Below are 115,343 nucleotides of genomic sequence, written 5' to 3'. Positions count from 1 at the left end.
CACACGAACGCTTCTTCGACACCCTGGAGCTGGTGGTTCCCGGGCGCGCGGAGGACCTGCGCGCCGCCGCGCTGGAGGCCGACGTCACGGTCTGGCTCGAGTCCCTCGACCGAGTGCGTCTCTCCGTCGATGAGACGACGACGCCTGGGGCAGTGGAGGCACTCGTGCGGGCCGTGTCTGCGGCCCTGGGCGCCAGCGCGCCCTTCGAGTCCGCCGACACGGGCCGGGTCCCGCAATGGCGGGACATGACCCGGACCACGGAGTACCTCACCCACCCGGTCTTCTCCACCTACCGTTCCGAGACGGCGATGATGCGCTACCTGCGCCGCCTCGCGGACAAGGACTACGCCCTCGACCGCGGCATGATCCCGCTCGGGTCGTGCACCATGAAGCTCAACGCCGCCGTCGAGATGGCGGCGGTGACCTGGCCGGAGTTCTCCCGGATCCACCCCTTCGCTCCGGCAGGCGATGTGGCCGGGTACCTCGAGCTGATCGGTGAGCTCGAGTCCTGGCTGGGCATCCTCACCGGCTATGAGGCCGTCTCCGTGCAGCCAAACGCCGGGAGCCAGGGCGAGCTCGCCGGCCTGCTGGCCATCAAGGGCTACCACGAGTCGCGCGGCGAGTCCGGTCGTGACGTCTGCCTGATCCCGGCCTCCGCGCACGGCACCAACGCGGCCTCAGCGGTCCTAGCAGGTATGCGGGTCGTGGTGGTCGGCACCGATGGCGTCGGCAACATCGATCTGGAGGATCTGCGCGCCCAGGCCGAGAAGCACGCGGAGAGCCTCGCCGCGATCATGATCACCTACCCGTCCACCCACGGTGTCTACGAAGAGCACGTCGGGGAGGTCTGCGCCGTGGTCCACGATGCTGGTGGGCAGGTCTACATCGACGGCGCCAACCTCAACGCGCTGCTCGGCCACGCCCGGCCAGGCCGCTTCGGGGGAGACGTCTCGCACCTGAACCTGCACAAGACCTTCTGCATCCCGCATGGCGGGGGAGGTCCGGGCGTGGGGCCTGTTGCCGCACGCGCACACCTGGAACCGTTCCTGCCGGGCCACCCGCTCGTGCAGGGCGATCTGGGTGCACGAGCGGGCGCCGTCTCCTCGGCGCCCTACGGTTCGCCGTCGATCCTGCCGATCTCGTGGGCCTACATCGCTTTGATGGGCGCTCACGGGCTCCGCGAGGCCACGGAGTCCGCCGTGCTCGCCGCGAACTATGTGGCTGCCCGCCTCGATGAGCATTTCCCGGTGCTCTACCGGGGCGAGACCGGCTATGTGGCGCACGAGTGCATTCTTGATCTTCGCCCGCTCCGGGCCGAGACCGGCATCACTGTCGACGACGTCGCCAAGCGGCTGATCGACTATGGATTCCACGCGCCCACCATGAGCTTTCCCGTCGCGGGCACCCTGATGGTCGAGCCCACCGAATCGGAGGATCTCGGTGAGCTGGACCGGTTCTGCGCGGCGATGATCGCCATCCGCGGCGAAGCCATGAAGGTGGCTGAGGGTACGTGGCCGGCGGAGGACAACCCGCTGGTCGGCGCGCCGCACACGGCGTCCGCGATGGTCGGTGACTGGGAGCACCCCTACACGCGCGCTGAAGCCGTCTACCCCGTCGCGAACCAGCACCAGGACAAGTACTGGCCGACGGTGCGCCGGGTGGACGGAGCCTACGGCGATCGCAACCTGGTCTGTGCCTGCCCGCCGCTGGAGTCCTTCGCCTGATTGCTGCGCTCCTGGCGCGCCCGGCTTGAGCGGCATCACGCGGTGCCGTCGGTCACGTGCGGACTCCGCCGTCGTGGTGCTCTGCGCGGCACGATGGCGGGGTCCAGGGCCCGGTGGCCTCGCGGAATAGTGCCCGGGTGCACGGTGTTGGACTCTGAGATCGACAGCGGATCTCTGCGGAAACGCCCCGTGCGCCGTTATAATTATGGTGCGCGACGATCCAATGACTGCGATCTGCTGATCGGTCGTCCACCTGAACCCCCTTCGAAAGGTCATCGTGACGCCTTCCTCTGCCGCCAGCACCAGCGAGGCTCGTGCCGACGCGCCGGACGCCACCGAGGCGGCCGGGCAGAAGAAGACCACCGGGCGTACCCGCTCCACCGCGACCAAGACCGCGGCGAAGTCGCCGGCCACCAAGAAGCCGGCGGGGACGACGTCCGCTGAGTCTTCGGCCACCAAGAAGCCCGCTGCGAAGAAGACCACTGCTGCGAAGTCGAGCACCGGAACCGCGCAGTCGACGGCCAAGAAGTCTGCGGCGAAGAAGACCGCCGGCTCGGCCGCTGCCAAGACCGCCTCCCGCAAGACCACCGACCGGAAGTCCGCAGCCTCGGCCGAGGCCGCGACTGAGGAAGAACCCACGGAGGAGAAGGCCTCGGCGGGTGCCGAGGCCCCCGCGAGCTCCAACCCGTTCTCCGGCTTCGTCGTCTCCGATGCTGATGACGACGACGCGCCGGTCCAGCAGGTCGTCACCGCCGGCGCCACCGCCGACCCGGTCAAGGACTATCTCAAGCAGATCGGTAAGGTCGCGCTGCTGAACGCCGAGCAGGAGGTCGAGCTTGCCAAGCGCATCGAAGCCGGCCTGTTCGCCGAGGACAAGCTCAGCCGGGAGCCAGAACTCTCCGGCAAGCCGAAGCGCGAGCTGCAGTGGATCGCCAATGACGGCCGTCTGGCCAAGAACCACCTTCTGGAGGCCAACCTTCGCCTGGTGGTCTCTCTCGCCAAGCGCTACACCGGGCGCGGCATGTTGTTCCTGGACCTCATCCAGGAGGGCAACCTGGGCCTGATCCGCGCCGTCGAGAAGTTCGACTACACCAAGGGTTACAAGTTCTCCACGTACGCCACCTGGTGGATCCGTCAGGCGATCACTCGCGCCATGGCGGACCAGGCCCGCACCATCCGCATCCCGGTGCACATGGTCGAGGTCATCAACAAGCTGGCCCGAGTGCAGCGTCAGATGCTCCAGGATCTGGGCCGTGAGCCCACTCCGGAAGAGCTCGCCAAGGAACTGGACATGACGCCGGAGAAGGTGGTCGAGGTCCAGAAGTACGGCCGCGAGCCCATCTCCTTGCACACCCCTCTGGGTGAGGACGGCGACAGCGAGTTCGGTGACCTCATCGAGGACTCCGAGGCCGTGGTCCCGGCAGACGCCGTGAGCTTCACGCTCTTGCAGGAGCAGCTCCACGCGGTGCTCGACACGCTCTCCGAGCGCGAGGCCGGCGTGGTGTCGATGCGATTCGGTCTGACCGATGGTCAGCCCAAGACCCTCGACGAGATCGGCAAGGTCTACGGCGTCACCCGTGAGCGGATCCGCCAGATCGAGTCCAAGACCATGTCCAAGTTGCGTCACCCCTCGCGTAGCCAGGTGCTGCGCGACTACCTGGATTGAGATCCACCACCTGGACTGAGTCTCGCGGCCTGATCCGGGCCGCTACAGCTGAGTAGAACTGCCGGGGCGCTGATGCGCCCCGGCAGTTCTGTCTCTGGAGCCTGCCCTGGGCCCCGGGTGCCACTGGCGATACCGCGGCTCCGCGTGGTGCCTCACAGGGGCGCGGAGCGAACGCCGAGCAGGATGCCGGTGATCAAGGCGGCCACGGTGGCCGTGGGAATGGCTAGCACCGTGCCCACCAGTGCCAGCAGGGTCACGCGCAGGTCGTCCCGGAGGTAGGGCGCATGGTCGCCGCCACCGGCCAAGGCGCGGGCTGCACGCTGGGCGGCCTCGAAGCGCGGCAGGAAGCGGGCCTGGCGGACGCGAAGCTCCGCCCGAGCGGCCTCAAGGTGCTCGCGTTCGCGCTGCGGGTCGATCCCGGACAGGGAACCGTCCTCGCGTGCGCTCTTGCCCTCACCGGGGCGCTTGACCAGCACGGTCACGCCGGATCGCACGGTGAGCTGCAGGCCGCGGGTGCGCCGGTTCAGTCGGGCGCGCCGCATCCCGAAGACCACGACTGGGATGGCGAGGATGACTGCCAGCGCGAGGGGAACCCACGCAGTCCACTGCGTGCCCCCGCTGCCGTACAGCCAGCCGAGGACGCCCAGGAGCAGCACGGTCACCGAGGCGGCCAGCAGCAGGATCAGGCCGGGAGGACGAGCCAGGCGCACCAGCATCGGGACGAGCTGGTTCAGCGCCTGGCCGGCCACGCTGGGCCCGCTGGCTGCTCCCTCGAGGATCTCCGGCTCGCCGCTCACGATCTCAGGCTCCGGCCGCTGCGGGTCGGTGCGGTCTGGGTCCCCGCGCTGGTTCTCTGGCTCTGGCGACGAAGTGCTCATGGCTTCAGACTTCCACGTGCGCACCGATCGCGCGCTCGACCCGCCGCTCTCCATGCGTGAGACGATGGGAGGGTGAGTTCTGCCCTATCCCGTATGCCCGCGACCAACGCCATGAGTGGCCCGATCACTCCTGCTGCCACGGCGCCGGAGCTCCTGCGCAACTTCTGCATCATCGCCCACATCGATCACGGCAAGTCGACCCTTGCCGATCGCATGCTGCAGTACACCGGTGTGGTCACACCACGGCAGGCGAAGGAGCAGTACCTGGACCGGATGGACATCGAGCGTGAGCGCGGCATCACCATCAAGTCCCAGGCGGTACGCATGCCCTGGGAGGTCGAGGGCAAGCCATACGCGCTGAACATGATCGACACCCCCGGGCACGTGGACTTCTCCTACGAGGTGAGCCGCTCCCTGGCAGCGTGTGAGGGTGCCGTGTTGCTCGTGGACGCCGCGCAGGGCATTGAGGCCCAGACGCTGGCGAACCTCTACCTGGCCATGGAGAACGACCTCACGATCATCCCGGTGCTGAACAAGATCGACCTGCCCGCGGCAGACCCGGACCGGTACGCCGCCGAGCTGGCCACTCTCATCGGCGGGGAACCGGAGGATTGTCTGCGCGTCTCCGGCAAGACCGGCGACGGCGTCGAAGAACTGCTCGACCGCATCGTCGAGGAGATCCCACCGCCACAGGGCCAGGCCGATGCCCCGGCCCGCGCGATGATCTTCGACTCCGTGTATGACACCTACCGCGGCGTCGTCACCTACGTGCGGGTCATCGATGGCCAGATCACCCCGCGCGAGCGCATCCAGATGATGTCGACCGGCGCTACCCACGAGCTGCTCGAGATCGGCGTGATCTCACCCGAGCCGGTGTCGACCCAGGGCCTCGGCGTCGGGGAGGTGGGCTACCTGATCACCGGCGTGAAGGATGTGCGCCAGTCCAAGGTCGGCGACACCGTCACCGCCGACAAGGTTCCGGCCACCGAGGCGCTCGGCGGCTACCAGGAACCCAAGCCCATGGTCTTCTCCGGGCTGTATCCGGTGGACGGCTCGGACTACCCCGTGCTGCGTGATGCGCTGGACAAGCTCAAGCTGAACGACGCCGCGCTGAACTATGAGCCGGAGACCTCGGTGGCCCTGGGCTTCGGCTTCCGCTGCGGATTCCTGGGCCTGCTGCACCTGGAGATCGTGCGCGAACGGCTCGAGCGGGAGTTCGACCTCGTGCTGATCTCCACCGCGCCGAACGTCTCCTACGACGTCACCGTCGAAGACGGCACGGTGCATCGGGTGACGAATCCGAGCGAGTTCCCCGAGGGCAAGATCGCGTCGATCCGCGAGCCGGTGGTGCGCTCGACCATCTTGGCGCCGAGTGAGTTCGTGGGCGTGATCATGGAGCTGTGCCAGTCGCGCCGCGGCTCGCTGAATGGCATGGACTACCTCTCCGAGACCCGGGTGGAGCTGCGCTACACCTTGCCGCTGGCCGAGATCGTCGGTGACTTCTTCGACCAGCTCAAGTCCCGCACCCGGGGCTATGCCTCGCTCGACTACGAGCCCTCCGGCGATCAGGTCGCCGACCTGGTCAAGGTTGACATCCTGCTCAACCACGAGCAGGTGGATGCCTTCTCCGCGATCGTGCACAAGGACAACGCCTACTCCTACGGCGTGGACATGGCCGGCAAGCTGCGCAAGCTCATCCCGCGCCAGCAGTTCGAGGTGCCGATCCAGGCGGCGGTCGGTGCGCGCGTCATCGCCCGCGAGACCATCCGTGCTCTGCGCAAGGACATGCTCGCCAAGTGCTATGGCGGCGACATCTCCCGCAAGCGCAAGCTGTTGGAGAAGCAGAAGGAAGGCAAGAAGAAGATGAAGTCGGTAGGCCGCGTAGAGGTGCCGCCGGAGGCCTTCGTGGCTGCCCTGACCTCGGACGCCCCCACCGGCAAGAAGTAACTTGCCCGCACTGCCGCAGGGTGAGCCCGCTCCCGAGGACGGTGCTCTGCCGGTCTCGGCCGCCGAGGGAGCGCACACCCGGGACTTCGGGATCTACCTGCACGTGCCCTTCTGCCGCGTGCGCTGCGGATACTGCGACTTCAACACCTATGTCGCGGCCGAGCTCGGTGGCGGAGCCAGCATCAGCGAGTACGCCGAGACCGCGCTGGGGGAGATCGAGCTCGCCGGGCGGGTGTTGCGCTCGGAGGAGCTGACTTCCGCGGGCATGGTCGAGCGGGAGGTCTCCACGGTGTTCGTGGGCGGGGGGACGCCGACGATGCTCCCGCCTGGTGATCTCAGCCGGATGCTCGACGCCGTCCGCGAGACCTGGGGCCTGTCCGCCGGCGCCGAGGTGACCACCGAGGCCAATCCGGACTCGGTGGATCCCGCCGGGCTCGCGCAGCTGGCCGAGGCGGGCTTCACCAGGGTCTCCTTCGGCATGCAGTCTGCGGTGCCGGGCGTGCTGGCCACGCTGGAGCGCACGCACGATCCGGCGCGGCTGCCCCAGGTGGTGCGCTGGGCCCAGGACGTCGGATTGGAGGTCTCGGTCGACCTGATCTACGGCACGCCGGGGGAGTCCCTCGATGATTGGCGCATCAGTGTGGAGGCCGCGCTGGAGCTGAAACCGGATCATCTCTCGGCCTACGCGCTGGTGGTCGAGCCCGGCACCAAGATGGCCGCGCAGGTGCGGCGCGGTGAGCTCGAGCTGCCCAGTGATGACGACGCTGCAGAGAAGTACGAGCTGGCCGACGGCCTTCTCACTGAGGCGGGTTACCGCTGGTACGAGGTTTCGAACTTCGCACGCACGGCCCCCGGTGATCCGCAGCCAGGACAGCCGGGTGCTCCGCGGCACGCCTCGCGGCACAACCTCTCCTACTGGCGCGGCGCCGACTGGTGGGGAGTCGGCCCGGGCGCGCACAGCCACATGGGCGGGGTGCGCTGGTGGAACGTCAAGCACCCCCGTGCCTACGCGACCAGGCTCGATCAGGGCCTGAGTCCGGCAGCCGGCCGGGAGATCCTCGACGGCGCGACCCGTGAGATGGAGCGCGTCATGCTCGGTGCGCGGTTGGCTGAAGGGCTCGTCCTGCACGGCGCCCAGGCGCAGCAGCTTTCTGATCTGGTTTCCCGCGGACTGGCTGAGGCTGCGCCCGCAACCCTCGATGACGAGGGCGCCGGCAGGCTGGTGCTGACCTTGCGTGGACGCCTGCTGGCCGACGCCGTGGTGCGCGACCTGCTGGCATGATGCCCCGCCAAAGCGGTTGAGGTCAGTTGGTGCCGCTCTGAGGGACGCTCGCGCTCCCATACCGGCTCAAGGTGACCACAATCGCCTCCGGAGCGTTGTCGCTGCCGGGCTCGAGCTGGCCCTGCGTGCTGTCAGCCCTCGGGCGCGGTGACGAAGTCGATGAGCTCTTCCATACGGCCGAGCAATGCGGGGGAGAGGTCGCGGTAGTCACGCACTGTGCGCAAGATGCGCTTCCACCCCTGGGCGATGTCGGCCCGGCTCTCGTGCGGCCAGCCCAGCGCCGCCAACGTGCCGGTCTTGATGTCGATACTGCGAGGGATGTCGGGCCAGGCCGGAAGGCCGACACGTTCCGGCTTCACGGCCTGCCACACATCGACGTACGGGTGGCCCAGGATCAACACGTGGCCACCGTGGCGGCGTCGTACCTGCTCAGCGATGCGGGTCTCCTTCGAGCCGCGCACCAGGTGGTCCAGCAGAACGCCGACGCGCCGCCCGGGCCCGGGGCCGAAGTCACGGAGCATCACTTCGAGATTGTCCGCGCCCTCGAGGAGCTCGACCACCACACCTTCGACGCGCAGGTCATCACCCCAGACCTGTTCGACCAGCTCAGCGTCATGGCGGCCCTCAACCCAGATCCGCGAGGGTTGGGCCACCCGCGCACGCTGCCGTTGCACCGCCACGGAACCCGAGGCGGTCAATCGCCGGCCACCCTCGGTCCGCCGTCCGGCGCCGTGGGCCACGTTGGCGCGCGACCTCGCGACTGGAGCGGTGAGGATCACCGGCCGGCCTTCGGCGTGGAACCCGGGCCCGAGGGGGAAGGACCGCGTGCGTCCGTGCCGGTCTTCCAGGACGACCACATGGACGCCCCCGGACTTCTCCACCCGGACCACAGCGCCCACCCAGCCCGTGGTGACCTCCTCGGCGACCAGGCCGATCTCGGCGGGCTGATCCGTGGCGCGCAGCCGCGGGGCGCGGTGCTGGGCACGGGGGTCAGTCCCCAGGACGTCGGAGCCGTATCGATCGTGGCCGCTGTGCTGTGTCACGAGGGCACTCTAGGAAGCACTGCGGGCTGTTCCGGCGCGCACCCGCCGGGGCGCGTAGGATTAGCACTCGGATCATCCGAGTGCTGAAAGGGCACGCACGGGATGGCGAGCACGAAACGTGGGAGAGGAGACCGTCATGAGTGAAGAGCGCAGGATCAACGTGCTCCAGGCGATCGTCCGCGACTACGTGCACACCCGGGAGCCGGTGGGCTCCAGGGCGCTGGTGGAGCGCCACCACCTCGAGGTCTCCCCGGCCACCATTCGCAACGACATGGCCGCCTTGGAGGACTCCGGACTGATCGCTCAGCCGCATACCTCTGCCGGTCGCATTCCGACCGACAAGGGTTACCGGGTGTTCGTCGATCAGATCGACACGGTCAAGCCGCTGTCTCCGGCAGAGCGGCGAGCGATTCAGCTGCTGCTCGATGACGCTGCGAGCGTGGATGACGTGGTCGATCGCACGGTGCGCCTGCTTGCCCAGCTCACGCAGCAGGTGGCGGTGGTGCAGTACCCCTCGATGCGCCGTACCTCCCTGCGCCACCTCGAGCTGGTGCCGGTCGCAGAGCGGCGGCTGCTCGTGGTGGTCATCACTGACACCGGGCGTGTGGAGCAACACACCGTTGAGGTCCCCGAGGATCTGCAGGCCCAGGTCATCGCCGAGCTCCGGGCCCACCTCAATGTGATTGCTGCCGGGCGCCGACTGGAGGACATCACGGCCGAGCTCGACGATTTACCCCAGCAGTTCTCCGTGGCCCAGCGGCCGTTGGTGGAGCGCGTCGCCGCCCAGCTCAAGCAATCCCTCGAGTCGGAGCCGGAGGAGCGCATCGTCATGGCGGGCACCGCCAACCTGGCCCGCGCCGACGTCGACTTCACTCGCACGATCTCCCCGGTGCTGCAAGCCCTGGAGGAGCAGGTGGTGCTGCTGAAGCTCTTCTCCGAGATGGCCGAGGATGCACTGACCGTGCGCATCGGTTCGGAGAACCGCGACGAGGCACTCATGGAGACGTCGATCATCACCAGCCTCTACGGTGGAGGCAGTGCCACGGAGGGAGTGGGTCGGCTCGGTGTGCTGGGCCCGACCCGCATGGACTATCCCGGCACCATGGCGTCGGTGCGCGCTGTGGCTCGCTACCTCTCCCGCATCCTTGCCGGCTGACGGCCACGCATAGCTGGCGGTTCGCTGCGGCATGACCACCTGACCCTGTACCCCATCCCAGTCGAGAGAAGACCAGGTGACCGACTACTACGAGATCCTGGGCGTATCGCGCGATGCGAGCGCCGAGGACATCAAGAAGGCCTATCGCAAGATGGCCCGCCGTTATCACCCGGACGTCGCCGGTGAGGAAGGCGCCGAGAAGTTCAAGGATCTCGGCCGCGCCTACGAGGTACTCGCCGACCCCGAGAAGCGGCGCATGTACGACATGGGTGGCGAAGAGGCGCTCGGCGGAGCGGGCTCCGGGTTCCCGGGCGCTCAGGGCTTCGGCAGCTTCAGCGACATCTTCGAGACCTTCTTCGGCGGGGCCGGCGGCGGTCAGCGTGGCCCGGCCTCGCGCGCGCGGCGCGGCCAGGACTCGCTCATGCGCGTGGACCTCGAACTGCGCGACGTCGTCTTCGGCACCACGAAGGATCTGCAGCTCGAGACGGCCGTGGTCTGCTCCACCTGCAACGGCAGTTGCTGCCGTCCGGGCACGTCCCCGCGCACCTGCGAGGTGTGCCAGGGGCGTGGCTCGGTACAGCGGATGACCCGGTCCTTCCTCGGCCAGGTCATGGCCACCACCGCGTGCACTGCCTGCGGCGGGGTGGGCACCGTCATCCCCGATCCCTGCCCGGACTGTGCCGGAGAGGGCCGCGTGCGCACCCGCCAGTCGCTCACGGTCGACATCCCCGCTGGGGTGGAGACCGGAACGCGGATCCGCATGTCCGGCCGCGGGGAGGTCGGTATCGGCGGCGGCCCCGCCGGAGACCTGTACATCGAGATCCGCGAGCGGTCGCACTCGGTGTTCGTGCGCCGCGGCGACGACCTGCACTGCACCCTCCCGGTCCCGATGACGGCGGCCGCGCTGGGCACCGTGGCCACGCTGGAAACGCTGGACGGCCCGCAGGAGGTGGACATCGCGCCCGGTACTCAGCCCGACCACGTGATCCGGCTCCCCGGTCTGGGCGTGGGGCGCCTGCAGCGCCACGGCCGTGGTGACCTGCACGTGCACATCAACGTGCAGGTGCCCATCAAGCTCGATGAGCGCCAGCGTCAGCTCCTGATGGACCTTGCCGAGGAACGTGGCGAAGCACGGCCGGAGCCGCGCCTCGCAGCCTCGGGCTCGGGCATGTTCTCCAAGCTCTACGAGAAGCTCACTGGCCGATGACCACCCGCGCCGCCTTCCACGCCGATCCTGACCTCCTGGCCGGGGCCACGGTGGGGGCGGCTCTGCGGCTCACCGGGGAGGAGGCCCGCCACGCGGCCACCGTGCGCCGGCTGCGCGCCGGTGAGGAGATCGATCTCGTCGACGGTGGCGGTGTGCGAGTCACCGCGAGCGTCACCGCCGCCAGCAAGGACGAGCTCGTGGTCTCCGTACTCGCGGTGGATCACGAGGCCGCGCCCTCACCCCAGCTCGTGTTGGTGCAGGCGCTCGCTAAGGGCGGTCGCGATGAGCAGGCCATCGAGTCGGCGACCGAGCTCGGCGTCGACGCCGTGTTGCCGTGGCAGGCCGCGCGCTCTGTCTCGGTGTGGTCCGGTGGCAAGGGTGGAAGTGCTCAGGGAGATGGTGGCAAGGCTGGTAAGGGAATGCGGCGTTGGGAGGCTCTGGTGCGTGCGGCCGCCAAGCAGTCTCGCCGTGCCTTCGTGCCCGAGGTGCTGCCCTTCGTGCAGACCCGCGGCCTGGCCGGATTCACGCGCGACCTTGTTGGCGCCGGAGGGGCGGTGCTGGTCCTGCACGAGTCCGCCGAGGTCTCCCTGCTGGATGAGGTGCTGACCCCGGACGGTGGGAACGCCCCCGGGGTGCGCCTCGCCGTAGTGGTGGGGCCTGAGGGTGGCATTGCCGTGGACGAGCTGACTGAGCTCGCTGCGGCGGGTGCGCGAGTGGTGCGCGCCGGCCCGCATGTCATGCGTTCCTCCACGGCTGGTCCGGCAGCCTTGGCGGTGCTCGCCGCGCGGTTGGGGCGCTGGGACCACACCGGGAGTGTGGAACACGACATGTCCTCCGGCCCCAGCAGTCCCGCGCAGTAATGTGAGACCCCTATGACACAGCCTTTCGACGCCGCCGGTTCCGCCGCGCACAGCAATCCGGGGGACCCCCAGCCCGCCTCGGGCCGCGATCTGCCCGCCGGTCACGTCCATGAGCTGGTCACGGTGCCCGAGTCCGTGCCGATGGTGGTGTTGTTGGGGCAGCGGGACGAGGCGCTTCGCGCCGTCGAACGTGGCTTCCCCGGCGTTGATGTGCACGTGCGCGGCAACACTGTGGCGCTGACGGGCCCGCCGGGAGATGTGGGGCTGGCCCAGCGGCTCGTGGAGGAGCTCGTGACCGTCGCGAGCGCCGGCCAGCCGCTCAGCGGCGATGCCGTGGATCGCGCGGTCTCGATGCTGCGCGACGCGCGCAAACACGGCGCCACACGACCGGCGGAGGTGTTCACCACCGACATCGTGTCCTCTCGGGGAAAGACGATCCGGCCCAAGACCGTGGGCCAGAAGAGCTACGTCGATGCGATCGACGAGTCGACCATCACCTTCGGCATCGGCCCGGCGGGCACCGGAAAGACCTATCTGGCGATGGCCAAGGCGGTCTCGGCGTTGCAGGCCGGGCAGGTCACCCGGTTGATCCTCACCCGACCGGCCGTCGAGGCTGGCGAGCGATTGGGCTATCTTCCGGGCACCCTCACCGACAAGATCGATCCATACCTGCGGCCGCTGTACGACGCACTGCACGACATGCTCGAACCGGAGACGATTCCCAAGCTCATGGCCGCGGGCACCATCGAGGTGGCGCCGCTGGCCTACATGCGCGGCCGCACGCTCAACAGTTCCTTCATCATTCTTGACGAGGCACAGAACACCTCGCCGGAGCAGATGAAGATGTTCCTCACCCGCTTGGGATTCGACTCCAAGGTCGTGGTCACAGGTGATGTCACCCAGGTCGACCTGCCCAGCGGACAGCGCTCGGGCCTAAGGGTGGTCCAGGAGATCCTCGACGGCGTGGAAGACGTGACCTTCTGCCGTCTGAGCAGCGCGGACGTGGTGCGCCACAAGCTGGTCGGAGACATCATCGACGCCTACGAGCGGTGGGACGCCATCGGCGCCGGGCCGGGCGGAACGGCCTCCGGGAATCGAGGCGGTGGTGGCGCTGGTCCGGGCGGGCGCGGCCGCCCTGAGCGTTCGCGCGGGCGCGATGGAAGGGGCGCACGATGATCGAGGTGGCGAACGAGTCCGGTTACGAGGTCGTCGAGGAGGAGTTCGCGGCCTTAGCGCGCTATGTGCTCGAGGAGATGCGAATCCATCCGCAGGCCGAACTCTCGGTCCTGTTCGTCACCACCGAGGTGATGACCGAGCTGCACGTGCGATGGATGGATGAGCCCGGTCCCACCGATGTCCTGTCCTTCCCGATGGACGAGATGCGCCCCGGACGCTCAGGTGAGCCGCTCCCGGAGGGCACCTTGGGTGACATCGTGTTGTGCCCCGAGGTCGCAGCCACTCAGGCCAAGGAGGCGGGTCACTCCGCCGAGGAAGAGATGCTGTTGTTGACCGTGCACGGGATCCTCCACCTCCTCGGGTACGACCACGCCGAACCCGAGGAGGAGAAGGAAATGTTCGCGCTGCAGCGCAAGCTCCTGCTCACCTTCTTGGCGCAGCGATGAGGTTTCCTGGCGAGGGCGGCTCCGGCGAAGATCTCCCCGAGGACGCCAACGCACTGGCGGGCGGGCTGTTGCCATCTGGAGGCTGGGCGGAAGGCTTCCGTTCTGGTTTCGCGTGTGTGGTCGGGCGGCCGAACGCGGGGAAGTCCACGCTCACCAACGCCCTGGTGGGGGAGAAGGTGGCCATCACCTCTGGGCGGCCTCAGACCACCAGGCGCGCCATTCGCGGCATCGTGCACCGCGAGGACGGCCAGATCGTGCTGGTCGACACTCCCGGTCTGCACCGGCCACGCACGCTCCTGGGCCAGCGCCTCAATGACCTGGTGCGCGAGACGCTCTCCGACGTCGACGTCGTGGTCTTCTGCTTGCCGGCCGACCAGAAGGTGGGCCCGGGGGATCGGCACATCGCCCGCGAGATCTCGCATCTGCGTGCGCCGATCGTGGTGGCGGCGACCAAGGCCGACGCGGTGAGCAAAGAGCGGCTCATGGAGCACCTGATGGACATCGACCGCATGGAAGGGCTCACGATCGCCGATATCGTTCCCGTCTCGGCGGTGCGCGGCGAGCAGATCGATGTGCTGACCGAGGTGGTGCTCGGGCATCTGCCCGAAGGGCCGCCCCTCTATCCCGAAGGGGAGCTCACCGACGAGCCCGAGCAGGTGATGATCGCCGAACTGATCCGTGAAGCGGCCCTGGAGGGCGTGCGGGACGAGTTGCCGCACTCTCTGGCCGTGGTGGTCGAAGAGATGATCGAACGCGAGCCGACTGCGGCGGACAAGCACGCGCAGCGGCAGCCGCTGCTCAACGTGCATGTGAACGTGTACGTGGAGCGGGATTCGCAGAAGGCGATCATCATCGGAAAGGGCGGCTCACGGCTCCGCGAGGTGGGCACTCAGTCCCGGAAGGGCATCGAGGCTCTGCTGGGACGCCGGGTGTACCTGGATCTCCACGTGCGTGTGGCCAAGGACTGGCAGCGCGACCCCAAGCAGTTGGGCAGGCTCGGGTTCTGAACCGAGGCCGGAGAACTTCTGTGTGCATTCCGGGGACGCAAGAGAACAGGACACCCACTCGCGCCTCCTCTCAGTCGGCTTTTCCCCAGACCCAGGTAGGGCCCTTGGCGTGAGCGTCATGACCCCGCTATCTTCTCGGTCAGAGATGATCGCGTCCGGGGGAGGGGCAGATGCGACGACATGTATACGTTCGCGGGCAGGCAGCGGAGGATGGGCGCCGCGCCCGCAGGCGGCGTGTCTGGTGGCGTGCAGGGGTGTCACTAGGCGCGCTGGCCGTGCTGGCCGCTGGGTGCTCCGGCACGGAGCCCGCCGAGCCGGCATCTCCGGCTGAAGCCACGGATGCGGACTCCCAGAACGAGGCCGAACCCAGCGCTGACGAGACCGCCTCCGGACCGCCAGACATGGATCCGCCGGAGGTGCCGGACATTCATCGCGACGACGATGAAGGCGCACAGAACGCGGCGGAGTACTTCGTTGAGCTTCATGCGTACATCCATGCGGGGGGCGACATTGGGGCTTACGAAGAACTCTCTGCTCCAGATTGCGAGTCATGTGCTTCTGTATCCGAGGAGGTGCAGCGCATGCGCGATGTCGGAGAGTTCCACGATGGGGGCGACGTGGAAGTGACACGCTCTGAAGTCTTTCCGCCGGATTCTGAGAATCCTTCCCATTTAGTCCGCGTATACCTTACGGAGCTTCCGGGAGTCCATCGGGACTCGGATGGTGAAGTAATCGAAAATTTTGATGGAGGCGACGTGGTCGTCGATGTTCTCATGCGACACCCAGGCGGAGGTGGCCACTGGATTATCGAGGGGGTGAGCGCGAATGTTGCGTCGAGCGAACCCGAGGAGTGAGTCCCCTCGCCGCTACTTTATGGGCCCCAGTATTGCAGTTATCGCGAGTACTGTTAATGTCGTGCTGGCTGCTTCAGCGGGTGCTGACCCGGAGAGTTCCGATCGATTCACGTCGTCTTATGGGGATGGCCATGTTGCCGTAGAAGCGGAGAGACGAATCGCTAACGTCGGTGACTCGGCCGCCCTAGAGCCTCCGATTGCTTCTGTGTCCACTCCGCCCGGCGACACCTTCCTCGTCCAGGGCCCCGCTGTCGAGAACGTCGTGCATTGGTGGGAGAGCGATCCGCTGTACATGGCAGACAATCCCCTGGGTGCCGTACTTGCGGATTGCGGTGAACTGGATGGCTCGGGCGAGGCGATCTGGATCGAATGCGTCCCCCCTGTTGCCCCTGAGCTCGAGGAGCCCGTCGACGAGGATGACGAATCGAGTGAGCCGGCGCCCGTGGTGGTCACGGCCGAGGATCTCGCGCGGTTGCCGATTTCTGCGGGCGAGCTGGTGATCCAGCCGCCGATGGACGATGCCTCGGAACGGTGGGTGGCGGTGAACGTCGAGACGATCGCCTATTCCAGGGCGGAGGCGCAACGCTTTACGCCCACTCTGCTCGGGCAGCAGGTCGAAGTTGAGGTTTGGCCCGTCGAGTATGTGTGGAACTTTCACGACCCGGTTGCCGAGGCACTGGGGGAGGCTGCCGTGTACGCCACCGCAGACCCGGGGATGCCGTACCCGGATCACACGTTTTCCCATACGTACACCCAGGCCGTCGACGAGACCGGAATATCGCTTCTGACGCGATGGGTCGGCCAGTTCCGTGGCCCGGGTACGGGGGGTTGGCAACCGATTGCAGGCAGCGCCGTCACGGTGAGCGCCTCCCCGGCCTTCGAGGTCCGTGAGTTCACTCCGAGGCTCGTTGACCCGTCGACCCTCGGTCCGTAGGCAGAGCGGAGACTCCGGTCGGCCACCAAGGGGTGCGGCGATGTCAGTGGTCGAATGTACGTTCGATACATGGCATCCGAGAAGACCCTTCGCCTCCAAGCGGGGCGCAGTGACGAGTTGCTCGAGCGCGCCTCGCACCTGAGCGGCTCAGCTCTTGCGTTGCTCATGGCTGGCGTGGATGTCGAAGATCTCGACGGGTTCGACTCCGTGGAAGCCGTCGCCGCCTGGGGGCGCGTCGCCTCATGGGCTCAGGCTCGCCAGGCGGAGGCGGCGGCGCGGGTCGAGCGCCATCTGCAGGACCATTATGGCCCGGGCGAACTCGAAGGAGAGGACCGTCAGCGATCGATCTCTCCTGACTCGCGGGCGCGCAAGACGTTGGAACCGCGCGCATCGCGAGACCTGGCCATGAGGCTCGGGTGGACACGCCGCGCCGCCGCACACCTGATCGCCACGGGCCTCTCGATGCAGGGCCCATTGCAGGCAACCGCAGAGGCTCTCGAAGAGGGCCGGATCTGCTGGCGGAAAGCCACCGTCATGGCCGACGGGCTCCGTGGAATGGCCCTCCCGGTCGCGATCCACGTCGAGGACGCGGTCCTTCCCAGCGCGCCTGGCCGTACGCCGAACCAGCTTGCACGCGACGTCGCTCGGGAGGTGATCGATGCCGATCCCGAAGGCGCCGTGTCCCGGCATGAGCAAGCTCGAGCTGGTCGTCGCGTCACCCGTCCGCAAGCGCTCCCCGACGGTATGGCCAGGATCAGCGCCATCCTCCCGGCCGACGCCGCTGTACGCATCGACCAGGCACTCACGTCCGCGGTTCGACGTGCGCGAGGAAGCGGCGAGCCGCGGACCTCCGACCAGCTGCGAGCCGACAGCCTGGTTGCGGCGCTCGGATCCGGTCAGCATCTCTCCGGAACGGCCGGAGCGAGCATCAATGTGACGGTGCCCTGGCACATCCTCGTGGGCGAGGGCGCCGACCGTGCGGGAGTTGCTCACCTGGAGGGCTATGGGGCGATCGACCCGCTAACCGCCCGGGCGATCGCCGCTGGAGGAGTGTGGCGCCGACTGGTGACCGACCCGCTCTCCGGTGCCGTCCTCGACGTCGGAAGGTCGACCTATCGGCCCCCGGCCGGTGTCGCTCGGAGCGTTCGAGCCCGAGATGGCACCTGCACCAGGCCCGGATGCACCGTAAGCGCCGAGAACTGCGAACTCGACCACATCACCCCCTTCAGTCATGGCGGAGCCACCAGCGCCGAGAACCTGGCTGCGTTGTGCCCCGCGGACCACCGAGCCAAGAGCCGGGGAGAGTTCTCGGTCAGCCGGAACTCCAGCACTGGTGTCATCACCTGGACCTCGCCCACCGGTCACCGCTACCGGCGCGACCCGGCGGGAGTCACCACCATCAACGGGCCTCCGGGTCCTGCCTCCAATGAGTCGCCGTCGCGCCACATCCGGCCGACGAGGCGCGAGCACGATGTCGCCGAGGCACCGGGCTCGCCCCGAAGTCGCACTCCGCACCGGGCCGGAGCTTCGCGTCATCGCGATCACCCCGCTGTCACCGATGCAGACCCGCCGTACTAGTACCGGGTACCAGTGCCGGGCCGTCACAAGCACCCGAGGGCGAGCTGACGACTCCCGCGCGCACGGAGCGGCGGCAAGTGGCGGGGCGGCTAGTCTCGCCCCAGACTCGGAAGATGAACACATCGACCTTGACGCGAACCGCCACAGCGCTGGCCGCTGCTGCGCTCCTGGTGACCGCCGGGTGCGCGGATGACAGCGACTCGTCCCCAGTGGACATCGACGGCCCGGAGAACACTGAGGACGCGGACACCGATGACGGCACCGAGGGGGGCGCGCAGGACGACGAAGACTAGATCACCAGTCGCCACTGCCCTCCTGCCCACGTGGTAGGACGCGCCGCTCAGCCCGCAATACCGCGCGCGAGCAGGACCGCGTCGGCTGCCACAACCTCCTAGGCTGGGATCAGGAACCCTACCGAAGGAGAGCAGTCATGCCTCACACGCCCAGCCCCTCGGAAGCTGTCGCTGCCGCCCTGCAAGAGACTATGACCGACCTGATCGATCTGGCCCTGCAAGGCAAACAGGCCCACTGGAACGTCTACGGACCCCACTTCCGCTCCGTGCACCTCCAGCTCGACGAGGTCATCGACGACTTGCGCCTCTGGTCCGACGACGTCGCAGAACGCCTCGTCGCCCTCGGTGGAACCCCCGACGGTCGAACCGAGACCGTCAGTTCCACTACCCGCGTGGAGAAGCTCGACGGCGGTCAGCTCTCCACCGACAAGGTCATTCGGCAGTTCGACGAACGCCTCACCGCAGCCGCCGAGCGCATTCGCACGCACCTACCTGCACTGGAAAGCGATCTCCCCACCCAGGACCTCCTCAGCGGGGTCGTCTTCGGCCTCGAGAAGCACGCCTGGATGTTCCGCGCCTCAGCAAGCTGACGGCTCGAGCACCCGGCCCGCGTCCGCACTGTGGGGTCACTCACGAAGCAGCTTCCGAGCGGGATTCAGCGCCGGGATCGCTCGGCCTGCGTGCTATCTTTGTGGCCGTTGCCTGGCCCTGAGGAGCGATCCGCAGAGGCCAGTGATCACCCCGTCCGGGTGGCGGAAATGGCAGACGCGCTAGCTTGAGGTGCTAGTGCCCGTATAAGGGCGTGGGGGTTCAAGTCCCCCCTCGGACACCGTAGGAAGACAGCCTCAGGTCTGGATTATCCCGGGCCTGAGGCTTTTTCTCTGCCACGCTCCGATCGTGGCTCTAGCCGCGATACGCTCGCGGGCATGTCCTCTGTCTCGACGCCCTCGCCACGCGACCCCGAAGCTCTCGTCCGCCAGTTCCATGAGACGTACCGCCTGCCGGTGGTCGACGACGCGCCGGAGGTGAGTCGCGAGCGCACTCACATGCGCATGGCGCTCGTGGCTGAGGAGTTCGCCGAACTGGTCGAGGCGGTCTACGGCAAGGAAGCCGGATCCGAGGTCGCCGCCGCCTACACGCGCGCCGTAGCCGCGGACGACGGCTCACGGGACACCGTGGAGACCGCGGACGCGCTGGCGGACCTCGTCTACGTCATCTACGGCATGGCACTCGAACTCGGGATCCCGCTGGCGGACGTCCTCGAGGAGATCCAGGCCTCCAACCTCTCCAAGCTAGGAGAGGATGGCCAGCCGATCTACCGCGAGGACGGCAAGGTTCTCAAGGGCCCAGGCTTCTTCCGGCCCGACGTCGCCGGCGTCCTGGCGCGCCACGGGCACCGGCCGCGCAGCTAGGCGCCAGGGGCGCCGGCCGCGCAGCCGGAGATCCCGCACTGCGGGACCGGTGGCGCCTGGCCCTGCTCAGCTCGTGCGCAGCAGGCGCTCCAGCACTCGCACCCCGAAGTGCAGCGCCTCCACCGGCACGCGCTCGTCCACGCCATGGAACATTCCGGCGAAGTCGAGCTCCGGAGGAAGGCGCAGGGGCGCGAAGCCGTAACCGGTGACCCCCAGGCGGGAGAGCGACTTGTTGTCGGTGCCTCCGGACAGCATGTAGGGCAGCACCACCGAGCCCGGGTCCTCGGCATCGATCGCTGCCACCATGGAGTCGACCAGGTTGCCGGAGAAAGGCACCTCCAGCGCGATGTCCCGGTGGATGTCCTCGATGCTCACGCCCTCGCCCGCCAGTTCCGCCAGGGTGGCCATCGTGGCGTCCTCCTGGCCGGGCGGGTACCGCACGTCCACCGTCGCGGTCGCCCGGCCCGGGATGACATTTGCCTTATACCCGGCGTCCAGCTGACTGGGGTTCGCGCCGGTCCGCAAGGTAGCACCGACGAACTTCTTTGCCGGGCCCAGCGCGTCCACCAGGCGCCCGATGCTCTCGGGGTCCTCGGCCGAGTAGCTCGTTCCGGTCAGCTCTGCCACGCCGTCGAGCAGTTGCTGCACGGTCTTGGTCAGGTGCATCGGCCAGGAGTGCTCACCGATGCGGTGCACGGCCCCGGCCAAGCGCGTCACGGCGTTGTCGGGGTTCACCTGCGAACCGTGACCTGCTGTGCCATCGGCGACGAGTTTGAGCCAGGCCATGCCCTTCTCAGCGGTCTGCAGCAGGTAGGCGCGGCGGCCATCGATCTCCACCGAGAAACCGCCCACCTCGCTGATCGCTTCGCTCGCTCCCTCGAACAGATCGGGGCGGTTGTCCACCAGGTACCGTGCACCGAGCTTCCCCCCGGCCTCTTCATCGGCGAAGAAGGCCACGATGAGGTCGCGCGGCGGGCGCCAGCCGGTGCGACCCATATCGCGCACCACGGCCAGGATCATGGCGTCCATGTCCTTCATGTCCACGGCACCTCGGCCCCAGATCATGCCGTCCTTGACCTCGGCGGCGAAGGGGTCGACCGACCAGTCATCGGCCGCAGCCGGCACGACGTCGGTGTGGCCGTGCAGGACCAGGGCCGGCCGCGAAGGGTCCTCACCAGCGATGCGCAGTACTACGTTGGCGCGGCCTGGCGCGGACTCGATGTACTCCGGGTCGAAACCCACCTCGGTGAGCTTCTCCATCACGTACTCGGCGGCGGCCCGTTCCCCAGGGCCGGAGCCGTCACCGAAGTTGGAGGTATCGATCCGGATGAGGTCGCGGCACAGCTCAGCGACCTCATCCTCGGGGCGCAACGCAGGAGAGTCAGTCATAGCGTGAGGCTACAAGGGCCGAAGCCGCCCAGGCCGCACCGTTCCATGGCGCTAGCCGGTCAGCCCGCGGCGCACCAGGAGCGGCTCAGTGTCCGGCTCCCGCCCACGTAGCTCGCGGAAGGACGCCAAAGGATCCTGGGTGTTGCCGCGGGAGAGCAGTAGCTCGCGGAACCGCTGGCCGGCCATCCGGTTGAGTCCACCGTCGCCGGCGATCTGCCCTTCAGTGGTGAACCAGCCCACCGTGTCGGCGTCGAGCACCTCGGACCAGATGTAGGAGTAATAGCCGGCGTCGTATCCGCCACCGAAGGAGTGGTTGAGGTAGGTGGACCGATAGCGCGGGGGTACCAGGTCCAGGTCGAGGCCGGCTCGCGCGAGCGCGGCGAGCTCGAAGGAGGTGACCTCCTCGGGGTCGCTCGGCACGTCCTCCGGTGCGAGCTGGTGCCAGGCCTGGTCGATGATCGCGGCCCCCAGGTACTCACACGTCGCGAAACCCTCGCCGTAGCCGGCAGCCTCGATGACCTGACGCAGCAGCTCCTCCGGCAGGGGTTCGCCCGTGGAGTGATGGCGCGCGAAGCGACCCACCACCGCGGGGTTTTCCATCCACATCTCGTTGACCTGGGAGGGGTACTCCACAAAGTCACGCGGAACCGAGGTGCCGGAGAGAGTGGGGTAGCGAGCATCGGAGAACAGCCCGTGCAACGCGTGGCCGAACTCGTGGAAGCAGGTGCGGACCTCATCCCAGGTGAGCAGAGCGGGCTCGCCCTCTGGCGGGGGAGTGAGGTTGAGGTTGTTGACCACCACCGGCTGGTTCCCAAGCAGGCCGGACTGGTCCACGAGGTGATTCATCCATGCGCCGCCGCGCTTACCCGGGCGCGAGAAGTAGTCGCCCACGAAGAGACCGAGCGCCTCCCCGTTCTCCTCCCGCGCCTCCCACACGCGCACGCCCTCGGCGTAGCCGCGCAGGTCCGGGCGCTCCTTCATGGTGAGTCCGTAGAGCTGCTGGGCGGCCCAGAACACCCCATCGGTGAGCACGCGGTTGAGCTCGAGGTAGGGGCGCAGTGCGGCGTCGTCGATCTCGAAGCGCTCCTTGCGCAGCCGTTCGGCGTAGTAGGACCAGTCCGCCGGGCTGAGCTCCGCTCCTTCGGGCAGCATCGCGGCAAGCTCTGCGGCCTCGGCATGCGCGTTGCGGGCTGCCGGCGCCGCGAGCATCGCCATCCGCTCATTGATCGCAGAGGTCTGCTGGGCCGTGGAGTTCTCGGCCACATAACCGGCATGGTGCTCGTAGCCCAGGAGCCGGGCGCGTTCGGCACGCACGCGCGCGATCTCCAGCAGGATGCCGCGAGTATCGGTCTCCGGGTCGATACCGGAGCCGCGGTTCAGGGAAGAGCTGAGGAGCTCACTGCGCAGTTCGGCGTCTTCGAGCTGCGCCAGGAGCGGTTGCTGGGTGGGCAGACGCAGCGAGATCAGCCACCCCGCCTCGGCGCCCTCGGGGCCGCCACTGCGGCCGGCGTCCGCGGCTGCCTTGGCCAGGGCGGCCAGGGTGCCTTCGTCCAGGCCGGCGAGCCGCTCCTTCTCCGTGACGTGCACGGCTGCGGCCGACATGCCTTTGACCACGCGCTGGCGGAACTCGGTCTGCAGGTCGCCGAGGCGACCGTTGAGAGCGCGAAGTTCCTCGGTCTCAGCCGGGCTGAGCTTGACGCCCGCCCGCACGAAGTTTCTGCGGTACTCCTGGAGCAGCCGTTCGGTCTCGCCATCGAGATCGAGCAACGGCCCGGCGTTGACCAGCGACTCGATGCGATCAAAGATCCGGGTGTCCAGCCACAGCGCGTCACGGTGCGCCGTCAGAGCCGGGGTGATCTCCGCCTCCAGGGCGTCGATCTCCTCGCCACCCACTGCGGAGGAGAGCGTACGAAACAGCACGGAGGCGCGCGTGAGCAGCTGACCGGACCGCTCCAAGGCCTCCAGCGTGTTGGCCACATCCGGGAGAGCGTCATCGGTGGCGATGGCTTCCCACTCGGCGCGCTGCTCAGCCATCCCGGCCTCGAGCGCCGGCCGGAGGTGCGCGATGTCGATGGCTGCGAAGTCTGGCAAGCCGAAGGGCAGCGCGGAGGGCGCGACGAGCGGGTTGGCCGGATCGAGGTCGGCAGGAGAGTGGGACATGCTCGCCATCATGCCAGGCACGGCCTGGAGATCCTCAGAATGACGTGTCATGGCCCGGGCCTCCGACCGGCAACCTCGGCGAAGGCCCGAAAGTGTTGCGAGAATGAGGGCGCATATTGCGGTTGTTTGGGCCGCAAGGTATCGCTATCGTGATGGACGTCGCAGTCCCCAAGCACCGACCACTCGAGGTGGTGCTCGAACGCAATGGAGCGTCATGAGACCGACTTGGCAACGTGCCCTGCCCGCCACGATCGCCGGCGCCGCGCTGGCCCTCCCACTCAGCCTGACCGCCCTCCCGGGTGCCGTTGCTGATCCAGACCCGGAAGCCCCGGATCCCCCGGGTGCCGTCACACTTCTCGACGCTGACTTCGGTGAGGAGTCCCTCGGTGACTGGGTGGACAGCGGCGGCCCCGAGCGTCTGAGTTTCGACGTCGTCGATGGCCAGGCAGCGCTGGCGGTCGCTCGTGAGGCCGACTACCACGGCATCCAGTCCCCGCCCGGACTGCTTGCCGATCTCGCTGAGCCCGGTGACATCGTCCGCTTCTCGGCCACATTCCAGCTCAGCGGTGACGTCGCTGGAGCGGCCGAGGCACGATGGGTCGCCGATGATGAGGACAGTGCCTTCAACTATGCGTGGGGCCCGGGCGTCACCGCGGAACCCGGTGAGTGGGTCACGCTGACCGCCGACTTCGAGATCACTGCGCAGACCGACCTCGAGGCCTTCCGTGGCTATATTGGCACCGGCGCTGCCGCAGACGTGAATGCGTACACCTACCACCTGGGCGAAGCCTCATTGATGCTGATCCCGGGCGAGGACGACGGAGACGATCCCGCGCCGCCCCCGGCCGACAATCCAGCCGCCCTCAGCCACGATTTCGAGGACGGGGAACTCGGCGCGTGGCGCCCGCGGTATGCCGAGGACCACGAGCACAGCGTGACCGTCAGCGACGACGCGAGCTACGCGGGCACCTACTCCGCATTGGTGAGCGACCGGACGCATCAAGGGCAGGGCATTGGTGCCGACGCCACCGAGGCGCTGGCCAGTGGCGTGCAGTACGACCTCAGCGCCTGGATACGCTTCGCCGACGGCGAGGAGCCAGGCGACATCACGCTCTCTGCTGCGGTCACCACCGAAGGTTCCACGTCCTACTCGAGCCTGGGCCAGTTCTCCGGGTTCTCGAACACCGAATGGATCTACGTGGAGCAGCGCTTCACCACCCCGGACAATGAGTCGCTCGAGATCTACTTCGAGACCGCCTGGGACGGCGGCGCGCCGGGGAACACCTCCTCCTTCCACATCGACAACATCGAGGTGGCTGCGGTGGAGGCGACTTTCGATCCGGGGATCACGCCCCTGCAGGACACCGTGGACTTCCCGCTGGGGGTCGCCATCGACGTGCGCGAGACCACCGGAACCGCATCGCAGGTGGTCAACCACCACTTCGACCGGGTGACGGCCGAGAACCACATGAAGCCCGAAGCCTGGTACACCGGGGTCGGCATCGACACCTTCGCCATGCACGCCCAGGCGCGCGCCATCCTCGACTACGCGGTGGCCAACGACCTCGGTGTCTACGGCCACGTGCTGGTCTGGCACTCCCAGACACCGGACTGGTTCTTCCAGGACGACTCCGGGGAGACCTTGACCCGCGAAGCACTCGACAGCCGCATGGAGGAGCACATCCGGAACGTCGCCGAGGTGATCGCCGAGGAGTACGGGCCCTACGGCTCGCCCGGCAACCCGATGGTGGCCTGGGATGTGGTCAATGAGGTCATCGCTGACGGCTCGGACCACGCCGATGGCATGCGTCGATCGCAGTGGTATCAGATCTGGGGCGACGAGACCTACGTGGATCGGGCCTTCGAGTACGCCGAGCGGTACTTCAACGACGAGTACGCCGAGGCCGGCAGCGACCGGCCCGTGGCTCTTTACATCAACGACTACAACACGGAGATCTCCGCCAAGCGTGCCCGCATGATCGGACTGACCGATCGGCTGCTTCGCCGCGGCGCCCCCGTGGATGGCTTCGCTCACCAGTTCCATCTGAACCTCTCCATGCCGATCTCGGCTCTGCAGCAGGCCCTCAACGATGTGGAGGCGGCCTTCCCCGACATGCCTCAGCTGGTGACCGAGCTCGACATCACCGTGGGGACCAGCGTCACCGAGGGCGCCCTGATCGACCAGGGCTACCACTACCGGGATGCCTTCCGGCTCTTCCGGGAGTGGTCCTCGAACCATCAGCTGGACTCGGTGGCCATCTGGGGCCTGAACGACGGCCGCTCCTGGCGCGCCGCCCAAGCGCCGCTGGTCTTCAATGACGATTTCAGTCCCAAGTACGCCTACTACGGAGTCATCGATGCCGAGCTGCCCCCGCAGGAGAACTCGGCACTGATCTTCTACGACGGTCAGGCGCCGACGGATCCTGCGGTGGAGGGCTACTGGGACCGGCTCCCGCTGCACGCCACCTCGAATGAGGTGGCAGAGTTCCAGGCCCACTGGCACGAGGACGGCCTGACCGTCTATGTCGACTCCGAAGCGTCCTCGGCCACGCTCGACATCGCTGGCGAGTCCTTCCCGCTGGCACCGGACGGGGTCACCGAGGTGCCCTTGCCGGGGCTGAGTGCAGGGCAGAACCTTCCTGCTGTGGTCACTGCCGATGGCGACTCCTGGACGAACGGCACCTTCACCTTCGTGGAGGAACTCAGCTACCACGAAGCACCGGAGGCCGAAGCCGAGCCGGTCCTCGACCCGGCGGACGTCGACCTCTTTAGTGAGGCGGCCGGATTGGTGACGCAGACTGAGATCGAGACCGGTGGCCGCGATGGTGCCACCGCGGAGGTCCGGCTGCTGTGGCATGAGGACGAGCTGCACATCCTCGCCGACGTCACCGACCCCGAGATCGACGTCTCCCACTCCGACCCGTGGGTTCAGGACTCGGTGGAGTTCTTCCTCGACCTCGGGAATGCTCGGAACGGCACCTACCGCATTGCCTCACGCGAGGGGCACCATCTGCTGAGCGAGCAGTACGACTTCCAGTTCCGCATCTCCGCGACCAACGAAGTCTCGGTGGGTACGGGTGATGAGGAGTACCAGCTCGAGCAGATCAGCTCGGAAACGATGCCCACGGAGGACGGCTACCGGGTGCGTGCCGTGATCGACCTGCGTGACATGGGCGGGCTGGGCACGCTGCATGGCTTCGACGTCCAGGTCAATGACTCCCACGAAGGCGCGCGCCTGGTGACCAGTTGGGCAGACCCGACCGGGAACGGCTACCAGAACACCCAGCGCTGGGGCGTGATCCGGCTCGTGGACGCCGTGCAGGACGAGGATGGCGAGGACGATGACGACGACGGCCCCGGGGTCGTCTGGCCGCCTGATCGCGAGGGCCTGGACGAGGAGAATCGCGGTGGCCTCGCGGTCCTGACCGACCCGGTGGTGGCTGGCGAGGACTTCGAGGTGATGGCCGAGGACGAGGATCTCGGCGGGGAGCAGCTCCGCTTCTGGCTCTTCTCCGAGCCGGTGGATCTCGGCGAGGTGACCCTCTCGGCTGAGCGGATCGCCGTGCTGACCGCTCCGCTCGACTCGGTCGGTTCGCACCAGCTCGCCGCCTACAGCCTCGAGGGAGAGCTCATCGGATGGACCGACCTCACCATCGTGGCGCCGGCCGGCGTGGACGACGGAGATGACGACGAAGCCCCCGGTGACGGTGCGCCGGGTGACGGCACCCCGGGTGACGGAGCACCGGGCGCGGGGACCGGGGGAGGGGCGTTGCCCGTGACCGGAGCGCAGACTGGGCCGCTGCTGGCTCTGGCTGGTCTGCTCGCCTTGATGGGGCTCGTGATCTCCAGTGTTGCCCGGGGATCTCTCCATGGACGCTTCGGTGGGGGCTCGTAACCGGGTGAGCGTCGTTCGCTGACGGTCGTGGCGGCGGCACCCTCTCGGGTGTCGCCGCCACGGCGTCGGCGGAGTTCAGTACAGGGTCTGTTCGACTCGCATGGCCTTGCGCCGGAGCCAGACCTTGCGCGTTCCGCCCATGTAGATGCGCGTTCGGGCCAACTCCCAGCGCCCGTACTCGGCCTCGTCGGTGAGCAGGCGGCGCACGTCACCGCGCGAGATCGTTCCGGGCAGAGTCACCGTGCGGTACTCGTAGAACGCGGCCCCGTCCTTGCGACGAGGCCGGCGCGAACGAACCGTGACTGGACTGTCGTTCTGATCGGGCATCCCACATCCTTCCGCACGGCGTTACGCTTCAGGCATGACCAACGACCCGCGGGCCGCACTCGAGCGACTGATCGCTGCGTTCGAAGCACACTACGCCGCAGCAGTGGGAGCTCGCGACAACGACTCTCCACGTGTGGTGTCTGCGGCGAACACGCTGATGGACGCCTTCGACACCTATGACGACGCTCTCTTCACCTCGTTCGGGGTCGACACGCCCTTCGACATCTACGCCGATGACGACGAGGACGACGACCTCGAAGACCTTTTTGACGACGAAGACGACGAAGACGACAGCGACGAGGACGACAGCGAGCGTCGCTGAGCCGGGTGGACGGTCCCTGGCCGTTCAGAAGCGTTCGGGGTATCCGACTTCAAGATCCGTGACCTCATCGAGGACCGCCCGGATGGGGGCGGGCAGCTCGAGGTCGACCGCGCCGAGCGTGCCACGGAGCTGAGCGGCGCTGCGTGCACCCACGATGGCCGAGGAGATCCCCGGAGCATCTCGTGCCCAGGCCAGCGCGACCTCGGCTGCGCTGCGCTCCAGTCCGGAGGCCGCTGTCGCCACCGCCTCCACCACCGCCCGGGAGGCATCACCCAGATAGGGCTCCACGAACCCGCGTAGATGCGCCGAGGCGGCCCGCGAACTCGCCGGAACCGTGGAGCGGTACTTTCCCGTGAGGATGCCGCGGCCCAGCGGCGACCAGGCGAGAACCCCGAAGCCGAGCTCGTGTGCCGCAGGCAGCAGGTCGCGCTCGATGCCGCGCTGCAGGAGCGAGTACTCCATCTCCACCGCAGCCAGACCTGGCGGAAGCGCGGAGAGGAGCGTGGACAGGTGTGCGGCGCCCCAGGCGGGATAATTGGAGAGGCCGACGTAGCGGGTCCGGCCGCTGCTCAGCGCGAACTCCAGAGCGCCAGCGGTCTCCTCCATGGGCGTGTGGCGATCAGGCCGGGCGACCAGCCACAGATCCAGATGATCGGTGCCGAGCCGTTCCAGCGAGGCGTCGAGATCGTCGAGCAGCTCCCCACGGGTGGCTCCATGCGCGCCGCCCTTGGAGACGATCACGACGTCGCGCCGATGGGCTGCTGCGCCCAGCAGACGTCCGAGCAGAGCTTCGGAGGCGCCATCGCCGTAGCTGGCGGCAGTGTCGATAAGGGTGCCGCCGGCATCCAGGAAGACCTCGAGCTGCTCAGCGGCGTCGTGGTCCTCGGTGTCCCGCCCCCAGGTCATTGTGCCCAGCCCGAGGCTGGAGACCTTCAGGCCCGTGCGGCCCACCTGTCGCTGCTCCATAGGGCATAACCGTACGGCGTCCTCGACGCGGGCGTCTCAGGGCGTAATGTCAGCCTTCGTGACCTGGTGGGAAGTAGTGGTTCTGGGGCTGCTGCAAGGCCTGACGGAGTTTTTGCCGATCTCGTCCTCGGCGCACCTGCGCATTGCGGGAGAGATGCTGCCCTCGGGCAATGACCCGGGTGCGGCGTTCACGGCGATCACTCAGCTGGGCACCGAGGCTGCCGTGATCCTCTACTTCCGCAAGGACATCGCGCGGATCATCTCCCATTGGTTCCGCTCGCTGCCGATCGCGAGGTGGCACCATCCCGTGAGCGCCCAGGATCCTGATGCGCGGATGGGCTGGTTCGTCATCGCCGGTTCAGTCCCCATCGCCGTACTGGGCCTGGCGCTGGAGAGCTACATCGACCACGCCCTGCGCAATCTCTACATCACTGCGGCCATGCTGGCCCTGTTCGGCCTGGTGCTCGGCTATGCAGACATGACTTCCCGGCGTGTGCGCACCTTGGACACCCTGACCTGGAAGCACGCTCTGACCTTCGGCTTCGCCCAGGCGCTCGCTCTCATTCCGGGTGTCTCCCGATCGGGCGCGACCATCTCCGCCGGCCTGATGCTCGGCTACACCCGCGAGGCCGCCACCCGCTACGCCTTCCTCTTGGCGATTCCCGCCGTGACGGCGTCGGGCCTGTACAAGCTCTTCGGGGATGTGATCTTCGGCGAGCCGGTGGAGACGGCGGCCACGGTTTCCGCCGGAGGCATCGTGGTGGCCACCGTGATCTCCTTCGTGGTGGGTTACGCAGTGACTGCCTGGTTGCTGAGCTACATCTCCACTCACTCGTATGCGCCGTTCGTGCTGTACCGCCTGGGCCTGGCAGTGATCGTGGTGATCCTGCTGCTCACCGGAGTGGTCGACCCGCTGGCCTCGGGCCCGGGTACTGCGCCGGAGATCACGCCGTAGCACCGTTTCCCGTCAGGTCTGCTGACGGCTTGGGCAAGCACGGACGGTCGCGGGCCGATATCGTCGTCCCGTGCAGTCTTGGCCGGAACCCGTTCTCCCTTGCCCACCCGGAACCGGTGAGGTGGTCCGGCTCTTCGACACCCCCACCGATGAGCTTCAGCCGGTGGGTGGGAGTGCAGCAGCCGATGAGCCAGTGCGGATCTATGTCTGCGGCATCACGCCCTATGACGCCACCCACCTCGGTCATGCCAATACCTACGTGGCCTACGACCTGCTCGTCCGTGCCCTGCGGGACGCGGGACGCGACGTGGTCTACGCGCAGAACGTCACCGACGTCGACGACCCCCTGCTGGAGCGCGCACAGGAAACCGGCGTCGATTGGCGCGATCTCGCTGAGAGCCAGGTGGAGCTCTTCCGGGGCGACATGACGGCGTTGCGCGTGGTGCCCCCCACGGTCTTCGCCTCGGTCGTGGACTCCGTGGATCTCATCGCCGGTGGTGTCCGCCGCATGCTCGCTGCGGGCGCCGCCTATCGGATGGAGAACGGCGACATCTACGCCGATCTCTCGGCTGACCCGCTGGTGGGCAGCAGCTGCGGCTTCGACCGGGAGCGGATGGTGCGGCTCTCAGCGGAGAACGGCGGCGACCCGGATCGCGCTGGAAAGAAGGATCCACTCGACCCGTTGCTCTGGCGTGCCGAGCGGCCCGGCGAACCGGCGTGGAACGCGGCCGAACTCGGGCGCGGGCGCCCGGGTTGGCACGTGGAGTGTGCCTGCCTCCAAGAGGTCCATCTGGGCGGGAAAGTGGATGTGGCCGGTGGCGGCAGCGACCTGGTCTTCCCCCATCACGAACTCAGCGAGTCGCACTTGCGCGTCCTCACCGGAAACGACCACCCGGTCGGCGTGCACTCTCATGCCGGCATGGTGGGATTCGACGGCGGAAAGATGAGCAAGTCCCGCGGCAACCTGGTACTTGTCTCCGGTCTCCTCGCCGACGGCGCAGACCCCATGGCGGTGCGCCTGATTCTGCTGAGCCGGCATTACCGCGCGGACTGGGAGTATGGGGCGGCGGACTTGGACGCGGCCCAGCAGCGGCTTGAGCGCTGGCGGCGCGCCGTCGCGCTCGCCACCGGGCCAGAGGCTGGGGGAGTGCTGACGGCGGTCCGCGCCGCTCTGGCCGCCGACCTCGACGCACCGGCCGCTGTGGCAGCGGTCGACCGTTGGGTGGATTCAGCTCTCGCGGGCGAGAGCGCTGCGGGCGGGACGATGAGCCGCTCCGCGCCGGCAGAGGTCAGCGCCGCCGTGGACGCCCTGCTGGGCGTCGCGCTCTAGCTGTGATGTTCAGGGAGGTTGTTCGGGCTGGGGCGGCGTGGCCTGCTGAGAGGTGAAGGCCTCCGGTTGTGAAGTGGAGATGTCGAGTAACCGCTTCACAACCAGGAGGCCTTCGTGTCCCACGCTAACGCTGCTCTGACCCCTCGTGCCCGGGCGCGCCTGGCGCGTCTGATCGTTGACGATGGCTGGAGCCCCACGACGGCAGCGCGGATGTTCATGGTCTCGCCCAACACTGCGAGGAAGTGGGCTGAGCGCTACCGCGCCGAAGGGGTGGCCGGGATGGCTGACCGGTCCTCGCGCCCGCGTCAGTGCCCTTCAAAGACCCCGCAGAAGGTGGTGCGCCGGATCGTCTCGCTGCGGCTGCGTCACCGCCTGGGACCGGTCCAGATCGCTGGGCGTCTGGGCGTGCCGGCCAGCACCGTTCACGCTGTGCTGGTGCGCTGCCGGCTGAACCGGCTCTCCCGAATCGACCGGGTCACCGGGGAAGCGATCCGCCGCTACGAACACGACCACCCCGGCTCGTTGATCCACGTCGATGTCACCAAGTTCGGCAACATCCCCGACGGCGGCGGACACCGCTACCTCGGGCGTGAACAGGGAGGGAAGAACCGCCGATCCACCGCTCAGCGCACCGGGCAGCGAACCCTCCACCGCTCACCACGCCTGGGCCGGGGCTACGTGCACACGGTCATCGATGACCACTCCCGGATCGCCTACGCCGAGATCCACGCCGATGAGAAGGCCACCACCGCCACAGCCGTGCTGCGCCGGGCAGTGGCCTGGTTCGCCGAGCGCGGGATCGCCGTCGAGCGGGTCCTTTCCGACAACGGCTCTGCCTACCGCTCGCGGCTGTGGGCTCACGCCTGCGCCGAGCTTGGCATCAAGGCCAAGAGAATCCGGCCATATCGGCCCCAGACCAACGGAAAAATCGAACGCTTCCACCGCACTCTGGCCGAGGAATGGGCCTACGCCCGCTTCTACACCTCAGAGACCCAGCGCCGCGACGCCCTGCCGCAGTGGTTGCACTTCTACAATCACCACCGTCCCCACTCCTCAACCGGAGGACGACCACCAGTCACCCGACTGACCAACCTCCCTGAACATCACATCTAGCTCAGCGCCGCGGTCGTGGCGGCCCGCCACCGTCCTTGCCGCCGTCGGACCCTGGGAGGTCTCGGCGGCGGAGGTAGCGCTCGAACTCCTGCGCGATGGCCTCTCCCGAGGCTTCGGGGAGATCGGCCGTATCCTTGACCTCCTCGAGCTGCTGGATGTACTCCGCGACGTCCGGATCCTGCCCGGCGAGTTCGTCGACGCCGGATTGCCAAGCCCGGGCATCCTCGGCCAGATCGCCGAACGGGATGGGCTCACCGATGACTTCCTCCAGGCGCTCGAGCAACGCCAGCGTGGCCTTGGGCGACGGCGGCTGGGCCACGTAATGCGGTACGGCGGCCCAGACGTTCAGCGTGGGGGTCTGGCGCTCTGCCGCAAGGTGAGTCAGGACGGCGACGATCCCCGCTGGCCCCTCGTACTGCGACGACTCGACGTCCAAGCGATCCTGGAGCTCGGGATCATCCGAGGTCGCGTGCACCGGAATCGGCCGTGAATGCGGCACGTCCGCCAGCAGGGCGCCCACGGCCACCACGCTGCGCACGTCCAACCCATGAGCGATGGTGAGGATCTCCTCGCAGAAGTCGGTCCAGCGGAAAGACGGCTCGATGCCCTGGACCAGCACGATGCGCTGCCCAGAGAGCGGAAGCTGGGCCACGGAGATCGTGGTGGTCGGCCACGCCAGCACCCGCTGCCCGCCGGGCTCGGTGGTCATCTGCGGCCGGTTGACCTGGAAGTCGTGGAAATCCTGTGGGTCGATTTCGTGCACGACCTCGGCGTCCCAGCCTTCCGCCAGAACCTCAAGGGCCTGGGAGGCGGCCGAGCCGGCGTCGTTCCAGCCCTCGAATGCCGCCAAGAGCACGGCACCGGGCAGGGGGCCGTCTGGCACCTCCGGCAGGGACTCTCCAGCACTCATGGACACAACCTTAGAACCTTGGCCGAGGAGGACGACGGTAACGAGCGCCGCCTGAGCGCGGCGCGGACTGTGCAGGCGTGCCGTGGGCACCGCCCGGTAGGGTCGGCGAGTGACCGAATCCGGCCCCGCGGCTCCCGCCCCTGTCCATTCCGGCACCACCGAGGCCATGGACCGTCCACTCCCTGCAGCCGTGCTGTGGGACATGGATGGCACCCTGCTGGACTCCGAGCCCTACTGGATGGCAGCCCAGGAGGCGCTCGCCGCTCGCCATGGCGCGAGCTGGACGCACGAACAGGCTCTGGATCTGGTGGGCACACCGCTGCTGACCGGGGCGGAGATCTTCCAGCGGGGGACGGGTGTGCCCGGTACTCGTGAAGAGATCGTTGACTGGCTGCTGGAGAACGTGATCGACCAGCTCCGACGTCTCGGTGCGCCGTGGCGGCCTGGTGCGCTGGCCTTGCTGGAGTCGCTGCGCGAGGCCGGGGTGCCCTGTGCGTTGGTGACGATGTCGTACGAGAACTTCGCCCAGGCCGTCGTCGAGCAGGTGCCCGGCCTCTTCGACGTCGTCATCGCCGGCGACATGGTCGCTCAGGGCAAGCCGCATCCGGAGGCCTACCTCACCGCAGCGGAACGCCTGGGTGTCGAGGTCGCCTCCTGCATCGCCATTGAGGACTCGGTTCCCGGCGTGGCCTCGGCGATGGCTTCCGGAGCTCGGTCGATCGCTGTGCCGCTGCATGTGCCGATCGAAGCCCGCCCCGGGCTGAGCCGCGTGCGCACCCTGGAGGATGTTGATCTCTCGGTGATGCGCCACATTCTGACCGGAGAGGACCTCGACCTCCTGGACGACGCCGGCTCAACGGCTCGCGATGCCCACAGCGCCCGCTAGACCGCCTGCACCGTGAGCAGCCGCCGCATCCCCTCTTCGGGGGCCTCTGGCGGAGTGCCGCCGAACTCGGGGCAGAAGCTCTGGAAGGAGCACCATCCGCACAGTTTGCTCTTCTTCGGCTCGAAGGTGCGGTGCTCCACGGCTCGGGCGACCCGGCGCCAGAGTTCCTCCAGTTCGGCTTCGAAGGCCACGAGCTCATCCTCGACCGGATCGTGGGAGAGGATGCGGCCGTCACCGAGGTAGACGAGCTGCAGGCGAGCCGGAACGGTGCCGTGCAGGCGCCAGAGCATGAGCGCGTAGAAGCGCATCTGGAACATCGCCTCGGATTGGAAGCGCGGCGACGGGGACTTCCCGGTCTTGTAGTCCACCAGGCGCACCGCTCCATTGGGGGCGACGTCCATCCGGTCCACGAAGCCGCGCAGCAGGATCCCGGAGGTCAGCTCGGTTTCGACCAGCATCTCGCGCTCAGCGGGCTCGAGCCGGTCTGGCTTCTCCATGCGGAAGTACTGACCGACCAGTGAACGCGCTTCGGCGAGCCAGCCGGCGAGATCCTCGGGCCCGGCGAACATCGCGGTGACCTCCGGCTTGGCTGCCTGAAGCTCCTCCCACTGCGGGTCGAGCATGCTTGCAGCGGCGTCCTCGGTGCGTTTCTCGGCTGGGAGATCGAAGAGACGCTCGAGCACGGAGTGCACCAGCGTGCCCTTGACCGCTGCCTGGCTGGGCGGCTCCGGAAGGCGATCGATGGTGCGCAGACGGAAGAGCAACGGGCACTGCAGGAAGTCCTTGAGCCGCGAGGGCGAGAGCGCGGCACGGCCGCGGTAACGGGCCGGCCGGGGCTTGGTGCCGGGGCCGCTCGGGCCGGCGGGAGGATTGGCTGTCGTGCTCATGCCTCCACGGTAGGTGCTGACACCGACATCGCTGCGGCCCCCGGCCCGGGATTGTGGAGGAAACCGCGATGCGGCACTCAGCCGTGGATCATCGAACAGCTGCGGCCAGGGCGGCGCGAGCCCGCTCCAGGTTCTGCGCGCTGGTAGCTGTGCCGAAGGTGAAGCGCACTGCCGTCTGCGCCAACTCGGCCGCATATCCCATCGCGGTGAGCACGTGGCTCGGCTCGGTCGATCCCGCCGCGCAGGCCGAGCCGGAGGAACAGTAGATGCCCTGACGCTCCAGATCGAGCAGGATCGACTCCCCGGAGCGGCCGGGAAAGACGAAGGACGCATGCCCGGGAAGTCGTTCAGCCGTGCTGCCGGTCAACTCCGCGCTCGGCACGGCGCCCAGGACGTCGGCGATGAAGTGGTCACGCCGCTCGCGCAGCGCCGCAATCTCGCTGGCGGCCCGCGCTCCCGCGGCCAGATCCAGCGCCGTGGCCATCCCCACCGCCCCGGCCACGTTCTCCGTGCCGGAACGCCGGCCGCCTTGCTGTCCGCCACCATGGATGAGCGGCTCGAAGCCGGCCCTCCGGTGCACCCACAGCACCCCGATTCCCTTGGGGGTGCCGATCTTGTGCCCGGCGAGGCTCATCGCCCGCACGCCCAGCGAGGTGACGTCGAGCTCGAAGGCGCCTGCAGCCTGCACCGCGTCGGTATGCAGCGGCACGCCGCCGGCGGGTGCGCCGGGCACAGCAAGCGCCGCGCTCAAGGCGGGCAGATCCTGCACGGTGCCGACCTCATTGTTCGCGTACTGGATGGAGACCAGCGTGGTGTCCGCACGCACGCGCTCGGCCAGCACCTCCGGATGCACCACGCCGTTGCCATCTACGGGCAGGTGCTCGACCTCGAAGCCCTGGCGGGCCAGCCAGGCCGCCGGTTCCAGTACCGCGGGATGCTCGATCGCGCTGACCAGCACGTGCCGTCCCCGGGGATCACCGAGCGCCAGGCCCTTGACGGCCGCGTTGTCCGACTCGGTGCCCCCGGAGGTGAAGATCACCTCACTGGGCCGCACGCCCAGGAGCCCGGCCACCCGCTCGCGCGCTTCCTCGAGTCCCCGCGCAGCCACCTTGCCCAGCTCGTGCTGGCTTGCCGGGTTCGCGAAGGACCCGGTCAGGTACGGCCACATGGCCTCGATGACCTCCCGCCGTGGCGCGGCAGTGGCGGCTTCGTCCAGGTAAAGGGCGCTCATGCGATCACTCCTGCGCGAGGCGCAGATCCAGGCCGAGGTCCAGGGAGCGGACACTGTGGGTCAGCGCACCGACTGAGATGACGTCCACGCCGGTGGCCGCCACCTCACTGATGGTCTCCAGGGTGATTCCCCCCGAGGCCTCCACGATGGCCCGCCCGTCGATGAGTGCCACGCCGCGGCGCAAGTCCTCGGGTGAGAAGTTGTCCAGCATGATCGTGTCCGCGCCGCCGGCCAGCACCGTCTCGATCTGATCGAGCCGGTCGACTTCGACCTCGATGTGCGTGGTGTGCGGGAGTTGGGCGCGGGCGCTCTGGATCGCGGCCGTCAGGTTGTGGACCAGTGCCAGGTGATTGTCCTTGGCCATCACCGCCTCGGAGAGGGAGAAGCGGTGGTTGTGCCCGCCCCCGCACCGCACCGCGTGCCGCTCCAGGATCCGCAGCCCTGGCGTCGTCTTGCGGGTGTCCACCACGCGCACCCGGGGTGCGGTCTGCTGCGCTGCGGCCACGTAGCGGGCGGTGAGCGTGGCGATCCCGCACATGCGCTGCAGCAGGTTCAGGGCCACCCGCTCTCCGCGCAGGACCGCACGGGCCGGGCCTCGCACCACCGCGAGGCGCGCGCCGGCTGCGAAAGCCTCGCCGTCCTCTACCTCGCAGCCGACGCCGATGTGCTCATCGATCTCCGCGAACACGGAGCGCAGGACCTCGGCGCCCGAGAACACCCCGGCCTCACGCGCGACCACCTCGGCCTCGGCATGGGCGCTTGCCGGAACGAAGGCCTGGGAGGTGAGGTCGCCGTGCGGGGCGTCTTCCTCCAGGGCCATCCGCACGATCCGCACGACCTGCTCGCGGGGAAGGGGCAACTCACCAATGTTCATGTCCGTCACTGTTCCTCCCGGCGCGCGATCGAGTGCCGTGCGATGTCCTCGGTGTGCTGGGCGTCCTCGCGCCAGTGCGCCCCGCGCGACTCACGCCGCGCTGCTGCGGCGGCGACGACGGTGCGCGCCACCGTCAGCAGGTTGGCGTCCTCCAGGTTGGCTGCGGACTCCACCCGCGGCGGCGCCCAGCGGGCCAGCGTCTCAGCGGCTTCCTCCAGGCGGCTGGCCTCACGTTCCACACCCGCGGCCTGCCACATCAGCGCCTGCAGACGCCGACGGTCCCAGGTGCGCTCACGCTCCGTCACGGGCTCGGCGCCGGCCGGGAGGGTGACCTCGGCCCCCAGCGACACCCACTCGGGCAGCGCCGGCCAGGACTGCCACGGCGACCAGGCACTGAGCTCCTCGGCAGCGCGCCTGGCGAGCACCGCGCCCTCGAGGAGCGAGTTCGAGGCCAGTCGGTTCGCGCCGTGCAGCCCGGTACAGCCGGCCTCGCCGACCACGAACAGCCCTGGAAGGCTGCTGCGGCCCTCCGTGTCGGTGGCCACCCCGCCCATGAGGTAGTGCGCCGCCGGGGCGATGGGGACGGGGGCGCGTGACCAGTCCAGCCCCGAGGCGCGGACCGTGGCATCAATGCCGGGGAAGCGCCGGGCGAGGAACTGAGCGCCCAGGGCGGTGGCGTCCAGGAAGACCGGTTCACCCGTGGTGCGCATTCGCCGCGCGATCGCCCGGGCCACCACATCGCGCGGTGCAAGCTCGGCGTCCGGATGGGCCTCGGTCATGAAGCGCGCGCCGCTCGCATCCCGCAGCACGGCGCCCTCACCTCTGACCGCCTCGGAGATCAGTGGTGCGGCGTCGGAGGTGGCGACGCCGGGCAGCGCAAGCGCCGTGGGGTGGAACTGCATGAACTCCATATCGGCGAGCACCGCCCCGGCCCGGGCTGCCAGCGCCACGCCGTCTCCGGTGGCGACCGCGGGGTTGGTGGTGCGGGGATAGAGCTGCCCGGCGCCGCCGGTGGCGAGCACCACGGCACCGGCGTGCAGTTCCTCGCCGTGGAGCAGCCGGAGGCCGACGGTGGCCTGGCCCGCGCCATTGCCACTGGAGCGCTCGCCGAGCAGCAGATCGCGGACGACGGTGTGCTCGCGGATCTCAATCCCGGCGTGTGCGCGCGCCCGGGCAGCAAGGGCCACGGCGATGGCCCGGCCGGTGGCGTCTCCGGCTGCGTGGTAGATCCGGGGCGCCGAATGGGCCGCTTCCAGTCCGGGGAACAGCTGTCCCTCATCGTCGAGATCAAAATCCGTGCCCGACGAGACCAGCGCATCCATCACGGCTGCGCCGCCCGAGCAGACGGTCTGTGCCACTCGCTCCTCGCTGAGCCCGGCGCCCGCGCTCCGGGTGTCGGCCACGTGCGCGGCGACGTTGTCCTGGGGGTGGCTGCCGGATCGTGATGGACGCGGGAGGACGGCGGCGAGGCCGCCCTGGGCCCACCGCGTGGCCGAGTCGGTGAGCTCGGCCTTGGTCACCAGGACCACCCGCGCGCCGCGCTCGGCCGCAGCGAGCGCGGCGGTCATCCCGGCAATGCCGGAGCCGACCACGGCCACGTCCCACGCGCGAATGGACCGCCCGGTGTCCGCGGGTGTGAAGGCGTCGTTCTGTGTGTTGCTCACCGGGGCTTGGCCGCCAGCATGCGCTCCAGTGCGGTGCGCGCATCCCGTGCCTGGGTCTGCGGCACGGTGATCTGGTTGTGCACCTCACCCTCCAGCAGGCCATCGAGCACCCATGCGAGGTAGCCGGGATGGATGCGATACATCGTCGAGCAGGGGCAGATGACCGGGTCCAGGCAGAAGATCGTGCGGTCCGGGTACTCCGCGGCCAGGCGGTTGACCATGTTGATCTCGGTGCCGATGGCGATGGTGTCGCCCGGCTCGCTCGCAGCGACGAACTTCTTGATCGCATCGGTGGACCCGGCGGCGTCGGCGGCGTCGACCACGGGCATGGGGCACTCGGGGTGGACGATGATCTTCACGCCCGGGTGCTCGGCGCGCGCCTGGTCGATCTGCGCGGTGGTGAAGCGGCGGTGCACCGAGCAGAAGCCGTGCCAGAGCAGCACCTTGGCCTCGAGGAGATCCGCCTCGTTGTTGCCGCCCAGCGGCTGACGGGGGTTCCACATCGGCATCTGCTCCAGCGGCACACCCATGGCCTTGGCGGTGTTGCGGCCGAGGTGCTGGTCGGGGAAGAACAGCACCCGATGCGCGCGCTCAAAGGCCCACTCCAGCACTGCGGCGGCATTGGAGGAGGTGCACACGATGCCGTTGTTGCGCCCGCAGAAGGCCTTCAGGGCGGCAGAGGAGTTCATGTAGGTGACCGGGATGACCGGGAGCTTGCCCTCGGCGTCCGGCTCGATGGCGCCCGGGTCGACGCCGTAGACCGCGCACAGGTCCTCCCAGGCGGCCTCCACAGAGTCCTCATCGGCCATGTCTGCCATGGAGCAGCCCGCCGCCAGGTTCGGCAGGATCACTTGCTGGCCCTCGCGGGCCAGGATGTCCGCGGTCTCGGCCATGAAGTGCACGCCGCAGAACACGATCCACTCCGCCTGGTCACGGGTGAGCGCCGCGTTGGCGAGCTGGAAGGAGTCGCCCACGAAGTCGGCGTACTGCACCACCTCGTCGCGCTGATAGAAGTGCCCCAGGATCACCAGCCGCTCACCCAGCGCTTCCTTCGCGGCCACGATTCGGCCGTGCAATTCTTCCTCACTCATCTCCCGGTAGGCCTGAGGCAGCTGGCCGGGGCGGGAGACTGGCTCGGGGATGACGTCAGCGCGCGAGGCACCGGGCCCGTAGCCGGGCATGGCGTCCAGGTCCCAGGGTGCCCGGGCCAGGTCGGTGTCGCAGCTCTGCGCGGGACGGACCTCGATGCGGTCGGTCACGGACAGCTTCATGAGGGGATCTCCTGATCGGCGGGGATGGTCAGCGTCGCGCGCGAGCGCGCGGGGTTGGAGCGGTACAGGGCAGGCGGACGGTGCCGGGTGCCCTCGCGGTGCCCGCCCGTGGGTTCGACGGTGCCCTGGGCGAGGATCTGCCGGCGGAAGTTGGCGGGATCCAGCGGCCGGCGCAGCACCCCCTCGTACACGGCGCGCAGCTCGGCCAGGGTGAATTCGGCGGGCAGGAAGGCGTGGGCGATGGGGGAGTAGGTGATCTTGGCCCGGAGGCGGTCGAGGGCGTAGGCCAGGATCGTGGTGTGGTCGAAGGCCAGGCGGCCGGGGTGGGTGGCGACGTCGTCGGCGGCAAACCACTCCACATTCTCTGCGCCCGGCCGTTCCAGGGCGCTCGCGTCCTCGTCGGCGCGCACCAGCGTCCAGTAGACGACCGAGACCACGCGCTGGCTCGGCGAGCGATCGACGTCGCCGAAGCAGTAGAGCTGCTCGAGGTAATGCGGCTGCAGACCGGTGGTCACGTCCAGGGTGCGGCGTGCCGAGGCGGCGAGATCCTCGTCCTCGCCCAGCGGCCCGCCGGGTAGGGCCCACATGCCCTCGTAAGGTTCGCGGATCCGGCGGACCAGGGGCAGCCAGAGAGTCAGGGCGCCGGTGGCCGGATCGGGGCGGAGTGCGAAGACCACGGTGGAAACCGCCAGGGTGACGGCGGAGCGATCGCTCGGCACAGCGGCCTCCTGGTGGTGTGGTTGACGGGCTGAGGGTGCAGCGCTCGCGGGCGCCTTAAGGTGCTTTTGACTTTATGGCGAGGATAGGCCTCGCCTTATGGTCACGTCAACCTGAAGTGCTGGCACTCGAGGCGCCTGCGGCCACCTCTGGCGATTGGGGTCAGTTGGGTTCGGTATGGCGGAGGGCGGGACGCTCAGAGCGGCGCGAACTGACCACAATCGTGCGTGGGTGCGTGACGGTTGGCAATGCTACCCGAACAGATGTTCGATATCCTGGGGGGATGGCTGCATCCGTTCCCTACGCCGAGTTGCACGCGCACTCGGCCTTCAGCTTTCTCGACGGCGCCAACCTGCCCGAGGAGTTAGCGGCCGAGGCTGCGCGGCTGGAGTTGGAGGCCTTGGCACTGACCGACCACGGCGGGCTCTACGGCGTGGTGGCCCTGGCCCGGGCGGCACGCGAGGTCGGGCTGCCCACCATCTTCGGCGCGGAGCTGACACTGCCCCGCGTGGGCGCCGGCCCGGGCCAGGCCGGGGTGGTGACCGAGCGCACCGGGGAGCACGGTGGCCGCGACCCGCAGGGCACCCACCTGGTGGCCCTGGCTCGCGACCCCCAGGGGTACGCCAGGCTCTCGCGCACCATCGGCCGCGGATACCTCGCCCGCGGGGAGCGCGGCCCGGCGCTCTTCGATCTTGAGGGCATGGCTGCGGAGGCCGCCGGGCACTGGCTGGTGCTCACCGGCTGCCGCAAGGGGGCCGTGCGCCAGGCCCTGGGAAGCGATCCGCGCGACAGTGAGGGGCAGCGCCGCGCACTCCGGGCGCTCGACCGGCTGAGCGCACTCTTCGGCCGGGACAACGTGGCCGTGGAAGTCACTGACACCGGTGATCCGCGTGACCGGGACCGCAACGCCGTGCTCGCAGAACTGGCCGACGCCGCCCGCCTGCCCCTGGTGGCCACCGGGGCCGTGCACTGCGCGCGCCCTGCCGATCAACCCTTGGCCGATGCGCTCTCCGCCCTGCGCGCCCGCGCGACCCTGGAGGAGATGGACGGTTGGCTCCCGGCCGCCCCGGCCCACCTGCGTTCCGGTACCGAGATGGCGCGCCGTCACCCGCTGCGCGCGGTGGAGACCGCGGCGGAACTCGGCCGCGAATGCTCCTTCGACCTGACCCTGGTCACCCCGAAGCTCCCGCCCTTTCCGGTTCCCGCCGGGCACACCGAGACGAGCTGGCTGCGCGCACTCACCGAGGCCGGCGCCGCGCAGCGTTACGGACCGCGGGGTGCGGCGGGCACGGCCGAGGCCTACCGGGTCATCGACCATGAGCTGGAGGTGATCACCGCGCTGGATTTCCCCGGCTACTTCCTGATCGTGCACGAGATCGTCGAGTTCTGCCGTCAGCAGGGCATCCTGTGCCAGGGCCGCGGTTCGGCCGCGAACTCCGCCGTGTGCTTCGCCCTGGGCATCACCGCCGTGGACGCGGTACGCCACACGATGCTCTTCGAACGTTTCCTGTCCCCCGATCGCTCCGGCCCCCCGGACATCGACCTCGACATCGAATCCGCACGCCGGGAGGAGGTCATCCAGCACGTCTATGCGCGCTACGGGCGCACCCACGCCGCGCAAGTGGCCAACGTGATCTCCTATCGCCCCCGATCTGCGGTGCGGGACGCTGCCCGGGTGCTTGGCTACGACGTCGGTCAGCAGGATGCCTGGGCGAAGTCCTTGGAGCGCTGGGGGCGGCTGCGCGATGAGGAGGGCAAGCCTGCGGGTGCGGATGTGGCGGAGTTGCCGGAGGGCGTGCTCGACATCGCCGATCGGCTCATGCGCTTACCCCGCCACCTTGGCATCCACTCCGGCGGCATGGTGCTCTGCGACCGGCCGGTGATCGACGTCTGCCCGGTGCAGTGGGCCGCCATGGAGGGGCGCACCGTGCTGCAGTGGGACAAGGACGACTGCGCCGATGCCGACCTGGTCAAGTTCGACCTGCTCGGCCTGGGCATGCTCACGGCACTGCGACTGGCCTTCGAGGACGTCAACACTCGTTGCGCCACCGATGCCGGCTCCGGCGAGGACCCGCCCGAGGAGCTCGCTCTGCACTCCCTGCCCCAGGAGGACCCGGCGGTCTACCGGCTGTTGCAGGCCGCCGACACCGTGGGGGTCTTCCAGGTCGAGTCCCGCGCCCAGATGGCGACCCTGCCGCGGCTGCGGCCCGAGAAGTTCTACGACCTCGTGGTCGAGGTGGCCCTCATCCGCCCGGGGCCGATCCAGGGGAAATCGGTGCACCCCTACCTCAATCGCCGGCGCGGCCGCGAGCCGGTCACCTACCTGCACCCGCTGCTCAAGCCGGCCCTGGAGCGCACCTATGGGGTGCCGCTCTTCCAGGAGCAACTCATGCAGATCGCCGTCGAGGTTGCCGGATTCAGCCCCGCTGAGGCCGACCGGCTGCGTAAGGCCATCGGGGCCAAGCGCTCCACCGAGCGGCTCGCTGCGCTCAAGGAACGCCTGCTGGCCGGTATGGCTCAGCGCGGGGTGGGCCGGGAGATCGGGGAGCAGATCTACCTCAAACTCCTCGGGTTCGCGGACTTCGGCTTCCCGGAGTCACACTCCTTCTCCTTCGCTTACCTCGTCTATGCCTCCAGCTGGTTGAAGGTGCACGAGCCGGAGGCTTTCTACGCCGCCCTGCTCGCCGCCCAGCCGATGGGCTTCTACTCCCCGCAGACACTCGTGGCCGATGCCCGGCGTCATGGGGTGCGGGTGGAGCGCGCTGAGGTCAACGCCTCAGTCGTGCAGGCGAAGGTCGAGCGCGCCGGAGAGCTTCGCAGCGAGGGCCCGGACGCCGGGGGCGCCCATGCCATGGCCCTCGAGGCCGGGGGCGCCGACGGCAGGGCGCTCGCTGCTGGGGGGTGGGGGAAACGACCGCAGGCGCATTCCAGCGTGGCGGACCTGGTCCATCCCGACGGCGCTCTGGCAGTACGCCTCGGTCTCGCCCCGGTGCGCGGGGTGGGGGAGAAGACTGCGGAGCGGATCGTCGCCGAGCGTGAGCGGGGTGGGCACTACCGCGACCTGGCAGACCTGGCCCGGCGGGTGGATCTGCGCGCCACCCAGCTCGAGGCCCTGGCCACGGCGGGGGCCCTACGCGGCTTCGGGGTGAGCCGCCGCGCCGGAATCTGGTCGGCCGGTGCGCTCGCGGCAGAATCCGGTGTGCGGCGCACGAGCACGCGGCATGCCGGTGCCGAGCTCGCCTGGGTGCAAGAGCCGCTGCCGTGGACGGCCGTGGGGGCCACGGCCCCGGCCCTGCCGCAGATGGGGGAGCAGGAGACGATGGTGGCCGACGTCTGGTCCACGGGCGTGGCCATCGATTCCTTCCCTACCTCTTTCCGCCGCGAGGAGCTTGCCGCTGCCGGGGTGGTGACCGTGGCCGGCCTGGCCGACTGCGAGACCGGGAGACAGGTGCAGGTGGCCGGGGTGGTCACCCACCGCCAGCGCCCTGGCACGGCGCGCGGAGTGACCTTCTTGTCCTTGGAGGACGAGACCGGGCTGCTCAACGTGGTGTGTTCCCCCGGGGTGTGGGCCCGGTACCGCAAGGCCGCCCGCACCGCCTCTGCCCTGGTGATCCGCGGCAAGCTGGAACGCGCCGATGACGTCACCAACCTGGTGGCCGAGCGCATTCACGCCCTGGGATTGGCGGTGAGCAGCCGATCCCGTGATTTCTCGTGAGGGCGCATCCGCGTACGCCGCAGTCACTAGTCTTGCCGCATGCGGGCCATCTTCATCCACGGCGCCGGCCGCGCGGGGCCGCAGGCCTGGCCGGCTCAGGCCGGTCCGCCATGGCTCCCGCAGGGCGCTCTGCCCATGGCGCGAGAAGACCTGGCCTTCGTTGAGCGCATCGTGCCCGGAGACGACCCGGAGGTCACGGTCCCGGCGTATGCCGCACTCCTCGGCAACGATCCGGGCCACGTCGTCGCCCACTCCTACGGCGCCATCGCCGCGCTCCTGCTTGCGGAGCGCCACGGCGCCGCGACGCTCACCCTGATCGAGCCGGCAGCACTCTCCCTGTCCGCTACCGCGCCGGCCACCTGCGCGCACATCGAGGTGATGGCCGCCGTCTACGAGCTGGCCTCGGACGTCCAGGTCTCGGACGCCGAGTTCTTCCGGCGATTCAGCGAAGCGTTAGGGAGTCCGGCGCCGCCCCTGCCGGACGAGGAGCTGTCGGGGCTGGGAGCACATCTGCGCGCCCTGCGCCCTCCGTGGAGCGTGGAGGTCGACCCCGCGGTCAGCACACGCGTGCCCACGCTGGTGGTGACCGGCGCGGGGGAGGAGATGTACGGCGACGTCGCGAGAGTGCTCACCGCCCACGGGGCGCAGCATGTGGAGATTCGCGGCACCGGTCACCGGCCGCAGGATGATGAACGCCTCAGCGCTCTGCTCCTGCAGCATTGGAGCGGGCACTCGGGCTCATGAACGCCCTGGTGAGCGAGCGAACTCGGGGGGCCTGAGCCCGCTGGTGCCGAGCCGGGACCGGCCGCGCAGCTCTGGCACAGTGACCCTATGCCTGCTGACCAGCCCACTATCCTCGCCACCTCTGGCGGCTACCGCGCTCCCGACCGGGGGGACGTCGCCTTCGGGCCGCTGGTCCACCACGCCGTCGATCTCTCCGGCGCTGCAGGCCGCCCGCGGATCTGCCAGCTCGGTACCGCCTCGGGAGACCAGCGCTTCCGGGCCGGCATGTTCGCCGAGGCTGCGCACCGGGCGGGCTTCGATCTGCTGAACCTGAATCTCTTTCCCATGCCCACGGTGGAGGACGTCGAGGAGACGGTGCTCGCACACGACGTCGTCTGGGTCCACGGCGGCTCGGTGGTGAACCTGCTCGCCGTCTGGCGCGCCCACAACCTGGACCGGATCATGCGCCGCGCCTGGGGGCAGGGCGTGGTGCTGGCCGGGATCAGCGCCGGGTCGATCTGCTGGTACCGCGGCGGCACCACCGACTCTTACGGCCCGCCGCTGCGGCCGATCACCGACGCCCTCGGATTCCTGCCCTACGGCAATGGCGTGCACTACGACGCCGAGGCCGGACGGCGTCCACTGATGCACGACCTGGTCCGTGACGGCGTCTTCGGCGAGGCGCACTGCACCGACGACGGCGTGGGCCTGGTCTACTCCGGCACGGAGCTGGTGGAGGCGGTCACCGAGCGGGACGGTGCGGCCGGCTACCTCGTACGCCCCGACGGCGCGGGCGGTATCGACGAAGAACGCCTGGAGACGCGTCTGCTCAGCTAGCCCGAGCGGCAGCAGCACCGCGCTGACCTGCCCTCTCACCTGAGCTGTTGACTCCGTGTCAGTGGGGACTGAGACTATCTAGATCGAACACATGTTCTAGATTTTTCAGGAGGGAGGTGCTCATGAGCGTGGCGTCTCTGGACCGCTTGGCTGCGGCCCGTTCGGCCTTGAGTAGTGCTGAGATGCGCACGGGCGTGCGCCGTGAGGAGATCGAGGTCGAAGGCTTCGATGACGGGGCCCACCTCACCCTCCCGGCAGCTCTGGCTCCCTTGACCCCCACCGGCACCTTGCCCCGCGGTGCGGTGGTCCAGGTCACCGGTTCCACCTCACTGCTCCTGGCTCTGGCGGGGGCAGCCACGGGCGAGGAGGGCTGGTGCGCGGTGGTGGCCTGCCCGCACCTGGGCTGGCGGGCTGCTGCTGCCGCCGGGCTCTCAGTGGAGCGCACCGTGGTCATTCCCGCTCCGGGCCCCGATGCCCCGACGGCGATCGGCGCCCTGGCCGAGGGCATGGACGTGCTCGTGCTCGGGGCCTGCCCGGCCCTGCGGGATCGGGACCGCCGCAGCCTGGCCGGTCGTTTGCGCGCCCGGGACGCCCTGCTGTTCTCCCATGCACCCTGGCCCGGAGCGCGGGTCACGCTGCGGGCCGAGCACGAGGAGCCACAGCAACTCGGGGAAGGCCTGCGACTGACCGTGCATGCCACCGGGCGCGCAATACCGGGTACCTGGAGTAGCCAGCTGATCCTCGGTGATGGCCCACCCCGGGCCGAGCCGCACTCGCAGGCTGCCGCTCCGGCCCGCCACCTGCGGGCGGTGTGAGATGACCACGCAGGCCACGGGAGCCAGCTCCCCAGCGGCCCTGCCTGCCCAGGAGTGCGCCCAGGCCACCACCACGACGGCGGTGCGGCGCGCGGTGGTCTGGGTGCCGGACTGGCCGGTGGTGGCAGCGGTGGCTGAAGGGCTTCTCGACCCAGCCGTTCCGGCAGCGGTGCACGATGCCCGTGGCCGGATTGCTGTGGCCTCCGCGCCGGCCCGCCGGGTGGGGGTGCGCCGCGGCATGCGACGGCGCACCGCTCAGGAACTCTGCCCTGAGCTCGAGTTGCTCGCGGGAGACGAGACCCGGGAGGCGCGGGCTTTTGAACCGCTGGTGGCCGTAATCGAGGAGGTGGTGGCCGAGGTCTCGGTGCTGCGCCCCGGTCTGCTGCTGTTGCCCGCTCGGGGCCCGGCCCGCCACGTCGGGGGAGAGGAGACGCTCGCGGAGGCGCTGGTGGGGGCCGTAGCCGAGCACGCCGAATGCCAGGTGGGAATTGCCGATGGTCTCCTCGCCGCCCTGCTCGCGGCACGCGCGGGCGTGATTCTTCCCGGCGGCGGGTCAGCTGGTTTTCTCGCCGACCACGACGTCGCCGCCCTGACCTGGTTGGAAACCACCAGTCGTGGCCGAAGCGAGACCGAAGAACTCATCGGCTTGCTGCGGCGTCTGGGCCTGCACAGCCTGGGAGCTTTCGCGGCACTGGATCCCGGCGATGTGGCCGCCCGCTTCGGCGCTCATGGTGCGATCGCCCACCGGTTGGCGCGGGGGTTGGAGGCGCGGCCGGTCGCCTCGCGGCGCCTGGAACAGGATCTGGTGGCCTCCGCGGTGCTCGACCCCCCGGCGGAACGCGCCGACCGGGCAGCCTTTGCGGCCCGGTCGCTGGCGGAGGAACTCGCTGACTCCCTGGCCCGGCGCGGCGCTACGTGCGGGAGGTTGTGTGTCACGGCGCGCACCGAGGACGGCGGGGAGCTCGCCCGCACCTGGACCCTCGATGGCGCACCCACTGCCGCTGAGCTCACCGACCGGGTCCGGTGGCAGCTCGAGGGCTGGCTCTCCGGCCGCAGTGGCAAGCCGCCCTCGGCCCCGCTGATCCGATTGGAACTTCTCGCCCAGGAGGTTGCCGCGGCTGGCGGTGCGCAGGATGGCCTCTGGGGCCGGCGCAGTGATGGTGAGGTGCGGGCCGCACGTGCTGCCGTCCGGCTCCAGGGCCTGCTCGGCCCCGATGCGGTGCAGGTGCCCGTCCTCCAGGGTGGGCGCGACCCACGCAGCATGGCGCGCCTGGTGGCCTGGGGCGATGAGGCCTCTCCCGAGCGCCCTGTGGAGGCTCCCTGGCCAGGCAGTGTGCCGCCGCCCTGGCCGGCCACCGTGCCCGCGGAACCGATCGTGGTTGAGCTCCTCGACCGCGCAGGCCAACCCGTGCGGGTGGATGCACGCGGGCACATCAGCGCCGCCCCTGCCGTGGTGGTGGCGCCCCGTCCGGCGCCGAAAGCCGGTCCGGCAGAGGCGGCGTTGGCGGAACTCCTGCCGCCGGGAAGTCACCCGGTGCAGTCCTGGGCCGGCCCATGGCATGGCAGCGAACGGTGGTGGACGGCCCAAGCGCGCCGCCGCGCCTACCTCCAGGCCGCGACACGAGCGCCGCAGGCCAGTGCCCGCCGATCCATCCTCCCGCTCCTGCTTGTCCTGGAGGCCGGTGTCTGGCGGGTCGAGGGGATCTATGACTAGTGAGCGTGCCTCAGCGCGCCCTGCGGAGACGGCGGCCGATGAGGTACATCTCGCACCCGAGGCAGAAGCCGAAGGCGGCGTTCAGGAAGGCTGCCACCAACGCGATCGCCGCGGACGCCGTGACCGCCCATGGCACGCCGGCCAGCGCCAGGATCAGCCCGGCGCCGGTGATGACCAAGCCCACCGTCTGCGCGAAACGCGGCGGGGCGGGGTCCTCGAGTTCGGTGGGAGGACTCAGGCGCGGGCGCACCAGGGAGCGGAAGACCAGCCCTTGCCAGGTGCCCTGCGCGCCGCGCGCCGCACCGAGGGCGAAGGACGTCACCACGACGGCGAGCACCACCTGACCGGCAAGAGTCTCGCCGAGGAGCACCGCGGCCATGAGCAGGATGGCTGTCAGCGCAGCGCCGAAGCGTGGGCCGCGCGGGTCGATGCCGGCCCGCGCACTGCGCTCAGTGCTGGTCACCTGTTCCGCATTCATTCCTGCTCCCTCAGATCCTGGATCTGTTCCCGCGACGGCACGCCGCGGATCACTCCACGCAGTGTCCCCGTGGCATCGAAGACCGCGGAGGAGGGGGTGCTCATGATCCCGAGGCGTGAGACGACCCCAAGATGGTCATCGGCCATGACCACCGAGAAGGCCGCGCCGTCCACACTGCCGGTGAAGTCTCGCCATCGCCGCTCGCTGGCGCGGCAGTTCGAGCAGATCGGCGCAGAGATCTGCACGATGGACAGCCGATCTCCGCGGGCCACGGCCTCGCCGAAGTCCGCAAGCGTGAGTGCTCCGCCGCGGCGCGTGGTCCGTAAGGTGCCGCGCCGCCGGGACAGGAGCAGCCACGCCGCGCTGGCCACGAGCAGCAGCGCGAGGACTCCGAGCAGTCGCGGGAGAAGATCCGCCATCCTCCGACCGTACTCAGCCCTTCGCCCTCCTGTGGGTGACGCGCACCGCAACGGCAATCCTGAGACACGTGCGTGGTGCGGCGATGCCGGCGGGAGCACAGGGGAGAGCCCGCGCACGAGAAAGGGCCGGAGGGCACTACGCCCTCCGGCCCTTCCTCAGCGATGCTTAGCGAGCGCGCTGCGGGCGACGCTCGAAGCGACCGGCGTCGCGGGAGTCCGCGCTGCGCTGCGTGCGGAAGCCGCCGGTCTTGGCGCCGTGCTTGGGGCCGGTGTCGCGACGGATGCGGAGCTTGCGTCCCGCCACCATGGCGCCGCCGACGCGGGCTGCGGTCTCGTCGTCAAGCTCGGTGGTGATGTCCACCAGGGAGAACGACGGCATGATGTCGATCTTGCCGATGTCGGAGCCGCGCAAGCCGCCTTCGCCGGTGATCGCACCGACGATGGCGCCGGGCTGGACGCCGTCCTTGTGACCGACCTCCACGCGGTAACGCACGCCCGAACCTTGCGGGCGACGGCCGCCGCGCTCAGCGGAGCTCTTACGGGGTTCGCGCTCCTGGCGCGAATCGAAACGGACCTGACCGGACTCTTCCGTGGCGACGCCGTCGCGCTCGTTGCGCGGGCGAGGGCCTTCGTCGCCGACGGCCAAGGCCATCAGTGCTGCCGCGGCGTCCTCGATGGAGGTCTCGTTGGCCGCGGCGTGCTCGCGGAGCACCTCGCGGTACATGTCCAGCCGCCCGGCCTCGACACGCTCGCCGAGCCGCGTGACCAGCGACTTGGCCTTGTGGGCGGAGACATCGGCCGGGGTGGGCAGTTCGACCTCTTCGAGCTTGGAGCCGGTGGCCCGCTCGATCCGCTTCAGCAGCATCCGCTCACGCGGGGTGAGGAAGGTCAGGGCGATCCCGGTACGCCCGGCGCGGCCGGTGCGGCCGATGCGGTGGACGTAGGAGTCGGTTTCCTTGGGCACGTCGAAGTTGACGACCAGGCCGATGCGCTCGACATCGAGACCACGCGCGGCCACATCGGTGGCCACGAGCACGTCGAGCGTGCCCGAGCGCAGCCGCTCCACGAGGCGTTCGCGGTCCCGCTGGGGAACATCGCCCGAGAGGCCGGCTGCGGCGATGCCGCGGGCGGTGAGCTCCAGGGTGACCTCCTCGACGGCGGCCTTGGTCCGCACGAAGACGATCGCGGCATCCGCCTCGGAGACCGACAGCACGCGGGCCACGGCTCCAGCCTTGTGCTTGTACGGCACCACGGCATAGGTCTGGTGGATGGTGGAGGTGGTCGATGCCGGGCGGGTCACCGAGATCCGCACGGGGTTGTTCAGGTGGGTGTCCGCCACGCGGCGGATCGCCGGCGGCATGGTGGCTGAGAACAGCGCCGTCCGGCGGTCGCCCGGCACGTGTGCGGCAATGGTCTCCACGTCCTCGGCGAAGCCCATGCGCAGCATCTCGTCGGCCTCGTCGAGCACGAAGAAGCGCACGCCCGACAGCTTCAGTGCGCCGCGCTCGATGAGATCCATGACGCGGCCGGGGGTGCCGACCACGACCTGGGCGCCGTTCTTGAGCGAGCGCAGCTGCGGAATGTAGGAGGAGCCGCCATAGACAGCGAGCACCTCGAGGCGGCTGGCGCCGGTGAAGGAGTCGATGGCGTCAGCCACCTGCATCGCCAGTTCGCGGGTGGGGGTCAGCACCAGGGCCTGGACGGAACGCTCCTGCGTGTCCAGCGCCGCCAGCAGCGGGAGTCCGAACGCGGCGGTCTTGCCGGTTCCGGTCTGGGCCACGCCCACGACGTCGCGGCCCGAGAGCAGCATCGGGATGGCCTCGGCCTGAATGTCGGTGGGGGTGGCGAAGCCGAGGGCTTCGACGGCGGCCAGCAGGTCGGCGGGCAGTCCGAGGTCGGCGAAGGCCGGCAGCTCGGGAGCATTGTCAATGGGCAGGGACAGGTCAGTGGACACAGCGGTCACAGGTCACTCATCTCAGATCGAGCGGAGCGCGGGGTTCATCTCAGCCAGGTCGGCTGCAGCACCATCCGCTCGTCCCTGTCCACGCCGGGCGCCTTCGCGCCGCGGTCTCACAATCAGGGCCTGGCGGCAAGGAAGTCCTCACAGTGCACTCCAGGTTCAGCTAGGAGTCTAGAGCCCCGACTCTCAGATCTCACGGTGCCGGCGCGGTGAGCTTGCCCACCACCGACGTTCCGGTGAGGTCTACTCGCTTGCCTCCGCCTCGGCAATGGCCGCGTCGATGCGCGCGGTGCTGGCCCGGTGCCAGAGGTAGGGCACCAGGGCCGCGCAGACCAGGGCGGCAACGAGGAAGGGCAGGCGAAGAGCCATGTCGCGAGTGACCGCGGTCTCGGCGATGCTCACGATCACCCCACCGGCCAGGGCGCCGATGGACATCATTCCCCAGCCGAAGAAGCGGTAGACGGAGTTCACGCGGCCGAGCAGGTGGTCCGGGATGATCGTCTGTCGCAGCGAGAGCGTGATGATGTTCCACAGCACGGCGAGCAGCCCGCCGAAGGCGAACAGCGTCCAGACCAGCACCGGGTGGGGGAAGAGGCCGATGAGTAGACCCTGGGCGACGGTGGCAATCAGCACCACGCGCAGGGACATCCCCGAACTCATCCGCTTCGCGATCGGTTCGGCGACCACCGTGCCCAGGATGGCGCCGGCGGCAGCACCGGTGGCCAGCACGCCGAAGCCGGTGGCCCCCAGGCCCAGGACTTCCTGGGCGAAGAGCACGGCCATGGCGCCGGTGGCCGCCATGGCCCCGTTCATCACTCCCAGGCTGATGGCCAGGGCGCGCAGGAGTTGGTGATCCCACAGCCACCGAAATCCCTCGCACAGGTCGGTGGTCCAGCCGCGCGTCGGTACCGGCGCCGTGCTCGCCGCCGCGGCGTCGACCAGCGGCGTGGGCGTGGTGTGGGGTGCGGGAGCTCCCGGGCGCGGCTTCGCGCGGAAGCTCCCGGTGATGCGCAGCATGAGCAGGCCGGCGACGGCGAAGAGCACCGTGGTGGCTCCCAGGGGCACCACGAGCGCGAAGCCGAGCAGCACTCCGGCCAGCGGTGGGCCGATAAAGCTGTCCGCGGTCACCTCCGCACCCCAGAGCCGGGAGTTCGCTCGCCGTAGCTGAGGCTTGAGCACCACCGCCGGCAGCATGGTCTGGGCGGCGTTGTCCCGGAGTACCTCCGCCGAGCCGACGAGCAGCGCGGTCAGGTAGAGGGCGGCAAGGATCCAGCCCGCTGATCCGGGAGGCTCGGCCAGCCCGGCCTCGACCTCGCCCGGATCTGGGATGACCGACTGCTGGACGAGCACCACCACCGCGAAGGCGCCGATCATCAGGGCGCGGACGGCGTCCATCGCCACGATGAGGCGGCGGCGGTCCACCCGGTCGGTGATCACCCCGGCGGGCAGCGAGAAGACGAGCCAGGGCAGTCGTGAGCACAGCACCACCAGAGTGATGAGCATCGGATCGCGAGTCAGTGCCGTGGCGATCCACGGGATGGCGATCTTCGACAAGCCGTCGGCGAGGTTCGCGCTGAAGGCGGCCGGTAGTAACATCCGGAAGTTGCGGCCGAGCGGCTCGCGAGCGTCTGTCACTGTTCGGCGTCGATCTCAGAGGCGAGCCGGGCGCGGTCAGTGGGATAGATGCCGACAGTGAAGCCGAAGGTCACCTCACCACCGCGCTCCTGGTGAGTGAACTCGTTGGCGAGGTCGTGCAGCCGGTCCCGCCACTCCTCGGCGCGTTCGGCCGGAATGCGTACGTGCCGGTGCACGATCGAGGCGGGCAGGCCGGTGTTCGGCGCCACCCGCGCAGCCTCATCAGCCACTCGCTGGGCTGTCGCGCCGGGCTCCACCGCTGCTTCGGCGGTGCGCTCGTAGTAGAAGACGCGCGCCGTGCGGCCGTAGTACTTCGCCGTGAGTGCCCGCACCTGCTGGGTGCGCACCACATGAATCAGCCCGGCCGACTCGAGGGCTTTGAGGTGATGTCCCACCGTCCCCTTGGGCTTGTCGAGCGTCTCGGCCAGTTCGGCGGTCGTGGCGGCGCGCTCCAGGAGGAAGGAGACGATCTCTCTGCGGGTGGGCTCGAAGAGCGCCTTGTACTGCTCGGGCTCGGTGAGCATGAGGGAGTCGGCGAGTTCATAGTCCGGCGTGGTGAGCGCGGAGGTGCCCTCGTGAGGATCGGTCTTGTCGGCCATTCCAGTATGGTCGGGGAAAGCCGACCATACTGTCAATGCCGACCGTAACGGTCAGTCAGGGGAGTCTCGGTTCGTTTGACGAGCCGGGGCGTGCCTAGACTCGACGGCGCGCCCGCCCGTCTCGCGGATGCGCCCGGATCGGGACGGATCACCCGCCACGCCTGAAGGAGGCCCACAGTGCTTCGCACGCACACCGCAGGATCCCTGCGCGCCAGCGACATCGGTTCCACCGTCACCCTCGCCGGATGGGTGGACCGCCGACGCGACCACGGAGGAGTGGCCTTCATTGATCTGCGTGACGCCTCCGGTATTGCCCAGGTGGTCATTCGCGATGAGGACGTCGCCCACGAGTTGCGCGCCGAGTACGTCCTGCAGGTCACCGGGGAGGTGTCCCAGCGCCCGGAGGGCAATGCCAACTCCGACCTGCCCACCGGTGAGATCGAGGTCGTGGCCGCCGAGGTCGTGGTGCTCAACGCCGCCGCGCCGCTGCCCTTTCAGGTGTCCGAACACGCCCAGGACTCCGGCGCCGTCGGTGAGGAAGCTCGACTGCGCCATCGCTATCTCGACCTGCGCCGCAAGCCCCAGGCCGAGGCACTACGGCTGCGGTCCCAGGCCAACCGAGCTGCGCGCCGGGTGCTCGAGCGGCATGACTTCACCGAGGTGGAGACCCCGACGCTGACGCGGTCGACGCCCGAGGGTGCGCGCGACTTCGTGGTGCCTGCTCGCCTTAGCCCCGGCTCCTGGTACGCCCTCCCACAGTCGCCCCAGCTCTTCAAGCAGCTGCTCATGGTGGCCGGGGCTGAGCGGTACTACCAGATCGCGCGCTGTTACCGCGACGAGGACTTCCGCGCGGACCGTCAGCCCGAGTTCACCCAGCTCGACGTCGAGATGAGCTTCGTGGACCAGGAGGACGTGATTGCGGTCTCCGAAGAGATCCTCACCGAGCTCTGGAAGCTCATCGGCTACGACATCCCGAAGCCCATTCGGCGGATCACCTACCGCGAGGCGATGGAGAGGTACGGTACCGACAAGCCTGACCTGCGCTTCGGCCTGGAGCTGACCGAGCTCACCGAGTACTTCGCCCAGACTCCCTTCCGCGTCTTCCAGGCGCCCTACGTCGGTGCCGTGGTGATGCCCGGAGGGGCCTCCCAGCCGCGCCGGACCTTCGATGCCTGGCAGGAATGGGCCAAGCAGCGCGGCGCCAAGGGTCTGGCGTATGTGACCGTGGCTGAGGACGGCACCCTCGGTGGCCCAGTGGCTAAGAACCTCTCCGAGACCGAGCGCGAGGGCCTGGCAGCCGCTGTGGGCGCTCAGCCCGGTGACTGCGTCTTCTTCGCTGCAGGCCAGCCCCGGGAGTCTCGATCACTGCTCGGCGCTGCCCGCCTGGAGATCGCCGAGCGGGTCGGCCTCATCGAGGAGGGCACGTGGTCCTTCGTCTGGGTGGTGGATGCGCCGCTCTTCGAGTCCGCCTCTGCCGCGCAGGCCGCCGGCGACGTCGCGGTCGGCTCCGGTGCCTGGACCGCCGTGCACCACGCCTTCACCGCCCCCAAGCCCGAGTGGACGGACTCCTTCGAAGAGGACCCGGGCGCCGCGCTCTCGAACGCTTACGACATTGTTTGCAACGGCAACGAGATCGGCGGGGGTTCGATCCGTATCCACCGCCGCGAGGTCCAGGAGCGGATCTTCGCGCTCATGGGTATCGATGCGGAGGAGGCTGAGGAGAAGTTCGGTTTCCTGCTCGAAGCCTTCCAGTACGGCGCCCCGCCGCACGGCGGCATCGCCTTCGGCTGGGACCGGATCGTGGCACTGCTGGCCGGCGTGCCCTCGATCCGCGATGTCATCGCCTTCCCCAAGTCCGGCGGCGGCTATGACCCGCTGACCGCCGCCCCGGCGCCCATCACCGCGCAGCAGCGCAAGGAAGCCGGAGTGGACGCCAAGCCGGAGCCGCAGGAGGCGGCACCGGCCTCATGACGGTCTCCGCCGTCGAGACGCTGGGCAGACTCCACCGCTTTCCCTTCCTGCGGGCCAACGCCCACCGTTGGCGCCCGGAGCGTGTGTGGGAAGCAGAAGGTGGTCGGGACGCCGCCCTGCTCACCACCCCCGGACACGCCGGGCGGATGCTCGTGGGCACGGGTGAACCGCGGCAGCTTGCTCCGGTGCTGGCCGAGGTGGTGCACTCCGGGCAGATCGGGCCGGTGGACCGGGCGCTCCTGACCGCAGGTACGTGGCAACTTCTCCCGGAGGAGGCCCGCGCCTCGTCCGGAATGGAACGCGTCAGCCAATGGGACTGGATGCGCACCAGTGAAGCGCCGGCCCCGGTGCCCGGCGAGGATCGCGCCGGTCCCGTGGGCACGGGGGAGGAGGCGCTCCAGACCGTCTACCCGGTGCTGCACGCCGGCTATCCGGAACGCGGCGCCCGCCCCAGCGACGTCGAATCGCTGTGGTGGGGGTATACCCATCCCGGCGATGATCAGGTGCCGCCGGGGCTGGCAGCGGTGGTGGCGGCCACTGTGCCCGATGCTCACGCCGCTCCCGGCGCGGGAGTGCATCTGGCCGCCGTCGCCGTCGATCCGCGTTACCGACGGCGCGGCGTGGCCACGGCCCTGACAGCGGCGATCACCCGTTGGGGAATCAGCCAGCACGGCATGGTCCACCTCGGGGTGTACTCGGACAACGCTGCGGCCATCGGTATCTATCGAGCGCTCGGCTTTCACTTCGAGATCAGCGTGGAGACGCTCACCCCTGCTTCCTCGTGAGCGTGCCGGCCCACCGTAGCCGCCCGTAGCCGCCCGAGTAGCGGTGCTGCTGCCGTGGCCCTGAGGATCGATCTGGCCCCGCTGCGGCCTACCCCGTGCGTGCGGCCTACCCCATGAGTCGGGCGGGTCAGCGTAGGGGCAGGGCGACCCGGAGCGTCCACGTCTGGTCTTCCACGCTGGTGTCGAGCGTTCCACCGAAGAGCGTGGCGCGCTCGGTCAGGCCCAGTAGCCCGAAGCCCGAGCCAGGGCTGGGGGACTTCCGCGTTCGCCCCGACGTCGTGGAACTGGGAGCGATCTCGTTGCAGATGATCATCTCGACCTCCTGCTCGCCGAAGGTGATGATGAACTCGGCATGACCGGGCCGCGCGCCGTGCTTGAGGATGTTCGTGGTGGCTTCCTGGGCGATGCGCACCAGGTTGACCTCGATGGACTGAGGAAGTTCGCGTGCCCCACTCCAGGTGGCCTTGGTGGAGATGCCGGTGCTGGTGAGGTGGTCGACGAAGTGCGCCACGCGGGCCCGGAGGCTGCCCGAGGTCGCAGCTCGCTGACTGCCAGGCCTGGAATCGTCGTCGTGGAGGACGGCTAGCAGGCGCCGCATGTCTCCCGCCGTCTGCTGGGCGGCGTCCCCGATGGCTCGGTGCGAACGGCGGCGTTCCTCGGCATCACTGATGAACTCCAGGGCACGGGACTGCATGGCAATCACAGTGAGGCCGTGCCCCACGATGTCGTGGAGTTCCGCGGCCAGTCGCCGGCGCTCCTTGGCCAGGGCCTCCTTGCGGGCGGCCTCGTAGTCCGCAGCCATGCGGTTCATAGTCGAGGACATGCGGCGGAAGGCCAGTCCAATGCCAACAGCGCCGGCGATGAAGGCGGACATCACAACCGCGTCCAGCCAGATGACGCTCTCCCTGGCCATGACCGCCAGCCATGGCCAGCCCGCCGCTATGGCAAGAAGGACGATCCGCGCAGGCTTAGTGCAGGCATACGCCACCAGCGCCGCGACGAGGACAATGCCGATGCTGAAAGTCGCGGGGTCGGTCCACCCGAGAACCGCGAATGCCCCCACCAAGTAGAGCAAGCCACCTAGGGCAGGCTGCCACGCAGTGAGGATGACGAGGGCGCTGGTCAGTGCGGAGCTGACGAGCGAAGCCTGATCTGCGGCTTCGAGCTGAAAGAAGTAGGCAGAAGCCTCAAGGGCAAAGAGTAGAGCGAAACCGACCGTGATCGCCCACCGGGTCCACTGTGGTACGGCGTGCTCGCTACGTGCCCAGGTGGCTGCATCTGAGAAGCCGAAGCGTGTCATCCGCGCCAGAATGCCAGCAATCGACGTCCGTTGGTACCTCGGTTCAGCGAATGCGGCAGAGCCAAGCCATCACGCTGCAAATGTAGGAGTCGGGCGTCACGACCGGCTCTTGAACCTCGACCAGGGAAGGGCTGAGAACGGGAGCCCGCTCTGCGCCGGCTGCCGAGGCGGAGGCGGCGGGCGCCATCACGAGCAGGGTGGCGGCGGTGATGGCGAACAGGCGGGAGCGAGTACGGGAAGTGCGCATGGTGATCTGCCTTCTGGAGTAGTGACGTAAGTTGTTTTGCCCCTGTGACCTAAGGATGCCTGAGCGGGGCACCCAGGTAGTAGCTACGTGAGTAGCGACTTCTTCACTACCTAAGTCGGGGGTCGATCGTGGCCGGACCTGTCGGCTAGCTTGTGCAGGTGATCCGGGTACTCATAGTCGACGACCAACCGCTCATGGCCCATGCTCTCGGCGTCTTCGTCGACGCCGCCGAAGGCTTGGAGTCCGTCGGTATCGTCTCCGACGGTGAGGCGGGGGTCGTTGCGGCCCGCAACTTCCTGCCGGACGTGGTGCTGATGGACATGCACATGCCGGTCATGAACGGCGTGGACACGACTCGCGCGATCGTGAGCGAGAACCCGGAGATCAAGGTGATCGCGGTCACCACCTTCGCCTCGGACGAGTACCTGGTGCCGGCGCTGCGCGCCGGAGCCTCGGGTTATCTCGTCAAGGACGCCCGTCCCGAGGAAATCGTGGCCGCCATCCGCGAGGTCCACGCCGGTGGTTCGGTAATCTCGCCGCGGGTGACGCAAGAGCTGATCTCGGCGGTGCGATCGGCACCCATCGCTCCTTCCAGCGGCTCTGACGCTGAGGCCGAGGCGGCCACGCTCAGTGATCGCGAACTGCAAGTGGTCCAGGGCCTGGCCCGTGGGCTGTCCAACCTGGAGATCGCCGAGGAGCTCAGTCTCTCGGAGGCCACCGTCAAGGGGCATATGGGACGCGTCATGGCCAAGTGGCAGCTCCGTGACCGCGTCCAGGTGCTGGTGCACGCAGCGAGCCTGGGCATCGTCCAGCTCGGAGCCCTGCCGCACGACTAGCGGCGATCGCGGTCGAGGTCCCTGTCGTCCCCGGCACCTACGCTGAGGGTATGGACCTCTTCCAGGCCGCGAGTTCCGACAACTCCGGCGTCCCCGCGCCGCAGGATCGCTCCCCGCTGGCGGTGCGGATGCGCCCGGCCACCTTGGACGAACTGGTCGGCCAGGAGCACCTTCTCGAGGCAGGCAGCCCGCTCCGGCGCCTGGTGGAGCCATCGCCGGAAGACGCAGGTGGCGATGCGCCTCGCCGCCGCATCAGCCCGTCCTCGGTGGTGCTCTGGGGTCCGCCCGGAACGGGCAAGACCACCCTGGCCTACCTCATCGCCCGCGCCTCAGAGCGTCGTTTCACCGAACTGTCGGCGGTCACTGCCGGTGTTAAGGATGTTCGCGCCGTCATTGAGGATGCGCGACGTCGCCTGGTCACCAGTGGCGAGGAGACCATCCTCTTCATCGATGAGGTCCACCGATTCTCGAAATCCCAGCAGGATGCGCTGCTGCCCGCGGTGGAGAACCGGTGGGTCACGCTGGTCGCCGCCACCACGGAGAACCCGAGCTTCTCGGTGATCTCGCCGCTGTTGTCTCGCTCGCTCATGCTCACGCTGCGTCCTCTGGAGGAGGAGCATGTGCGCCGGCTCCTCTCGCGAGCGCTGACAGATGAGCGTGGCCTGGGCGGCGCCCACGGGCTGGACGATGACGCCGCGGACCACCTGCTACGACTGGCCGGAGCCGATGCGCGCAAGGCGCTCACCATCCTCGAGGCGGCGGCGGGTTCGGCCGAGGCGGCGCAGGAGCAGGACATCACCCTCCAGGCGGTGGAACGTGCGATCGACGTCGCCGCCGTCCGCTATGACAAGGCCGGCGATCAGCACTACGACGTCATCTCGGCGTTCATCAAGTCCATGCGGGGCTCGGATGTCGATGCTGCGCTGCACTATCTCGCCCGGATGATCGTGGCGGGGGAGGACCCGCGCTTCATTGCCCGCCGTGTGGTGATCGCAGCCGCTGAGGAGGTCGGCATGGCTGACCCCACTGCGCTCCAGGTGGCCATGGCGGCGGCTGACGGAGTCTCCTTCATCGGGATGCCAGAGGCCCGGATCCTGCTCGCCCAGGCCGTGGTGCACATCGCCACCGCCCCGAAGTCCAACGCCTCCCACCGAGCGCTCGATGCCGCGATCGCCGATGTGCGCGCCGGGAAGGTGGGCGCGGTCCCCGCCCCGCTGCGCGACGGGCACTATGCCGGCGCCAAGGACCTCGGCCACGGCGTGGGATACCGCTATGCGCACGACTATCCGCACGGCATCGCTCCCCAGGAGTACGCGCCCGACGGGCTGCGTGGCACCCGCTACTACCGCCCGACCGGGCACGGGCATGAGCGGGAGATCACAAGCCGTCTTGAGGCGATCCACCGCCTGCTGGGCCGTGATCCGGAAGGCTCCTGATAAGCTGTTGCGGTTGCCTGGAGGTCGATCCGCACTGTGTGCGGACTGGCACCAAGCCCTGGGGTCCCGGCCGTCATGGCTGACCCCACGCTTTGCCCGCCGGGCGGAGCGTGACGACAGAAACAGGAAGAAACGGAGCCCTCCGTGGCCATTTCACGAACTCGCCGCCAGGTGCGCCTCTCGCGCGCCCTCGGCCTGGCCCTCACCCCCAAGGCCAAGAAGTACTTCGACAAGCGCCCCTACGGCCCGGGCGAGCACGGCCGTGCCCGCAAGCGCCAGGAGTCCGACTACGCCGTCCGTCTGAAGGAAAAGCAGCGTCTGCGCGCCCAGTACGGCATCCGCGAGGCCCAGATGCAGCGGGTGTTCGAGGAGGCCCGCCGCGAGCAGGCTCTGACCGGTGAGTCCCTCATCGAGTTGCTCGAGATGCGCCTGGACGCCCTCGTGCTGCGTGCTGGCTTCGCCCGCACCTCGGCGCAGGCACGCCAGGCCGTGGTGCACCGCCACATCCTGGTCGACGGCCAGCTGGTGGACCGCCCCTCTTTCCGCGTGAAGCCGGGTCAGGTCATTCAGGTCAAGCCGAAGTCGCAGACCACGGTGCCCTTCCAGGTCGCCGCGGCCGGTGCGCATCGCGATGTGCTTCCCAACGTCCCGGCTTACCTGGACGTCTCGCTGGAGAAGCTCCGCGCCGAGCTGACCCGCCGCCCCAAGCGCGCTGAGGTGCCCGTCATCTGCAACGAGCAGCTCGTCGTCGAGTACTACTCGCGCTGAGGCATCGCCTCACTCTCGATCCTGATCGAGCATCCTGCGCCCCGGGGGGTCGGCTTCGGCCGGACGCCCCGGGGCGCCGTTGTCTGCCGGGAGGATCGCAAGACGGTAGATTCGCGCAGAGCCGTAGCGACTCGCTCGCTGCCTCCCGGGACATCTGTTCCCGGGCAACCCGCAGAAGGAGATCCCCATGTCCATCGGTGACATCGCCGGCCTGATCGCTGCCATCGCCTTCGTCATCCTGGTGCTGGCCCTGGCGGTCCCGCTGGTCAAGCTCGGTCGAGTCCTGGATGAAGCCCGTGGCACCGTCCGGCGGATCACCGACCACACCCTCCCGGCCATCGACGAGACGGTGCTGACGATCAAGTCCACCAACGAGCAGCTCGCGAAGGTCGACACGGTGACCACCTCTGCGGCGCGGGTGACCGAAGACGTCTCGGCGCTCACCACGCTGGTCTCGGCCACCGTGGGCGGCCCGTTGATCAAGGTCTCGGCCTTCTCCCATGCCGTGCGGGCAACCTTCCGTGGCTTCAAACACCGGCCTGATGGTGGCCGTCGCTCGCATGCGAAGGACGCCTACCACCAGCGTGAGAGCGACCTTCGCGCTGCGCTGCTCATCGACGATGGCCCCACCCCTGCTCCCTGAGCGATCCGCCAGATTGCCCCACACCCACCACCGCGCCGTCCCGGCACCCGGCCCGAACAGGAACCATGCGCACCGCTGAGATCCGCTCCCGCTACCTCGACTTCTTCGCCAAGCGCGGCCATGAGGTTGTGCCCAGCGCCTCCCTCATCTCACCCGACCCCTCGATCCTGTTCACGATTGCGGGGATGGTTCCCTTCATCCCGTACATCGTGGGAACCGAGCCGGCCCCGTGGCCGCGGGCGGTGTCGGTGCAGAAGTGCATCCGCACCAACGACATCGAGAATGTCGGCCGCACCACGCGCCACGGCACGTTCTTCCAGATGGGCGGGAACTTCTCCTTCGGGGACTACTTCAAGCAGGGCGCCATCGATCTTTCCTGGGAGCTGCTGACCACCTCCCAGGACGACGGCGGCTTCGGGGTGGATCCCGAGCGCCTGTGGATCACGCTGTGGGAGAAGGACGAAGAGTCCTACCGGCACCTCACCGAGGTCGTCGGCCTCAGCACGGATCGCATTGTGTTGCTGCCTTGGGAGGAGAGCTGCTGGGACACCGGCCAGCCCGGCCCGGCCGGCTCCACCGGAGAGTGGCACTACGACCGCGGCCCGGAGTTCGGCCCCGAGGCGGTGAGCGGCCAGGTCGACCAGTGGCCCGGCAGCGCACAGGCCGAGGACCGATACATCGAGATCTGGAACCTCGTCTTCGATCAGTTCCTGCGCGGGCCCGGCAGCGGCAAGGACTACGAGCTCGTCGGCGAGCTGGAGCAGACCGCGATCGACACCGGCCTGGGCGTCGAGCGTCTCGCGTACCTGCTGCAGGGCGAAGACAACATGTACGAGATCGACGAGACCTTCCCCGTGATCGCCGCGGCCGAGCAGATGAGTGGGCGCACCTACGCCAAGGGCGAGGGGTCCACCGCTGAGGACGACGTGCGTTTCCGCGTGGTGGCCGACCATGTCCGCAGTGCCCTGATGCTCATCGGTGACGGTGTGCGGCCCGGCAACGAGGGGCGCGGTTACGTGCTGCGCCGTCTGATCCGGCGAGCGGTGCGCGCCATGCGCCTGCTCGGCGTGGACGAACCGAGCCTGCCGGTGCTGCTCCCCGCGTCCAAGGACGCCATGAAGGCCTCCTATCTGGAACTCGACGCCGACTTCGCACGGATCTCGCAGATCGCCTACGCCGAGGAAGAGTCCTTCCGGCGCACGCTGGCCGCCGGAACCACCATGCTGGAGACGGCGGTGGCTGCCGCCAAGGAGACCTCGCCGCAGCGGCCCCTGGTCTCCGGCGAGACCGCCTTCGCACTGCACGACACCTCAGGCTTCCCCATCGACCTCACCCTGGAGATGGCCGCCGAGCATGGCGTCCAGGTCGATGAAGCGGGTTTCCGCGCCCTGATGGACGAGCAGCGTCAGCGCGCTCGCGCCGATGCCATGGCCAAGAAGACCGGGCATGTCGACGCCGCGTTGTACACCGATCTCCAGCAGCGACTGGACGCCCCCGTCCAGTTCCTCGGCTACACCGACCACGCCGCGCATTCGCATCTGAAAGGGCTCCTCGTCGACGGGCAGCCTGCGGCCGCCGCCACTGCCCCTGCGGATGTCGAACTGGTCTTGGACGTCACTCCCTTCTACGCCGAGGCCGGCGGCCAGCTCGCCGACCAGGGCACCATCTCCTTCGCCGGGGGCGGGGTCGTGGATGTCGCCGATGTCCAGGCTCCGATCAAGGGCTTGACCGTGCACCGCGGGCGCCTCACCGAGGGCAGCATCACCCTCGACGAGCAGGCCGTCGCCAGCATCGACAGCGCCCGGCGCAAGGCCATCGCCCGGGCCCACACGGCGACGCACATGGTGCACAAGGCGCTGCACGAGCACATCGGGGACCAGGCCACCCAGGCCGGTTCGGAGAACGCCCCGAACCGCATGCGCTTCGACTTCCGCCACGGGTCCTCGGTTCCCGCCACGGTGCTGGGTGAGATCGAGGAGCGGGTGAACGATCAGCTCGCGGAAGACCTTGAGGTCACCGACGAGATCATGGATATCGACTCCGCCCGCGCCGCTGGTGCGATGGCACTCTTCGGAGAGAAGTACGGCAACCGGGTGCGGGTGGTCTCCATCGGCGGGGACTGGTCGAAGGAGCTGTGCGCCGGCACCCACGTGCCTGGCACCGGCACCCTGGGCCGGGTCACCCTGCTCGGGGAGTCCTCCATCGGTTCGGGAGTGCGGCGTGTCGACGCCCTCGTCGGCCCGGGCGCCTACAGCTACCAGGCCAAGGAACACGCCCTCGTCGGGCAGCTCTCCACTCTGATCGGGGCGCGCCCCGAGGAACTCCCGGAACGTATTGACGGTCTCATGGGCCGGCTGAAGGCCGCGGAGAAGGAGCTGGCCAAGCTGCGCCAGGCCCAGTTGCTGGCCCAGGCCGCTGGCATCGCGGCTGAGGCCAAGGCGACGCCGGGAACGGTGCGCGTGGCCACCCACGATGCCGGTGAGGTCAGCGCCGCTGATGAACTCCGCACCCTTGCGCTGGACATCCGCTCGCGGCTGGGTGACGACGCGCCGTCGGTGGTCGCCATCGGGGGAGTGAGCAAGGGCCGCCCGGTGGTCGTCATCGCCACCAATGCTGGAGCTCGCGAGGCCGGACTGCGTGCTGGCGCACTGGTGCGGACTGCCGCGCAGACGCTTGGCGGTGGCGGCGGCGGGAAGGACGACGTCGCCCAGGGTGGCGGCACCAACCCCTCAGCACTGCCTGAGGCACTCTCCGCGGTGCGTGAGAACGCTCTCGGAGCGGACACCCCGTGACCGACCTGCGCGAGGGGTTGCGCCGCGGCGTGCGGATCGCGGTGGATGTCGGGCAGGCTCGCATCGGTGTCGCGGCGTGTGACGCCGACGGCATCCTGGCCACCCCGGTGCGCACGGTCGCTCGCCACGACGGCAGCGACGTCGCGGAGATCGTGCAGATCGCCGCCGAGCGCGACGCCATCGAGATCCTGGTCGGACTGCCGCGCACGCTGCGCGGTGACGAGGGCGTGGCCGCTCGCGAGGCACGCAACTTCGCCCGCAAGCTTGCCAAGGCGGCCGGTGTCCCGGTGCGCATGCTCGACGAGCGCCTCACCACGGTGACCGCGCATCAACAGCTGCATGCCGCGCAACGACCTATGGTCGAGCATCGATCCGTCGTGGATCAGGCCGCCGCCGTGGTCATCCTCGAGCAGGCACTGGAAACCGAGCGCCGTACCGGCGCCCCCGCAGGGGAGCTGTTCCCGTCCAAGCCCACCAGGCAGGAGGATGAGCTGTGAGCGACATCTTCGCCCCCGTGACGCCCGCGGGTGGCGCACAGCAAGGCCGGTCCCGTCGACGCAACGCTGATCGCCGGGCCCGCCAGCGCCTGCGCCGCAGACGCCGCGTCCGCGCGATCATCGTGGTGCTCATCGCACTGCTCGTCGTCGGCGCGGTGGCCTACTGGGCGGTGCCTCGGGTGATGGACATGTTCGCCGGCTGCGGCGACCCCGACGTGGTCACCGATTATGACGGCCCCGGCCACGGTGAGGTTCGCGTCCAGATCCCGGAGGGCGCCTCAGGCCGGGAGATGGGGAACGTGCTCGAAGAGGCCAACGTGGTGGCCACCTCGGATGCCTTCGTCGAGGCTTTCCAGGGCAACCCGAATGCCGCCCTCATCCAGCCCGGTGCGTACGACCTGCGCGAGGAGATGTCCGGCGAGGGCGCCGTGCTCGCGCTGCTGGACACCGCGAATCGCGCCGAGGTGATCATCACGATCCCCGAAGGCTTCACTACCTGGCAGGTGTACGCGCGTATCGCCAACATCGTCGGCGTCTCCGAGGACGAGGTCGAGGAGGTCGCCGGGGATGCCGAGGCGATCGGTCTGCCTGACGAGGCCGGGGGGAACCCTGAGGGCTGGTTCGGCCCGGCCACCTATCGTTTCGAGCCCGAGACCGAGGTGTCCGAGATCCTTGCCGCGATGGTGAACCAGACGATCGCACGCTTTGAAGAGCGAGGCGTGGAGCCGGGCGAGCGCCAGGAGATCCTCACCATCGCCTCCATCGTGGAGCACGAGGTCAACCTCGATGAGTACCGCGGCCAGGTGGCCCGGGTGGTCTTCAACCGCCTTGAGGGTAGTGGAGGCACCAACGGGTACCTCCAGATGGACTCCACCACCAACTACGGCAACGGGCGCACTGGTGGTGTTCCCACCACGGCGGAGAACGAGGACCCCGACAACGAGTACTCCACCTACGTTTACGACGGCTTGCCCCCCACGCCCATCGGCTCGCCCGGTTCCGCCACCATCGACGCGGTCATCGACCCACCCGAGGGTGACTGGGTCTACTTCGTGACGGTCAACCTGGACACGGGTGAGACGAAGTTCGCGGACAACTACGACGAGCACTTGGGCTACGTCCAGGAGTTGCGCGATTGGATGGCCGAGAACCGGTGAGCACCCGCCAGGCCGCGGTGCTCGGCTCACCGGTGGCCCACTCGCTCTCGCCCCTGCTGCACTCGGTGGCCTACCGGTGCCTCGGCCTCGAGGGCTGGAGCTATGGCTACCGGGAAACCACGGCAGCGGAACTCCCGGCGGTGGTGGCAGAACTGGATGCGAGCTGGGCCGGCCTGTCGCTGACCATGCCGCTGAAGCAGGCGGTTCAGCCGCTGCTCGACGTCATCGATCCGCTCGCCGAAGTCACCGGAGCCGTCAACACCCTGGTGGTCACCCCGGGCCGGGACGGCCGGGCCGGCACCCTCAGCGGATTCAACACCGACGTCGAGGGGATCGTGACCGCGTTACGCGAGGTGGCCCCGGCCGGATGGCAGCCGGGCTCGGCCACCATCCTCGGAGCCCGCGCGACCGCCTCCTCGGCCCTGGCGGCCCTCGGGGAGCTCGGTGTCACCGACGCGCAACTGCTCGCGCGGAGCATCGGTGGGCCCGGGTCGGCTCTCCTCGCGGCGCACCAGATGGGCCTGAGCCCGCGACACCGCCCGTGGCGAGACCCGGCTGCCGGCGCCTCGGCTGTGCTGGAGCGCGGCCTGCCCGACGTCGTGATCTCCACGGTGCCGGCCGGTGCGACCGATGAACTGGCTGAGCAGCTCGATGACCGGCTCGGTGCTGAGGGCTCGCTGGCCGGGAGCATCCTGCTCGACGTGGTCTATCACCCGTGGCCCACGCCCCTGGTGGAGCTGTGGCAGCGGCGCGGGGGCACAGTGGCACCCGGCTGGGCCATGCTGCTGCATCAGGCGGTCGCCCAGGTGCGGCTGTTCACTGGCCGCGCTCCTGGTGCTGCGGATGTGGACGCCATGCGCACGGCGCTCACCGCGGAGCTGGCCGAGCGCTCACGCTCAGCCAGCTAGCTTGCGGTGCGATCTAGGTGGCGTTAGCGTCACCCTATGGAGATCGACGCGATTCAGGAGTGGCCGGCACAGTGGCTACGCGGACCGCTGCCGCTGTGTGTCCTGCGCGTGATCTCCCAGCACGCGCCGCTGCACGGCTACGCGATCACGCAGCGCCTCGAGGAAGCCGGCCTGGGCACCATCAAGGGCGGCACGCTCTATCCGCTGCTCGGCCGATTCGAGCGCGACGCGCTGGTCACCACCGAGTGGGTTGCTGGACCACATGGGCCGGCGAAGAAGGTCTACTCACTCACCGATCTGGGAGTCGAGCGCCTGCAGGCCGAGACGGAGCGATGGCTCCTGTTCAGCACGAGGACGTCAACACTCATCACGAGCGAGGGGGAGCACTCATGAGAACTCACCTGGAAGATCTGCACGCGCGCCTGCCACATGTGGAGCGTGAGTGGGCACAAGAGGTGATGACCGAGTTGGCACTCCGTGACGTCAGTGGCGAGCGCATCGGCGCCGCGCTGGCTGAGGTGGAGTCACACATGGCCGAGCGCGGTGGGGAGGTCCGTGAGGTCTTCGGTGACCCGCAGGAGTACGCGGCCGCGCTGAAGCTGCCCGATACCGAGAGGCTCAGCGGATGGCAGTGGGCGGGAGTGTGGCTGCCTGCCCTCCTGTTGTTCGCGGGGATGTCGGTGTTGCTGAACGCGGTGGTGGTCTCCTTGGGCGGGAGCGGCCTGCCGGTGCTCGCCACTGCGCTGGTGTTCGTGGTGTTCCTGGTCGCTGCCTTGGCGCTGGTCCGCTGTGGTCTCTTGCGTGTGATGGTCAAGCGCCCGGTGGCGAGCGTGGTCGTCCTGGCCCTCGTGCTCGCCGGGGTCGGGGTCGCGGTCTCTCTGCTCCCAGGCCCCAGCCTCGACCTCGACCCCTGGGTGTCCGTTCCCGCTGGCATCGTCCCCGTGGTCGCAGCGCTGCTCCTGCTGCATCGCATGCGACGCCGGGCGGACTCCCACGGAGTGCGGCTGCCCAGCGCCTGAGACACCGTCATGCGAGACGCACGGATCGCCGACCTCGCCGGTCGTGACAAGATCGAGTCATGCTCAGATGGACCACTGCCGGAGAGTCCCACGGCCAAGCCTTGATCGGCGTCATCGAAGGCGTCCCGGCGGGCGTGGAGATCACCACCGAGGAGATTCGCGCCGCCCTCGCCCGCAGGCGGCTCGGTTATGGCCGCGGCGCCCGCATGAAGTTCGAGAAGGACGAGGTGCGGGTGCTCAGTGGTGTCCGCCATGGTGTGGCCATGGGCGGGCCGATCGCGATTGAGATCGGCAACACCGAGTGGCCGAAGTGGGAGACGGTGATGTCTGCCGACCCGGTGGCACCCGAGGATCTCCTGGTTGACGCCGGCACGGGGGACGAGCGCGAGATCGCCCGTAACCGGGCCCTGACCCGGCCTCGCCCGGGCCATGCCGACCTGGTGGGCATGCAGAAGTATGCCGTGACTGATGCCCGACCGATCCTGGAGCGGGCCTCGGCACGCGAGACCGCCACCCGCGTGGCGCTGGGCACGGTGGCCGCCGCACTGCTGGAGCAGATCGCCGGCGTGCGGCTTGCCTCGCACGTGGTCAGTATCGGCACGGTCGCCGTCCCAGAGGAGGCGCCCATCCCCACCCCGGATGACGTGCCGCGACTGGACGCCGACCCCGTGCGCTGCCTGCACCCGGAGACCTCGGCGGCCATGGTGGCCGAGGTCGATGCCGCGAAGGCCGAGGGTGACACTCTCGGCGGAGTCGTCGAGGTCGTGGTGCACGGACTCCCGCCGGGCCTGGGTTCACATGTCTCGGCCGACCGGCGCCTCGACGCCCGGCTGGCGGGTGCGGTGATGTCGATCCAAGCCGTCAAGGGCGTGGAGATCGGCGACGGCTTCACCACAGCGCGCCGTCGAGGCTCGGCCGCTCACGACGAGATCCTCCGCGAGGGTGAACGGCTGACCCGGGCCACCAACCGCGCTGGCGGCACCGAGGGCGGCATGAGCAACGGCGACGTGCTGCGCGTCCGAGCTGCCATGAAGCCCATCTCCACCGTGCCGCGTGCCCTGCGCACCGTGGATGTCACCTCCGGTGAGGAGGCCACGGCGATCCACCAGCGCTCGGACGTGTGCGCTGTGCCGCCGGCGGCCGTGGTGGCCGAGGCGGTCGTCGCCCTCGTCGTCGCCGGCGCCCTGCTGGAGAAGACCGGCGGGGACTCGGTCTCCGAGGCCTCCCGGAACCTGCGCAGCTACCTCGAGGCCATCCCGGAGCACATGCGATGAGCGGGCCCCGGGCCATCCTGATCGGTCTGCCGGGGGCCGGGAAGTCCGAGGTGGGCAAGCGCCTGGCTCGCCGCCTGGGCGTGGACTTCCTCGACTCCGACGACCTCGTGGAACAGGCAGCAGGCCTGACCATTCCGCAGATCTTCTCCCACCGCGGTGAAGAGGCCTTCCGCGAGATCGAGCACACCGAGATCATGCGCGCCCTGGACACCCATGACGGCGTGCTCTCCCTGGGGGGCGGAGCGGTGCTCCACCCGGGCACTCGCGCCGCCCTGGCCGGGCGCCCGGTGGTGTATCTGCACGTGGACGCGCACGCCGCCTCCACCCGAGTGCGCGGCGATGGCTCCCGCCCGCTCCTGACCGGCGATCCCACGGTCAAGCTCGCTGAGCTGCGAGCGCAGCGGGCCCCGCTTTACACCGAGATCGCCGCGATTACGGTGGACACCTCACGGCGCAACCCACGCCAGGTGACCGTGGAGGTCGGCGCGCGGCTACCGCGTCGGGTGGAGGTCGGCCGGCCGGGTTCGGCCGGGTACTACGAGGTCACCATCGGCCCCGACCTGGCCGGCGCCGCCGCCCATGCCGTGGCCGAAGCCAGCGCTGTGCTCGTGGTCCATGCCCCTGCCGTCGCCACGCTTGCTCAACGCATCGCCGCCGAAGCTGGCGCGTCCGGCGTGCGGGTTGCCCTGCACGAGATGCCCGACGCGGAGGACGCGAAGTCCCTGGAGGCCCTGGCAGCGTTGTGGGATCGCCTCGGGGCGGAGAGGATCGGCCGCGATGGCGCCGTGATCGCCGTCGGCGGGGGAGCCACTACGGACGCCGCCGGCTTCGCGGCCGCCACCTGGCTGCGTGGCATCACACTGGTCAATGTGCCCACCACGGTGCTCGGCATGGTGGATGCCGCCGTGGGCGGCAAGACCGGCATCAACACCCCGCACGGCAAGAACCTCGCCGGTGCCTTCCACACCCCGGCCGCGGTGATCTGCGATCTCGACACCCTCGCCACCCTGCCCTGGGAGGATCTGCGCGCCGGGCTCGCCGAGGTGATCAAGTGCGGCTTCATCGCCGACCCGGAGATTCTGGAACTGCTGGAGAAGGCCCCGGGTGGGCCAGTGTCGGCCACCGAGCCCGCCTCCGGACTGCTCGCGGATCTCGTGGAACGGGCCGTGGCCGTCAAGGCCCGGGTGGTGGGGGAGGACCTCACCGAGCGCACCGGCGGTACCCGGGAGTTCCTCAACTACGGGCACACTTTTGCCCACGCGATCGAGAAGGTCGAGAACTATCGCTGGCGCCATGGTGAGGCCGTCTCGGTCGGCATGGTCTTCGCCGCCGAACTCGCGCGAGCCACCGGCCTGCTCGCCGAGGATCTCGCCGGGCGCCACCGCGCGGTGCTGGAGGCCCTCGGCCTGCCCACCGGTTACGCCGGCCCTGCCACGAAGGAGGAACTGCTCGCCGCGATGGCGGCGGACAAGAAGGTGCGAGCCGGAGTGCTGCGCTTCGTGCTGCTGGACGACCTTGCTCGCCCCCGCACCGTCACCGGTCCGGCCCCCGAGCACCTGGATGCCGCTTTCGCTGCGGTCCTGCCTACAGAGAGGAGCGCGCCATGAGCGCCTCGCCCGACCACCACGCCGGAGGCAGTGTCCCGCGCGTGGTCCTGCTCGGACCGCCCGGATCGGGCAAGACGGTCGTCGGTGCGCTGCTCGCTGAGGCACTGGCCGAGCCCTTCCACGACTCGGACGCGCTGCTGACCGAAAGCCACGGCGGCCCCACGGCCGATCTGCTCATCGAACGGGGGGAAGAAGAGTTCCGTCGTCTCGAGGCTGAGGCCGCCGAGGAAGCGCTCGCCCTCCCCGGAGTGGCCGCCCTGGGGTCAGGGGCTCTCGATCACGAGGCCACCGCCGAGCGAGTCGCCGCGCTGGGCGCCGCAGGCGCCGTGGTCGCCCACCTGGACGTCTCGCTCAGCGTCGCCGCAGCCCGGCTCGGGCTCAATGTGCCGCAGTCACCGGCGCTGGCCGGTACCCGCTCGCAGCTCGCCGCGATGGCCACGGCCCGCCGTCCCCGCTATGAGGCACGGGCCACCGTGGTGATCGATACCTCGGAGCTGAGCCCCGAAGAGGTCGTGGCGCGGCTCCGCGCCGCGATATCCTGACCGCCGCTCCATTTCCCACACGAAGGACGGATCTGCCTGATGGCGACGACCAACGACCTGAAGAACGGCACGGTACTCAAGATCGAGGGCCAGCTCCAGCAGGTGGTGGAGTTCCAGCATGTCAAGCCGGGCAAGGGCCCCGCCTTCGTGCGCACCAAGCTGAAGAACGTCATGAGCGGCAAGATCGTGGACAAGACGTTCAACGCTGGTATCAAGGTCGAGACCGCCACGGTGGACCGCCGTGACATGCAGTACCTGTACAACGACGGCAGCGACTTCATCTTCATGGACATGGAGACTTACGAGCAGATCCCGATCGCCCCCGAGGTGGTCGGTGACGCCGCGAAGTTCATGCTGGAGAACCACGAGGTCACCGTCGCCACCAACGAGGGCACGGTGCTCTTCATCGAGCTGCCCCCCTCGGTGGTGCTGGAGATCAGCTACACCGAACCGGGTCTGCAGGGTGACCGGTCCAATGCCGGCACCAAGCCCGCCACCCTGGAGACCGGCGCAGAGATCCAGGTGCCTCTCTTCCTCGACGTCGGCACCAAGGTCAAGGTCGACACCCGCGACGGCTCGTACCTCGGCCGCGTCAACGACTAGGCGGCACAGTCATGGCAGCACGCCGCCGGGCACGCCGTCGGGCACTCGATGTGCTCTTCGAAGCAGAACAGAAGGGCCTCCAGCGCCCGGACGAGGTTCTCGACCTGCTGCAGCAGCGCCGCGCGCACACGGCGGCCCAGGGCGACTTCCCCCTGTACGCGGAGGAGATCGTGGCCGGCGTCGTCGCCAAGCGCGAGCACATCGATGAGTTGCTCTCCACCTACGCGCAGGGGTGGACCCTGGACCGGATGCCGAGCGTCGACCGTTCGATCCTGCGCATGGGCTCCTGGGAGTTGCTGCACAACGACGACATCCCTGACGCCGTCGCGGTCTCCGAGGCGGTCGAACTCGCCGCAGAGCTCTCCACCGATGACTCGCCGACCTTCGTCAACGGCCTGCTCGGCCGGCTGCAGGAGCTCAAGCCCACACTGCTCTGAACGTCACGTTCGCGTGGCGCAGAACAGCCATACGCCTGCGATAGCATCGAGGCGACAACCGTCCTTTAAGTCCCGTCCCGTGAGGCGGGGAAGGAGGTCCCGTGGCTGGTTCACCCCAGGCCCGCGAGGTGCTCAGCGCCTCGGACATTTCGCGCTCCCTGACCCGGATCGCCCATGAGATCCTTGAGCGGAACCACGGCGCCGACGCCGTGACCCTGCTGGGGATCCCCACCCGCGGCCTCCCGCTGGCGCAGCGGCTTGCCGAACGCCTCGCCCGCACCGAGGCCAGTGGAGCGGTTCCGGTGGGTTCGCTGGATATCACCCCCTACCGCGATGATCTGCGCGACCAGCCCACCCGCACACTGGGCCGGACCGTGCTCCCGGACGAGGGCATCGACGGGCGTGTGGTGGTGCTCGTGGACGATGTGCTCTACTCCGGCCGCACCATCCGCGCCGCCCTGGATGCCCTCAGTGACTTGGGTCGGCCGGCAGCCGTGCAGCTCGCGGTGCTCGTGGACCGTGGGCATCGGCAATTGCCCATCCGGGCGGACTTCGTGGGCAAGAATCTGCCCACCTCGCGGGAGGAGCGCGTGGCCGTCCAGCTCGCCGAGATTGACGGGCAGGACGCGGTGACCATCTCATGAGGCACCTCATCTCGGCCGCAGAGATCAGCCATGACGAGGCCGTGCACATCCTGGACACCGCCGAGTCCATGGCGGCCACCCAGGGCCGGAGCATCAAGAAGCTGCCCACGCTGCGCGGGCAGACCGTGGTGAACCTTTTCTTCGAGGACTCCACCCGCACGCGCATCTCCTTCGAGGCCGCCGCCAAACGTCTCAGCGCCGATGTCATCAACTTCTCCGCCAAGGGTTCCAGCGTGTCCAAGGGCGAGTCCCTCAAGGACACCGCCCTGACCCTGCAGGCCATGGGCATCGACGGCGTCGTGATCCGCCACCACGACTCCGGCGCCCCGCACCGCCTGGCCCACGCCGGCTGGATCAACGTGCCGGTGCTCAACGCCGGCGACGGCACCCACCAGCATCCCACCCAAGCCCTGCTCGATGCCTTCACCTTGCGCCGCCAGCTTCACGCCGCGGCCGGGACCGTCGCCGATGATGCCGGCCCCGCATCGGAAGGCACGGACCTGGACGGGGCGCATGTGGCGATCGTGGGCGACGTGCTGCACTCCCGGGTGGCGCGCTCGAACATCCAGTTGCTGCACACCCTCGGTGCCCGGGTCTCCGTGGTCTCTCCGCCCACCCTGCTGCCAGTGGGCATGGAGTCCTGGCCCTGCGAGGTCTCCTACGACCTGGACGCGGTGCTCGCCGAGGGGCCGGACGCGGTCATGATGCTGCGGGTCCAGCGTGAACGGATGGGGGGAGGCGAGGCCGGCAGTCGCGGCTCCTTCTTCCCCTCACCGCACGAGTACCACCGCCGCTATGGGCTCGACGAGGCCCGGCTGGCCCGGCTGCTGGCCCACACGCCCCGTGCGGTGGTCATGCACCCCGGCCCGATGAACCGCGGGCTGGAGATCTCTTCCAGTGCCGCCGACTCACCTCGCTCAACGATCGTGCAACAAGTGGCCAACGGCGTCGCCGTGCGCATGGCCGTCCTCTACCTCCTCCTCGCTGGAGATGAAGGGATCTCGTGACTACCGCACCCACACTGATCACCGGTGCCCGCCTCCTCGACGGCGACGCCGCCGATGTGCTGCTCGCCGACGGCGTCATCGCGGCCATCGGACCGCAGGCACGCGCCGAGGTTCCAGCCGACATCGAGGTGGTCGAGGCCGACGGTCTCGTGGCTTTGCCCGGCCTGGTCGACCTGCACGTGCACCTGCGCGAGCCCGGCCGCGAGGACTCCGAGACGGTCCTGACCGGGACCCGCGCTGCCGCGGCCGGCGGTTTCACCGCCGTGCACGCGATGCCGAACACCACCCCCACTGCCGACACCGCCGGGGTGGTCGAGCAGGTGTGGAACCTGGGCCGCCAGGCCGGGTACGCCGACGTCTTCCCCATCGGGGCCGTCTCGGTGGGCCGCAAGGGGGAACAGCTCGCCGAACTCGGCGCGATGGCCTCCTCGGCGGCCGCGGTGCGGGTCTTCTCCGACGACGGCGACTGCGTGGCCGACCCGCTGCTGATGCGCCGGGCGCTGGAGTACGTCAAGGCCTTCGGGGGCGTCATCGCCCAGCACTCCCAGGATCCGCGCCTGACCCCCGGCGCGCAGATGCACGAGGGTGCGGTCTCTGCCGAGCTCGGCCTGCAGGGCTGGCCGGCGGTCGCTGAGGAGTCGATCATCGCCCGCGACGTCCTCCTGGCCCAGCACGTGGGCTCGCGCCTGCACGTCTGTCACCTCTCCACCGCAGGTTCGGTGGAGATCGTGCGCTGGGCCAAAGCCCGCGGCATCGACGTCACGGCCGAGGTCACCCCGCACCACCTCATCCTCACCGACGAGCTGGCCCGCACCTACGACCCCACCTACAAGGTCAACCCGCCCTTGCGCACGGCCGAGGATGTCGAGGCGGTGCGGGCCGGCCTGGCCGATGGCACGATCGACATCGTCGCCACCGACCACGCCCCGCACCCGTCCGAGGACAAGGACTGTGAGTGGCCGGCCGGTGCCATGGGCATGACCGGTCTGGAGACCGCGCTCAGCGTGGTCATCGAGACCATGGTCGAACCGGGCAGGCTGAGCTGGACCGATGTGGCGCGCGTGATGTCCGCCGCGCCGGCACGGATCGGTCAGACCACCGGACATGGCCGTCCGCTCGAGGTGGGGGAGCCGGCGAACCTGACGCTGGTCGATCCGGCTGCCCGCGTCACCGTCGAGGGTGCCGCCCACGTCACCCGATCCGAGAACACCCCCTTCGCCGGCCGGGAGCTCCCCGGCAAGGTGATGGCCACCTTCCTGCGCGGCCGGGCCACCGTGGCCGGCGGCGTCGTGGTGGAACGCGATGGCCGAGAGGAGCGCTCCGAACGATGAGCGAAGCAGAACAGACCACCGAGACGGCTGTGGCCGATGTGACCGCGCGGGCCACCCGCGGTGCCCGGCGTGAGCCCGCATTGCTGGTCCTCGAGGACGGCACCGTGATGCGCGGGAGCGCCTACGCGGCCCTGGGCCGCACCCTGGGTGAGATCGTGTTCTCCACCGGCATGACCGGCTACCAGGAGACCCTGACCGACCCCTCCTACCATCGCCAGATCGTGGTGATGACTGCCCCGCACATCGGCAACACCGGGGTGAACGACGAGGACCCGGAGTCCCACCGCATCTGGGTGGCCGGCTATGTGGTCCGCGACCCCGCCCGCCGCGCCTCGAACTGGCGCTCCCGCCGCGAGCTCGAGGACGAGCTCGCCGACCAGGGCGTGGTCGGCATCTGCGACGTCGACACCCGCGCCCTGACCCGGCATCTGCGAGACAAGGGCGTGATGCGGGCCGGCGTGTTCTCCGGCTCCGCTCTGCCGGCGGGCGCCGCTCACGGGGAGCCGAGCGAGCAGGCCCTGGGCGTCCTCCTGGATCTGGTCCGCGAGGCTCCTCCGATGGCGGGATCCGATCTTGCTCGCGAAGTGAGCACCGCGGATGCGTACACGGTTGAACCCAGCGGCGAGTATGCCGGCAAGGAGCCGGTAGCGACCGTGGCCGCCGTCGATCTCGGCATCAAGACGCGCACGCCCGCCCAGCTCGCCGAGCGCGGCGTGCGGGTGCACGTGCTGCCGCAGTCGGTCTCCCTCAGCGAGATCCTCGCGCTGGCTCCGGACGGCGTCTTCTTCTCCAACGGCCCCGGCGACCCGGAGGCGGCCACCCACGAGGTCGAGCTGCTGCGCGGCGTCCTCGACGAGAAGCTGCCCTTCTTCGGCATCTGCTTCGGTAACCAGCTCCTGGGTCGCGCCCTGGGATACGGCACTTACAAGCTCGACTTCGGCCACCGCGGCGTGAACCAGCCCGTGATGGACAAGGAGACCGGTCGGGTGGAGATCACCGCTCACAATCACGGCTTCGCCGTGGACGCTCCGGTGGACGCCCCCTCGGTCGCCCCCTACGACGGCGGGCGCTACGGCCGGGTGGAGGTCTCTCATGTGGGCTTGAACGACCAGGTCGTCGAAGGACTGCGCGCCCTCGACGTCCCCGCGTTCTCGGTGCAGTACCACCCCGAGGCCGCCGCCGGCCCACACGACGCCGAGCACCTCTTCGACCGTTTCGTGCGCCTGATGCGCGAGCAGAAGACCAGCAGCACGACCAGCCCGAGCAGCACGGAGGACCAGGCCTGATGGCGCGTCGCACAGATATCTCCAGCGTCCTGGTGATCGGCTCCGGGCCGATCGTCATCGGTCAGGCCGCCGAGTTCGACTACTCCGGCACCCAGGCCGTGCGGGTGCTGCGCGAGGAAGGCATTCGCGTCATCCTCGTCAACTCCAATCCCGCGACGATCATGACCGACCCGGAGATGGCCGACGCCACCTACGTCGAGCCCATCACTCCCGAGGTGGTCGCCACGATCATCGAGAAGGAGCGCCCCGACGCGCTCCTGCCCACCCTCGGTGGTCAGACGGCGCTGAACGCCGCGATCTCGCTGGCCAAGGCCGGGGTGCTGGAGAAGTACGGCGTGGAGCTGATCGGTGCCTCCATCGAGGCCATCGAGCTGGCGGAGGACCGCGACAAGTTCAAGGGCGTGGTCGAGCGGTGCGGCGCGGAGTCGGCGCGCTCGGCCATCGTGCATTCCTTGGAGGAGTGCCATGCCATCGCCGAGGAGCTCGGGTATCCGCTGGTGGTCCGCCCCTCCTTCACCATGGGCGGTCTCGGCTCGGGCCTGGCCTACAACGCCGAGGACCTCAACCGTATCGCCGGCGCCGGCCTGCATTACTCGCCGACCACCGAGGTGCTCCTGGAGGAGTCGATCCTGGGGTGGAAGGAGTTCGAGCTCGAGCTCATGCGCGACAAGCACGACAACGTCGTGGTCGTCTGCTCCATCGAGAATGTCGACCCGGTGGGCGTGCACACGGGTGACTCGATCACCGTGGCGCCGGCGCTGACCCTGACCGACCGTGAGTACCAGAAGATGCGCGACGTGGGCATCGCGGTCATCCGCGAGGTCGGCGTCGACACCGGTGGCTGCAATGTGCAGTTCGCGGTGGACCCGAAGACCGGGCGCGTCATTGTCATCGAGATGAATCCCCGAGTCTCGCGCTCCTCGGCGCTGGCCTCGAAGGCCACGGGATTCCCGATCGCCAAGATCGCGGCCCGCCTGGCCATCGGCTACACCCTGGACGAGATCCCCAACGACATCACCGGCTCCACGCCGGCGAGCTTCGAGCCCACCCTGGACTACGTGGTGGTCAAGATCCCGCGCTTCGCCTTCGAGAAGTTCCCCGCCGCGGATCCGACGCTGACCACCACGATGAAGTCGGTGGGCGAGGCGATGGCCTTGGGCAGGTCCTTCACCGAGGCGCTGCAGAAGGCCATGCGTTCCATCGACAAGGCAGGTAGTTCCTTCCACTGGGACGGGCCGGTTCCGGACGCCGAGGCACGCGCCGCGCTGCTCGAGGAGATCCGCACACCCACGGAGACCCGCCTGGTCGCGACCCAGCAGGCCCTGCGTGCCGGTGCCACGGTCGAGGACGTCCACGAGGCCACCGCGATCGACCCCTGGTTCCTGGATCAGATGCTGCTCATCGAGGAGGTGGCCGAGGAGATCCGCACCGCGCCGGCTCTCGGTGCCGAGGTCCTCCGCCTGGCCAAGCGGCACGGCTTCTCCGACGCTCAGATCGGGCGCCTGCGCGGGCTGGGGGAGACGGCCGTGCGCGAGGTCCGTCACGCTTACGGGCTGCGCCCGGTGTACAAGACGGTGGATACCTGCGCCGCCGAGTTCGCCGCGCTGACCCCGTACCACTACTCGGCCTACGACACCGAGACCGAGGTACGCCCACGCGAGCGCGAAGCGGTGATCATCCTCGGCTCTGGCCCGAACCGTATCGGTCAGGGCATCGAGTTCGACTACTCCTGCGTGCACGCCACCATGACCCTCGCCGGGCGCTACGAGACCGTGATGGTCAACTGCAACCCGGAAACGGTCTCGACCGACTACGACATCTCGGACCGCCTGTATTTCGAGCCCCTCACCTTCGAGGATGTGCTCGAGATCTATCACGCCGAGCTCGAGGCCGGCCCGGTGGCCGGTGTCATCGTCCAGCTCGGCGGGCAGACACCCCTCTCCCTTGCGCAACGGCTGGCTGATGCCGGCGTCCCGATCATGGGCACCAGCCCGGAGTCGATCGATATGGCTGAGGACCGCGGACGCTTCGGCGCCGTGCTGCGCACGGCCGGGCTGCCCGCGCCAGCGTACGGCACAGCCACCTCGGACGCCGAGGCCGTGGCGGTAGCTGCCGATATCGGCTACCCCGTGCTGGTGCGCCCCTCGTACGTGCTCGGCGGGCGTGGCATGGAGATCGTCTATGACGAGCCCGGCCTGCACGACTACCTCGCCCGGGTCGCCGCTGAGGCTGCCCGGCACGGCGGAGACGTCGCCCATCCGGACGCGCCCCTGCTGCTGGACCGCTTCCTGGACGACGCCGTGGAGATCGACGTCGACGCGCTCTACGATGGCACCGAGCTTTTCCTCGGCGGCGTGATGGAGCACATCGAGGAGGCCGGAATCCATTCCGGTGACTCCGCCTGCGTGCTGCCGGCCGTGACCCTCTCGCAGGCCGAGATCGACCGGATCCGTGTCTCGACCGAGGCCATCGCGGCCGGCGTGGGCGTGCGTGGGTTGCTCAACATCCAGTTCGCGCTGGTCTCGGATGTCCTCCATGTCATCGAGGCGAACCCTCGCGCCTCACGGACGGTGCCCTTCGTGGCCAAGGCGACCGGTGTGCCGCTGGCGAAGGCCGCCTCGCGGATCATGGCGGGCGAGACCATCGCCGAGTTGCGCGCCGAGGGCGTCCTGCCACGGAAGGACGGCGCGGTCATCGACACCGATGACCCCCTGGCCGTCAAGGAGGCAGTGCTGCCCTTCAAGCGTTTCGCCACTCCTGAGGGCCTGATCGTGGACACCTTGCTCGGCCCGGAGATGCGCTCCACCGGCGAGGTGATGGGCTTCGACACCACCTTCCCGGCGGCCTTCGCCAAATCCCAGTCCGCGGCCTACGGCGGGTTGCCCACCTCGGGGCGGGTCTTCGTCTCGGTGGCCGATCGCGACAAGCGCTCGATCGTCTTCCCGGTGGCGCGGCTGGTCGAGCTCGGTTTCGAGGTGCTCGCCACCGCCGGCACCGCCACTGTGCTGCGCCGGCACGGCATCGAGGCGACGGTGGTGCGCAAGAACAGCGAAGGTCGCGGGCCGGACGGCGAACCGACCATCATCGATCGGATCTCCGCCCGAGAGGTGGACATGGTGCTGAACACCCCCAACGGTCAGGGGGCACGCGCCGACGGTTACGAGATCCGGGCCGCCACAACGGCCGCGGACCGGCCGATCGTGACCACGGTCCAGGAGTTCTCTGCCGCGGTGCTCGCCATCGAGACGGTGCGCTCCGGGCCCTTCTCGGTCGGCAGCCTGCAGCACCATGATGCCGCCCGGGCGGCTCGCCGCCTGGCTCAGGCGTGAGCGTGCACGGCTCCGGTGGTCCCGGCTTCGGCGATCGGCTGGCGGCGGCCATCGAGGACTGCGGCCCGGTGTGCGTGGGCATCGATCCGCATCCGCAGCTGCTGCAGGCCTGGGGGCTGAGCGCGGACGGCGCCGGCCTGCGTGACTTCGGCCGCATGGTCGTCGAGCGCGTGGCGGGCACGGTTGCCGCGATCAAACCCCAGTCTGCCTTCTTCGAGGAGTACGGCTCCGAGGGGATCGCGGCTCTGGAGCACATCCTGGCTGCGGCCCGTGACGCGGGCGTGCTCAGTGTGCTGGATGTCAAGCGCGGTGACATCGGCTCCACCATGGGCGGCTATGCCCGTGCCTACCTGGGGGACCGGTCGCCGCTGCGCGCCGATGCCATCACGGTGAGCCCTTACCTCGGCTACGAGTCGCTGCGCCCGGCCCTGGACCTGGCGCATGAGAACGGCCGGGGGGTCTTCGTCCTCGCGCTGACGTCTAATCCGGAGGCGCGCGAGCTCCAGCGTGAGGTAGCCGGGAAGATCGTGGCCGCGGCCGCTCACGAGAACGCTGCCCGCCCCGGTCGGCTGCTGGGCTCGGTGGGCCTGGTGGTCGGCGCGACGATCGGCTCAGCCGCAGAGGATCTCGGTATCGATCTGGCCACTGTCGGCGGGCCCATGCTCGCCCCCGGGGTCGGTGCCCAGGGCGCCGGTGCTGCGGAGATCGCTGGGGTGTTCGGCGAGGCTGTCCCGTTCGTGCTGGCCTCCTCCTCCCGGGGGTTGCTGCAGGCCGGTCCCGATGGTCTGCGCGCCGCTGCGGCGGAACTCACGTCGGCTCTGCGGGCTCAGACGTGAGAAGCTCGGTGGCGCAGCCACTCGTGCTGGATATTGCCCTGGACGCGCCAAGCTCGGTAGCGTCCTGCCACCCCCTGATTCTGCGAACCGACGAGGTGACAGCAGTGCCGCTCCCGCCGTTGACACCAGAGCAGCGCACCCAAGCGCTCGAGAAGGCCGCCGCCGCGCGGGCCACCCGTGCGGAGGTGAAGAACAAGCTGAAGTACTCCCAGCTCAAGCTTTCCGATGTGCTTGACCAGGCCAAGTCCGACGAGGCACTGAGCAAGCTCAAGGTCGTCTCGCTGCTGGAATCCCTTCCCGGTATCGGCAAGGCCACCGCGCGTTCGGTCATGGCCGAGGTGGGCATCTCCGAGGCGCGCCGGGTGCGCGGGCTGGGCCCGCACCAGAGCACCGCGCTCGTCGAGCGCTTCGGGTGAACCGCCTCCCGCCTGAGGTGAGCGGCGAGCCTGAGACTGCGTCGCCCGACGTGGCCCCTGCCCGGCTGACCGTGCTCTCCGGCCCCACCGCCGTCGGTAAGGGCACCGTGATGGCCGCGATGCGCCGCCGCGCACCCGAGGTGTGGATCTCGGTCTCGGCGACCACGCGGCCGGCGCGGCCCGGCGAGGTCGATGGCGTGCACTACCTCTTCCTCACCGAGGAGCGTTTCACCGAGCTGGCCGAGACCGGCCGCATGCTGGAGTGGGCCGTGGTGCACGGCCGCCACCGGTACGGCACGCTCCGCGAGCCCGTGGAGGAGATGCTGCGCACTGGCCGCCCGGTCTTCCTCGAGCTCGATCTGCAGGGTGCGCGCCAAGTGCGCGAGGCGATGCCGGACTGCCAACTGGTTTTCCTCGCTCCGCCCTCCTGGGAGGAGATGGTCCGCCGCCTCACCCACCGCGGCACCGAAACCGCCGAGGAGCGCGAACGGCGGCTGGTCACCGCCCGCGAGGAGATGGCCGCGGCTGGGGAGTTCGATCACGTCGTCGTCAACGACGATGTCGAGCGGGCCACGGACGAGGTGCTGCGTCTCATGGGCGTGGACACCCGCGGAATGGCGTCGGACGGCTAGACTGCTGATATGTACGGAACCGTTGCCGCCCCCGAGGGCATCACCGACCCACCCATTGACGACCTGCTCGACAAGGTCGACTCGAAGTACGCCCTGGTGATCTATGCCTCCAAGCGCGCCCGGCAGATCAACACGTACAACGCTCAGCTGCAGGAAGGCCTGCTGGAGTTCGTCGGCCCGCTGGTGCCGTCGGCCCAGGAGGACAAGTCCTTGTCCATCTCCTTGCGCGAGATCTCCGAGGGCATGCTGACCATCACCTCCTCCGAGGAGCACGCCGCAGCTCAGGCGCAGCGTTTCGCCGCCGCCGAGGAGCAGTCCGCAGAGCTTCCTGCCGAGCTGGACCCCAGCGCGGAACTCGACGCACCCACCGAGGCCTGAGCACCAGCTCCCCGGTGCACTGACCGCCCCGCTCTGACGTGTCACGCATCCTGCTCGGTGTCGCCGGTGGGATCGCGGCGTACAAGGCCGTCCACCTGCTGCGCCTGTTGCGTGAGGCGGGGCACCGCGTACGGGTCATCCCCACGGTCGCAGCTCTGGAGTTCGTCGGTGCCCCCACCTGGGAGGCGATCTCGGGGGAGCCCGTGCGCACGGGCGTGTTCGAGGGCGCCGCAGAGGTCGATCACGTCGCCCTGGGCCGTGAGGCGGAGCTCGTCGTCGTGGCCCCGGCCACCGCGAACCTGCTGGCCCGCGCCGCCGCAGGGATGAGCGACGACCTGCTCACCGCCTCACTGCTGACGGCGCGCTGCCCGGTGCTGCTCGCCCCGGCGATGCACACCGAGATGTGGGAACACCCCGCCACCATCGCGAACGTGGCCACCCTGCGCGAGCGCGGAGTCGAGATCCTCGACCCGGCAGTCGGCCGCTTGACCGGCTCCGATACCGGTGCCGGGCGTCTGCCCGAGCCCGAGGCGCTTGCCGCTGCGGCTCTTGGCCTGCTGCGTGAACAGGACCTCGCCGGACGGCACGTGGTGATCTCCGCCGGTGGGACGCGAGAGGCTCTCGACCCCGTGCGCTACCTGGGGAACCGGTCCACCGGCCGGCAGGGCGTGGCCCTGGCCGAGGCTGCTGCCGCACGCGGTGCACGGGTCTCGCTCGTTGCCGCTGGCGTCGAGACCTCGCTGCTGCCGCGCCATCCACGGATCACCGTCACGGCTGTGGAGAGTGCTACCGAGCTCGCCGCCGAGGTGCGGGCGGCGGGCAGCGATGCGGACGCGATCGTCATGGCAGCGGCCGTGGCCGACTACCGCCCCGCCGGGCGCCTGGGCCACAAGCTGAAGAAGCAGGCCTCGGCTGCTACGCGGGGCATCGAGCTGGTGGAGAACCCGGACATCCTCGCCTCGCTGGTCGCCGAGCGGCCCGTTGCCGGGCAGGTCATCGTGGGATTCGCCGCCGAGACCGGCGATGAGGCCGGTAGCGTGCTCGACCACGGGCGTGCCAAGGCCCGGCGCAAGGGGGCCGACCTGCTCGCGGTCAACGAGGTGGGCACCGCGCGCGGCTTCGGTGATGTTCCCAACAGCGTGACCATCCTGGACGCCACCGGTGACGTGCTTGCCACAGCCTCCGGTTCCAAGGCCGACGTGGCACACGCCCTCCTGGATGCCGTCTCAGTGCGCTTTCCCACGGCCTGAGCGACGCCGCTCACGATCCGAGGCAGCCCCGGAACCGGCCCGCACGATGTCGGAGGCGCCGTCTACCATCGCCGGGTGACCACTAATCAGTTCACTTCCGAGTCCGTCACCGAAGGCCACCCGGACAAGATCTGCGACCGGATCTCCGACACCATCCTCGACGCCATGCTTGAGCAGGATCCCGCTGCACGTGTGGCGGTCGAGACGATGGTGACCACCGGCCTGGTCCATGTGGCCGGCGAGGTCACTACGGAGGCCTATGTAGAGATCCCGGAACTGGTCCGCGACGTCGTGCGCAGCATCGGCTACACCTCTTCGGAGATCGGCTTCGACGGTTCCTCCTGTGGGGTGTCGGTTTCGATCGGGCAACAGTCGGCGGAGATCGCCACCGGCGTGAACTCCTCGGAGGAGAAGCGCACCGGCACGGATTACGGGGATCCATTGGATGACCAGGGCGCCGGCGACCAGGGACTGATGTTCGGGTACGCGGCCGCCGAGACACCCACGCTGATGCCCGTGCCGATTTACCTGGCGCACCGGCTCGCGGAGCGCCTGGCCCACGTGCGGCGGGCCGGGATCGTCGGCGGACTGCGTCCGGACGGCAAGACCCAGGTCACGATCGGTTATGAGGGAGACCGCGCCGTCTCGCTGGACACGGTGGTGCTGTCCACCCAGCACGTGGCCGACAAGGACCAGGGTGATCTTGCCGAGCAGGTCCGCGCCGAGATCCTCACCCCGGTGCTCGAGAGCGCCGAGCTGGACCTCGACGTCTCTGATGTGCGTCTGCTGGTCAACCCGACCGGCACCTTCGTGATCGGCGGGCCCATGGGCGATGCCGGGCTCACCGGCCGCAAGATCATCGTGGACACCTACGGGGGAATGGCACGACACGGCGGCGGAGCCTTCTCGGGCAAGGACCCCTCCAAGGTGGACCGCTCCGCGGCCTACGCCATGCGCTGGGTGGCCAAGAATGTGGTGGCTGCCGGCTTGGCGAAGCGCTGCGAGGTTCAGGTGGCCTACGCCATCGGCCGTGCCCATCCGGTCGGTCTGCACGTGGACACCTTCGGCACGCACACCGTGCCGGTGGACCGCATCAGCCACGCCATCCGCGAGGTCTTCGATCTGCGTCCGGCCGCACTGGTGCGCGATCTGGACCTGTTGCGCCCGATCTACGCACAGACCTCGGCCTACGGTCACTTCGGCCGTGAGCTGCCGGACTTCACGTGGGAACGCACCGACCGTGCTGAGGCGCTGCGAGCGGCCGCCGGGATGGCCTGAGGTCCCATGAACCCCGGGGCGGCCTACGGCGAGCAGGGCAGCCTGCTCGAGGTGCCCGTGGTGGCGCGCACGGTGCGCAGCCCCGGTGTGACGGACCCCGTGGCGCGGGTGCTGGTGGACGGGCCGCTGCCGCACCTCGACCGCCCCTTCGACTACCTGGTCCGCGCGGAGCATGCCGACAACGCGGTGGTGGGCTCGCGGGTGCACGTGCGTTTCGCGGGCCAGGACCGCCAGGGCTTCGTGTGCGAGCGCCGATCGACCACCGAGCACCCCGGTGAACTCGCTCCCTTACGACGGGCCGCCTCGCCGTTGCCGGTGCTGAGCCCGGAGGTGCTGCAGCTGTGCCGAGCGGTGGCAGAACGCTATGCCGGCACGTTGTCGGACGTCTTGCGCCTGGCCGTGCCCCCGCGCCATGCCACCACTGAGAAGTCGGTCCTGGAGAAGGATCTGGGGGAGCCGCCCGCGCTTCCCGAGGCCACGGATGCGCCGGAGGGCTCCGCGTGGGCGCCGTACCGCGCGGGCCCGGCCTTCCTGGAGCATCTGGCGATCGGCGAGTCCCCCCGCGCGGCGTGGTCGGCGCTGCCGGGGCCGTGGCAGCCCGCCGTAGCGCAGGCCGTGCGGGCCGTGCGGGCCTCGGGCCGTGGAGCACTCGTGGTACTCCCCACCACGCGTGACGTCGATGCGGTGCTGGCCGCGATCGCCGAAGAGCTGCCGCAGGAGCCCGTGGCACGCCTCGTGGCCGATGACGGCCAGGCGCGGCGCTACCGGGCGTTCCTGCGGGTGTTGCTCGGTCAGGCCCAGGTGGTCGTCGGCACCCGCGCGGCGGCCTTCGCCCCGGTGCAGGATCTAGGTTTGGTGGCGGTGATCGACGATGGTGACGACGCTCTGGCAGAGCCTCGCGCGCCCTACCCGCATGCGCGGCAGGTGTTGCTGCTGCGCGCCGAACAGAGCGGCGCCGCCGTGTTGATCGGCGGATGGTCCCGCACGGTCGAGGCACACCTCCTGGTCGAGCGCGGATGGGCGCAGCCCTTGGAGGCCGCACGCGAGCTGGTCCGAGAACGGGCCCCGCGCATCGAGGCGCCCACGGAACTGGATCTCGCACGCGAGGGCCCGGCCGCGGCTGCGCGTATCCCACACCCGGCGTGGGAGCTGGCCAAACGAGCCTTGCAGGGCGCCCCCGTCCGCGGCGGACCGCCCGTCACGCCGGGGCCGGTGCTGGTGCAGGTGCCGCGAAGCGGGTATGTGCCCGCGGTGGCCTGCGCCGGGTGCCGGGAGCCGGCGCGCTGCGCGCAATGCCACGGGCCGGTGGGGCTGGGCCGGGCGGGGAGTACGCCGGCGTGCCAGTGGTGTGCGCACCTGGCGGCCAACTGGAGCTGCCCAGAATGTGGTGCCAGCCGCTTGCGTTCGGTGCGGATCGGCTCAGATCGCACAGCTGAGGAACTCGGCCGGGCCTTCCCCCAGGTGCCGGTGATCGTCTCCGGCGCGAAGGCCTCCCACGGCATCGTGGAGACCGTGGACGACAAGCCGCGCATCGTGGTGGCCACCCCGGGCGCGGAACCGGTGGCTGAGGGCGGATTCGCTGCGGCGCTGCTGCTCGATGCTTCCGTGATGACCACCCGACCCGAGCTGTGGGCCTCGAGCGTGGCGATGCAGCGCTGGATGGCGGCCGCGGCACTGGTGCGGTCGGCCAGCGCGGGGGGACGGGTGATGCTGCTGGGCCGTCCGGCCCCTGGCCCCGCGCAGGCGCTGGTGCGGTGGGATCCGGCGGGCTTCGCCGCACGCGAGCTTGCCGAGCGGACCGAACTGCGGTTCCCGCCTGCGGCACGGCTGGCCGCGGTCGACGGCACGCGCGAGTCCGTGCACTCGATCCTGGGGCTGATCGGTGAGGTTCCTGGGCTGGATGTGCTCGGGCCGGTGGAGCGTTCCGAGGCTGTGCCTGAGCAGGCAGAACCGGCGCGGTGGCGAGCACTGGTACGCACGCCGTTGCGCCACGGTGGCGAGCTCACCGCGGCGCTGCGCCGGGCCGCGGCCGTGCGTTCGGCGCGCAAGGAACCCGGGAGCCTACGGATCCAGGTCGACCCCGCTGATCTGTGGTGACCGGGGCGGGCCTGCGGCAGTCATTCACACGGGGGAGGCCGGCAGAGCGCGGCACCTAGACTGCTGTGTTGTGCGTGTGATCTTTGCTGGGACCCCCGAGCCCGCTCTTCCCTCCCTGCGGGCGCTGCTCGATTCCCGCCACGATGTCGTCGGCGTGCTGACACGGCCGGACGCCCGGCGTGGTCGCGGGCGGTCCCTCCACCCGAGCCCGGTGGCGGCCGCTGCGCAGGAGGCCGGGATCGAGGTGCTCAAGCCCGAGGGCCTGCGCGGCGAGCGGGGCGAGGCCGTTGCGGCGCGGCTCCGCGAGCTGGCACCGGACGTCATCCCGGTGGTCGCCTACGGCAATCTGGTGCCGCCCGCGCTGCTCGAGCTGCCCGCCCACGGCTGGGCGAACCTGCACTTCTCCCTGCTTCCGGCGTGGCGCGGTGCCGCCCCGGTGCAGCACGCGATCATCGCTGGAGATCAGATCACCGGGGCCAGTGTGTTCCAGCTCGAGCAAGGGCTCGACACCGGGCCGGTGTACGGCACGCTGACCACAGACATTGCAGCCGACGAGACCGCGGGCGACCTGCTCGCGCGCCTGGCCGATGCGGGAGCCCAGCTGCTGGTGAGCGTGCTGAATACCATCGAGGACGGCACGGCGGTGGCCCAGCCGCAGCCGGCAGAAGGCGTGAGCCTGGCACCCAAGCTCGAGCGGGAGGACGGGCGGGTGCGGTGGACCGATCCGGCTCTGGCCGTTGATCGGCGCATCCGGGGCACGACGCCGGCGCCGGGTGCCTGGACCGCCGTGCCGGGAGCTGAGGGCGCCTCGCCGTCCAGGCTGAAGCTGGCGAGGGTGCAGCTGCGGCCGGAGGTGACCGACCTCGCTGCGGGAGTGCTGCGGGTGAGCCGGCACGAGGTGTTGGTGGGCACCGGAAGTCACGCCGTCGCCCTCGGGAAGGTGGCGCCGGCGGGGAAGTCGTGGATGACCGCGGCGGACTGGGCGCGCGGCGCCCGGCTTGCCGACAACGTTGAGCTGGGAGCACGTGATGACTGATCGACAGAGCCCTCGGAGCGGGCAGCGGGGCGGCGGACCGCGTGGCGGCAGTCCTCAACGGGAGGGTGGTGCCCCACGCGGCGGTGCGCAGCGCCGGGATGGCGGCCAGCGCAGAGGCGGCCAGGGGGCGCAGCACAAGCGCCCGGACCCGGCGCGCATGGCGGCCTTCGAGCTGCAGCGACGTGTCAATGCTGGCGATGCCTATGCCAATCTGGCCTTGCCGGAGATTCTGCGTGACCGGAGGGTGAGCGGTCGCGATGCCGCTTTCGCCACGGAGCTCGCTTACGGGGCCCTGCGGTTGCGGGCCCGCTACGACGCGATCCTCTCGCGCTGTCTGACCGGGCGGGAGCTGGGCGGCTTGGACGCCGAGGTCCTCGACGTCATGCGCCTGGGCGCACACCAGCTCCTGGGCATGCGGGTGCCGGTCCATGCAGCGGTCTCCGAGACCGTGGGGCTCGCGCGGGCTGTCTCGGGGCCGGGACCGACCGGGATCGTGAACGCCGTCCTGCGCGCGGTCGCGGAGAAGCCGTTGGAGGAGTGGCTCGAGGTGCTGGCCGGTGAGCGATCCGGAGACGAGCCCGAGTCCACAGACGAGCAGATCACACGCCTCGCGGTCACCGAGTCGCACCCGGAGTGGATCGTGCGGGCGCTGCGCCAGGGTCTGGCTGCCGAAGGACTGACCGGGGAGGATCTGTCAGCCGAGCTCGCCGCGGTGCTCGCGGCGAACAACGCACCGCCGCGGCCGACCCTGGTGGCCCGGCCCGGCCTGGTGCACGTGGAGGATCTGGCCGCCGAGACGGCCAAGGAGTCGGGCACTGCCCCGGTGCCGGGGCGGTGGTCGCCGTTCGCGCTGACCGCCGGGGGAGACCCGGCGCGCCTGGCCTCGGTGCGCTCCGGCGCTGCGGGCGTGCAGGACGAGGGCTCGCAGGTGGTGGCGTTGGCGCTGCTGAGCGCGGAGCTTGACGGTCCGGACTCGCGCTGGCTGGACCTGTGCGCCGGGCCGGGAGGCAAGGCGGCACTGCTGGGGGCCACGGCGCTCCAGGAGGGTGCTTCGCTGCTGGCCAATGAGGTGGCTCCGCACCGCAGCGAGCTGGTCCGCGGCGCACTGCGCCCGGTGCTGGACCGGCCGGGAGAACCCGCGGTGGTGGTGCGGACTGGAGACGGCCGTGAGCTCGGTGAAGAGCTGCCGGGTGAGTTCGACCGCGTGCTGGTCGATGCGCCGTGCACCGGCCTGGGGGCCTTGCGGCGCCGGCCCGAGGCGCGGTGGCGGCGCCAGCCTTCGGACTTGTCCACCCTCGGGCCGCTGCAGCGCGAGCTACTCACCTCGGCCCTCGACGCTGTCCGGCCGGGGGGAGTGGTCGCCTACGTGACGTGCTCACCGCACATCGCGGAGACCCGCTTGGTCGTGGAGGACGTGCTGCGTCGCCGGGAGGACGTCGAGCTGATCGATGCTGCTGTCGCACTTCGTGATGCTGCGGTCGAGGATCCGAGGGTCGTGGGGCCGTATGTGCAGCTGTGGCCGCACCGGCACGGGACGGATGCCATGTTCCTGGCGCTTTTGCGTCGGACCGAGGAGCCTGCGGCCTCCTCGGCGGCACGCGGATAGGCTCAGCACGTGGGCATCCTCATCTCGCCGAGCATCCTGAACTCCGACTTCGCCGACCTGCGGGGAGAGCTGGCCAAGATCGCCGGCGCCGACTACGTGCATGTCGATGTGATGGACAACCACTTCGTGCCGAACCTGACGCTCGGACTGCCGGTGGTCGAAGCGATCCGGGGCGCATCTCCGCTGCCGCTCGATGCGCATCTGATGATCGAGCAGCCCGACCGCTGGGCGCCCGCCTACGCCGAGGCCGGGTGTGCGTCGGTGACCTTCCACGCAGAGGCGGCGGCTGCCCCGGTGCGGTTGGCGCGTGAACTCCGCGCCGCGGGTGCGAAGGCGGGGATCGCCCTTCGCCCGGCGACCGCGATCGAGCCGTACCTGGACCTTTTGGCGGAGTTCGACATGGTCCTGCTGATGACCGTGGAACCGGGCTTCGGCGGGCAGGCTTTCCTGGACGCGATGCTCCCCAAGATCAGCCGGACCCGGCAGGCCGTGGAGTCCGCCGGCCTGGAAGTGCGAGTGCAGGTCGACGGCGGGATCTCGCGAGAGACGATCGGGCGGGCGGCCGAGGCCGGAGCGGATGTTTTCGTCGCGGGGTCAGCGGTGTACAAGGCGGACGACGCCGATGCAGAGATCCAGGCGCTGCGCGGCCTCGCGGAGCAAGCCTGCGGTTCGTGAGCGCCGGTAGCGTGGGCTCAGCCATGGGGAGTGCGCACTTCGACACCGTGGTGATCAATGGCAGTGTCGGTACTGGAAAGACGACCACGGCCGAAGGGCTCGGCACGGAGTTGGAGCAGCTGGGTATCCCGGGCGCAGTCATCGACGCAGACTGGTTGCGCTGGTCCTGGCCGGCACCCGAGGGAGATCCGTTCCGCTTGGATCTGGCTCTGCAGAACATGCGCGCGGTGGCGTCGAACTTCCGGAGTGCCGGCGCGCAGGTGCTCGTGGTCGCTGGCGTCATCGAGAGCCTCGAGGAACTGCGGCGGACTGAAGCAGCCCTGGACGCTTCACGCCTGCTTCACGTTCGACTAGCTGCTGCGGACGGCGTGGTGTCGTCCCGGCTCGCCAGGAGACATGAGGGTGATGCGGTCGCCCTGGAGTGGCACGCCAGCCGTCACCCCGAACTCGCGCAGATCCTCGATCAAGCCGGCTTCGAGGAGGAGCTGCTGATCGATACCAGCGGCCGGCCCGTCTCCGGTGTCGTGGACGAGATCCTGGCCGCGGTGACCTCTCGCTAGACGAGCAAGTGCTGGCCCCAGGGCGCTAGCCCACCCGGGCGGCGAGCGTGCCCGCCGGGGTCGAGACTTCGACCAGCGCGCCGCGGGAGAGCTGGGCGCCGCGGCGGATCTCGATCTCTCCGTCGACCGTGACCTCACCACCGGTGATGAGTTCGCGCGCCTGGGCGCCGTCCTCGGCGAGGTCGGCGAGCTTGAGGAACTGACCGAGGCGGATGGTGCCTGCGGTGGGGATGGTGGGGATGGTGGGGATGTCGTCGGGCGCCCCGGCAGGTTCGTGGTCGTTCATGCTGGTGATCCTGACACGGATAGGGGCAGAAGCTCGACGTCCGGGGCGGGGTCGGTGAGCAGTCTGGCGTGGGTCTGCACGTCGAATCGCTCGGTGCGGGAGGCGGCCGCGCTGCTGCCGCTGTGGTCATCGGGTGTGACGACGTAACGGAGCTTGGCCCGCTCCACGCCCTCGGGGACGAAGCCGGCTCCGATCGCCACCGCGCGCGAGGCCGGATTGTTCCGGCGGTGACCGAGCTCTAGGCGATAGAGGCCGAGCCCGCGCGGCAGCGGAGCGAGCGCCCAGCCCGCCACGGTGGCGACCGCGCGGGTGGTCAGACCCTGACCACGTGCGCTACTGGTGATCCAGTAATGCATCCAGGCGGTCTCGTGGGTGCGTTCGATGGCGCTGAGTCCGACATTTCCGACCGCCCGGCCGTCGAGGTCGATCGCGAGATTCACGGCGCGGAGCCGGGAAGGGTCTGGCTCCTCTGGCTCTTCCGGCCTTGGCACGTCAACGTCGGTGGTCGTGATCCCTTCGCCAGTGGGAAGGAGACCAGCTCGGAGAATGTCCTTGGCGTCATCGAGATTCTGCGGCATGCGGGGCAGTTGACGCTCGAGGTCGGGACTTTCCTGGGCGGCGGCGAGCAGCGCGGCAGCATCGTCCGGCGTCCACGGGCGCAGCGAGGCGGAGGAAGCGGTCACCTCGTCATCGTTCCTGAGGGTGGGAGGTGAGGCGAGCGGAATCTCCAGGAGCTCAACGGCCTCGCCGCCCACCCCCGGGATGCTCATCAGCAGCGGGTAGGCATGCGGGTCGCTGTGGTGCTGGTCGAAGAAGATCGGGTTGGTGACCCGGCCGCCACCAGCGGCCTCGGCCTGGTCCTCCAGCACCGCAGCGAAGCAGGCAGCGACATCCTCCCGGGCGCTGGGCGCCGCCGGGTGCAGAGCTTCGATGTGCGCCCACTGCTTGTCGTCCTCGCGGTAGACATCTGCCAGCGCGGTGACCTCGCCATCGCGCTCCACCCATCGGCAGCGGCGCAGCTCGCTGGTGCTCAGGTCGGAGGTGATGTCGTGCAGGATCCCCGCTCGATCCGTCGGGCTCCACGAGGCATGTACCACCTCGTACAGGTCGGTGATCAGCTCGCGCAGCCGGCCCGGGCCGAGCTCCTCACCGCGTCGAACCACCGGGCCTCCGCCGTCCGCTCCATCCCCGCGATGGCGCCGGGCCCACTCACGGACCTCCGGTAGTGCGGCGTCCACCCGACCACCGGGGCAGTGCTGGTAGACCCACGCACCGAGCGAGGTCACGAACGCGTGCGTCGCGGAACCGGGCGCCGCCTTCGCGGAGAACGGCACCTGGTGCAAGGCACTCAGTTCCCGGTGAAGCAAGGTGCCGATCCCCTGACGTCGCCAGGCCTCCCGCACGGTGATGAAGAGCAGGTCGCGTGTGGGGTGCACCCGATTCGGGCAGGACAGTCCTGTGGCCACGATGTCGTCGCCGGCGAGCACGACTCTTGAGTGGCCGTTCTCCCGCCACCCGTCCACGAAACGATCGGACAGCTCCTCAGGCATCCGCGCCACGTGGTCCGACGTCGTGGCTTCGATACGCAGGTCACCCAGCAGGCAGGCTTGGCTCATCGGACCACTGTAGGCACCGCCGCACCTGAGCCCCGAGCCCCGACGTTCCTTCCACGGCCCGGCACGTAGACTCGACCGTCGTGATGAGTGACGAGGACAGCAAGGCCCAGGCGACCACCAGCCAGACGGGCGAGCCGCAGGGCCAGGCCGCCCGGCGCGGCCCATTCCGTGCCGGGGATCGCGTGCAGATCACCGACGTCAAGGGCCGCCTCTACACCACCGTCCTCGCCCACGACGGCCACTTCCAATCTCAGCGTGGCACCTTCCACCACCGGGAACTCATCGGCCGGCCCGATGGCACCGTGCTCACCACGGCCACCGGCCACCAGCTCCTCGCCCTGCGCCCCCTGCTCAGCGATTACGTCCTCTCCATGCCGCGCGGGGCCGCGGTGGTCTACCCCAAGGACGCGGCCCAGATCGTGCAGTACGGCGACATCTTCCCCGGCGCCCGCGTGGTCGAGGCCGGCGTGGGTTCCGGCGCGCTGAGCATGTCCCTGCTCTCCGCGATCGGGCCGCAGGGCCGGCTGCTCTCGGTGGAGCGACGTGAGGACTTCGCCGACATCGCGAAGGCGAACGTCGAGTCGTGGTTCGGCGGGGAGCACCCGGCCTGGGAGGTGCGCACCGGTGACCTCGCCGACGTGCTCGAGGCCGCACTGGAGCAGGATCTCGAGCCGGGCTCCATCGATCGCATCGTCCTGGACATGCTCGCCCCCTGGGAGAACCTCGAGGTCGCCTCGCGGGCACTGGCCCCTGGTGGCGTGCTGCTCGCCTACGTCGCCACGGCCACACAGCTCAGCCGCATGGCCGAGGAACTACGCGCCACCGAGGGCTTCACCGAGCCGCAAGCGTGGGAGACCATGGTGCGTACCTGGCACCTCGAAGGCCTCTCCGTGCGCCCGGACCACCGCATGATCGGGCATACCGGCTTCCTCATCACGGCCCGCCGCCTCGCTCCGGGCACCACCCCGCCGATGCGCAAGCGTCGCCCCCAAGGTTCGAAGCCGGAGGACGACGCTTCCCTGGCCGAGGCTGCGCCGGCGCTCGTTCACGAGGAGTGGACCGGCGAGGACATCGGCGAGCGCGCCGTGGCCGACAAGAAGGTTCGGCGGGTGAGACGCGACGTGCGCCGCCGGGCCGAGGTGGAAGAGACTGGGTGGCTCACCCCCCAGGAAGGCGATTCGTGAACGAGCATCCTCAGCAGACCGCTCCGAGCGATCCGGGCCAGCCAGCGAACGAGCATGCGCAGCGTGCCAAGGAGCTCGAGCAACGCGCCAAGGAGATGGAGCAGCGTGCCCTGTCCCTGGCGGCGAAGAACGACCGTCTCGCCGACGCGCTCGACCGCTCCCGCGATCGGCTCATCGCGCTCCAGGAACAGCTGGACGCCGCCACCAAGCCGCCCGGGTCCTTCGGCACCTTCCTCGCCGGCCATCTGCGCGAACGCGAGGCGGACATCCTCACCTCAGGTCGGAAGATGCGCCTTTCCGTGGCCACCTCCGTGCCCTTGGGTGCCCTGCGCCCCGGCCAGGAGGTACGCATCAATGAGCAGCTGGTGGTAGTGGGGGCCGGCAGCTACGAGACCATCGGCGAACTCGTCACGGTCTCAGAACTGATCGACGAGGGCGCCCAGGGCCGCGTGCTCGTGCACACCGGCCGCGACGACGACCGGGTCATCCGCCTTGCCGGGCCGCTCCGCGACGGCGGGGTGCGCGTCGGCGACAGCCTGCTCGCCGATCTGCGCACCGGTTTCGCCACCGAGCGCATCGTGCGCTCCGAGGTCGAAGACCTGCTCCTGGAAGAGACCCCCGATGTCGACTACAGCGACATCGGCGGCCTCGGCCCGCAGATCGAGCAGATTCGCGACTCCGTCGAGCTGCCCTTCCGCCATCCCGAGCTCTACCGGGAGCACGGTCTCAAGCCCCCCAAGGGCGTACTGCTCTACGGGCCTCCCGGCTGCGGCAAGACCCTCATCGCCAAGGCAGTGGCAGCCTCCCTCGCCGATCTCGGCGGCTCCACCTCCGGGCGCGTCACCTTCCTGAACATCAAGGGCCCGGAGCTGCTGAACAAGTACGTGGGGGAGACCGAGCGCCACATCCGGGTGATCTTCGCCCGCGCCCGCGAGAAGGCTGCCGACGGCGTGCCGGTGGTGGTGTTCTTCGACGAGATGGAGTCGCTCTTCCGCACCCGCGGCACCGGCGTCTCCTCCGACGTCGAGACCACCGTGGTGCCCCAGCTGCTCGCCGAGATCGACGGCGTGGAGAAGCTGGAGAACGTCATCGTCATCGGCGCCTCGAACCGTGAGGACATGATCGACCCCGCCATCTTGCGCCCGGGCCGGCTGGACGTGAAGATCAAGATCGAACGCCCCGACCTCGATGGTGCCCGCGAGATCTTCGCCAAGTACCTCACTCCCGACCTCCCGCTCCACCCCGAGGAGATCTCCGCCCACGGCGATGCCGAACGGACGGTGGCCGCCATGATCGACACCATCACCGACGCGCTCTACGGCACCGGGCCGGACAACGAGTTCCTTGAGGTCACCTATGCCTCGGGGGCCAAGGAGGTCCTCTATGTCAAGGATTTCGCCTCCGGCGCGATGATCGCGAACATCGTCGACCGCGCGAAGAAGCACGCGATCAAGGATCTCCTCGCCGGCGCGGACCGCGGTCTGCGTACCCGCCATCTGCTCGCCGCGCTGGCCGCTGAGACGGCGGAGAACGAGGACCTGCCCAATACCACCAACCCGGATGACTGGGCACGGGTCTCGGGCCGCAAGGGCGAACGCATCACCTATCTGCGCACCCTCCACTCCTCCGGCGGCCCGGCCGAAGCTCACACCAGCCACGGCCCGGGCCACTCCGTGCCGTTGGCCGACGGTGCGGAGAGCATCACGCCGGCCCCGGGGTACCTGTGAACACGCGCTCCGGCGATGCCAAGCCGGCCCTCCCCGACGATGCCGGCCGTCTGACAAGGCCAGCTGTGCCAGGCTGGGTGACATGATCCGGACGTCTCTAGATTCCCGGCTCGTCCAGACGGTGGCGGCGGTGGTCACGACCACCGCGTACTACGCGGTTCCCGACGTCTTCACAAGCCGCGCCAGCCGTGGCCTCGCGAAGTGCGGTTGCCTCGCCGTCGCCACCGGGGCCAGCGTTGCTGCGTTCCGCCAGTCGAAGCGCGAGGCACCCGCGGAGGCGCTGTCCGAGAAGTTGCGGCCTGAGGAGTTCGTGACTGTCGAAGCACTGCTCGAGAAGGCTGTGCCCAACGCTGGGAGCGACGCTGGCCCCAAGGCCCACGCCGGAGCAGGCCGCGCAGGAATGGCCGGCTTGGCAGCCGGTGGTCTCGCTGTGAGCGTTGGCGCCATCGCGGCCTCCGTGGCGATCGAGCGTCGCATCTTCCGCGCCGGCGAACGTCGAGCGGCTGCTGGCAGGAGGCTGCCGCACACTCGCGCGGCGTTGGTCTACGGCGCCCTGTCCGGCGCTCTCACCTGGGCGATGGAGAGCGACGACGCCGCACGCGCCGAGCAGTGAGCCCGGTCGAGAGCCGGACGTAGACTCGACTTCTGTGAGCAACGCGCACGAGGACGCTGGCCCGGCCGACGCTCGGCCCTCGGTCAGCGCGGTCACCCGGCCCATGGGCATCGAGACCGAGTACGGGATTCTCGCCCCGGGCAATCCGCGAGCGAACCCGGTGGTGCTCTGCGTGGAGCTCGTGGCCGCGTACACGGCGGCGACATCCGAGTCCGGCGCCCCGCACGTGCCGTGGGACTACGCCGGCGAGGACCCCTTGGCGGATGCTCGCGGCTTCCGCCTCGACCGCGCCGCCGCCCACCCGAGCCAGCTCACCGACGACGGCGGGCGCGCTACCAACGGCGCCGGAACCACCGAGCTGCGCCGGCCCAGCGCGCAGGAACGCCACCACCAGGGCCACAACGCGGTCCTGGGCAACGGCGCGCGCCTCTATGTCGACCACGCCCATCCCGAGTACTCCAGCCCGGAAGTGAGCACGCCGCGGGAGGCCGTGCGTTTCGACCGCGCCGGCGAGGAGGTGATGCGCCACGCTGCGGTGGCGCTGGCCACCCGGCCCACCGGCTCCGGCGAACGTGAGGTGGTGCTGTACAAGAACAACGTCGACGGCAAGGGCGCTTCCTATGGCACTCACGAGAACTACCTGGTCGAGCGCTCGGTCAGCTTCGGCGATCTGATCACCTATCTCACCCCTTTCTTCGTCACCCGCCCCATCATCTGCGGGGCCGGACGCGTGGGCTTGGGGCAGCAGAGCGAGACTCCGGGCTTCCAGATCTCCCAGCGGGCCGACTACGTGGAGAACGACGTCGGGCTGGAGACCACCTTCAACCGGCCCATCATCAACACTCGCGACGAGCCGCATGCCGATCCGGAGCGCTGGCGCCGGCTGCACGTCATCGGCGGGGACGCGAACCTCTTCGAGGTCTCCACGTACCTCAAACTCGGCACCACTGCCCTGATGCTCTGGCTCCTCGAATCCGGCGAAGTACCCCTCGAGCTCGACGCGCTCACCCTGGCGGACCCGGTGGCCGAGGCTGCCCTGGTCAGCCACGACGTCTCGCTGACCCACGCCCTCACCCTGAGCAACGGCCGGCAGATGACGGCTCTGGAGATCCAGCGGACCTACCTCCACGCCATCAGTGAGGCTATGGACCGCGCCGGAACCCCCGATCAGGCCACCGCCGAGGTCCTGGCCCGTTGGCGCTCGGTGCTGGGCAAGCTGGAGACCGATCCTGCCAGCGCCGCCGCCGAAGTGGAGTGGGTGGCCAAGCACCAGGTTCTGCAATCGATGCGCCGGCGCGAGGGCCTGCCCTGGGACCACCCCAAGCTCGCAGCCCTCGACCTGCAGTGGCACGACCTGCGCCCCGAGCGATCGATCACCGCCCGCTTGCAAGCGGCCGGCCGCATGGAGACCCTCATCAGCGCTGAGGACGTCGCCGTCGCCGTGGCCCATCCACCGGAGACGACGCGGGCGTACTTCCGCGGCGAGGTGGTGCGGCGCTACCCGGGCCAGATCGCCGGAGCAGGCTGGCAGTCAGTCGTCTTCGACATCCCCGGGCGCGAGCACCTGGTGCGTGTGCCGATGACGGACCCGCTGCGTGGCACCCGTGCGCACGTCGAAGGACTCCTGGACTGCTCGGTCTCGGCCGAGCAGTTGCTCGCCGGCCTGCAGAGCTAGCGGCGAGGGCCGGCTGAGCCCCATCCCACGAATGCGGCCTCTCCCGGTACCGGTCTCCGACGTAGAATCGAGTCCATGCAACAGCAGCGCCGAAGCACCCGTCGCGACGATGAACCAGAGCTCCCCGGCCCCGAGGTGCCGCCCACCCAGGGGCAGAACCAGGCGCAGGCCCAGCAGGTCGACGACCTCCTCGATGAGATCGACAGCGTGCTGGAGTCCGACGCTGAGAGCTTTGTGCAGGGCTTCGTGCAGAAGGGCGGCCAGTGACCGCTGACGGTCACGGCGCAGAGGGCACGGACGCGGCGGGCGGATCCACGCCGCGCCGCATCTACGGCATCGAGACCGAGTACGGCATCACCTGCGCGCTGCCCGCGGGTGCCCCCGGCGCCGCGATCTCCGCTGATGACGCCGCCCGCTACCTCTTCCGCAAGGTGGTCGCCTGGGGGCGGTCCTCGAACGTCTTCCTGCCCAACGGTGCCCGGCTCTACCTCGATGTCGGCTCCCATCCGGAGTACGCCAGTGCCGAGTGCGACGACCTCCGCCAGCTCGTGGCCAACGACCGTGCCGGCGAGCTGATCCTGGACCGGATGACCGAGGACGCCAACGTCCTGCTCGCTGCGGAGGAGGTGCCCGGCACCATCCATCTGTTCAAGAACAACCTCGACTCGGCCGGTAACTCCTACGGCTGCCACGAGAACTACCTGATCCGCCGGCGCCGCGACTTCCAGGCGGTGGGCGAGGCTCTCGTCGGCTACTTCGTGACCCGGCAGATCCTCACCGGCGCCGGGCATATCCGCCCGCGTCCCGGCGGAGGAGCCACCTATGCGTTCTCCCAGCGCGCGGACCAGATGTGGGACGCGATGAGCTCGGCCACGACCCGCTCCCGCCCGGTGATCAACACCCGCGACGAACCGCACGCGGACGCCGAGCACTACCGACGTATGCACGTCATCGCCGGCGACACCTCCGTGGCCGAGACCACGACCATGCTCAAGGTGGGGATGACCGATCTGCTGCTCGGCATGATCGAGGACCCCGCCGCCGGCTCCGGCAGCGTGCGCGACCTCGCCCTGGCCGAGCCCATGCGCGCGATCCGGGAGATCTCCCGCGACCTGACCGCCACCACCGCCGTCGAGCTCAGCGATGGACGCCGAGTGTCGGCCCTGGAGTACCAGAGCGAGATCCACGAGCGGGTGCGCGCCTGGATCGACGAGAGCGGATTCACTCTGAGTTCCTCCCAGGAACGCGTGGTGGATCTGTGGGAGCGCGGCCTGGAGGCCCTGCGCACGCAGGACTACGACGCCGTCAGCACCGAGCTGGACTGGGCGATCAAGTACCGCCTCATCGAGCGCTACCGCGCCAAGCACACTCTCGCGTGGGATGACCCGCGCGTGGCCCGCCTCTCCCTGGCCTATCACGACATCTCCGCCCGCCACGGCCTGGCCCGCCCGCTCGCCGCCCGTGGACTGATGGCCCGGGTCACGACCGACGACGAGGTGGAGGCAGCGACCAACGAGCCACCTGCCACCACTCGGGCCGCCCTGCGCGGGCGCTTCGTGGCCGCGGCGCAGGCGCGTCGCCGGGACATCACGGTGGACTGGGTCCACCTCAAGCTCAACGACTCCGCGCACCGCACCGTGGCCCTGAAGGATCCCTTCTCGCCGGTCGATGAGCGCGTGGAGGCACTGCTGGAGGCCGTGGAGGAACCGGCGTGACGGCCTCGGCCCGATGGGGGACAGCGCTGGCGGCCCTGGTGCTCGCCGCGACGATGAGCAGTTGCAGTCCGGAGGAGGAGCCCGAGCCGATCGACGAGATCGCGGTCTCCGGGGTCTTCGGCAGGGTCCCCATGGTGGCTTTTGAGGCTCCACTGCCGCTCGAGGAGGAGTCCATCGAGGTCCTCACCGAGGGGGAGGGGCGGGAGCTGAGCGCCGGCGACCAGGCATTGCTCAGCTACACCGGCTTCGACGGGCGCACCGGCCACATCATGTGGGACGAGTCGCCCACCCTCACCGAGATCCACGAGATCTCCGCCGAGGGCGTGGGGGAGGGCCTCCTCGACGCGCTCGACGGCGTCACCGAGGGCAGCCGGCTACTCGTGACGCAGCCCGTGGACGATGACGACGGCACCGGCATGCTCGTCGTCGTGATCGACGTCCGCTTCACCGAGGCACACGGCGAGGAACTGCCACCGCCGGATGACGACGAGATCTCGGGCCGCCTGCCCACCGTGAGCCTCGACGAGTCCGGCGTACCGCGCATCGATCTGCCCGACGATCAGCCACCTGGTGAGTTGTTCTCCGCTCAGCTCATTCGCGGCACCGGGCCTCAGCTGCGGCCCGGTCAGGGAGTCATCGCCCACTACGTGGGCCTGGAGTGGGAGACTGGCCAGGTCATCGACTCCACCTGGGCCGATGGCGTGCCTCGTGAGCAGGCCATCGACGACCTTCCTGAAGGCCTCCAGCTGGAACTCCTCGATCAGCCCGTCGGCTCGCGGGTGCTGATCGTGATACCGCCGGCGCAGTGGGACGGCAATGCGACGGCCGCCTTCGTGGTGGACATCCTGGCGGCCAGCGGCAGCAACGATGAGGTGGTGACCACACCGCCGGCGCCCGATGATGACGGCGACAATGAGAGCGATGACGCCACCGAGCAGGAGGACGAAGCATGAGCGTGGCCACCAGGGTGATTCCCTGCCTCGATGTCTCCGGGGGCCGGGTGGTCAAGGGTGTGAACTTCCAGGACCTGCGCGATGCCGGCGACCCGGTGGAACTCGCCCACCGCTACGACGCCGAGGGTGCCGACGAGCTCACCTTCCTCGATGTCTCCGCCTCCAGCGAGGAACGCGAGACGACCTACGAGGTGGTCTCGCGCACCGCCGAGGAGGTCTTCGTCCCGCTGACCGTGGGGGGTGGGGTGCGCGCCGTCGCGGACGTGGCGCGCCTGTTGCAGGCCGGTGCCGACAAGGTGGGCGTGAACACCGCCGCCATCGCCCGCCCGGAGTTGATCTCGGAGATCGCCGACCGTTTCGGTCGTCAGGTGCTCGTGCTCTCCGTGGACGCTCGCCGTGTCAGCGGTGAGACGCGCACCGATTCCGGCTACGAGGTGACCACGCACGGCGGGCGCCGCGGCACCGGGATCGACGCCGTGGAGTGGGCGGCCCGTGGGGCAGCCCTGGGCGCCGGCGAGATCCTGCTGAACTCCATGGACGCCGATGGCACCACGGCCGGCTTCGACCTGGTGATGCTGGATGAGGTCCGCCGCGCCGTCGACGTCCCGCTCATCGCCTCCGGCGGTGCCGGCGAGGCGGCTCACTTCACCGAGGCGGCACGCCATGGCGCTGATGCGGTGCTGGCTGCGTCCGTCTTCCACTTCGGCACCCTGACTATCGGCACGGTCAAGGACCACATGCGCGGGGCCGGCCTCGAGGTGCGCTGAGGCCCCTCGAGGTGCGCTGAGGCCCCTCGAGGTGCGCTGAGCGCCGGTTGCGCTGGCTGCTGGGCTCTTGTCCCTCGCTCCGGCCAAGCGTGGGAGAATCCGAGGTCGTGAGCTCTTCCCTGGCCCCCGAGATCGCTGTCCGCCTCAAGCGCGACGCACATGGCCTCATCTGCGCCGTCGTGCAAAGCCACGAGACCAAAGAGGTGCTCATGGTCGGCTGGATGGACGATGAGGCCCTGCACCGCACCCTGACCACCGGGCGGGCCACCTACTGGTCGCGCTCCCGCCAGGAGCTGTGGCGCAAGGGCGACACCTCCGGTCACGTCCAGCACGTGCGCTCGGTGGCCATCGACTGCGACGGTGACGCTCTGTTGGTCGAGGTTGACCAGGTCGGTCCGGCTTGTCACACCGGGACGTCGACCTGCTTCGAGGCCGGCGGTCAGCTGCAGGTCACGAGCGCACCGGAGGAGCAGGCATGAACGCCACACAGCACGCCGAGTCCACTGCGCAGATCGAGGCTCCCGAGCTCGCCTGGGGCCGTAGCTGGCCCAACCGGGTGGAGTTCCGCGAGCTCGCGGCCGAGCGCCGGGTGATCCCGGTGGTGCGACGCATCCTTGCGGACGACGTCACCCCGGTGGGCCTGTACCGCCGTCTCGGCGCGGACCGGCCCGGCACCTTCATCCTGGAGTCCGCCGAGCACGACGGTGCCTGGGCCCGCTGGTCCTTCATCGGCGTCGCCTCGCGCGCCACTCTCATCGGCCGTGACGGGCAAGCGCACTGGAGCGGTGACGTCCCCGCCGGCGTGCCCACCCAGGGGCGGATCCTCGAGGTCCTCAAGGAGACGCTCAGCATTCTGGGCACCCCCGCCATTCCCGGACTGCCCCCACTCACTGGAGGCCTGGTGGGCGCCCTGGGCTGGGACGTGCTGCGCGAGTGGGAACCCAACCTGCGCGCTCTCGCGCCGAGCGAGCACACCACCCCCGACGTCGCCCTGTGCCTGGCCAGCGACATGGTGGCCGTCGACCACCACGACGGCTCGGTCTGGCTGATCGCCAACGCCCTCAACATGGACGGCAGCGCCGAGCGCGTGGATGAGGCCCACGCCGATGCCCTGGCCCGCCTGGACGGCATGGAGGCCATGCTGGCGCGCCCGGCCACCAGTGCCGCCGCCGTGCTCGAGGACGACGCGCCCGGCACCGAGCCGGAACTGCGCTTCCGCACTGAGCGCGCCGATTTCGAGCAAGCGGTCCTCGCCGCCAAGCAGGCGATCTACGACGGTGAGGCCTTCCAGATCGTGCTCTCCCAGCGCCTGGACATCGACTGCCCCGCGGAGCCGCTGGACGTCTACCGCGTGCTGCGCACCATCAACCCCAGCCCGTACATGTACTACCTCCGCCTCGAGATGGGGGAGGCGGAGGTGCCCGGAGAGGACACCTTCGTGGTGGTCGGCTCCAGCCCGGAGACCCACATCCGGGTGGCCGATCGCCGGCTCACCATGTACCCGGCGGCCGGATCGCGGCCGCGCGGAGCCACACCGGGCGAGGACCGCGCCCTGGGCGAGGAGCTGCTCGCCGACCCCAAGGAGATCGCCGAGCACGTCATGCTCGTGGACCTCGTGCGCAACGACCTCACGAAGGTGTGCCGGCCGGAAACGATTGAGGTGGTCGACTTCCAGGCCATTCACCGCTACAGCCACATCATGCACATGGTCTCCACCGTGGAGGCCGAGCTGCGTGAAGAGTCCACCGCGCTGGACGCCCTCACCGCGACCTTCCCGGCCGGCACGCTCTCCGGTGCGCCCAAACCGCGCGCCATCGAGATCATCGACACCCTGGAACCGGCCCGGCGCGGCATCTACGGGGGAGTGGTCGGCTACTTCGACTTCGCTGGTGAGGCGGATCTGGCCATTGCGATCCGCACCGCCGTTATCACCGGTGGCCTGGCCAGCGTCCAGGCCGGAGCCGGTCTCGTCGCCGATTCCGACCCCGCCACGGAGTACACCGAATCGCGCAACAAGGCCGCCGCGGCGGTCCGCGCCATCCAGGTGGCTGCGCGGCTGCGCGGCATCGCGGAGCACTCGTGAGCGCTGAGCCGCGCACTCCGGCCCGATTCACCCGTGGGCGCGCTGCCCTGGCCACCCTGGCCCTGGCCGCGCTGATGCTGGTGGTGGCCTCCCTGCCCTGGGCCACCGGGGAGGCAGAGAGCGTGCTCGGCCTGCAGCCGGTGACCGTCTCCGGGAGTGAGGCGGCTCCCGCGACGCTCGGCCTGGCGCTGATCGTTGGCGCTGCGGGTCTGGTGATCGCCATCGGCCGGCGAGTGGGTGCGGTGCTCGGGGCCCTGGCTCTGGCGGCCGCCGGAGCCACGACGATCCCCACAGCCCTCGCGGTGACGAGGGACCCGGCCCCCGCCCTGCGCCGCGCGGCCGCCGAAGCGTCCGGCGTTCCCGAGGTGGCCGGCGCCTCGGCGACCACCCCGTGGCCCACGGTCACTGCAGTGCTCGGCGGACTCGCGATCGTGCTGGCCGGGGTCATCGGCTGGCAGATGCGGCGCTGGCCGGCGCGGGCAGACCGGCGCTTCGAACGGGCCACTGCCGCGAAGAAGGCCAGCGCGCAGGAGGGGGCGCCGGCCCAGGGAGTCTCTGCCGTCGACGCCGAGGCGCAGCACCGTACGCGCGCCATGGACGACTGGGATGCCCAGGCCCGCGGTGAGGATCCGACAGACGAGCAGCGCTGAGCATGCGGCGGGAACGACCGCCTACGGCAGGTAGGATCGCATCGCTGCCCCGCACGCCGACGAGGAGAGTCATGCCCCAGCTTCCGCAGCCGCAGAGCTACACGCTGCCGCCGGCTTCACCTGCCCACAACCACGGCCGAACCGTCGCCGCCTGGGTCCTGGTCTGGGCTGTCACCCTGGGCTTCCTGCTGTCCGGAGTCGGCCTCGCCCTCATTGGCGTGGTGGAGCCCGGGATCGCCTGGGGCCTGCTCATCGCCGGTGCCGCCGTGATCGTGCTCGGTCTCGTTCTCTCCGTGGGGATGCGGATGGCCGGATACGGCCAGCCCAAGGTTGCCGACATGGAAAAGCGCGACTGGTACGACGGCTGAGACCTGACCATCACACCCGATCCAGGCCCGGCTCCGGCCGGCCATGAGGGGGACTGACGCCGTGACCGTGCTCGATGACATCATCGCCGGCGTGCGGGAGGATCTCGCTGAACGCCAGGCCCGGACCTCGCTCGACCAGCTCAAGGAACGCGCTTCCCGTCTGCCCAGCGCCCGCGACGGCGTGGCGGCGCTGCGTGGCGGCGACGGCGCGCTGACCGTCATCGCCGAGGTCAAGCGAGCCAGCCCGTCCAAGGGCCACCTCGCGCCCATTGACGACCCTGCCGCGCTGGCCGCGGAGTACGAGGCCGGTGGTGCCGCTGCGATCTCGGTGCTCACCGAGCAGCGCCGTTTCTCCGGCTCGCTGGCCGACCTGGACGCGGTGCGCGCCACCGTGGACGTGCCGGTTCTGCGTAAGGACTTCGTCGTCACGCCCTATCAGGTGTGGGAGGCCCGCGCCCACGGCGCGGATCTTGTGCTGCTGATCGTGGCCGCGCTGGAACAGCAGGTGCTGACCAGCCTCGTCGAGCGCATCCACTCCCTCGGCATGACCGCGCTGGTCGAGGCCCACGACCGCGACGAGGCGCTGCGTGCCCTGGACGCCGGCGCGCGTGTGGTCGGCGTGAATGCCCGCGACCTCAAGACTCTTGACGTCGACCCCGGAGTGTTCTCCCAGGTGGTCAAGGTCCTGCCCGATTCGGTGGTGCGTGTGGCGGAGTCGGGCATCCGCGGCCCGCACGATGCCCTGGACTATGCCAGCCAGGGCGCCCACGCGGTGTTGGTCGGTGAGGCGCTCGTGACCGGAGGCAACCCCCGCGCGGCCATCTCCGACATGGTCTCCGCCGCCAGCCACCCCTCACTGCGTACAGGAGACCGCCGGTGACCTCATCCCCCTCCGCCCGCCCGCTCGAGGCCACTCCCGGGCCCTACTTCGGCGACTTCGGCGGGCGTTTCGTTCCCGAGGCGCTGATCGCCGCCCTGGACGACCTCACCGCCGCCTGGGAGGAGTTGCGCGTCGACCCGGACTACCTCGCCGAGATGGATCAGCTGCACCGCACCTATACCGGCCGGCCCAGCCCGATCACCGAGGTCCCCCGCTTCGCCGCCCACGGCGCCGAGGGCGTCCGCATCCTGCTCAAGCGCGAAGACCTCAACCACACCGGTTCGCACAAGATCAACAACGTGCTCGGCCAGGCTCTGCTGACCCGCAAGATCGGCAAGAAGCGCGTCATCGCCGAGACCGGTGCCGGCCAGCACGGGGTGGCCACCGCCACCGCCGCGGCGCTGCTCGGCCTGGAGTGCACGGTCTACATGGGCGCCGAGGACGTGCAGCGCCAGGCCCTGAACGTGGCCCGCATGCGGCTGCTCGGAACCGAGGTCATCCCGGTCACCACCGGCTCCCGCACCCTCAAGGACGCCATCAACGAGGCCTTCCGCGACTGGGTCACCAACGTCGAGACCACCAACTACGTGTTCGGCACCGCAGCCGGCCCGCACCCCTTCCCCGCCATGGTCCGCGACCTGCAGCGCATCATCGGTGACGAGGCGCGCGCACAGGTGCTCGACCTCACCGGCGCCCTGCCCGATGCCGTGCTCGCCTGCGTGGGCGGCGGATCGAATGCGATCGGCATCTTCAACGCCTTCCTCGACGACGACGTCCGCCTCATCGGCCTGGAGGCCGCCGGCGACGGCGTGGAGACCGGGCGCCACGCCTCCTCCATCACCGGCGGCGATCCCGGCGTGCTGCACGGCGCGCGTACCTTCGTGCTGCAGGACGATGACGGTCAGACCCGTGAGTCGCACTCCATCTCCGCGGGGCTGGACTACCCCGGCGTGGGGCCCGAGCACTCCTGGCTGTCCCAGCTCGGTCGCGCCGAGTACCAGCCGGTCACCGACGCCGAGGCCATGGAGGCCTTCCGCGTCCTGTGCCGCACCGAGGGCATCATCCCGGCCATCGAGTCCGCCCACGCGCTGGCCGGCGCCCTGCGGCTCAGCCGCGAGCTCGGCGCCGCCGGCGTCCCCTCGGGCCACGAGCCGGTCCTGCTGGTCAATCTCTCCGGCCGGGGCGACAAGGACGTGGAGACCGCCGCCAAGTGGTTCGACATGCTCCCGCAGCACGAGTCCGAGAACCTGAGCGAAGAAGGCGCCGATGTCTAGGTCCGCCGCCGCCATCGAAGCGCGGGCCGGAGACGGCACCGCCGCGCTGGTCGGCTATCTGCCCGTGGGATTCCCCGACGTCGAGACCTCAGTACGCGCGGCCCGCACTCTCGTGGACGCCGGCGCCGACGTCATCGAACTCGGCCTGCCCTACTCCGATCCCGGCATGGACGGCGAAGTCATCCAGCACGCCGTGCAGACGGCCCTGGACACCGGCACCCGCACCGCGGACGTACTCCGGGCCGTTGAGCAGGTGGCCGAGACCGGTGCCGCAGTGCTGGTCATGACCTACTTCAACCCTGTGCACCGCTACGGCGTCGACCGCTTCGCCCGGGATCTCGCCGCGGCCGGGGGAGCCGGCCTGATCACCCCTGACCTGATTCCCGATGAGGCGGGCGAGTGGATCTCCGCCGCCGAGGAGCACGACCTTGACCGGGTCTTCCTCGTCGCGCCGTCCTCGACCGACGAGCGTCTGGCGATGACCGCGCGGGCGTGCCGTGGTTTCGTCTATGCCGCCTCCACCATGGGCGTCACGGGCGCTCGTGCCAGCGTGGACGGGGCCGCCCAGGAGCTCGTCGCCCGGACCCGGGCAGCCGACGACAGGCACCATGTGTGCGTGGGACTCGGCGTGTCCACCGGTGGGCAGGCCGCCGAGATCGCGGGCTACGCCGACGGCGTGATCGTCGGCTCGGCCTTCGTCCGCGCCCTCGCCGGCGCCGCGGGGGACACCGAGGCGGGTCTGCGTGAGTTGCACAGCCTGGCCGCCGAGATCGCCGCCGGAGCCCACAGCGGCGGCACCGAGGGGGAGGCGCGATGAGCGCTCTGGCCGCCCTCTCCGCAGGCATCCCCAGCCCGCCGATCTCCGGCTTCGACCTGGGGCCCTTGCCGGTGCGCTTCTACGCGCTCGCGATCATCCTGGGCGTCATTCTCGGCGCCATGGTCACCGACCGCCGCTATACCGCCCGAGGCGGCCCTGAGGGCGCCACCTGGGACATGGTCATCATCATGGTCCCGATCGGCATCGTGGGCGCCCGGATCTATCACGTGATCTCCTCACCGTCCGCGTACTTCGGCGAGAACGGTGACCCGGTTCGCGCGCTGTACATCTGGGAGGGCGGCCTGGGCATCTGGGGCGGCGTGGCCGCCGGCGCCCTGGCCGCGTGGTGGATGCTGCGCAGTCGCGGGCTGTCCTTCACACGATTCGCCGACGCCGCCGCGCCGGGACTGCTCATCGCCCAGGCCGTGGGCCGGCTGGGCAACTACGTCAACCAAGAGCTCTACGGCGCCGAGACCGAGGTGCCGTGGGGGTTGCAGATCGATGCCTATCCGGGCGTGCTCTTCCACCCCACGTTCCTGTACGAACTGTTGTGGAATCTCGCGGCCGCGGCACTGCTCATCCTGCTCGACCGCCGCTTCCGCATCGGTGGCGGCCGGCTGTTCGCCCTGTACGTGGTGTTCTACACCGCGGGACGGGTCTGGATCGAGTATCTGCGGATCGACGACGCCGAGATGGTCCTGGGCCTGCGCCTGAACGTCTGGACCTCGATCCTGCTCTTCACTGCCGGGCTCATCGCCTACTTTCTGCTCGGCGCGCGCGAGCGGCGGCGCCGGGAGCAGGGCCAGCTCGACCTTGAGGAAGCAGAGGACGACGCGGCAGGTCAGGGCGTTGCCGACCCGGACTCGGCACCGGAGACCGAGCCCGAAACGCCGACGGCGGCACCGAATCCAATCTCGAAGAGTGAGACCGGGGGTGCTGTCCGTGAGACAGTGGATGGCGAGCCTGAGTCTCGATCAGGCCCTAGCGAGGGGTAACATCGCGCCCACACGGGACGACGGCGCCCCGCCCATAACGACTATGCGGAGCCGTGTCACCCATGGCTGCGTATCGAGGAGTACGCGGATGGAATCCATGCAGCAGCCGGAAGTATTTCCCGCCTTCCGTACGCCCGCGCATGCCATCTCAGGTGGCCTGTACTCGCCCGAGCGCGAGCACGACGCCTGTGGCGTGGCCTTCGTGGCCACCTTGCGCGGCACCCCGGGCCGCGACATCGTCGATGCCGGGCTGACCGCCCTGGAGAACCTCGACCACCGCGGTGCCGTTGGCGCCGAGGAAGACACCGGTGACGGCGCCGGCATCCTCACCCAGATCCCTGATGCCTTCCTGCGAGCGGTCACCGACTTCGAGCTGCCTGAACTCGGGCACTACGCGGCCGGCACGGTCTTCCTACCGGCCGAGACCGAGGAACAGCCTGCGGTGATCGCGCAGATCGAGGCGCTGGCCGCCGAGGAGTCCCTGCGTGTGCTGGGGTGGCGCGAGGTGCCCATCGATCCCTCGGATGTCGGGCCCTCCGCGCGAGAGACCATGCCCGCCTTCGCCCAGCTCTTCGTGGCACCGGCCGGCGAGTACGCCGAGGTCCACGGCATCGTGCTGGAGCGGATGGCCTACCGGCTGCGCAAGCGCGCCGAGCACGCGACCGGCTGCTACATCTCCTCGCTGTCCTGCCGCACCATCGTCTACAAGGGCATGCTGACCACGCCGCAGCTGCAGCGTTTCTTCCCCGACCTCACCGACGAGCGCTTCGCCAGCGAGATCGCCCTGGTGCACGCGCGCTTCTCCACCAACACCTTCCCCTCGTGGCCGCTGGCCCAGCCCTTCCGTCAGCTCGCCCACAACGGTGAGATCAACACGGTGCGCGGGAACCGCAACTGGATGACCGCGCGCGAGGGCATGCTGGCCTCCGAGGTGCTCGGCGACGTCGACGACCTGCTCCCGGTGTGCACCCCCGGTGCCTCGGACTCCGCCACCTTCGACGAAGTGCTCGAGCTGCTCCACCTCGCCGGGCGCTCCCTGCCGCACGCGATGCTGATGATGGTGCCCGAAGCGTGGGAGAACAACGACCAGCTCGACCCCGATCTTCGTGCCTTCTACGAGTACGCCGCCACCATCATCGAGCCCTGGGACGGCCCTGCCGCCCTGTGCTTCACCGACGGCACCCAGATCGGCGCCGTGCTGGACCGCAACGGCTTGCGACCGGGCCGCTACTGGGTGACCGACGAGGGCCTGGTGGTCCTGGCCTCCGAGTCCGGTGTGCTGGATCTGCCGCCCGAGCGCGTGGTGCGCCGCGGCCGGCTGGAGCCAGGCCGGATGTTCCTGGTGGACACCGCCGAAGGGCGCATCGTCGAGGACGAGGAGATCAAGCGCGACCTCGCCGAGGCCCACCCCTACCGCGAGTGGATCGAGGAGGGCACCGTTACCCTCGAGGATCTGCCCGACCGTGAGCACGTCGACCACTCGCGCCTGTCGGTGGTCCGCCGGCAGCAGACCTTCGGGTACACCGAAGAGGAGCTGCGCATCCTGCTCGCGCCCATGGCGGCCACCGGAGCCGAGGCCATCGGTTCGATGGGCACCGACACGCCCATCGCGGTGCTCTCCGCGCGACCTCGACTGCTCTTCGACTACTTCTCCCAGCTCTTCGCGCAGGTGACCAACCCGCCGCTGGACGCCATCCGCGAGGAACTGGTGACCTCGCTGGGCTCCGCGATCGGGCCCGAGCCGAACATGCTGGCCGAGACCCCCGCGCACGCGGCGAAGCTCAAGCTGCCCTTCCCGGTGGTCGACAACGACCAGCTCGCGAAGATCAAGCGCCTGGGCAGCACTCCTCGCTACGCCAAGGGTTTCTCCGCCGTCACCATCGAAGGGCTCTATCTCGTCTCCGGCGGGGGAGCGGCCCTGCAGGCCCGGTTGGCCGAGATCTGCGACGAGGTGGACAACGCCATCGCCGCGGGCGTCTCGGTGATCGTGCTCTCCGACCGGGAGTCCACCGCCGAACTCGCCCCGATTCCCTCTCTCCTGCTCACCTCCGCCGTCCATCACCACACGCTGCGCCGGCATACGCGCACCAAGGCCTCGATCGTGGTCGAGGCCGGCGACGTGCGCGAGGTGCACCACGTGGCCCTGCTGGTGGGCTACGGCGCGGCCTGCGTGAATCCCTACCTGGCCATGGAGTCCGCCGAGCACCTGGTGCGTTCCGGGCAGGTCTCCGGCGTCACCCCCGGCGAGGCGGTGAAGAACCTGATCAAGGCGCTCGGCAAGGGCGTGCTGAAGGTGATGTCCAAGATGGGCGTCTCCACCGTGATGTCCTATCGCGGCGCGCAACTCTTCGAGGCCGTGGGCCTGTCCGAGGACCTCGTCGGCGAGTACTTCACCGGCACCCCCTCTCCGCTGGGTGGGGTGGGCCTGAACGTCATCGCCGCGGAGGTCGCGGCCCGTCACGCGAACGCCTACCCGCCCTCGGGCATCGCCCCGGCGCACCGCACGCTGCGCATGGGCGGGGAGTACCAGTGGCGCCGCGAGGGCGAGCCGCACCTGTTTGATCCCGAGACGATCTTCCGGCTGCAGCACTCCACCCGCACCGGGCGGTACGACATCTTCAAGGCGTACACCCATGGCGTGGACGACCAGTCACGCCGGCTGATGACCATCCGCGGACTGCTCCGGCTCAAGACGGGCGAGCGGTCCCCTGTGCCGATCGATGAGGTCGAACCGGTCAGTGAGATCGTCAAGCGCTTCTCCACCGGCGCGATGAGCTATGGCTCCATCTCCGCCGAGTCCCACGAGACCCTCGCGATCGCGATGAACCGCCTCGGTGCGAAGTCCAACACCGGTGAGGGCGGTGAGGACACCGAGCGCCTGCGCGACCCGGAGCGCCGCTCCGCGATCAAGCAGGTGGCCTCGGGACGCTTCGGCGTCACGGCGGACTACCTCACCAACTCCGACGACATCCAGATCAAGGTCGCCCAGGGCGCCAAGCCGGGCGAGGGCGGTCAGCTTCCGGCCCACAAGGTCTACCCCTGGGTGGCCCGGACCCGGCACTCCACCCCGGGCGTCGGCCTGATCTCCCCGCCGCCGCACCACGACATTTATTCGATCGAGGACCTCAAGCAGCTCATCCACGATCTGAAGAACGCCAACCCGGCGGCGCGTATCCACGTCAAGCTCGTCTCCTCCATCGGGGTGGGCACCGTGGCGGCCGGTGTGTCCAAGGCGCGTGCCGACGTCGTGCTCATCTCCGGCCATGACGGCGGCACCGGAGCCAGCCCGCTCACGTCGCTCAAGCACGCCGGTGGCCCCTGGGAGATCGGCCTGGCCGAGACCCAGCAGACCCTGGTGCACAACGATCTGCGCGACCGGATCGTGGTCCAGACCGATGGCCAGATGAAGACCGGGCGCGACGTGATCATCGCCGCGCTGCTGGGCGCGGAGGAGTACGGCTTCTCCACCGCCCCGCTGGTGGTCGAGGGCTGCATCATGATGCGGGTGTGCCACCTCGACACCTGCCCGGTGGGTGTGGCCACGCAGAACCCGGAGCTGCGCTCGCGTTTCACCGGTCAGGCCGACCACGTGGTCAACTTCTTCGAGTTCGTCGCCCAGGAGGTGCGCGAGTACCTCGCCTCGCTGGGGCTGCGCTCTCTGGACGAGGCCATCGGTCTGGTGGATCTGCTCGATGCCTCCGAGGCCGTGGACCACTGGAAGGCCTCTGGGCTCGACCTCGCCCCGCTGCTCACCGCCGTCGAGCCGCATGAAGGTTCGGCGCTGCGGCAGGTGCGCACCCAGGATCACGGGCTCGAGGCCGCACTGGACAACGAGCTCATCGCCCAGGCCGCCCCGGCGCTGGAACGCGGTGAGCCGGTGCGGATTGAGGCCGAGGTGCGCAATGTGCACCGCACGGTGGGCACGATGCTCGGCCACGAGGTGACCAAGCGCTACGGCGCCGAAGGGCTACCGGCCAACACCATCGATATCCACCTCACCGGCACCGGCGGCCAGTCCTTCGGCGCGGTGCTCCCGCCCGGAGTCACCCTGCGCCTGACCGGGGACACGAACGACTACCTGGGCAAGTCGCTCTCCGGCGGACGGGTCATCGTGCGCCCCCACGAGGAGGCGCTCTTCGCGGCGGAGGAGAACGTCATCGCCGGCAACGTCGTGGCCTACGGCGCCACGTCCGGGGAGATCTTCCTGCGCGGAAAGGCGGGCGAGCGCTTCTGCGTGCGTAACTCGGGGGCTACCGCCGTCGTCGAAGGCCTGGGGGACCATGCCGCGGAGTACATGACCGGCGGAACGCTGCTGGTGCTCGGCCCCACCGGGCGGAACATCGGGGCGGGCATGTCCGGCGGCACCGCCTACGTGCTCGACCTCGACCGGGGCAAGATCAACCCCCTCGCGCTGGCCGGTGGTGAACTCATCCTCTCCGAGATCGATGCCGAGGACGTCTCCATTGTCACCGATCTGCTGCAGCGTCACGTCGAGGCCACCGGCTCCGTGGTGGCCGAACGCTTACTCAACGACCCGGCCGCTCTGAGTGCCCGGATCACCAAGGTCCTCCCGCGCCAGTACGCCGCCGTCTCTGCGGCCCTGGTCAAGGCGGCCGAGGACGGCCTCGACCCGGCCTCACCCGAAGTGTGGAACACGATCATGGAGGCATCCCGTGGCTGACCCCCAAGGCTTCCTGAAGTACCGCGAGCGCGAGACCCTGCGCTCACGTCCGGTGCCCGTGCGCATCCTGGACAACCGTGAGGTGTACGAGCGCCGGCAGGAGGACTCCCCGGCACTGGTGCGCCAGGCGACGCGCTGCATGGACTGCGGAGTGCCCTTCTGTCACTCCGGCTGCCCGCTGGGCAACCTCATCCCGGAGTGGAACGAACTGACCCGGCGCGAGGACTTCGCCACTGCCATCGAGCGGTTGCACGCCACGAACAACTTCCCGGAGTTCACCGGGAAGCTCTGCCCGGCACCCTGCGAGACAGCCTGCGTACTCGGCATCAACCAGCCTGCGGTGACGATCAAGTACATCGAGGAATCGATCATCGCCGAGGCCTTCGACCAGGGTCTGGTCGAGCCGCAGATCCCGCAGCGCCTGACCGGTCAGACCGTCGCCGTCATTGGGTCGGGACCGGCCGGCCTCGCCGCTGCCCAACAGCTCACCCGCGCCGGTCACACCGTGGCCGTCTTCGAACGCGATGACCGCATCGGCGGACTGCTCACCTACGGCATCCCGGACTTCAAGATGGAGAAGTCCCACGTGGACCGCCGCCTGGCCCAGATGGAGGCCGAGGGCACCCGATTCCGCCCCGGCGTCGATGTCGGCGGTACCGGGGAGGGGGCCATCAGTGGCGAGGAGCTGCGCGAACGCTACGACGCGGTGGTCCTCGCCATGGGATCGACCGTGCCCCGCGACCTCGACGCCCCGGGGCGAGACTTCGGCGGCGTGCACCACGCGATGCCCTACCTCACCCAGCACAACCGGGTGGTCGCCGGGCGTGAGGTTCCCGACCAGATCCTGGCCACCGGCAAGGACGTGGTGGTCATCGGCGGCGGTGACACCGGCTCGGACTGCTACGGCACCGCGCTGCGCCAGCAGGCCCGGTCCGTCACCCAGATCGACATCAACCCCATCCCGGACGAGGAGCGGCCCGCGGACCACCCGTGGCCCACCTACCCGCGGATCTTCCGCGTCTCCACCTCCCACGAGGAGGGCGGCGAGCGTATCTTCGGCGCCTCCACGGTGGAGTTCCTCGCCGATGACGACGGCAACGTCTCCGGGATCCGGCTGGTCGACGTCATTCGTGACAAGGACCGCAACGTCACCCCCATCGAGGGCACCGAGCGGGTGCTGCCCGCTGACCTGGTACTCCTTGCCCTGGGCTTTACCGGAGTGCCGGCCGGAGGACTGGTGGAGCAGCTCGGTATCGAGCTCGACGACCGCGGCCGGCTCACACGCAACGACGACTACGCCACCTCGGTGCCCGGGGTGTACGTGGCCGGCGATGCCGGGCGCGGCCAGTCGCTGATCGTGTGGGCCATCGCCGAAGGCCGGGCGGCGGCTGCATCCGTGGACCGCTACCTTCGTGGTGAGGACAGTGAGCTGCCCGTGCCGGTCCTGCCCTCCACGGCACCGGTCAGCGCGTAACTGGTCACAGGTCACCAACCGTTCACCCAGTTTGTGTCGTCGTTGTCCAAAACACCCCTTGAGAACACTTAGGCTTGGAGTTATGCGTAGAGCGAAGATCGTCTGCACCATCGGACCGGCGACAGCCTCAGCCGAGAAGGTCCAAGAGCTGGTCGATGCGGGGATGGATGTCGCCCGGATCAACCGCTCACACGGCAGCGCCGAGGAACACGAGGTGGTCTACCGGCACGTCCGCGAGGCGGCCAAGGCCTCCGGGCGCAACGTGGCCGTGTTGGTGGACCTGCAGGGTCCGAAGATTCGCCTCGGCAACTTCGCCGCCGGCCAGCACGAGCTGAACGAAGGTGACATCTTCACCGTCACCACCGAGGACGTCCCCGGTGACGCCGAGCTCGTCTCGACCACCTACCAGGGCCTGCCCGGCGACTGCCACGTGGGCGACCGCATCCTCATCGACGACGGCAAGGTCGCGGTGCGGGTCATCGAGGTCGATGGCCCGCGGGTGGTCACCCGCGTGGAGGTGCCCGGCCCCGTCTCGAACCACAAGGGCCTGAACCTGCCCGGCGTGGCCGTCTCGGTCCCCGCGATGAGCGAGAAGGACGAGGTCGATCTCCGCTGGGCGCTGAACTTGGGCGCGGACCTGATCGCGCTGTCCTTCGTGCGCTCGGCCAACGACATCGAGCCCGTGCACCAGATCATGGACGAGGTGGGCCGCCGGGTCCCGGTGATCGCCAAGGTCGAAAAGCCCCAGGCCGTCGACAACCTCGCTGAGGTCGTGGCTGCTTTCGACGCCGTCATGGTCGCCCGTGGTGACCTCGGCGTCGAGCTGCCTCTCGAAGAGGTGCCGTTGGTTCAGAAGCGCGCCATCGAGCTGTGCCGCCGCAACGCCAAGCCGGTCATCGTGGCCACGCAGATGCTCGAGTCGATGATCTCCAGCCCGCGCCCCACTCGCGCCGAGGTCTCCGATGTCGCCAACGCCGTCCTCGACGGCGCCGACGCGGTGATGCTCTCCGGCGAGACCTCCGTGGGTGACTGGCCGATCGAGACCGTGCGCACCATGGGCCGGATCGTGGAGAACACCGAGGAGCGCGGCGGCGACCGCATCGTGCCGTTGGGCTCGAGCCCGGCCACCCGCGGTGGCGTGATTACC

General features: G+C 69.5%; 99 protein-coding genes, 1 tRNA gene and 2 pseudogenes (1 of these 102 running past the window's edge). 80 read left to right on the top strand and 22 right to left on the bottom strand.

Going from position 1 to position 115,343, the window contains the following annotated elements:
- Both gcvP and EDD31_RS00500 read left to right on the top strand, forming a co-directional pair.
- Nucleotides 1–1,724, top strand: partial view of an aminomethyl-transferring glycine dehydrogenase gene (gene gcvP, locus EDD31_RS00505; RefSeq protein ID WP_123302442.1) — the 3' portion only. Its footprint begins 1,162 nt before the window's first position; the window shows 1,724 of its 2,886 coding nt (coding positions 1,163–2,886); the start codon falls outside the window, past its left edge; the stop codon is at nucleotides 1,722–1,724.
- A 277-nt stretch (nucleotides 1,725–2,001) separates the two neighbouring features.
- Entirely contained in the window at nucleotides 2,002–3,390 is a 1,389-nt protein-coding gene (locus EDD31_RS00500) for an RNA polymerase sigma factor (RefSeq protein ID WP_123302441.1), read from the top strand.
- Between the two features lie 152 nt (nucleotides 3,391–3,542).
- Here EDD31_RS00500 and EDD31_RS00495 read toward each other — a convergent pair whose 3' ends face one another.
- Nucleotides 3,543–4,268: a hypothetical protein gene (locus EDD31_RS00495; RefSeq protein ID WP_148058822.1), complete on the bottom strand. Its 726-nt coding sequence runs from the start codon at nucleotides 4,266–4,268 to the stop codon at nucleotides 3,543–3,545.
- A 93-nt stretch (nucleotides 4,269–4,361) separates the two neighbouring features.
- Here EDD31_RS00495 and lepA point away from each other — a divergent pair, with 93 nt between their 5' ends.
- Together lepA and hemW are read left to right on the top strand one after the other, a co-directional pair.
- The gene (gene lepA, locus EDD31_RS00490; protein WP_123302439.1) at nucleotides 4,362–6,215 is read left to right on the top strand and encodes a translation elongation factor 4; all 1,854 of its coding nucleotides are present in this window, start codon (nucleotides 4,362–4,364) and stop codon (nucleotides 6,213–6,215) included.
- A 1-nt stretch (nucleotide 6,216) separates the two neighbouring features.
- Nucleotides 6,217–7,497 carry a radical SAM family heme chaperone HemW gene (hemW, locus tag EDD31_RS00485; RefSeq protein WP_123302438.1) on the top strand — a complete coding sequence of 427 codons (1,281 nt, stop codon included), beginning with the start codon at nucleotides 6,217–6,219 and terminating at the stop codon, nucleotides 7,495–7,497.
- A 131-nt stretch (nucleotides 7,498–7,628) separates the two neighbouring features.
- Here hemW and EDD31_RS00480 read toward each other — a convergent pair whose 3' ends face one another.
- A complete protein-coding gene (locus EDD31_RS00480) occupies nucleotides 7,629–8,540 on the bottom strand; it encodes a DUF3097 domain-containing protein (protein WP_123302437.1) in 912 nt (303 codons plus the stop codon).
- Between the two features lie 136 nt (nucleotides 8,541–8,676).
- Between EDD31_RS00480 and hrcA the strand changes: the two genes are divergently transcribed.
- From hrcA to EDD31_RS00415, 13 genes and pseudogenes are all read left to right on the top strand, one after another.
- Nucleotides 8,677–9,696, top strand: coding sequence for a heat-inducible transcriptional repressor HrcA (hrcA, locus tag EDD31_RS00475; RefSeq protein ID WP_123302436.1), 1,020 nt, complete (start codon nucleotides 8,677–8,679; stop codon nucleotides 9,694–9,696).
- Between the two features lie 76 nt (nucleotides 9,697–9,772).
- On the top strand, nucleotides 9,773–10,903 hold the full coding sequence (dnaJ, locus tag EDD31_RS00470; protein WP_123302435.1) for a molecular chaperone DnaJ: 1,131 nt from the start codon (nucleotides 9,773–9,775) through the stop codon (nucleotides 10,901–10,903).
- Nucleotides 10,900–11,763 (top strand): 16S rRNA (uracil(1498)-N(3))-methyltransferase, encoded by an 864-nt coding sequence (locus EDD31_RS00465; protein WP_123302434.1) that lies wholly within the window; start codon nucleotides 10,900–10,902, stop codon nucleotides 11,761–11,763. Before dnaJ ends, EDD31_RS00465 begins: the two co-directional genes overlap by 4 nt.
- 12 nt (nucleotides 11,764–11,775) lie before the next feature.
- Nucleotides 11,776–12,939 carry a PhoH family protein gene (locus EDD31_RS00460; RefSeq protein WP_123302433.1) on the top strand — a complete coding sequence of 388 codons (1,164 nt, stop codon included), beginning with the start codon at nucleotides 11,776–11,778 and terminating at the stop codon, nucleotides 12,937–12,939.
- Entirely contained in the window at nucleotides 12,936–13,385 is a 450-nt protein-coding gene (gene ybeY, locus EDD31_RS00455; RefSeq protein ID WP_123302432.1) for an rRNA maturation RNase YbeY, read from the top strand. The genes EDD31_RS00460 and ybeY overlap by 4 nt, the downstream gene beginning before the upstream one ends.
- Nucleotides 13,382–14,392: a GTPase Era gene (gene era, locus EDD31_RS00450; protein ID WP_123302431.1), complete on the top strand. Its 1,011-nt coding sequence runs from the start codon at nucleotides 13,382–13,384 to the stop codon at nucleotides 14,390–14,392. The genes ybeY and era overlap by 4 nt, the downstream gene beginning before the upstream one ends.
- Nucleotides 14,393–14,646: 254 nt before the next feature.
- Complete coding sequence (locus EDD31_RS14605) at nucleotides 14,647–15,246, top strand: DUF6318 family protein (protein WP_148058821.1); 600 nt, start codon at nucleotides 14,647–14,649, stop codon at nucleotides 15,244–15,246.
- Between the two features lie 205 nt (nucleotides 15,247–15,451).
- Complete coding sequence (locus EDD31_RS00440; RefSeq protein ID WP_123302429.1) at nucleotides 15,452–16,180, top strand: hypothetical protein; 729 nt, start codon at nucleotides 15,452–15,454, stop codon at nucleotides 16,178–16,180.
- 69 nt (nucleotides 16,181–16,249) lie between these two features.
- Complete coding sequence (locus tag EDD31_RS00435) at nucleotides 16,250–17,758, top strand: HNH endonuclease signature motif containing protein (RefSeq protein WP_170163132.1); 1,509 nt, start codon at nucleotides 16,250–16,252, stop codon at nucleotides 17,756–17,758.
- A gap of 113 nt (nucleotides 17,759–17,871) precedes the next feature.
- Nucleotides 17,872–18,051, top strand: coding sequence for a hypothetical protein (locus EDD31_RS00430; protein ID WP_123302427.1), 180 nt, complete (start codon nucleotides 17,872–17,874; stop codon nucleotides 18,049–18,051).
- A 137-nt stretch (nucleotides 18,052–18,188) separates the two neighbouring features.
- Entirely contained in the window at nucleotides 18,189–18,641 is a 453-nt protein-coding gene (locus tag EDD31_RS00425) for a Dps family protein (RefSeq protein ID WP_123302426.1), read from the top strand.
- A gap of 153 nt (nucleotides 18,642–18,794) precedes the next feature.
- Nucleotides 18,795–18,880: transfer RNA gene (locus tag EDD31_RS00420), tRNA-Leu, on the top strand.
- A 124-nt stretch (nucleotides 18,881–19,004) separates the two neighbouring features.
- A pseudogene (locus EDD31_RS00415) lies at nucleotides 19,005–19,463 on the top strand (pyrophosphohydrolase domain-containing protein); the annotation flags it as partial.
- Nucleotides 19,464–19,529: 66 nt separating this feature from the next.
- Here EDD31_RS00415 and EDD31_RS00410 read toward each other — a convergent pair.
- Together EDD31_RS00410 and EDD31_RS00405 are read right to left on the bottom strand one after the other, a co-directional pair.
- Nucleotides 19,530–20,852 (bottom strand): M20/M25/M40 family metallo-hydrolase, encoded by a 1,323-nt coding sequence (locus EDD31_RS00410; RefSeq protein WP_123302424.1) that lies wholly within the window; start codon nucleotides 20,850–20,852, stop codon nucleotides 19,530–19,532.
- 51 nt (nucleotides 20,853–20,903) lie between these two features.
- The gene (locus EDD31_RS00405; protein ID WP_123304900.1) at nucleotides 20,904–23,012 is read right to left on the bottom strand and encodes a M3 family metallopeptidase; all 2,109 of its coding nucleotides are present in this window, start codon (nucleotides 23,010–23,012) and stop codon (nucleotides 20,904–20,906) included.
- Between the two features lie 214 nt (nucleotides 23,013–23,226).
- Between EDD31_RS00405 and EDD31_RS00400 the strand changes: the two genes are divergently transcribed.
- Complete coding sequence (locus EDD31_RS00400; RefSeq protein WP_170163131.1) at nucleotides 23,227–26,907, top strand: endo-1,4-beta-xylanase; 3,681 nt, start codon at nucleotides 23,227–23,229, stop codon at nucleotides 26,905–26,907.
- Between the two features lie 75 nt (nucleotides 26,908–26,982).
- Here the strand turns inward: EDD31_RS00400 and EDD31_RS00395 are convergent, their stop codons facing one another.
- Nucleotides 26,983–27,234, bottom strand: a complete 252-nt coding sequence (locus EDD31_RS00395; RefSeq protein WP_123302422.1) for a DUF5703 family protein — start codon at nucleotides 27,232–27,234, stop codon at nucleotides 26,983–26,985.
- Between the two features lie 34 nt (nucleotides 27,235–27,268).
- On the opposite strand from EDD31_RS00395, the gene EDD31_RS14600 reads away from it, so the two are divergent.
- A complete protein-coding gene (locus EDD31_RS14600) occupies nucleotides 27,269–27,556 on the top strand; it encodes a DNA primase (RefSeq protein ID WP_148058820.1) in 288 nt (95 codons plus the stop codon).
- A 24-nt stretch (nucleotides 27,557–27,580) separates the two neighbouring features.
- Here the strand turns inward: EDD31_RS14600 and EDD31_RS00390 are convergent, their stop codons facing one another.
- Nucleotides 27,581–28,522: an aldo/keto reductase gene (locus EDD31_RS00390; protein WP_123302421.1), complete on the bottom strand. Its 942-nt coding sequence runs from the start codon at nucleotides 28,520–28,522 to the stop codon at nucleotides 27,581–27,583.
- Nucleotides 28,523–28,580: 58 nt separating this feature from the next.
- Between EDD31_RS00390 and EDD31_RS00385 the strand changes: the two genes are divergently transcribed.
- From EDD31_RS00385 to EDD31_RS00375, 3 genes are all read left to right on the top strand, one after another.
- The gene (locus tag EDD31_RS00385) at nucleotides 28,581–29,477 is read left to right on the top strand and encodes an undecaprenyl-diphosphate phosphatase (RefSeq protein WP_211336015.1); all 897 of its coding nucleotides are present in this window, start codon (nucleotides 28,581–28,583) and stop codon (nucleotides 29,475–29,477) included.
- A 70-nt stretch (nucleotides 29,478–29,547) separates the two neighbouring features.
- The gene (mshC, locus tag EDD31_RS00380; protein ID WP_123302419.1) at nucleotides 29,548–30,807 is read left to right on the top strand and encodes a cysteine--1-D-myo-inosityl 2-amino-2-deoxy-alpha-D-glucopyranoside ligase; all 1,260 of its coding nucleotides are present in this window, start codon (nucleotides 29,548–29,550) and stop codon (nucleotides 30,805–30,807) included.
- Nucleotides 30,808–30,921: 114 nt separating this feature from the next.
- On the top strand, nucleotides 30,922–31,920 hold the full coding sequence (locus EDD31_RS00375; protein ID WP_123302418.1) for an IS481 family transposase: 999 nt from the start codon (nucleotides 30,922–30,924) through the stop codon (nucleotides 31,918–31,920).
- A 1-nt stretch (nucleotide 31,921) separates the two neighbouring features.
- Here the strand turns inward: EDD31_RS00375 and EDD31_RS00370 are convergent, their stop codons facing one another.
- Nucleotides 31,922–32,830, bottom strand: coding sequence for a PAC2 family protein (locus tag EDD31_RS00370; protein WP_123302417.1), 909 nt, complete (start codon nucleotides 32,828–32,830; stop codon nucleotides 31,922–31,924).
- 109 nt (nucleotides 32,831–32,939) lie between these two features.
- Between EDD31_RS00370 and EDD31_RS00365 the strand changes: the two genes are divergently transcribed.
- Nucleotides 32,940–33,716, top strand: a complete 777-nt coding sequence (locus tag EDD31_RS00365) for an HAD family hydrolase (RefSeq protein ID WP_245990694.1) — start codon at nucleotides 32,940–32,942, stop codon at nucleotides 33,714–33,716.
- On the opposite strand, the gene EDD31_RS00360 is transcribed toward EDD31_RS00365, so the two are convergent.
- The 6 genes from EDD31_RS00360 to EDD31_RS00335 form a co-directional block, all read right to left on the bottom strand.
- The gene (locus EDD31_RS00360) at nucleotides 33,713–34,603 is read right to left on the bottom strand and encodes a RecB family exonuclease (protein ID WP_123302416.1); all 891 of its coding nucleotides are present in this window, start codon (nucleotides 34,601–34,603) and stop codon (nucleotides 33,713–33,715) included. The two genes, EDD31_RS00365 and EDD31_RS00360, sit on opposite strands and share 4 nt — an antisense overlap.
- A gap of 88 nt (nucleotides 34,604–34,691) precedes the next feature.
- Nucleotides 34,692–35,834: a cysteine desulfurase family protein gene (locus tag EDD31_RS00355; protein WP_123302415.1), complete on the bottom strand. Its 1,143-nt coding sequence runs from the start codon at nucleotides 35,832–35,834 to the stop codon at nucleotides 34,692–34,694.
- A gap of 4 nt (nucleotides 35,835–35,838) precedes the next feature.
- Nucleotides 35,839–36,708 carry a carboxylating nicotinate-nucleotide diphosphorylase gene (nadC, locus tag EDD31_RS00350; RefSeq protein WP_123302414.1) on the bottom strand — a complete coding sequence of 290 codons (870 nt, stop codon included), beginning with the start codon at nucleotides 36,706–36,708 and terminating at the stop codon, nucleotides 35,839–35,841.
- A gap of 5 nt (nucleotides 36,709–36,713) precedes the next feature.
- Nucleotides 36,714–38,372, bottom strand: coding sequence for an L-aspartate oxidase (nadB, locus tag EDD31_RS00345; RefSeq protein WP_245990692.1), 1,659 nt, complete (start codon nucleotides 38,370–38,372; stop codon nucleotides 36,714–36,716).
- Nucleotides 38,369–39,643, bottom strand: a complete 1,275-nt coding sequence (gene nadA, locus EDD31_RS00340) for a quinolinate synthase NadA (RefSeq protein WP_123302413.1) — start codon at nucleotides 39,641–39,643, stop codon at nucleotides 38,369–38,371. Before nadA ends, nadB begins: the two co-directional genes overlap by 4 nt.
- Nucleotides 39,640–40,362 carry an NUDIX hydrolase gene (locus EDD31_RS00335; RefSeq protein WP_123302412.1) on the bottom strand — a complete coding sequence of 241 codons (723 nt, stop codon included), beginning with the start codon at nucleotides 40,360–40,362 and terminating at the stop codon, nucleotides 39,640–39,642. Before EDD31_RS00335 ends, nadA begins: the two co-directional genes overlap by 4 nt.
- Nucleotides 40,363–40,643: 281 nt before the next feature.
- Here EDD31_RS00335 and EDD31_RS00330 point away from each other — a divergent pair, with 281 nt between their 5' ends.
- The 5 genes and pseudogenes from EDD31_RS00330 to EDD31_RS15105 all read left to right on the top strand — a co-directional run.
- Nucleotides 40,644–44,075 carry an error-prone DNA polymerase gene (locus EDD31_RS00330; RefSeq protein ID WP_211336014.1) on the top strand — a complete coding sequence of 1,144 codons (3,432 nt, stop codon included), beginning with the start codon at nucleotides 40,644–40,646 and terminating at the stop codon, nucleotides 44,073–44,075.
- 39 nt (nucleotides 44,076–44,114) lie between these two features.
- Nucleotides 44,115–44,819, top strand: coding sequence for an alpha/beta fold hydrolase (locus tag EDD31_RS00325; protein WP_123302410.1), 705 nt, complete (start codon nucleotides 44,115–44,117; stop codon nucleotides 44,817–44,819).
- A gap of 87 nt (nucleotides 44,820–44,906) precedes the next feature.
- Nucleotides 44,907–45,635: a Type 1 glutamine amidotransferase-like domain-containing protein gene (locus EDD31_RS00320; protein WP_123302409.1), complete on the top strand. Its 729-nt coding sequence runs from the start codon at nucleotides 44,907–44,909 to the stop codon at nucleotides 45,633–45,635.
- A gap of 122 nt (nucleotides 45,636–45,757) precedes the next feature.
- Entirely contained in the window at nucleotides 45,758–46,450 is a 693-nt protein-coding gene (locus tag EDD31_RS00315; protein ID WP_148058819.1) for a hypothetical protein, read from the top strand.
- A pseudogene (locus EDD31_RS15105) lies at nucleotides 46,383–46,961 on the top strand (Y-family DNA polymerase); the annotation flags it as partial. The gene EDD31_RS00315 and the pseudogene EDD31_RS15105, both read left to right, overlap by 68 nt.
- A gap of 1,213 nt (nucleotides 46,962–48,174) precedes the next feature.
- Here the strand turns inward: EDD31_RS15105 and EDD31_RS00305 are convergent.
- From EDD31_RS00305 to EDD31_RS00285, 5 genes are all read right to left on the bottom strand, one after another.
- Nucleotides 48,175–48,642: a DUF4395 domain-containing protein gene (locus tag EDD31_RS00305; protein ID WP_123302407.1), complete on the bottom strand. Its 468-nt coding sequence runs from the start codon at nucleotides 48,640–48,642 to the stop codon at nucleotides 48,175–48,177.
- Entirely contained in the window at nucleotides 48,639–49,061 is a 423-nt protein-coding gene (locus EDD31_RS00300; protein WP_123302406.1) for a thioredoxin family protein, read from the bottom strand. Before EDD31_RS00300 ends, EDD31_RS00305 begins: the two co-directional genes overlap by 4 nt.
- A gap of 166 nt (nucleotides 49,062–49,227) precedes the next feature.
- Complete coding sequence (locus EDD31_RS00295; RefSeq protein ID WP_123302405.1) at nucleotides 49,228–51,024, bottom strand: DEAD/DEAH box helicase; 1,797 nt, start codon at nucleotides 51,022–51,024, stop codon at nucleotides 49,228–49,230.
- A gap of 240 nt (nucleotides 51,025–51,264) precedes the next feature.
- Nucleotides 51,265–52,656 (bottom strand): MFS transporter, encoded by a 1,392-nt coding sequence (locus EDD31_RS00290; protein ID WP_211336013.1) that lies wholly within the window; start codon nucleotides 52,654–52,656, stop codon nucleotides 51,265–51,267.
- A complete protein-coding gene (locus EDD31_RS00285) occupies nucleotides 52,653–53,255 on the bottom strand; it encodes a winged helix-turn-helix domain-containing protein (protein WP_123302404.1) in 603 nt (200 codons plus the stop codon). The genes EDD31_RS00290 and EDD31_RS00285 overlap by 4 nt, the downstream gene beginning before the upstream one ends.
- A gap of 177 nt (nucleotides 53,256–53,432) precedes the next feature.
- On the opposite strand from EDD31_RS00285, the gene aspS reads away from it, so the two are divergent.
- Nucleotides 53,433–55,226 (top strand): aspartate--tRNA ligase, encoded by a 1,794-nt coding sequence (gene aspS, locus EDD31_RS00280; protein WP_123302403.1) that lies wholly within the window; start codon nucleotides 53,433–53,435, stop codon nucleotides 55,224–55,226.
- Nucleotides 55,223–56,011, top strand: a complete 789-nt coding sequence (locus tag EDD31_RS00275) for a GNAT family N-acetyltransferase (RefSeq protein ID WP_123302402.1) — start codon at nucleotides 55,223–55,225, stop codon at nucleotides 56,009–56,011. Before aspS ends, EDD31_RS00275 begins: the two co-directional genes overlap by 4 nt.
- Nucleotides 56,012–56,138: 127 nt before the next feature.
- Here EDD31_RS00275 and EDD31_RS00270 read toward each other — a convergent pair whose 3' ends face one another.
- Together EDD31_RS00270 and EDD31_RS00265 are read right to left on the bottom strand one after the other, a co-directional pair.
- Nucleotides 56,139–57,311: a sensor histidine kinase gene (locus tag EDD31_RS00270; protein WP_123302401.1), complete on the bottom strand. Its 1,173-nt coding sequence runs from the start codon at nucleotides 57,309–57,311 to the stop codon at nucleotides 56,139–56,141.
- 43 nt (nucleotides 57,312–57,354) lie between these two features.
- Nucleotides 57,355–57,558: a hypothetical protein gene (locus tag EDD31_RS00265; protein WP_123302400.1), complete on the bottom strand. Its 204-nt coding sequence runs from the start codon at nucleotides 57,556–57,558 to the stop codon at nucleotides 57,355–57,357.
- Nucleotides 57,559–57,716: 158 nt separating this feature from the next.
- Here EDD31_RS00265 and EDD31_RS00260 point away from each other — a divergent pair, with 158 nt between their 5' ends.
- The 31 genes from EDD31_RS00260 to EDD31_RS00110 all read left to right on the top strand — a co-directional run bounded on the left by EDD31_RS00260 (nucleotide 57,717) and on the right by EDD31_RS00110 (nucleotide 90,438).
- The gene (locus EDD31_RS00260) at nucleotides 57,717–58,394 is read left to right on the top strand and encodes a response regulator (RefSeq protein WP_123304890.1); all 678 of its coding nucleotides are present in this window, start codon (nucleotides 57,717–57,719) and stop codon (nucleotides 58,392–58,394) included.
- A gap of 50 nt (nucleotides 58,395–58,444) precedes the next feature.
- Nucleotides 58,445–59,830, top strand: coding sequence for a replication-associated recombination protein A (locus EDD31_RS00255; protein WP_123302399.1), 1,386 nt, complete (start codon nucleotides 58,445–58,447; stop codon nucleotides 59,828–59,830).
- Nucleotides 59,831–59,974: 144 nt separating this feature from the next.
- Nucleotides 59,975–60,598 (top strand): 30S ribosomal protein S4, encoded by a 624-nt coding sequence (gene rpsD / locus EDD31_RS00250; RefSeq protein ID WP_123302398.1) that lies wholly within the window; start codon nucleotides 59,975–59,977, stop codon nucleotides 60,596–60,598.
- 187 nt (nucleotides 60,599–60,785) lie between these two features.
- Nucleotides 60,786–61,241 carry a DUF948 domain-containing protein gene (locus EDD31_RS00245; protein WP_123302397.1) on the top strand — a complete coding sequence of 152 codons (456 nt, stop codon included), beginning with the start codon at nucleotides 60,786–60,788 and terminating at the stop codon, nucleotides 61,239–61,241.
- A gap of 65 nt (nucleotides 61,242–61,306) precedes the next feature.
- Complete coding sequence (alaS, locus tag EDD31_RS00240) at nucleotides 61,307–64,033, top strand: alanine--tRNA ligase (protein WP_123302396.1); 2,727 nt, start codon at nucleotides 61,307–61,309, stop codon at nucleotides 64,031–64,033.
- Nucleotides 64,030–64,530, top strand: coding sequence for a Holliday junction resolvase RuvX (ruvX, locus tag EDD31_RS00235; protein ID WP_211336011.1), 501 nt, complete (start codon nucleotides 64,030–64,032; stop codon nucleotides 64,528–64,530). Before alaS ends, ruvX begins: the two co-directional genes overlap by 4 nt.
- Nucleotides 64,527–65,687 carry an endolytic transglycosylase MltG gene (gene mltG / locus EDD31_RS00230; RefSeq protein WP_123302395.1) on the top strand — a complete coding sequence of 387 codons (1,161 nt, stop codon included), beginning with the start codon at nucleotides 64,527–64,529 and terminating at the stop codon, nucleotides 65,685–65,687. Before ruvX ends, mltG begins: the two co-directional genes overlap by 4 nt.
- Nucleotides 65,684–66,595: a shikimate dehydrogenase gene (locus EDD31_RS00225; protein WP_123302394.1), complete on the top strand. Its 912-nt coding sequence runs from the start codon at nucleotides 65,684–65,686 to the stop codon at nucleotides 66,593–66,595. Before mltG ends, EDD31_RS00225 begins: the two co-directional genes overlap by 4 nt.
- Before the next feature lie 36 nt (nucleotides 66,596–66,631).
- A complete protein-coding gene (locus EDD31_RS00220) occupies nucleotides 66,632–66,988 on the top strand; it encodes a PadR family transcriptional regulator (protein ID WP_123302393.1) in 357 nt (118 codons plus the stop codon).
- Entirely contained in the window at nucleotides 66,985–67,614 is a 630-nt protein-coding gene (locus tag EDD31_RS00215) for a hypothetical protein (RefSeq protein WP_123302392.1), read from the top strand. The genes EDD31_RS00220 and EDD31_RS00215 overlap by 4 nt, the downstream gene beginning before the upstream one ends.
- Nucleotides 67,615–67,673: 59 nt before the next feature.
- Nucleotides 67,674–68,888: a chorismate synthase gene (gene aroC / locus EDD31_RS00210; protein WP_123302391.1), complete on the top strand. Its 1,215-nt coding sequence runs from the start codon at nucleotides 67,674–67,676 to the stop codon at nucleotides 68,886–68,888.
- Nucleotides 68,885–70,495, top strand: coding sequence for a 3-dehydroquinate synthase (gene aroB / locus EDD31_RS00205; RefSeq protein ID WP_123302390.1), 1,611 nt, complete (start codon nucleotides 68,885–68,887; stop codon nucleotides 70,493–70,495). The genes aroC and aroB overlap by 4 nt, the downstream gene beginning before the upstream one ends.
- Complete coding sequence (locus tag EDD31_RS00200; RefSeq protein ID WP_123302389.1) at nucleotides 70,492–71,037, top strand: shikimate kinase; 546 nt, start codon at nucleotides 70,492–70,494, stop codon at nucleotides 71,035–71,037. Before aroB ends, EDD31_RS00200 begins: the two co-directional genes overlap by 4 nt.
- A gap of 39 nt (nucleotides 71,038–71,076) precedes the next feature.
- Nucleotides 71,077–71,640: an elongation factor P gene (gene efp / locus EDD31_RS00195; protein ID WP_123302388.1), complete on the top strand. Its 564-nt coding sequence runs from the start codon at nucleotides 71,077–71,079 to the stop codon at nucleotides 71,638–71,640.
- A gap of 11 nt (nucleotides 71,641–71,651) precedes the next feature.
- Nucleotides 71,652–72,077, top strand: a complete 426-nt coding sequence (nusB, locus tag EDD31_RS00190) for a transcription antitermination factor NusB (RefSeq protein ID WP_123302387.1) — start codon at nucleotides 71,652–71,654, stop codon at nucleotides 72,075–72,077.
- Nucleotides 72,078–72,178: 101 nt separating this feature from the next.
- Nucleotides 72,179–72,721 carry a bifunctional pyr operon transcriptional regulator/uracil phosphoribosyltransferase PyrR gene (gene pyrR, locus EDD31_RS00185; RefSeq protein ID WP_123302386.1) on the top strand — a complete coding sequence of 181 codons (543 nt, stop codon included), beginning with the start codon at nucleotides 72,179–72,181 and terminating at the stop codon, nucleotides 72,719–72,721.
- A complete protein-coding gene (locus EDD31_RS00180) occupies nucleotides 72,718–73,728 on the top strand; it encodes an aspartate carbamoyltransferase catalytic subunit (RefSeq protein WP_123302385.1) in 1,011 nt (336 codons plus the stop codon). Before pyrR ends, EDD31_RS00180 begins: the two co-directional genes overlap by 4 nt.
- Nucleotides 73,725–75,059 carry a dihydroorotase gene (locus EDD31_RS00175; protein WP_123302384.1) on the top strand — a complete coding sequence of 445 codons (1,335 nt, stop codon included), beginning with the start codon at nucleotides 73,725–73,727 and terminating at the stop codon, nucleotides 75,057–75,059. The genes EDD31_RS00180 and EDD31_RS00175 overlap by 4 nt, the downstream gene beginning before the upstream one ends.
- Nucleotides 75,060–75,166: 107 nt before the next feature.
- Complete coding sequence (gene carA, locus EDD31_RS00170; protein WP_245991250.1) at nucleotides 75,167–76,345, top strand: glutamine-hydrolyzing carbamoyl-phosphate synthase small subunit; 1,179 nt, start codon at nucleotides 75,167–75,169, stop codon at nucleotides 76,343–76,345.
- Complete coding sequence (carB, locus tag EDD31_RS00165) at nucleotides 76,345–79,674, top strand: carbamoyl-phosphate synthase large subunit (RefSeq protein ID WP_123302382.1); 3,330 nt, start codon at nucleotides 76,345–76,347, stop codon at nucleotides 79,672–79,674. The genes carA and carB overlap by 1 nt, the downstream gene beginning before the upstream one ends.
- Nucleotides 79,671–80,510 carry an orotidine-5'-phosphate decarboxylase gene (gene pyrF / locus EDD31_RS00160; protein WP_123302381.1) on the top strand — a complete coding sequence of 280 codons (840 nt, stop codon included), beginning with the start codon at nucleotides 79,671–79,673 and terminating at the stop codon, nucleotides 80,508–80,510. The genes carB and pyrF overlap by 4 nt, the downstream gene beginning before the upstream one ends.
- Before the next feature lie 104 nt (nucleotides 80,511–80,614).
- A complete protein-coding gene (gene mihF / locus EDD31_RS00155; RefSeq protein ID WP_123304885.1) occupies nucleotides 80,615–80,926 on the top strand; it encodes an integration host factor, actinobacterial type in 312 nt (103 codons plus the stop codon).
- Nucleotides 80,923–81,558 carry a guanylate kinase gene (gene gmk, locus EDD31_RS00150; RefSeq protein WP_245990689.1) on the top strand — a complete coding sequence of 212 codons (636 nt, stop codon included), beginning with the start codon at nucleotides 80,923–80,925 and terminating at the stop codon, nucleotides 81,556–81,558. The genes mihF and gmk overlap by 4 nt, the downstream gene beginning before the upstream one ends.
- A 9-nt stretch (nucleotides 81,559–81,567) precedes the next feature.
- The gene (gene rpoZ, locus EDD31_RS00145) at nucleotides 81,568–81,936 is read left to right on the top strand and encodes a DNA-directed RNA polymerase subunit omega (protein ID WP_123302380.1); all 369 of its coding nucleotides are present in this window, start codon (nucleotides 81,568–81,570) and stop codon (nucleotides 81,934–81,936) included.
- 38 nt (nucleotides 81,937–81,974) lie between these two features.
- Nucleotides 81,975–83,186, top strand: coding sequence for a bifunctional phosphopantothenoylcysteine decarboxylase/phosphopantothenate--cysteine ligase CoaBC (coaBC, locus tag EDD31_RS00140; RefSeq protein ID WP_211336010.1), 1,212 nt, complete (start codon nucleotides 81,975–81,977; stop codon nucleotides 83,184–83,186).
- Nucleotides 83,187–83,261: 75 nt separating this feature from the next.
- Complete coding sequence (gene metK / locus EDD31_RS00135) at nucleotides 83,262–84,464, top strand: methionine adenosyltransferase (RefSeq protein ID WP_123302379.1); 1,203 nt, start codon at nucleotides 83,262–83,264, stop codon at nucleotides 84,462–84,464.
- Nucleotides 84,465–84,470: 6 nt separating this feature from the next.
- Entirely contained in the window at nucleotides 84,471–86,561 is a 2,091-nt protein-coding gene (locus EDD31_RS00130) for a primosomal protein N' (protein ID WP_123302378.1), read from the top strand.
- Between the two features lie 70 nt (nucleotides 86,562–86,631).
- Nucleotides 86,632–87,597 carry a methionyl-tRNA formyltransferase gene (gene fmt, locus EDD31_RS00125; RefSeq protein ID WP_123302377.1) on the top strand — a complete coding sequence of 322 codons (966 nt, stop codon included), beginning with the start codon at nucleotides 86,632–86,634 and terminating at the stop codon, nucleotides 87,595–87,597.
- Entirely contained in the window at nucleotides 87,590–89,203 is a 1,614-nt protein-coding gene (locus EDD31_RS00120; RefSeq protein WP_123302376.1) for an RsmB/NOP family class I SAM-dependent RNA methyltransferase, read from the top strand. Before fmt ends, EDD31_RS00120 begins: the two co-directional genes overlap by 8 nt.
- 9 nt (nucleotides 89,204–89,212) lie before the next feature.
- The gene (gene rpe / locus EDD31_RS00115) at nucleotides 89,213–89,878 is read left to right on the top strand and encodes a ribulose-phosphate 3-epimerase (protein WP_123302375.1); all 666 of its coding nucleotides are present in this window, start codon (nucleotides 89,213–89,215) and stop codon (nucleotides 89,876–89,878) included.
- Complete coding sequence (locus EDD31_RS00110) at nucleotides 89,875–90,438, top strand: AAA family ATPase (protein WP_148058818.1); 564 nt, start codon at nucleotides 89,875–89,877, stop codon at nucleotides 90,436–90,438. Before rpe ends, EDD31_RS00110 begins: the two co-directional genes overlap by 4 nt.
- Before the next feature lie 25 nt (nucleotides 90,439–90,463).
- Here EDD31_RS00110 and EDD31_RS00105 read toward each other — a convergent pair whose 3' ends face one another.
- A complete protein-coding gene (locus EDD31_RS00105; protein ID WP_123302373.1) occupies nucleotides 90,464–90,724 on the bottom strand; it encodes an RNA-binding S4 domain-containing protein in 261 nt (86 codons plus the stop codon).
- A complete protein-coding gene (locus tag EDD31_RS14905) occupies nucleotides 90,721–92,340 on the bottom strand; it encodes a GNAT family N-acetyltransferase (RefSeq protein ID WP_245990686.1) in 1,620 nt (539 codons plus the stop codon). The genes EDD31_RS00105 and EDD31_RS14905 overlap by 4 nt, the downstream gene beginning before the upstream one ends.
- An 83-nt stretch (nucleotides 92,341–92,423) precedes the next feature.
- On the opposite strand from EDD31_RS14905, the gene EDD31_RS00095 reads away from it, so the two are divergent.
- The 19 genes from EDD31_RS00095 to pyk form a co-directional block, all read left to right on the top strand.
- Entirely contained in the window at nucleotides 92,424–93,524 is a 1,101-nt protein-coding gene (locus tag EDD31_RS00095; RefSeq protein WP_123302372.1) for a tRNA (adenine-N1)-methyltransferase, read from the top strand.
- 95 nt (nucleotides 93,525–93,619) lie between these two features.
- Nucleotides 93,620–95,251 carry a proteasome ATPase gene (gene arc, locus EDD31_RS00090; RefSeq protein WP_123304877.1) on the top strand — a complete coding sequence of 544 codons (1,632 nt, stop codon included), beginning with the start codon at nucleotides 93,620–93,622 and terminating at the stop codon, nucleotides 95,249–95,251.
- 82 nt (nucleotides 95,252–95,333) lie between these two features.
- Complete coding sequence (locus tag EDD31_RS00085) at nucleotides 95,334–95,864, top strand: hypothetical protein (protein WP_148058817.1); 531 nt, start codon at nucleotides 95,334–95,336, stop codon at nucleotides 95,862–95,864.
- Between the two features lie 34 nt (nucleotides 95,865–95,898).
- Nucleotides 95,899–97,539 (top strand): depupylase/deamidase Dop, encoded by a 1,641-nt coding sequence (dop, locus tag EDD31_RS00080; protein WP_342767999.1) that lies wholly within the window; start codon nucleotides 95,899–95,901, stop codon nucleotides 97,537–97,539.
- A 75-nt stretch (nucleotides 97,540–97,614) separates the two neighbouring features.
- On the top strand, nucleotides 97,615–97,806 hold the full coding sequence (locus EDD31_RS00075) for a ubiquitin-like protein Pup (RefSeq protein ID WP_123302370.1): 192 nt from the start codon (nucleotides 97,615–97,617) through the stop codon (nucleotides 97,804–97,806).
- On the top strand, nucleotides 97,803–99,254 hold the full coding sequence (gene pafA, locus EDD31_RS00070; RefSeq protein ID WP_123302369.1) for a Pup--protein ligase: 1,452 nt from the start codon (nucleotides 97,803–97,805) through the stop codon (nucleotides 99,252–99,254). The genes EDD31_RS00075 and pafA overlap by 4 nt, the downstream gene beginning before the upstream one ends.
- Nucleotides 99,251–100,207, top strand: coding sequence for an FKBP-type peptidyl-prolyl cis-trans isomerase (locus tag EDD31_RS00065; protein ID WP_123302368.1), 957 nt, complete (start codon nucleotides 99,251–99,253; stop codon nucleotides 100,205–100,207). Before pafA ends, EDD31_RS00065 begins: the two co-directional genes overlap by 4 nt.
- Nucleotides 100,204–100,974, top strand: coding sequence for an imidazole glycerol phosphate synthase subunit HisF (gene hisF / locus EDD31_RS00060; protein ID WP_123302367.1), 771 nt, complete (start codon nucleotides 100,204–100,206; stop codon nucleotides 100,972–100,974). Before EDD31_RS00065 ends, hisF begins: the two co-directional genes overlap by 4 nt.
- 107 nt (nucleotides 100,975–101,081) lie before the next feature.
- Entirely contained in the window at nucleotides 101,082–101,453 is a 372-nt protein-coding gene (gene hisI / locus EDD31_RS00055) for a phosphoribosyl-AMP cyclohydrolase (protein ID WP_342767998.1), read from the top strand.
- Nucleotides 101,450–103,057: an anthranilate synthase component I gene (locus EDD31_RS00050; RefSeq protein WP_123302365.1), complete on the top strand. Its 1,608-nt coding sequence runs from the start codon at nucleotides 101,450–101,452 to the stop codon at nucleotides 103,055–103,057. The genes hisI and EDD31_RS00050 overlap by 4 nt, the downstream gene beginning before the upstream one ends.
- Entirely contained in the window at nucleotides 103,054–103,707 is a 654-nt protein-coding gene (locus EDD31_RS00045) for a Trp biosynthesis-associated membrane protein (protein WP_123302364.1), read from the top strand. The genes EDD31_RS00050 and EDD31_RS00045 overlap by 4 nt, the downstream gene beginning before the upstream one ends.
- Before the next feature lie 71 nt (nucleotides 103,708–103,778).
- Entirely contained in the window at nucleotides 103,779–104,075 is a 297-nt protein-coding gene (locus tag EDD31_RS00040) for an HGxxPAAW family protein (protein ID WP_123302363.1), read from the top strand.
- A gap of 67 nt (nucleotides 104,076–104,142) precedes the next feature.
- The gene (gene trpC, locus EDD31_RS00035) at nucleotides 104,143–104,955 is read left to right on the top strand and encodes an indole-3-glycerol phosphate synthase TrpC (protein WP_123304873.1); all 813 of its coding nucleotides are present in this window, start codon (nucleotides 104,143–104,145) and stop codon (nucleotides 104,953–104,955) included.
- Nucleotides 104,952–106,229, top strand: coding sequence for a tryptophan synthase subunit beta (gene trpB, locus EDD31_RS00030; protein ID WP_123302362.1), 1,278 nt, complete (start codon nucleotides 104,952–104,954; stop codon nucleotides 106,227–106,229). Before trpC ends, trpB begins: the two co-directional genes overlap by 4 nt.
- A complete protein-coding gene (trpA, locus tag EDD31_RS00025) occupies nucleotides 106,222–107,046 on the top strand; it encodes a tryptophan synthase subunit alpha (RefSeq protein ID WP_123302361.1) in 825 nt (274 codons plus the stop codon). Before trpB ends, trpA begins: the two co-directional genes overlap by 8 nt.
- Nucleotides 107,043–108,041: a prolipoprotein diacylglyceryl transferase gene (gene lgt / locus EDD31_RS00020; protein ID WP_123302360.1), complete on the top strand. Its 999-nt coding sequence runs from the start codon at nucleotides 107,043–107,045 to the stop codon at nucleotides 108,039–108,041. Before trpA ends, lgt begins: the two co-directional genes overlap by 4 nt.
- A 97-nt stretch (nucleotides 108,042–108,138) precedes the next feature.
- Nucleotides 108,139–112,722 (top strand): glutamate synthase large subunit, encoded by a 4,584-nt coding sequence (gene gltB / locus EDD31_RS00015; protein ID WP_123304871.1) that lies wholly within the window; start codon nucleotides 108,139–108,141, stop codon nucleotides 112,720–112,722.
- The gene (locus tag EDD31_RS00010) at nucleotides 112,715–114,196 is read left to right on the top strand and encodes a glutamate synthase subunit beta (RefSeq protein ID WP_123302359.1); all 1,482 of its coding nucleotides are present in this window, start codon (nucleotides 112,715–112,717) and stop codon (nucleotides 114,194–114,196) included. Before gltB ends, EDD31_RS00010 begins: the two co-directional genes overlap by 8 nt.
- 82 nt (nucleotides 114,197–114,278) lie before the next feature.
- On the top strand, nucleotides 114,279–115,343 hold a 1,065-nt coding region (gene pyk, locus EDD31_RS00005; protein WP_123302358.1), incomplete at its 3' end, for a pyruvate kinase.

It is taken from the genome of Bogoriella caseilytica, from assembly GCF_003752405.1.
In the GTDB taxonomy this organism is placed as follows: domain Bacteria; phylum Actinomycetota; class Actinomycetes; order Actinomycetales; family Actinomycetaceae; genus Allobogoriella; species Allobogoriella caseilytica.
Note: the sequence above shows the minus strand (reverse complement) of the source record. Positions and strands in the feature narration are given on the sequence as shown.

Excerpts from the sequence above, each read along its gene's own strand:
- EDD31_RS00495 (WP_148058822.1), bottom strand. The coding sequence starts at position 4,268 with ATGAGCACTTCGTCGCCAGAGCCAGAGAACCAGCGCGGGGACCCAGAC.
- lepA (WP_123302439.1), top strand. The coding sequence starts at position 4,362 with ATGCCCGCGACCAACGCCATGAGTGGCCCGATCACTCCTGCTGCCACG.
- hrcA (WP_123302436.1), top strand. The coding sequence starts at position 8,677 with ATGAGTGAAGAGCGCAGGATCAACGTGCTCCAGGCGATCGTCCGCGAC.
- EDD31_RS00465 (WP_123302434.1), top strand. The coding sequence starts at position 10,900 with ATGACCACCCGCGCCGCCTTCCACGCCGATCCTGACCTCCTGGCCGGG.
- EDD31_RS00460 (WP_123302433.1), top strand. The coding sequence starts at position 11,776 with ATGACACAGCCTTTCGACGCCGCCGGTTCCGCCGCGCACAGCAATCCG.
- ybeY (WP_123302432.1), top strand. The coding sequence starts at position 12,936 with ATGATCGAGGTGGCGAACGAGTCCGGTTACGAGGTCGTCGAGGAGGAG.
- era (WP_123302431.1), top strand. The coding sequence starts at position 13,382 with ATGAGGTTTCCTGGCGAGGGCGGCTCCGGCGAAGATCTCCCCGAGGAC.
- EDD31_RS00435 (WP_170163132.1), top strand. The coding sequence starts at position 16,250 with ATGGCATCCGAGAAGACCCTTCGCCTCCAAGCGGGGCGCAGTGACGAG.
- EDD31_RS00430 (WP_123302427.1), top strand. The coding sequence starts at position 17,872 with ATGAACACATCGACCTTGACGCGAACCGCCACAGCGCTGGCCGCTGCT.
- EDD31_RS00425 (WP_123302426.1), top strand. The coding sequence starts at position 18,189 with ATGCCTCACACGCCCAGCCCCTCGGAAGCTGTCGCTGCCGCCCTGCAA.
- EDD31_RS00410 (WP_123302424.1), bottom strand. The coding sequence starts at position 20,852 with ATGACTGACTCTCCTGCGTTGCGCCCCGAGGATGAGGTCGCTGAGCTG.
- EDD31_RS00405 (WP_123304900.1), bottom strand. The coding sequence starts at position 23,012 with ATGTCCCACTCTCCTGCCGACCTCGATCCGGCCAACCCGCTCGTCGCG.
- EDD31_RS00400 (WP_170163131.1), top strand. The coding sequence starts at position 23,227 with ATGAGACCGACTTGGCAACGTGCCCTGCCCGCCACGATCGCCGGCGCC.
- EDD31_RS00395 (WP_123302422.1), bottom strand. The coding sequence starts at position 27,234 with ATGCCCGATCAGAACGACAGTCCAGTCACGGTTCGTTCGCGCCGGCCT.
- EDD31_RS14600 (WP_148058820.1), top strand. The coding sequence starts at position 27,269 with ATGACCAACGACCCGCGGGCCGCACTCGAGCGACTGATCGCTGCGTTC.
- EDD31_RS00390 (WP_123302421.1), bottom strand. The coding sequence starts at position 28,522 with ATGGAGCAGCGACAGGTGGGCCGCACGGGCCTGAAGGTCTCCAGCCTC.
- EDD31_RS00370 (WP_123302417.1), bottom strand. The coding sequence starts at position 32,830 with ATGAGTGCTGGAGAGTCCCTGCCGGAGGTGCCAGACGGCCCCCTGCCC.
- EDD31_RS00360 (WP_123302416.1), bottom strand. The coding sequence starts at position 34,603 with ATGAGCACGACAGCCAATCCTCCCGCCGGCCCGAGCGGCCCCGGCACC.
- EDD31_RS00355 (WP_123302415.1), bottom strand. The coding sequence starts at position 35,834 with ATGAGCGCCCTTTACCTGGACGAAGCCGCCACTGCCGCGCCACGGCGG.
- nadC (WP_123302414.1), bottom strand. The coding sequence starts at position 36,708 with ATGAACATTGGTGAGTTGCCCCTTCCCCGCGAGCAGGTCGTGCGGATC.
- nadA (WP_123302413.1), bottom strand. The coding sequence starts at position 39,643 with ATGAAGCTGTCCGTGACCGACCGCATCGAGGTCCGTCCCGCGCAGAGC.
- EDD31_RS00330 (WP_211336014.1), top strand. The coding sequence starts at position 40,644 with ATGGCTGCATCCGTTCCCTACGCCGAGTTGCACGCGCACTCGGCCTTC.
- EDD31_RS00325 (WP_123302410.1), top strand. The coding sequence starts at position 44,115 with ATGCGGGCCATCTTCATCCACGGCGCCGGCCGCGCGGGGCCGCAGGCC.
- EDD31_RS00320 (WP_123302409.1), top strand. The coding sequence starts at position 44,907 with ATGCCTGCTGACCAGCCCACTATCCTCGCCACCTCTGGCGGCTACCGC.
- EDD31_RS00315 (WP_148058819.1), top strand. The coding sequence starts at position 45,758 with ATGAGCGTGGCGTCTCTGGACCGCTTGGCTGCGGCCCGTTCGGCCTTG.
- EDD31_RS00305 (WP_123302407.1), bottom strand. The coding sequence starts at position 48,642 with ATGAATGCGGAACAGGTGACCAGCACTGAGCGCAGTGCGCGGGCCGGC.
- EDD31_RS00300 (WP_123302406.1), bottom strand. The coding sequence starts at position 49,061 with ATGGCGGATCTTCTCCCGCGACTGCTCGGAGTCCTCGCGCTGCTGCTC.
- EDD31_RS00285 (WP_123302404.1), bottom strand. The coding sequence starts at position 53,255 with ATGGCCGACAAGACCGATCCTCACGAGGGCACCTCCGCGCTCACCACG.
- EDD31_RS00275 (WP_123302402.1), top strand. The coding sequence starts at position 55,223 with ATGACGGTCTCCGCCGTCGAGACGCTGGGCAGACTCCACCGCTTTCCC.
- EDD31_RS00270 (WP_123302401.1), bottom strand. The coding sequence starts at position 57,311 with ATGACACGCTTCGGCTTCTCAGATGCAGCCACCTGGGCACGTAGCGAG.
- EDD31_RS00265 (WP_123302400.1), bottom strand. The coding sequence starts at position 57,558 with ATGCGCACTTCCCGTACTCGCTCCCGCCTGTTCGCCATCACCGCCGCC.
- EDD31_RS00255 (WP_123302399.1), top strand. The coding sequence starts at position 58,445 with ATGGACCTCTTCCAGGCCGCGAGTTCCGACAACTCCGGCGTCCCCGCG.
- EDD31_RS00245 (WP_123302397.1), top strand. The coding sequence starts at position 60,786 with ATGTCCATCGGTGACATCGCCGGCCTGATCGCTGCCATCGCCTTCGTC.
- alaS (WP_123302396.1), top strand. The coding sequence starts at position 61,307 with ATGCGCACCGCTGAGATCCGCTCCCGCTACCTCGACTTCTTCGCCAAG.
- EDD31_RS00220 (WP_123302393.1), top strand. The coding sequence starts at position 66,632 with ATGGAGATCGACGCGATTCAGGAGTGGCCGGCACAGTGGCTACGCGGA.
- EDD31_RS00215 (WP_123302392.1), top strand. The coding sequence starts at position 66,985 with ATGAGAACTCACCTGGAAGATCTGCACGCGCGCCTGCCACATGTGGAG.
- aroC (WP_123302391.1), top strand. The coding sequence starts at position 67,674 with ATGCTCAGATGGACCACTGCCGGAGAGTCCCACGGCCAAGCCTTGATC.
- aroB (WP_123302390.1), top strand. The coding sequence starts at position 68,885 with ATGAGCGGGCCCCGGGCCATCCTGATCGGTCTGCCGGGGGCCGGGAAG.
- EDD31_RS00200 (WP_123302389.1), top strand. The coding sequence starts at position 70,492 with ATGAGCGCCTCGCCCGACCACCACGCCGGAGGCAGTGTCCCGCGCGTG.
- efp (WP_123302388.1), top strand. The coding sequence starts at position 71,077 with ATGGCGACGACCAACGACCTGAAGAACGGCACGGTACTCAAGATCGAG.
- nusB (WP_123302387.1), top strand. The coding sequence starts at position 71,652 with ATGGCAGCACGCCGCCGGGCACGCCGTCGGGCACTCGATGTGCTCTTC.
- EDD31_RS00180 (WP_123302385.1), top strand. The coding sequence starts at position 72,718 with ATGAGGCACCTCATCTCGGCCGCAGAGATCAGCCATGACGAGGCCGTG.
- carA (WP_245991250.1), top strand. The coding sequence starts at position 75,167 with ATGCGCGGGAGCGCCTACGCGGCCCTGGGCCGCACCCTGGGTGAGATC.
- carB (WP_123302382.1), top strand. The coding sequence starts at position 76,345 with ATGGCGCGTCGCACAGATATCTCCAGCGTCCTGGTGATCGGCTCCGGG.
- rpoZ (WP_123302380.1), top strand. The coding sequence starts at position 81,568 with ATGTACGGAACCGTTGCCGCCCCCGAGGGCATCACCGACCCACCCATT.
- EDD31_RS00130 (WP_123302378.1), top strand. The coding sequence starts at position 84,471 with ATGAACCCCGGGGCGGCCTACGGCGAGCAGGGCAGCCTGCTCGAGGTG.
- EDD31_RS00120 (WP_123302376.1), top strand. The coding sequence starts at position 87,590 with ATGACTGATCGACAGAGCCCTCGGAGCGGGCAGCGGGGCGGCGGACCG.
- EDD31_RS00105 (WP_123302373.1), bottom strand. The coding sequence starts at position 90,724 with ATGAACGACCACGAACCTGCCGGGGCGCCCGACGACATCCCCACCATC.
- EDD31_RS14905 (WP_245990686.1), bottom strand. The coding sequence starts at position 92,340 with ATGAGCCAAGCCTGCCTGCTGGGTGACCTGCGTATCGAAGCCACGACG.
- EDD31_RS00095 (WP_123302372.1), top strand. The coding sequence starts at position 92,424 with ATGAGTGACGAGGACAGCAAGGCCCAGGCGACCACCAGCCAGACGGGC.
- arc (WP_123304877.1), top strand. The coding sequence starts at position 93,620 with ATGGAGCAGCGTGCCCTGTCCCTGGCGGCGAAGAACGACCGTCTCGCC.
- EDD31_RS00085 (WP_148058817.1), top strand. The coding sequence starts at position 95,334 with ATGATCCGGACGTCTCTAGATTCCCGGCTCGTCCAGACGGTGGCGGCG.
- EDD31_RS00075 (WP_123302370.1), top strand. The coding sequence starts at position 97,615 with ATGCAACAGCAGCGCCGAAGCACCCGTCGCGACGATGAACCAGAGCTC.
- hisF (WP_123302367.1), top strand. The coding sequence starts at position 100,204 with ATGAGCGTGGCCACCAGGGTGATTCCCTGCCTCGATGTCTCCGGGGGC.
- EDD31_RS00050 (WP_123302365.1), top strand. The coding sequence starts at position 101,450 with ATGAACGCCACACAGCACGCCGAGTCCACTGCGCAGATCGAGGCTCCC.
- EDD31_RS00040 (WP_123302363.1), top strand. The coding sequence starts at position 103,779 with ATGCCCCAGCTTCCGCAGCCGCAGAGCTACACGCTGCCGCCGGCTTCA.
- trpA (WP_123302361.1), top strand. The coding sequence starts at position 106,222 with ATGTCTAGGTCCGCCGCCGCCATCGAAGCGCGGGCCGGAGACGGCACC.
- lgt (WP_123302360.1), top strand. The coding sequence starts at position 107,043 with ATGAGCGCTCTGGCCGCCCTCTCCGCAGGCATCCCCAGCCCGCCGATC.
- gltB (WP_123304871.1), top strand. The coding sequence starts at position 108,139 with ATGCAGCAGCCGGAAGTATTTCCCGCCTTCCGTACGCCCGCGCATGCC.